We start from the raw sequence: 114813 nt of genomic DNA, 5'->3' as shown, positions 1-114813 counted from the left end.
TGTGGTTGTGGTAGGCCTCCAGCTCAACAGCCCTGGCCTCTAGCTTCGCCAGGTCCCGCACCTTCTTCGGGTACCGCACCTCCGCGACATCCGGCTTCATCGCCGCGAGCTTGCCGCCCGCCCCCAGCACCGCGTCCGCACGGTCCAGGAACTCCGGGCGGGGGATGCGCCGGCCGCCCTCCACCTTGTAGACGAGGTCCTCCCCGTACCCCATCTGCGCCCCGAGCTCGCACGCCCGCATCCCCGCCGCCTCGCGCCACGCCTTGATCTGGCGGCCCACGGCGGCGACCACCGCCACCCCGGACTCGTCGTCGGGATCGACGTCCCAGCCGGGCTCGTCCGCGCTGCCGCCCCCGTGCTCCGTACCGTCCCCGTACCCCGCGCCGTCCCCGCGCTCCGTGCCGTCCCCGTGTCCCGAACCGTCGCCAATCACGCTCATGCGAGCCCCACTTCCGACGTGCGTGCCGTTCTTCTCTCAACCGCGTCCGTTCCCGGTGCGTCACGCCGGACAGTCAGGACAGCGCCGGACAAGCCCTGGACAATCACCGTACGCAAGGGCTCAGTCACTGGGCACGGTACGCAGAGGCGGCCACGCTGAGTGACATGAACCAAGAAATGGTCCGCGTCCAACGCCCCGCCGCGAGCCGGACGTTCACCGTGCTGCTCTCGCCCACCCGGCGGGCGGCCAGGCTCGCCCGGCTGCTCACCGTGGCCCGTCTCGGCGCCTGGGGGCTCCCTTCGGAGTCGGCGGCGCACATCGTCGCCGAGCTGGCGGCGAACGCCTCGGTGCACGGCCGGGTACGGGGCCGGGACTTCCGGCTGCACCTCGCTGTCCGTGGCGAGGCCCTGTTGCGGATCGAGGTGGCCGACACCCGGGGCGACAGCGTTCCGCCCGGTCCGGGGGCCGTCAAGGCGCCCGAGGACGACGCGGAGAGCGGACGGGGCCTGCTCATCGTCGAGGCCCTGGCCGACCACTGGGGCGTCGCCCCCGGACCCGTACCGCTCAAGACGGTGTGGGCCGAACTCGACCTCGCGCGCTGACCGCCTCCACCGGGTCGTGGGATGTCACGACCCGGTATTCCCGACCGGATCGTGGGCGGCCACGACGCGGTGGCCCTCGACGTCAACTACGTAAAGAACTCGGAGAAAAAACCCCACCCGACCCCACCCCGTCCCCTACCTGAAGCACCCCGGGAGCTCGTCACTCACACGGGTGAGGTTTGCCAACTCAGCTGGCTTTCGCGCTGGTTGGGAGGCATATGCTCACGCCACCACACCAGCACATACGTCGGCCCCCGGCCGGGACAGCAATCCCGATCGAGGGCCTGACCAACGAGGAAGAGAACAGCTTCCCGATGGATGTTCAGCAGAGTACTGCCCTCACCCGCGCCCTGGCGGAGGTTCCCGGACCTCTCCCGGCCTCCGGCGTGATCCACATCGTGATCCCGCACACCAGCCGCTTCACGGTCGTCGGCAACCACCTCGCTCAGCACCCCGGCCTCAGCTCCACCGCCGTGGGTATCGCCGTGCGCATCCAGTCGCTGCCCCCGGGGGCCGACGTGGGGATCAAGGCGCTTGCCGCCCGCTTCCCCGAAGGTGAGAGCCGCATCGCCGCCGCCCTGCGCGAGCTGGAGGCCCACGGCTACCTGCAACGGACACGTATCCGCCTGCCGGGGGGCAGGATCGTCACCCGCACCGTGTTCTGCAACCAGCCCGCAGAACTCTTACGGACACGCACGGACCGGCAGCCGACGCCGCAACCGCCCCCGCCCGCGCAAGGACGGGTCCCGGCACGGGCACCGACGCCCGAGCCGCCCGTGCCCCAGGCAGCAGCCGCTCCCGCCGTACCGGAGGCACCCGGCCCCTCCGCCGCACCGGAGCACCAACCGCCGGTCCCGGACGAGACACCGGCCGAGGCACCGGCCGAGACCTCAGCCCCGGCACCCGCCCCGTCGTCACCGCCCTGCGCTCCCCCACGCAGCTCGCGCTTCGTACCGCCGCCGACCGCGCCCAAGCCGCCGCCCCCGCCACTCCCCCAGCCCCGCGAACTCACCCCGGAACTGCACCGCACCGCCACCGCGCTCGTCACCGATCTGCGCCGCCATGCGCCCCAACTCGCGCTGTCCGAGAACGACGTCCGCCATCTGGCACCTGGCGTCGCGGCCTGGCTCGAACGCGAGGCTCACCCCGACACCATCCGCCACACGCTCACCAGCGACCTCCCCCATCCCCTCAGGCACCCGGCGAAACTCCTCAGGCACCGGCTGACCTCCCTGCTGCCCCCACCGCTCCCCGGCGCCGACGACCTCGCGCTCCCCCGCCGCCGTGTCACGGTCACCCCGTTCCAGACGTGCGACGGCTGCGACCGCGCGTTCCGCTCCCACGCCCCCGGCCACTGCGGCGACTGCCGGACCGAACCGGCGCGGACCGCCGCCTGAGGGCTGTCCGCCGGGCGCTCGCAGCTGAGCGCCCCGTCCTATCCGTACGAGATCGCGGTCCCGTATGCCACCACGTACCAGGAACCGGCATCCACCCCCTTCTGGATGCTCGTCAGGCGTGCGCCGATGACCTCGCTGGCCCCGACGTTGGCCGCGTTCACGCTCAGGGACGAGAACGCTTCGCCGGGGAAGACCTGTTGGTCGCCCCAGACGACCCAGCTGTTGGTAACGGGGCGGTTCATCTGCTGGGGGGTGTCGACCGTGAGTACCGGGACCGGAAAAGAGAGTCTTCTCGCCATAACCACGGCATGGTGCCAGGGTCCGGCCCGTTCGACAACGGACGGTGCACATGCGTGACCGGGCAGTAGGGCCGGGCTGCCGGGCGACAACTGGAGCCATCAGCTCGCCTGAAAGAATCCGGCCATGTCTACACGCACGAAGCCCGGCTGGGCCTTCCGCACCGCCACCCCCGAGGACATCGAGCCCCTGGCCGAGCTGCGGGCCCTGGTGATGCGCCCCGACCTGGAGCGTCTGGGGCGGTACGACGAGCACCGCGTTCGGCAGCGGCTGCGCGACGCGTACGCCCCGGAGCACACCTCGGTGATCCTCGTGGACGGAGCGCTCGCGGGCTGTGTGTCCCTGCGCCCCGGTACGGACAGCGCGACGGACGGCACCGCGGACCACGCGCCGGACGGATGGTGGCTGGAGAACTTCTACCTCTCCCCCGCGCTCCAGGGCCGCGGCATCGGCACCGGCGTACTGCGCTCCCTGTTGGAGCGCGCCGACCGGGAGGGCGCACGCGTGCGGCTGGCCGTGCTCCGGGGCAGCGCGGCACGGGCCCTGTACGAGCGGCACGGCTTCGTCGAGGAGCGCCGGGACCCGGTCGATGCGTTCATGGTCCGCGAGCCGGCGGCCTGACACCACTTTCCCCGTTCGCCCGGACCTGTCCGGCCCGGCGGCCTAACCTGGTCCCCCACAGCTCTCGGGGGAGGCTCGGTGCGTCTGCTGATCGATGTCGTGGAAGGTGACTGGGCCGACTTCTACGGCCGCTACGGGAACCGGACCGCATGGCGGCTCGAACGCCTGGAATCCTTCCGCCCGGATACGGGCACCGCCTCGTCCGGTGGCGCCTCGTCCGGCAGCGTGGAAGACGCCTCGGCCCGCTGGCAGGCGCTGTACGACGACACGCTCGGCCGGGCCTTCGAGATCTCCGTACCGCCGTCCATGACCGTGGCCGACTGCCTGGCACACGCGCTGGGCGAAGCCCGCCGACGCGGTGTCGCCCGGCGGGATGCGGGGCCTCCGCCGGACGGGAGGGACCCGTTCGCGGACCGGGTCCTGCGGACCTGGCTGGCCGATCCCGTCACCGACGAACGGTTCGACGACGGGCTGACACTGGAGCGGGCCGGTCTCGGCGAGGACGACCTCGTCGTCCTGTGCGTCGAGCGCACCGCCGAGGGCTGCTACGCCATGGGCCCGGCCATGAACCCGGCCGTCCTGCTGGAGCGGCTGCAACTCGCCATGAACGGGACCGCCCCCGACGACGGGCCGAGGCTGTGGGGCGTACTCCTCTACACCACGGCCGACGTGGAGCTGGCGACGTACGTCCGGACGCACTTCGAGGACCTCAACGCCCTGTCCGGGCCGAACACCCGGGTCTTCGTCGTCGAGCGGCAGGCGAGATGGGCCGAGGCACGGAAGTACTGGCGCGCGCACCTGGAGCCGGAGCTGTACCGGGTGCTCTCGTCGATGCGGTGGCTCCACTGGCAGCCGTACGACCCCCAGGGCGCCTACAAGATCGCCGCCCGTCTGAAGGTGGACCCGGAACTCCTGCCCTGCCTCGTCTTCTTCGACAGCCGGCCGGGGCTGCCCTGGGGCGAGCGGAAGATCGTCTTTCCGGTGGAGGACGTCACCCCGAGGTACTTCCGTACCCTCTTCGGCCGTATCGCCAGGGCGCTCGAAACCGCCTCTCCGGCAGGGGAGGCGCCACCGGGCGGCAGCTACTACGGGCCGCTGTCGTTCGAGAGGCAGCGGGACGGCGCGACGAGCGACAGCCGGACCGTACTGCGCGCACTGCTGCGCAGCGGCCGGGACGGCGACGCCGCGGCATTCGCCGCGGTCGAAGCGGCCCAGCGGGCGATCAGGGCGGCGCTGCGGCCGGCCCCCGCGCCCAGCACCGACTACCACCTCGACAACTGCCGGGTCATTCTCACGCCAGGAGCATCCGTGACCGAGAATTTCCACTTCCACGGGCAGAACACCACCTTCATCAACCGTCCCGTGGACACCGTCGTCCAGGACTTCCAGAACCAGCACGGAACGGCCCTGTGCCACGAGGAGCTGCGCAGTCTGCTCCGGCTGACCCTCTCCAGTACGGACCTCGCCGACGCCGACCGCGACGAGGCCGCGGCCGCCGTGCACGACCTGGCCCGGCTCTCCGCGGAACCCGAGCCGGACGGGCCCGCGGTCCGGCTGCGGGCGGAGCGGCTGCGGGAGATGCTCGCGGGGGCCGCCGACATCGCGCAGCCCGCCCTGGCGATCATCGCCTCCGTCGTCGCGGCCGTGGCCGGGTAGCGGGGCCCGTACCGCCGCAGCCGCCACGCGGCACGGGCTGCTGGTGACCGCCCGCACGCGAGGCATAACGCCGCGTTGTATCCAAGCGTTAGTACCCGGTTCACTCCGTCTTCGGGACCCTGGGGCCGACCGACCCCCACAGACACGCCCACGGGCGTGCCTCCCCGAAACGAGGAACCATGCGAATAGCCAGGCTCGTGCCCGCCGTCGCCGCCGCGGCGGTCTCCGTCCTCGCCCTTCTCGCACCCACCGCCTCGGCCTCCCCGGCCACCCCTCCCCCCACGGCCCAGGCCGTCCAGCCGATCATCGGCGGCGGCTACGCGCAGAACGCCCCGTGGGCCGCGCGTCTCTTCTCCAACGGCAGGGAGACCTGTTCGTCGACGATCATCGCGCCGACCTGGATCCTCACGGCGAAGCACTGCGTCACCGGCGGCGGGCTGTCGTTCCGGATCGGCAGTATCGACCAGCACAGCGGCGGCACGGTGGCGAACGGTGTGCAGACCTACACCCACAGCGCGGACCTGGCGCTGGTGCGGCTGGACCGGTCCGTTCAGGGGACCTACTCCCCGCTCGGACAGCCCGGCTCGGTGAGCGTCGGGCAGAGCGTCCAGGTGTTCGGCTGGGGCGCCACCTCGCAGTGCGGCTCCGAGGCCAACTGTCAGTCGCGCTATCTGAAGGTGGCCAGTGTGACCGTCAGCGGCGGCTGCACCGACGCGTACGGCGGCTCGGCGATCTGTGCGCGCCGCGGCAACGGCATCACCGCCGGCGGGGACTCGGGCGGCCCGATGACGGCGGGCGGTGTCCAGGTGGGCGTCGCCTCGACCAGTGACCGGCAGACCACGACCGCGTACACGAACGTCACCGCGTACCGCTCCTGGATCCAGTCCATCGCGGGCGTCTGACCCCGGGGGCCCGCTCCACGGATCACGTGCCGGAACGCTCAGCACAAAGCGAAGGGCCCTGTACCTCTCTCACGAGAGGTACAGGGCCCTTCTTGCAGCTCAGCGAGCTACCAGGTCAGACGATCAAGCAGAAACTACTTGATGATCTTGGTGACCTGGCCGGCGCCCACGGTCCGGCCACCCTCACGGATGGCGAACTTCAGGCCCTCTTCCATGGCGACCGGCTGGATCAGCGCGACGTCCATGAGGGTGTTGTCACCCGGCATGACCATCTCGGTGCCCTCGGGGAGGGTCACAACGCCCGTTACGTCCGTGGTACGGAAGTAGAACTGCGGGCGGTAGTTGTTGAAGAACGGGGTGTGACGGCCACCCTCGTCCTTCGACAGGATGTAGGACTGCGCCTGGAACTCGGTGTGCGGCGTGACCGAACCCGGCTTGATGATGACCTGGCCGCGCTCGACGTCCTCGCGCTTGATGCCACGGAGGAGCAGACCGACGTTCTCACCGGCCTGGCCCTCGTCGAGCAGCTTGCGGAACATCTCGATGCCGGTGACCGTGGTGGTGGTCTTCTCGGTCTTGATACCGACGATGTCGACGGTCTCGTTGACCTTCAGGACACCACGCTCGATACGGCCGGTGACGACCGTACCGCGACCGGTGATCGTGAAGACGTCCTCGATGGGCATGAGGAACGGCTTCTCGACGTCACGCTCGGGCTGCGGGATGGACTCGTCGACGGCGGCCATCAGGTTCAGGACCGACTGGCCCCACTCCTTGTCGCCCTCAAGAGCCTTGAGCGCCGAGACACGCACGACCGGAAGGTCGTCGCCCGGGAACTCGTACTCGGAGAGGAGCTCACGGACCTCGAGCTCGACGAGCTCCATGATCTCCTCGTCGTCCACCATGTCGGCCTTGTTCAGGGCGACGACGATGTACGGGACACCGACCTGGCGGGCCAGGAGCACGTGCTCCTTGGTCTGCGGCATCGGGCCGTCGGTGGCCGCGACCACGAGGATGGCGCCGTCCATCTGCGCCGCACCCGTGATCATGTTCTTGATGTAGTCCGCGTGACCCGGGCAGTCGACGTGCGCGTAGTGACGCGACTCCGTCTGGTACTCGACGTGCGCGATCGAGATCGTGATACCGCGCTGGCGCTCCTCGGGAGCCTTGTCGATCTGGTCGAAGGCCGAGGCCTCGTTCAGGTCCGGGTACGCGTCGTGCAGCACCTTGGTAATGGCGGCCGTGAGGGTCGTCTTACCGTGGTCAATGTGACCGATGGTGCCGATGTTGACGTGCGGCTTAGTCCGCTCGAACTTTGCCTTCGCCACTGGGTCCTCCTGCGGAGTGGTTCTGTACGCCTTGCTTCATCGGCGCCAGGTGATCTTTGCTGGGATGCCGGGGCCGGGGGCATTCGGCACATTGCTTGCGCTATGTACCGAATGCCGCACCGGGCTCCGGTGACAAGCCTAAAGCGTGAACTCGGAAGAGTTACTCGCCCTTGGCCTTCGCGATGATCTCCTCGGCGACGTTCCGCGGAACCTCGGCGTAGGAGTCGAACTGCATCGAGTAGCTTGCGCGACCCGAGGTCTTGCTGCGGAGGTCTCCGACGTAGCCGAACATCTCCGAGAGGGGCACGAGGCCCTTCACGACGCGAGCACCGCTGCGCTCCTCCATGGCCTGGATCTGGCCACGGCGGGAGTTCAGGTCGCCGATGACATCGCCCATGTAGTCCTCGGGCGTGGTGACCTCGACGGCCATCATCGGCTCAAGGAGCACGGGAGAGGCCTTGCGGGCACCCTCCTTGAACGCCTGCGAACCGGCGATCTTGAAGGCGAGCTCCGAGGAGTCGACCTCGTGGTAACCACCGTCGAGAAGGGTGACGCGGACGCCGACCATCTCGTAACCGGCCAGGATGCCGAACTGCATGGCTTCCTGAGCACCCGCGTCCACCGAGGGGATGTACTCACGGGGGATGCGGCCACCGGTGACCTTGTTGACGAACTCGTAGGAGGCGTCGCCACCCTCGATGGGCTCAAGGGCGATCTGCACCTTCGCGAACTGGCCGGTACCACCAGTCTGCTTCTTGTGCGTGTAGTCGATGCGCTCGACGGCCTTGCGGATCGTCTCGCGGTACGCGACCTGGGGCTTGCCGACGTTCGCCTCGACGCGGAACTCGCGCTTCATGCGGTCGACGAGCACCTCGAGGTGAAGCTCGCCCATACCACCGATGATGGTCTGGCCGGTCTCCTCGTCGGAGTGCACCTGGAAGGAGGGGTCCTCCTCCGAGAGGCGCTGGATGGCGACACCCAGCTTCTCCTGGTCACCCTTGGACTTGGGCTCGATGGCGACCTGAATGACCGGCGCCGGGAAGTCCATGGACTCCAGGATGACCGGGTTCTTGTCGTCACACAGCGTCTCACCGGTGGTGGTCTGCTTCAGGCCCATGACGGCGATGATGTCACCGGCGCCCACCGACGCGATCTCCTCACGCTTGTTCGCGTGCATGCGGTAGATCTTGCCGATGCGCTCCTTCTTGCCCTTGACCGAGTTCAGCACCGCGGTGCCGGCCTCAAGGCGACCGGAGTAGATCCGGACGAAGGTGAGCTTGCCGAGGTGCGGGTCGCTCGCGATCTTGAACGCCAGGCCGGAGAACGGCTCGTCGTCCGAGGGCTTGCGCGAGACGACCTTCTCCGGGTCCTTCACGTCGTGGCCCTCGATGGCCTCGACGTCCAGGGGGGAAGGCAGGTAGCGCACAACGGCGTCGAGCAGGGGCTGAACGCCCTTGTTCTTGAACGCCGTGCCACAGAACACCGGGGTGATGGTGACCGAGTCGGCACTGCCCTTGGACGCCAGCGTGATCCGACGGATCGCCGCGTGCAGCTGCTCCTGGGTGGGCTCGTTGCCCTCCAGGTACAGCTCCATCATGGCGTCGTCGTTCTCGGCCACGGCCTCAAGGAGCTTGGCGCGCCATTCGTCGGCGCTCTCCTTGAGGTTGTCCGGGACCTCGGTGACGTTGTACATCTCGCCCTTGGCGGCCTCTTCGGGGTACACGAAGGCCTTCATCGACACGAGGTCGACGACGCCCGTGAAGCCGGCCTCCGCGCCAATGGGGAGCTGCATGACGATCGGGGTCGCGCCGAGGCGGTCCACGATCATGTTGACGCAACGGAAGAAGTCCGCACCGGTGCGGTCGAGCTTGTTGACGAAGCAGATACGCGGCACGCCGTAGCGGTCCGCCTGACGCCACACGGTCTCGGACTGCGGCTCGACGCCGGCCACACCGTCGAACACGGTGACAGCGCCGTCGAGGACGCGGAGCGAACGCTCCACCTCGACGGTGAAGTCGACGTGACCCGGGGTGTCGATGATGTTGATGGTGTGGTCAACATCATTGAGCGGCCAGTGGCAGGTCGTCGCGGCGGACGTGATCGTGATGCCGCGCTCCTGCTCCTGCTCCATCCAGTCCATCGTGGCAGCGCCGTCGTGGACTTCACCGATCTTGTACGAGACGCCGGTGTAGAACAGGATCCGCTCAGTGGTGGTCGTCTTGCCCGCGTCGATGTGGGCCATGATCCCGATGTTGCGGACCTTGGCCAGGTCAAGCGAAGTGGTGGCCATAAGGCTCAATCTTCTCTCGGTCTCGATGTGGGTAGCGACTACCAGCGGTAGTGCGCGAAGGCCTTGTTCGACTCGGCCATCTTGTGGGTGTCCTCACGCTTCTTGACCGAAGCGCCGAGGCCGTTGGAGGCGTCGAGCAGTTCGTTCATGAGGCGCTCGGTCATGGTCTTCTCGCGGCGGGCGCGGGAGTAACCGACGAGCCAGCGCAGAGCGAGGGTGGACGCGCGACCGGGCTTGACCTCGATCGGCACCTGGTAGGTGGCGCCACCGACACGGCGGGACTTGACCTCGAGCGAGGGCTTGACGTTCTCAAGCGCGCGCTTCAGCGTGATGACCGGGTCGTTGCCGGTCTTCTCGCGGAGGCCTTCCATGGCGCCGTACACGATCCGCTCGGCGGTGGAACGCTTGCCGTCGAGGAGGATCTTGTTGATCAGCGAGGTGACAAGAGGAGAGCTGTAGACCGGGTCAATGATGACCGGGCGCTTCGGGGCGGGGCCCTTACGAGGCATTCTTACTTCTCCTTCTTGGCGCCGTAGCGGCTGCGGGCCTGCTTGCGGTTCTTGACACCCTGGGTGTCGAGCGAGCCGCGGATGATCTTGTAACGAACACCCGGCAGGTCCTTCACACGGCCACCACGCACGAGCACGATGGAGTGCTCCTGCAGGTTGTGTCCCTCACCCGGGATGTAGGCCGTGACCTCGATACCGGAGGTCAGACGCACACGCGCGACCTTACGGAGTGCCGAGTTCGGCTTCTTCGGGGTGGTCGTGAACACACGCGTGCAGACGCCGCGGCGCTGGGGCGAACCCTCGAGCGCGGGCGTCTTGTTCTTCTCGACCTTGTCCTGCCGGCCCTTCCGGACCAGCTGCTGGATCGTAGGCACTACTTCTCCGGTTTCTGTGTGCCGTTCGTGAAACTAACCTGGAACATCGCCGACCCACGCGGTCGGGTGTGTCGAATACTGCAGGCTCCCGCCCAGAGGCAGAAGGGGCGCAGATTGCGGTGGCCACTTACGGACTCGCCATGCGGTTGAGGACACGCAGCCGAGCCCAGGCACACCCCAGGCACAAGGCTTGAGCGTACCTACCTCACGGACTCCGGTCAAAACAAATGCCGTCCATCACGACACGCCGGGGCTCATTTGTGATCGAATACTTCGCCGTCCAGGTGCTTCTCGATCAACAGAATGTCCTTCCGGTCCTTCTGTCGCAGCGTGGTCCTCTTCCATTCCAGCACCTCCCGCAGCGGGCAGAAGGGGAGGCCGTGTATCCATTCGGCACCCTCGATGAGCTCGTCGGGTCCCGGCGTTCCCGGAAGCCATCGGTCGAAGACCTCCAGGCCACCGTCGAACAGCAGCACCATCAGCCCGTACCCGGAAGGGGCCGCCACCGGATCGGCCAGTGCGGTGGCCCGCTCCCAGGCGGCGCCTCTGGCGACGACGTCCAGATCGCCCACCGCGCTCCTGAGCCCGTGTGCCAGCAGCGGACCGCTGCCCGCCACCACGAAGTCCCCCCGTTCCAGCCCGAGCGACAGGAGCTTTCCGACCAGCGGGTGATCGTGGAGATTCCGTGCTTCCCCTTCCGGAGGGCCGGCGGATGCCGCCGTCCCGGAAGAGACCCGTGCCGTGTCCATAGCGCTCCCCCACCGTCCCCGAGCCCGACTCCGCCCTCCCCGTCCGTCCCGAGGCGCTGAGCGGCTCCTGGCGGCGCGGAGAGGTGTACCGGAGGCCCTACCCACGCCACAGGGCGGTCACCCCGTGTCCGGGGTGACCGCCCTGTGGTCAGTCGCAAACGACTCGCTTACTGGTTGTACGGACCGTAGTCGTAGTCCTCCAGCGGAACGGCCTGGCCGGAGCCCGTACCGAAGGGCGAGTAGTCGATGTCGTCGTAGCCGACGGCCGAGTACATCGCGGCCTTGGCTTCCTCGGTCGGCTCGACCCGGATGTTGCGGTAGCGGGACAGACCCGTACCGGCCGGGATGAGCTTACCGATGATGACGTTCTCCTTGAGGCCGATCAGGGAGTCCGACTTGGCGTTGATCGCCGCGTCGGTCAGAACCCTGGTCGTCTCCTGGAAGGACGCCGCCGACAGCCACGACTCGGTGGCGAGCGAGGCCTTGGTGATACCCATCAGCTGCGGACGGCCGGAGGCGGGGTGACCGCCCTCGGTGACCACACGACGGTTCTCGGTCTCGAACTTCGACCGCTCGACCAGCTCGCCCGGCAGGAGCTCCGCGTCGCCGGACTCGATGATCGTTACCCGGCGCAGCATCTGCCGGATGATGATCTCGATGTGCTTGTCGTGGATCGACACGCCCTGCGAGTTGTAGACCTTCTGGACTTCGCCGACCAGGTGGACCTGGACCGCACGCTGGCCGAGGATGCGCAGCACGTCGTGCGGGTTGGTGGCACCGACAGTGAGCTTCTGGCCCACCTCGACCGGGTCGCCCTCGCCCACGAGCAGACGGGCACGCTTGGAGATCGGGAACGCCGTCTCCTCGCTGCCGTCGTCCGGGGTGACGACGAGCTTCTTGGTCTTCTCGGTCTCCTCGATCCGGACGCGGCCTGCCGCCTCCGAGATCGGGGCGACACCCTTGGGCGTACGGGCCTCGAAGAGCTCGACGACACGGGGCAGACCCTGGGTGATGTCGTCACCGGCCACACCACCGGTGTGGAAGGTACGCATCGTCAGCTGGGTACCGGGCTCACCGATGGACTGGGCGGCGATGATGCCGACCGCCTCACCGATGTCGACCAGCTTGCCGGTGGCGAGCGAGCGTCCGTAGCAGAAGGCACAGGTGCCGACCGCGGACTCACAGGTCAGGACCGAGCGGGTCTTGACCTCCTTGACGCCGGCGCCCACCAGGGCGTCGATCAGGACGTCACCGAGGTCGACGTTGGCAGGCGCGATGACCTTGCCGTCGACGACGACGTCCTCGGCGAGCATGCGGGCGTACACCGAGGTCTCGACGTCGTCCGTCTTGCGGAGCACGCCGTCGGCACCCTTGACCGCGATCTTCAGCTTGAGGCCGCGGTCGGTGCCGCAGTCCTCCTCGCGAATGATCACGTCCTGCGAGACGTCCACCAGACGACGGGTCAGGTAACCCGAGTCGGCGGTACGCAGGGCGGTGTCCGCCAGACCCTTACGGGCACCGTGCGTGGAGATGAAGTACTCCAGAACGGTGAGGCCCTCACGGAACGACGCCTTGATGGGACGCGGGATCGTCTCGTTCTTCGCGTTCGACACCAGACCACGCATACCGGCGATCTGACGCATCTGCATCATGTTTCCTCGGGCACCCGAGTCAACCATCATGAAGATGGGGTTCGTCTTCGGGAAGTTCGCGTTCATCGCCTCGGCAACCTCGTTGGTCGCCTTGGTCCAGATCGCGATGAGCTCCTGCGTGCGCTCGTCCTTGGTGATCAGACCGCGCTCGTACTGCTTCTGGACCTTCTCGTCCTGCTCCTCGTAGCCCTTGACGATGGCCTTCTTGGCCTCGGGCACGACGACGTCGGAGATGGCCACGGTGACGCCGGAACGCGTCGCCCAGTGGAAGCCCGCCGCCTTCAGGTTGTCGAGCGTCGCCGCCACGATGACCTTGGGGTAGCGCTCGGCCAGGTCGTTGACGATCTCGGAGAGCTGCTTCTTGCCCACCGAGTAGTCGACGAACGGGTAGTCCTCGGGCAGCAGCTCGTTGAAGAGCGCGCGGCCCAGGCTCGTACGCAGCCGGAAGGTGTCACCCGGCTGGTACTCGGGCTCGCCCTCCTCGGCGACCGGCGGCACCCAGCCGCGCGGCGGCATGGTGCCCACCGGGAAGCGGATGTCGACGGTCGACTGGAGCGCCAGCTCACCGGCGTCGAACGCCATGATCGCCTCGGCCGTGGAGCCGAACGCGCGGCCCTCGCCCTTGGTGTCACGGAGCACACCGTCGGTGGTGAGGAAGAACAGGCCCAGCACCATGTCCTGGGTCGGCATGGTGACGGGACGGCCGTCGGCCGGCTTCAGGATGTTGTTCGAGGACAGCATCAGGATGCGGGCCTCGGCCTGCGCCTCCGCGGAGAGCGGCAGGTGCACGGCCATCTGGTCACCGTCGAAGTCCGCGTTGAACGCGGTGCAGACGAGCGGGTGGATCTGGATGGCCTTGCCCTCGACCAGCTGCGGCTCGAAGGCCTGGATGCCGAGGCGGTGCAGCGTGGGCGCACGGTTCAGCAGCACCGGGTGCTCGGCGATGACCTCTTCGAGGACGTCGTACACGACGGTGCGGCCGCGCTCGACCATGCGCTTGGCCGACTTGATGTTCTGCGCGTGGTTCAGGTCCACCAGGCGCTTCATCACGAACGGCTTGAAGAGCTCCAGCGCCATGGCCTTCGGCAGACCGCACTGGTGCAGCTTGAGCTGCGGGCCGACGACGATGACGGAACGCGCGGAGTAGTCCACACGCTTGCCGAGGAGGTTCTGACGGAAACGGCCCTGCTTGCCCTTGAGCATGTCGCTCAGGGACTTCAGCGGGCGGTTGCCGGGACCGGTGACCGGACGGCCGCGGCGGCCGTTGTCGAACAGCGCGTCGACGGCCTCCTGCAGCATCCGCTTCTCGTTGTTCACGATGATCTCGGGGGCACCGAGGTCAAGGAGACGCTTGAGGCGGTTGTTGCGGTTGATCACACGGCGGTACAGGTCGTTCAGGTCGGAGGTCGCGAAGCGGCCACCGTCCAGCTGCACCATCGGACGCAGGTCCGGCGGGATGACCGGCACGCAGTCGAGCACCATGCCCTTGGGCTTGTTGCTGGTCTGCAGGAACGCGGAGACGACCTTGAGGCGCTTGAGCGCACGGGTCTTCTTCTGGCCCTTGCCGGTGCGGATGATCTCGCGAAGCCGCTCGGCCTCTTCATCCAGGTCGAAGGACTCCAGGCGCTTCTGGAGCGCCGCGGCGCCCATGCAGCCGTCGAAGTACGTGCCGAAGCGGTCACGCAGCTCGCGGTAGAGCAGCTCGTCGCCCTCCAGGTCCTGGACCTTGAGGTTCTTGAAGCGGTTCCACACCTCGTCGAGGCGGTCGATCTCGCGCTGCGCACGGTCGCGCAGCTGCTTCATCTCACGCTCGGCACCTTCGCGCACCTTGCGGCGCACGTCGGCCTTGGCGCCCTCGGCCTCCAGCTCGGCCAGGTCGGTCTCGAGCTTCTTGGCGCGGGCCTCCAGGTCGGAGTCGCGGCGGTTCTCGGTCTGCTGACGCTCGACGGAGACGTGGGCCTCCAGCGAGGGAAGGTCGCGGGTACGACGCTCCTCGTCGACGAACGTGATCATGTACGCGGCGAAGTAGATGACCTTTTCCAGGTCCTTCGGCGCGAGGTCCAGCAGGTATCCGAGGCGCGACGGGACGCCCTTGAAGTACCAGATGTGGGTGACGGGAGCGGCAAGCTCGATGTGGCCCATCCGCTCACGACGCACCTTGGCGCGAGTGACCTCGACGCCGCAGCGCTCACAGATGATGCCCTTGAAGCGGACACGCTTGTACTTGCCGCAGTAGCACTCCCAGTCCCGGGTCGGACCGAAGATCTTCTCGCAGAAGAGTCCGTCCTTTTCGGGCTTGAGCGTGCGGTAGTTGATGGTCTCCGGCTTCTTCACTTCGCCGTGCGACCAGGTCCGGATGTCGTCCGCGGTGGCAAGGCCGATCCGCAGCTCGTCGAAGAAGTTGACGTCGAGCACTTGTCGTCAATCCCTCTTTCGGGGGTTCGAGCCCCTCGCGTCAAAGCGAGAAATGGGGCACTTCAGCAATGGTCTGAACGGGTCCGGGGAGAGCCGGCCGGATCACAGGGATCCGGCCGGCCAACCCGTCAGACCTCTTCGACGCTGCTCGGCTCGCGCCGGGACAGGTCGATACCGAGTTCCTCCGCCGCGCGGAAGACGTCCTCGTCCGTGTCACGCATCTCGATGGACATACCGTCCGAGGACAGCACCTCCACGTTGAGGCAGAGCGACTGCATTTCCTTGATGAGCACCTTGAAGGACTCAGGGATGCCCGGCTCGGGGATGTTCTCGCCCTTGACGATCGCCTCGTAGACCTTCACGCGGCCGGTCACGTCGTCGGACTTGATCGTCAGCAGCTCCTGGAGGGCGTAAGCGGCGCCATAAGCCTCCAGCGCCCACACCTCCATCTCACCGAAGCGCTGTCCACCGAACTGAGCCTTACCACCCAGCGGCTGCTGGGTGATCATGGAGTACGGACCGGTCGAACGAGCGTGCAGCTTGTCGTCGACCAGGTGGTGGAGCTTGAGGATGTACATGTAGCCGACCGAGACCGGCTCCGGGAACGGCTCGCCGGAGCGGCCGTCGAACAGGTTGGCCTTGCCGGAGGGCTGGACCATCCGGTTGCCGTCGCGGTTCGGGATCGTGGACTCGAAGAGACCGGAGATCTCGTCCTCGCGGGCACCGTCGAAGACCGGGGTCGCGACGTTGGTGCCGGCGGCGACGTCGTCGGCGCCGATCGACTTCAGCCGCTCCATCCACTCCTCGCTGCCCTCGACCTTCCAGCCCTGGCTGGCGAGCCAGCCGAGGTGGATCTCGAGGACCTGTCCCGGGTTCATTCGGGACGGGACACCCAGCGGGTTGAGGATGATGTCGACCGGGGTGCCGTCCTCCAGGAACGGCATGTCCTCGATCGGCAGGATCTTCGAGATGACGCCCTTGTTGCCGTGACGGCCGGCGAGCTTGTCACCATCGGTGATCTTGCGCTTCTGCGCGACGTAGACGCGGACCAGCTGGTTCACGCCCGGCGGCAGCTCGTCGCCCTCTTCGCGGTCGAAGACGCGGACGCCGATGACCTTGCCGATCTCGCCGTGCGGGACCTTCAGCGAGGTGTCGCGCACCTCGCGCGCCTTCTCACCGAAGATCGCGCGGAGCAGGCGCTCCTCGGGGGTCAGCTCGGTCTCACCCTTGGGCGTGACCTTGCCGACGAGGATGTCACCGGCGACGACCTCGGCACCGATACGGATGATGCCGCGCTCGTCGAGGTCCGCGAGGACCTCCTCGGAGACGTTCGGGATGTCCCGGGTGATCTCCTCCGGGCCGAGCTTGGTGTCACGGGCGTCGACCTCGTGCTCCTCGATGTGGATCGAGGAGAGGACGTCGTCCTGTACGAGGCGCTGCGACAGGATGATCGCGTCCTCGTAGTTGTGACCCTCCCACGGCATGAACGCCACGAGCAGGTTCTTGCCGAGGGCCATCTCACCGTTCTCGGTGGCCGGACCGTCGGCGAGGACCTGGTCCGCGATGACCCGGTCGCCCTCGGAGACGACAACCTTCTGGTTGACCGAGGTGCCCTGGTTGGAGCGCATGAACTTGGCGATGCGGTACGTGGTGTACGTGCCGTCGTCGTTCGTGACGGTGATGTAGTCCGCGGAGACCTCCTGGACCACACCGTCCTTCTCGGCCTTGAGCACGTCACCGGCGTCGGTGGCGCAGCGGTACTCCATGCCGGTGCCGACGAGCGGGGCCTCGGACTTGATGAGCGGCACCGCCTGCCTCATCATGTTCGCGCCCATGAGGGCACGGTTGGCGTCGTCGTGCTCCAGGAAGGGGATCATCGCGGTGGCGACGGACACCATCTGGCGCGGCGAGACGTCCATGTAGTCGACGTCCGTGCCGGGCACGTAGTCGACCTCTCCGCCGCGGCGGCGGACCAGGACGCGGGGCTCGGTGAAGCGCAGCTCGTCGGAGAGCGTCGCGTTCGCCTGGGCGATGACGTAGCGGTCTTCCTCGTCGGCCGTGATGTAGTCGACCTCGTCGGTGACCTGGCCCTCGACGACCTTGCGGTACGGCGTCTCGATGAAGCCGAACGCGTTGACGCGTCCGTACGAGGCGAGCGAACCGATCAGACCGATGTTCGGGCCTTCAGGGGTCTCGATCGGGCACATGCGTCCGTAGTGGGACGGGTGCACGTCACGGACCTCGAAGCCGGCCCGCTCACGGGAGAGACCACCCGGGCCAAGAGCCGACAGACGGCGCTTGTGGGTGAGACCCGACAGCGGGTTGTTCTGGTCCATGAACTGCGACAGCTGGCTGGTGCCGAAGAACTCCTTGATGGAGGCGACGACCGGCCGGATGTTGATCAGGGTCTGCGGCGTGATCGCCTCGACGTCCTGGGTCGTCATGCGCTCACGCACGACGCGCTCCATACGGGCCAGACCCGTGCGGACCTGGTTCTGGATGAGCTCGCCGACGTTACGCAGACGACGGTTGCCGAAGTGGTCGATGTCGTCGGTCTCGACGACGATCGAACGACCGGACTCGCCGACCGTCTCGGTCTCCCCGGCGTGCAGCTTGACCAGGTACTTGATGGTCGCGATGACGTCGTCGGTGGTGAGCACCCCGGCGTCCAGCGGCTCATCGGCGCCGAGCTTCTTGTTCACCTTGTAGCGGCCGACCTTCGCGAGGTCGTAGCGCTTCGGGTTGAAGTAGAGGTTCTCGAGCAGCGTCTGGGCGGCCTCGCGCGTGGGCGGCTCGCCCGGGCGGAGCTTGCGGTAGATGTCGAGCAGCGCGTCGTCCTGGCCCTGGGTGTGGTCCTTCTCCAGGGTGGCGCGCATGGACTCGTACTCGCCGAACTCTTCGAGGATCTGCTCGGTGGTCCAGCCGAGAGCCTTCAGGAGGACGGTCACGGACTGCTTGCGCTTGCGGTCGATGCGGACACCGACCATGTCGCGCTTGTCGATCTCCATCTCCAGCCAGGCACCCCGGGAGGGGATGATCTTGGCGGAGAAGATGTCCTTGTCGGACGTCTTGTCGATGGAGGAGTCGAAGTAGACACCCGGCGAGCGGACCAGCTGCGACACGACGACACGCTCGGTGCCGTTGATGACGAAGGTGCCCTTGTTGGTCATGAGCGGGAAGTCGCCCATGAAGACCGTCTGGGACTTGATCTCGCCGGTCTCGTTGTTGGTGAACTCGGCCGTGACGAAGAGCGGCGCGGCGAACGTGAAGTCGCGCTCCTTGCACTCGTCGATCGAGTTCTTCGGGGGCTCGAAGCGGTGGTCGCGGAACGTGAGCGACATCGACCCGGAGAAGTCCTCGATCGGTGAGATCTCCTCGAAGATCTCCTCCAGGCCGGACTTGGTGGGGACGTCCTGTCCACTGTCCAGAGCAGCCTCGACGCGAGCCTTCCAGGCGGCGTTGCCGAGGAGCCAGTCGAAGCTCTCGGTCTGCAGCGCGAGGAGGTTCGGAACCTCGAGGGGCTCCTTGATCTTTGCAAAAGAGATGCGCAGCGGGGCGGTGCTGGCACCGTTGTTCGTATTCGCGGTCGAGGCGTTGCGCGAGGCGGCCAAGAGGGGGTCCTTCCGAGGGCTCGGACTCACTACGCGCGTACCGGTCCCAAGTTGGACACAAAGACAGATATCCCAGGTCAGGGAGGATCGGTCATCGGTGCTCAAGCGTGGGCATGCCCCTGGTGACGGGCAGGAGGCAGCTAACAGGCAGCGCAAAGGGTCAGTGTAGCCAAGTGCCACACTGATGTCCAGTCGGGGTTCTCAGAGACCCACGTTGCCATCAACAGCTGTTCTCAACACCTATGCCTAGCCCTTGCGCGGGGTGCGCTCTTCTTTACTGCCCTCTTCGCACTCGATCCATGCCTCGGATTCGGATCGATGTGATGACGCGTCCTGAGAATTGCGCGCCTCGTGCGGTTCGTCAAGGCCCCCCAGCCGGGACGAACCGCCGGCGACCCTCACCAGCCGCCCCTGGAAGCCGTGGGACGCCCCTGAGAGGCGCACGGCGAAGATCACCATACTCGCCGCCGCCGGAAGAGCAAGGCACGCGCCAGGGGCACGCCAAAGGGCGACCACCCGAATGGGTGATCGCCCTTTGCGATGTGACATCCCTGCCTTGCGGCAGAGACGGTCCTGAGGAGTCAGATGACTCGCAGGGTCACTTGACCTCGACGGAAGCGCCGGCGGCCTTGAGGGACTCGGCAGCCTTCTCGGCGGCCTCCTTGGCGACCTTCTCGAGGACCGGCTTCGGGGTGCCGTCGACGAGGTCCTTGGCCTCCTTCAGACCCAGCGAGGTCAGCTCACGCACGACCTTGATGACCTGGATCTTCTTCTCGCCGGCGCCGGTGAGGATGACGTCGAACTCGTCCTGCTCCTCCGGGGCGTCCGCGGCGGCGGCAGCGCCACCGGCGGCGGCAACGGCGACCGGGGCGGCAGCCTTGACGTCGAACTTCTCCTCGAAGGCCTTGACGAAGTCAGCGAGCTCGATGAGGGTCAGGTTCTCGAACTGCGCGAGCAGGTCTTCCTGGGACAGCTTCGCCATGATGGCGTCCTTCCACTAAGTCGGCAGGTGCCGGGTGTATATGAAGGCGGGCGTACGGGCCCGCTGCGAGCCGTGGAGCGGAGGGTTACTCCGCCACCTCGGCGTCGGCGGGAGCCGGCGTACCGGCACCGCCCTGCTCGACCTTGGCGCGAAGGGCGTCCGCGGTGCGGACGAACTCCGACAGCGGGGCCTGGAACGTCGCCGCGGCCTTGGCCATCGACGCCTTGATTCCACCGGCCACCTTGGCGAGCAGAACCTCGCGGGACTCGAGGTCCGCGAGCTTCTTGAACTCATCGGCGGACAGCGCCTTACCGTCAAGGACACCGCCCTTGATGATGAGGTTGGGGTTGTCCTTGGCGAAGTCACGAAGACCCTTCGCCGACTCCACCGGGTCACCGGTGACGAAGGCAACCGCCGTCGGACCCGTGAACAGGTCGTCCAGCGTGTCGATCCCGGCCTCGTTGGCCGCAATCTTGGTCAGCGTGTTCTTCACCACGGCGTACTGGGCGTTCTCACCGAGCGAACGGCGCAGCTCCTTGAGCTGTGCCACGGTGAGACCCCGGTACTCGGTCAGCACGGCGGCGTTCGAGCTGCGGAACTGGTCCGTCAGCTCGGCTACCGCGGCAGCCTTGTCGGGCCTTGCCATGAGCGTCGGCCTCCTTCCGGGTGATGAGGACCGCTCAGAAGGGGCCGGAAAAGACGAAACGCCCCAGCACAAGTGCCAGGGCGCAGCTCGACCGGACGAAGTCCGGGAGCTTTCCACAGTCACCTGCGCAGGTCGTCCGTTCTCAGCGGATCCTTCGGTCGTTGTCCCCTCTTGCGAGAGCACAGCGACGACCAGCGGTCTTTGGCTTCTTCAGGAGAGTACGCGACCGGAGCCGCGCCGAGCAAATCCGTCCCGGTTCGGGTGGGTGGGGAAGGTTCCGCACGCCCCTCAGGACGCGTCCGCACCCGCTCCCGCGGCGGTGTCCTGCTGCTGCTTCATGATGTCCTTGAAGTCGACGGTGTCGGAGGCCGAGGGCTTCTGCACCGCGGCGTCGGTGCCGTAGTCGCTGTAGAAGACGGTGGAATTGAGCTCCCCCGTCTTCATCGTGCCGCGCTCGGTCTTCTTCACCAGCAGGTTGTTCTTGTCGACCCAGATGTCCACGGTCTCCGTGGTGATGCCGGCCTGGTCGAGCTGCTTCTTGAGCGTGGCCAGCTGTGCGGCGTCCAGGCCCGCGTTCTTGCCGGTGAGCGTGGCCACGTCGACCGTGCCGGAGTAGTGCGTCGTGGCCACCCCGCGCACCTCCTCCTGGCCGACCTTCTTCACGTCGCCGGAGGCCAGGAGCGCCTTCACACCCTGCTCGGGGGTGCTGTTCTCCACCTGGCCCTTCATCACGTCGCCGGAGGCGCCGGACACCGCGGCGAGGTCCTTGTACGCGTACCGGATCCAGTGCTTGCCCCCGATGTTGGCGGCGAAGGCGTCGCCCATGTTGGCGAAGTACTCGTCCTTGAGATAGCGGGCCTCCATCGAACCGTCGCCACCGGTCTGCTTGAGGGCATCGCCCATCGTGCCGCCGGTGTACGTGATCTTCAGGGAGCCCTTGAGACCGTCGCTCCAGTCGATGACACCGCTCTGCGTCATCGACATCTCGGTGCCGATCTTGGTGGAGCCCTCGATCCTGGCCGACTTGGCTCCGCCGGTCTTCTCCTGCACCTGGCGCAGCGCGGTGATCTGTTCGTTCTTCACCACTCCGCCCGCACGCGTGCCGTCCTTGCCGGCATCGCCGTCGTCGGAACCGCTGCAGGCCGCCACCGACGTCAGTGCCGCCACCGAAGCGAACGTCACGCACACCCGCCGTACAGTCCTGGTCGTCATCTGCCGCTCCACCCTCGTCTCGTCCTGTCGCCCCACACTGGCACAGGGCACCGACAGTTACTCGTACTATCGCCCGCATCCTTCGGATACGAGGACGGGCCCCGCACCTCGAAAGGTTGCGGGGCCCGTCACAAAGCACGCGTGCGACGCGACTACCGGGTGAGCGCGGTGGCTCAGACGGCGGCCGGGTCCTCCTCGACGAGGAGGTTGCGGGTGCGGTTGGCGTCCAGCGGGATGCCGGGGCCCATCGTGGTGGCCAGCGTGGCCTTCTTGATGTAGCGGCCCTTGGCGGCGGACGGCTTCAGACGGAGGATCTCCTCCAGCGCCGCTGCGTAGTTCTCCACCAGCTTGGTCTCGTCGAAGGAGACCTTGCCGATGATGAAGTGCAGGTTCGAGTGCTTGTCGACGCGGAACTCGATCTTGCCGCCCTTGATGTCGTTGACAGCCTTGACGACATCGGGGGTGACGGTGCCGGTCTTCGGGTTCGGCATCAGACCACGCGGACCGAGCACGCGGCCGAGGCGGCCGACCTTGCCCATGAGGTCCGGAGTGGCGACGACGGCGTCGAAGTCCAGACGGCCCTTCGCCACCTCGTCGATGAGCTCGTCGGCGCCGACGATGTCGGCGCCCGCGGCTTCCGCGGCCGCAGCACGGTCACCGGTCGCGAAGACCAGGACCCGGGCGGTCTTGCCGGTGCCGTGCGGGAGGTTCACGGTGCCACGGACCATCTGGTCGGCCTTGCGAGGGTCAACACCCAGGCTGAACGCGACCTCGACGGTGCCGTCGAACTTCGTGGCGGAGGTCTCCTTGGCGAGCCGGACGGCCTCGAGCGGGGCGTAGTTGCGCTCCCGGTCGATCTTGGCGTCCGCAGCGCGGAGGGTCTTGCTGCGCTTCACTTCTACTCCTGTGGTTTCAGAGTGTGGAGTCGTGGTGCGGACCAGCGCTTGGTCCTACCACTGAGGGCTACGGGGCTGAATCAGCCTTCGACCGTGATGCCCATGGAACGGGCGGTGCCAGCGATGATCTTCGACGCGGCGTCGAGGTCGTTGGCGTTCAGGTCGGGGAGCTTCGTCGTGGCGATCTCGCGGACCTGGGCAGCCGTGAGCTTGGCAACCTTGGTCTTGTGCGGCTCGCCGGAGCCCTTGTCCACACCTGCGGCCTTGAGGATCAGCTTGGCGGCCGGCGGAGTCTTGGTGACGAAGGTGAACGAACGGTCGTCGTAGACCGTGATCTCCACCGGCACGACCATGCCACGCTGCGACTCGGTCGCGGCGTTGTAGGCCTTGCAGAACTCCATGATGTTGACGCCGTGCTGACCGAGCGCGGGGCCGACCGGCGGGGCCGGGTTCGCCGCACCGGCGTTGATCTGGAGCTTGATAAGCCCCGTGACCTTCTTCTTCTTGGGAGGCATTGCTCTCTCCGGGTCCTAGTGAGAGTGTTTCGCCGCCATTCCGGTCATCCGGATGGAGGCATACCGCACAACGATAACGGGTATAGCTGCGCGACCAAAAACCAAGCAGGTCAGACGGGCTGCGAAGCCCCTCTGACCTGCTGGGTAGGCATGTGTCCAGAAACCGGCGGGAAGCGCTAGTTCTTCTGGATCTGGTCGAAGCTGAGCTCGACCGGGGTCTCGCGACCGAAGATCTCGACCAGGCCCTTGACCTTCTTCGAGTCGGCGTTGATCTCGTTGATCGTCGCCTGCAGCGTCGCGAACGGGCCGTCGGTGACGGTGACCGAGTCGCCCACCTCGAAGTCCAGCACCTGGACCTCGACCTTGCGGGACGGAGCCGGCTTGCCCTCGGCCTCGGCCGCCTCGCGGGCCGCCTTCTCCTCGGCCTCGGGGGCGAGCATCTTGACGATCTCGTCCAGGGTCAGCGGGTACGGGTCGTAGGCGTTGCCCACGAAGCCGGTGACGCCGGGCGTGTTGCGGACAACGCCCCAGGACTCGTTCGTCAGGTCCATGCGCACCAGGACGTAACCCGGGAGCTTGTTCTGGCGGACGTTCTTGCGCTCGCCGTTCTTGATCTGGACGATCTCTTCCTCGGGCACTTCGGCCTGGTAGATGAAGTCCTCGACGTTGAGCGAGACGGCGCGCTGCTCCAGGTTGGCCTTCACGCGCTTCTCGTACCCGGCGTACGTGTGGATGACGTACCACTCGCCGGGGAGACCGCGGAGCTCGTCGCGCAGGGCGGTGACGGGGTCGACGGAGACGGCCGGCTCGGCCTCTTCCTCGTCGGCGCTCTCGTCGTCGGAGGCCTCGGCCTCGTCGCCGTCCTCGTCCGCCTCGGCGTCGTCCTCGTCGGACTCCTCCGACTCGACGTTCACGGCGGCCTGCTCGGCGGACTCGCCAGCGGCCTCGTCGGCCGCTTCGGCCTGGTCCGGCTCCACGGAATCAGCAGCCTCAACGATGTCGAGCTCGTCCTTGGCGGACTCGAAGGCGCCAGCCTCGGGCTCGACGGCGTCGTTCAGGTTCGGGTCAGACACGATGGCTGCTTCTTCCTGGATACAAAGGGGTGGAACATGCGAAAGGGGCGTCGGGTCGGACGCCTTCCGCGGATCAGCCGAAGACGTACTTGATGACCCGCGCGAATCCCATGTCAATGACGGTAACAAGACCAATCATGACAACGACGAACACGATCACCACGGTGGTGTAGGTCGTCAGCTGGTTGCGAGTCGGCCAGACAACCTTGCGGAGCTCGGCGACGATCTGGCGGTAGAACAGCGCGAGGCGACCCAGAGGGCCCTTCTTGCCGCGCTTTCCGCCCTTCCGGGTCTTCTTCTTCGACTCGGGGACTTCATCCTCGGCATCAGGCATGTCGATGGAGCCCACGGCGTCCGTCACGCTACTCACCTGATTCCGGGTCGTGGCCGTGCCGCGCCCGGTGGAGCCGCACGGCTGTGCAATGAAGTACGTACATGCGCACACATCCTGGCGAAGGAGTGTGTAGCAGGGCCGGAGGGACTTGAACCCCCAACCGCTGGTTTTGGAGACCAGTGCTCTACCAATTGAGCTACGACCCTTTGTGGTTTCCACCAACCTACCCCATGCTCCCGGGTGACCGGATGCGTGAACGGTGCGGCTGGTGAAGGCCAACGACAGGTGAGTGTACGTGCTCGGGGCCGTCGCGTCGAACAGACAGGAACCGACCGGTCCCGTCCGCATGCTGTCCACGTCCTGTCCGGTCCCTGAAACCCCTGTGCCGACGGCGTTTCCTGTCTGGGACCATGGGGGGCATGAGCGCTGCAACTTCTCCCTCCGCGCGCCGGGTCTCCGCCCGCGTCGGTGCGATTTCCGAGTCCGCGACCCTCGCCGTCGACGCCAAGGCCAAGGCCCTCAAGGCCGCCGGGCGCCCGGTGATCGGCTTCGGCGCCGGTGAACCGGACTTCCCCACCCCCGGCTACATCGTCGACGCCGCGGTCGAGGCCTGCCGCAACCCGAAGTACCACCGCTACACCCCGGCGGGCGGGCTCCCCGAGCTCAAGGCCGCCATCGCGGAGAAGACGCTGCGCGACTCCGGCTACGAGGTCGACGCCTCCCAGGTCCTGGTGACCAACGGCGGCAAGCAGGCCATCTACGAGGCGTTCGCCGCGATCCTCGACCCGGGCGACGAGGTCATCGTCCCCGCCCCGTACTGGACCACCTACCCCGAGTCGATCCGTCTCGCGGGCGGTGTCCCGGTCGAGGTCGTCGCCGACGAGACCACCGGCTACCGGGTCTCCGTCGAGCAGCTCGAAGCCGCGCGCACCGAGCGCACGAAGGTCGTCCTGTTCGTCTCGCCGTCCAACCCCACCGGCGCCGTCTACAGCGAGGCCGACGCCGAGGCGATCGGCCGCTGGGCCGTCGAGCACGGCCTGTGGGTGCTGACCGACGAGATCTACGAGCACCTCGTCTACGGCGACGCGACGTTCACCTCGCTCCCGGCGATCGTGCCCGAGCTGCGCGACAAGTGCATCGTGGTCAACGGTGTCGCCAAGACGTACGCGATGACCGGCTGGCGCGTGGGCTGGATCATCGGCCCGAAGGACGTCGTGAAGGCCGCGACCAACCTCCAGTCGCACGCCACCTCCAACGTCTCCAACGTGGCCCAGGTCGCCGCACTGGCCGCCGTCTCCGGCCCGCTGGACGCGGTCGACGAGATGCGCACCGCCTTCGACCGCCGGCGCAACCTCATCGTGCGGATGCTCAACGAGATCGACGGCGTGCTCTGCCCGGAGCCCGAGGGCGCGTTCTACGCCTACCCGTCGGTCAAGGAACTGCTCGGCAAGGAGATCCGCGGCAAGCGCCCCGCCACCTCGGTGGAGCTCGCGGCGCTCATCCTGGACGAGGCCGAGGTGGCCGTCGTACCGGGCGAGGCCTTCGGTACGCCGGGTTACCTGCGGCTTTCGTACGCCCTGGGCGACGACGACCTCGTCGAGGGCGTCTCGCGGCTCCAGAAGCTGCTGGGCGAGGCCAAGGCCTGACCGGCACGCCCACCCCATGAGAAGTGCCTCCCGGCCTGGCCGGGGGGCACTTTTTGTTCGATCGGTGCCCCAGGAGGGAAAGCGGCTTCCGCTCCGGGCCGCCCGTGCGGCAGGATCTTCCAATGGAGCGTGATGTACGTCTGTTGCCCAAGGCCCACCTGCACCTGCACTTCACCGGGTCGATGCGGCCCACCACCCTGCTCGAACTAGCCGACAAGTACGGCGTGCACCTGCCCGAGGCGCTGACCGGTGGCGAGCCGCCCAAGCTGCGGGCGACCGATGAGCGGGGCTGGTTCCGCTTCCAGCGGCTCTACGACATCGCCCGGTCCTGTCTGAGGTCCCCGGAGGACATCCAGCGGCTTGTGCGCGAGAGCGCCCAGGAGGACGTCGTGGACGGCTCCGGGTGGATGGAGATCCAGGTCGACCCCACCTCGTACGCCCCGCTGCTCGGCGGACTGATCCCGGCCATCGAGATCATCCTGGACGCCGTGGACAGCGCCTCCAGGGACACCGGGCTCGGGATGCGGGTGGTGATCGCCGCGAACCGGATGAAGCACCCGCTGGACGCCCGGACCCTGGCGCGGCTCGCCGTGCGGTACGCGGACCGGGGCGTCGTCGGCTTCGGGCTCTCCAACGACGAGCGCCGGGGCATGGCCCGCGACTTCGACCGCGCCTTCGCCATCGCCCGTGAGGGTGGACTTCTCGCGGCCCCGCACGGCGGTGAGCTGTCGGGTCCGGCGAGTGTGCGCGACTGCCTCGACGACCTCGGCGCGGCCCGGATCGGGCACGGCGTACGGGCCGCGGAGGACCCCCGGCTGCTGCGCAAATTGGCGGAGCGCGGGGTGACCTGCGAGGTCTGCCCGTCCTCCAATGTGGCGCTCGGGGTCTACGAGAAGCCCGCGGACGTTCCGCTGCGCACCCTGTTCGACGCGGGGGTCCCGTTGGCCCTCGGGGCGGACGACCCGCTGCTGTTCGGTTCCCGGCTGGCCGCGCAGTACGACCTCGTACGCCGCCACCACGGCTTCACCGACGAGGAGCTGGCGGAGCTGGCGCGGCAGTCCGTACGGGGGTCGGCGGCGCCGGCGGACGTGGCGCAGAAGATGCTGACCGGGATCGACGAATGGCTGACGGCCGTCCCGTAGCTAACCGATTCCGCCCAGCAGGGTGCGCGCGATCGAGGCGGCGAACTCGTCGAGCGGCTGCGGCGGTGTGCGGCCGGGAGCCATCTCGTAGGCGAAGGCGCGCTGGGCGCAGGCGCCCAGCAGCAGTGAGGCCGCGGCACAGGTGTCGGCGTCGCCGCGGACACGGCCCACCCGCTGTTCGGCCCGGAGATAGGCGTCGAGGCCCTGGATCGGCTTGTGCGGCCCGGTGTCCAGCTCCCGCATGGCCTCCTCGTGGCGGCGCTTGAGCTGGGGCTCGGCGTACAGCGACGCGGCCATCGGGAAGCTCTGCTGGTAGAACAGCGCCGCCTGGCGGGCGATCTCGGTGAGGTTGTGCTCGATGTCCCCCTCCCCCGGTTCGGCCGCCAGGGCGCTCAGGAGGCTGCCGAGCTTGGGCAGCCGCTCGCTGAGCACCGTCACGAACAGCTCCTCCTTGCCGGAGAAGTACTTGTAGAGCGCCGCTTCCGAACAGCCCGCGGCCCTGGCGATCTCCTTGGTGGTGGTCCGGGCGAGGCCTATGCCGAGCATCAGCTCATGGGCGGCGTCGACGATGCGGACACGGGTCGGCCTCTGTTCCATGGGTGCTCCAACCAATCTTGACGAGAGGGTGAGTATCCGCTCACCCTATGGGTGAGTGAGTACTTACCCACCCGAGGAGTGCACCATGAGGATCACCGTGTTCGGTTCGACGGGCGGCGTCGGCCAGGAGCTCGTGCGTCAGGGCACCGAGGCCGGTCACGAGGTGACGATCGTGGTCCGTGACCCGGAAAGGCTCCCGGAGGGGCTGGCCGGGGCGGCGTTCCACGACGTCGTGCGGCTCGACGACCCGGCCGCGGTGCGCGCGGCGGTGGCGGGCCGGGACGCGGTGCTCTCCGGGCTGGGGTCGCGCGGCCGGAAGGCGAACGGGGTCGCGGAGCGGCTGACCGGGCTGGTGCTGGCGGCGATGGAGGCCGAGGGGGTGCGGCGGCTGCTGGTGGTGAGCGCGACGCCGGTCGGGCCCGAGGCCGCCGGTGACCCGCTGGTGGACCGGCTGGCCCGCAGGGCGGTCGGAGCGGTCCTCAAGGAGCTCTACGCCGATCTGGCGCGGATGGAGGAGGCCCTCGCCCGTTCCGCGACGGACTGGACGTCCGTACGGCCGCCGAAACTGACGGACGGGCCGCGCACGGGGGCCTACCGGACGGTCATCAGCGGCACCCCGCGCAGCGCCCGGTCCATCTCACGGGCCGATGTGGCGCACGCGATGCTGGCGCTGATCGACGATCCGGCGGCCGTGAAGCAGGGCGTGGGCGTCGCCTACTGAGCGCCGGCCCGCTCCCCGGGCCGCCCTGCCCCGCTCCTACAGGCTCACGCCTACGGTCACCGGTTCGTTGACGAGGGTGACGCCGAAGGCCTCGTGGACCCCGGCGACGACCTCGCGGGCCAGGGCCAGCAGGTCCTCGGTGGTCGCCCCGCCCCGGTTGGTGAGGGCGAGGGTGTGCTTGGTGGAGATACGGGCCGGGCCGGTGCCGTAGCCCTTGGTGAAGCCCGCCCGGTCGATCAGCCAGGCCGCCGACGTCTTCGTACGGCCGTCCCCGGCGGGGAACGCCGGGGGCACCGTGCCGTCGCCGAGCCGTTCCCGTACGCGGTCCAGGAATGCCTCGTACTGGGCCGGTCCCAGGATGGGGTTGGTGAAGAAGGAGCCGGCCGACCAGGTGTCGTGGTCCTCGGGGTCCAGCACCATGCCCTTGCCCGCGCGGAGCCGGAGCACCATTTCGCGGGCGGCCGAGGCGGGAACGCGCTCGCCCTGCTCCACGCCCATGGCACGGGCCGTTTCGGGGTACTTGAGGGGCGCGGACTGGCCTGCCGCCTCTTCCAGCTCGAATCGGACACGGAGCACCACGAAGCGATCGGGTTCCGCCTTGAACCGGCTGTGCCGGTACGCGAACGCGCACTCGGCGTTCGGGATCGTGACCGTTTCCCGCGTGTGCCGGTCGTAGGCGACGACCTCCGTGATCGTGGAGGACACCTCCTGGCCGTACGCACCGACGTTCTGGATCGGCGTCGCACCCGCGGAGCCCGGGATGCCGGCCAGGCACTCGATTCCCGCGAGACCGGCCTCGACCGTGCGGGCGACGGCGTCGGTCCACACCTCACCGGCCGCCAGCTCCAGCGTCGTACCGGAGAGGGCGAAGCCCTCGGTCGCGATGCGCAGGGCGGTGCCGTCGAAGCCCTTGTCGCCGATGACCAGATTGGATCCGCCGCCGATGACCAGAAGCGGGGTGCCGCTCTCGTCGGCCTCGCGCACGGCGGCGATCACCTCGGCGTCGGTGGTGGCCGTGAGAAGGCGGGCCGCGGGGCCGCCGAGCCGGAAGGTGGTCAGGGGGGCGAGGGGGGCGTCGTGGAGTTCCTGCACGGGGACAAGGGTACGGTCCGCGCCCCCGCCTCCTCGGGCGGGCCACGGACCGTACGTGCGCGACAGGATCTCAGGCGAGCCGGACGACCGCCCGGGACATGCCGAGCACCTTCTTGCCGTCACACACGGCGACCAGATCGACCCGCACCTGACGGTCGTCCAGCTTCGCGGCGACCTTGCCGCTGACCTCGATCAGCGCGCCCTTGTCATCGTTCGGCACGACGACCGGCTTGGTGAACCGCACCCCGTAGTCGACGACCGCGCCCGGATCCCCGGCCCAGTCCGTGACCACGCGGATCGCCTCGGCCATCGTGAACATGCCGTGCGCGATCACGTCCGGCAGCCCGACCTCGCGCGCGAACCGCTCGTTCCAGTGGATCGGGTTGAAGTCGCCCGAGGCGCCCGCGTACTGCACCAGCGTCGCCCGCGTCACCGGGAACGACCGCGCCGGCAGCTCCGTACCCACCTCGACCGACTCGTAACTGATCTTCGCCGTCATCACGCCTCCTCGGCGGCGCGCGCCACCAGCTTCGTCAGCGCCGTCACCACGAGCGCACCGGACTCGTCGTGCACATCGCCCCGGATGTCCAGGATGTCGTTGCCCGCCAGCGACTTGATGCCCTCGATCGTCGAGGTGACCGTGAGCCGGTCCCCCGCCCGCACCGGGCGCACATAGGTGAACTTCTGGTCGCCGTGCACCACGCGGCTGTAGTCCAGTCCCAGCTGCGGGTCCTGCACGACCACTCCGGCGGCCTTGAACGTGATCGAGAAGACGAAGGTGGGCGGCGCGATCACATCGGAATGCCCGAGCGCCCGTGCGGCCGCCGGATCGACGTACGCCGCGTTGGTGTCGCCCACCGCCTCGGCGAACTCGCGGATCTTCTCCCGGCCGACCTCGTACGCCGGAGTGGGCGGATAGGTCCGCCCCACGAAGGACTGGTCGAGCGCCATGAGCTCGCTACCTCCTGATGAAAGACGAATAACAGCGGGGAACAGCCCCATACAACGACACGAGGCCGCCCCCAGAGGGGACGGCCTCGTGTACGAGCCTGATTCAGCGCGTTTCGCGGTGCGCGGTGTGCGAGTTGCAGCGCGGGCAGTGCTTCTTCATCTCAAGACGGTCCGGGTTGTTACGCCGGTTCTTCTTGGTGATGTAGTTCCGCTCCTTGCACTCCACGCAGGCCAGCGTGATCTTCGGGCGGACGTCGGTGGCAGCCACGTGAGTGCTCCTTGGACGGACGGTGGACGGATGAACGCATAAAAGAGTAGCCGATCGAAGGACCGACCCCACAATCGGCTACCGTTAGTAGCGGTGACCGGACTTGAACCGGTGACACAGCGATTATGAGCCGCTTGCTCTACCGACTGAGCTACACCGCTTTGATGACGAGTCCCCCCGCCGAAGCGGGGTTTCCCGATCACCAGAGCCCCAATGCGGAATCGAACCGCAGACCTTCTCCTTACCATGGAGACGCTCTACCGACTGAGCTATTGGGGCGAGCGATGAAGACATTACACGGTCCTCCGCCGATCGCCCAAATCCGTTTCGGCGACCCGTGCCAGGCCCCGGAATCACGCCCCGCCGGACCCCCCGGGCGGGTGGTGAACAGTGCCTTGATCAGGGCCTTGATCGAGTTCCCGGCGCAGCCCCGCCGCGGCCGCGAAGCGGCACTCGGCACGCCCCCCGAACACACCGGTACGACTATTCCGCTCCTCCTCGAAGCGGGCCCGGAGCCCCCCTAGGCTCGACCCACTCCAAGTGATCTTGCCCCCTTCCCAGGAGCGCGATGCCCGACAGCCAGCCGCGGCGGCCCGACGACAGCGTGCCCGGCGGCGCCGACGCGGCCACCCACGACGCCACCACCGGCGACACCCCCGCGCTCGTCCTCTCCGGCGCCCGGCTCACCGACGGCCGCACCGTGGACGTACGGCTCGGCGGCAGCCGTATCGAAGCCGTCGGCACCACGGGCAGCCTCGGCGCCCGTGGGCCCCGTGTGGACCTGCGGGGGTACCTCCTGCTCCCGGCCCCCGCCGAGCCCCACGCCCACAGCGACACCGCCCTCACGGCCGACAGCTCGGGCCCCGGCAGCCCAGGCCCCGCCTCCCACCGCGCCGAGGACATCCAGCGCCGCGCCACCGAGGCCGCCCTGCTCCAGCTCGGCCACGGCGCCACCGCCCTGCGCTCCCACGTGCGCATCGGGGACGTCCAGGGCCTGGCCCGCCTCGAAGCCGTCCTCCAGGCCCGGCGGGCGCTGCGTGGCCTCGCCGGTCTCACCGCCGTCGCCGTCCCCCGCCTGCTCACCGGCATCGCGGGCGCCGACGGCCTCGCCGTGCTCCGCGACGCCGTGAAGATGGGCGCCGGGGTCGTCGGCGGCTGCCCCGACCTCGACCCCGACCCCACCGGCTACACCGAAGCCGTCCTGGAGATCGCCGCCGAGCACGGCTGCCCGGTCGACCTGCACACGGACAGTGACGATCCTGCGCGGCTCGCCCGCCTCGCCGCCATGGCCGGCGGGCTGCGCCCCGGCGTCGCCATCGGGCCGTGCGCCGGCCTCGCCCGGCTCCCCCACGACGTCGCCACGCGCGCCGCCGACCAGCTGGCCGCCGCCGGAGTCACCGTCATCTGCCTGCCCCAGGGCGGCTGCTGCGGCGCGGAACAGCGCGGTACCGCCCCCGTACGCCTCCTGCGCGCCGCCGGCGTACGCGTCGCGGCAGGCAGCGGTGCGCTGCGCGATGCTTCCAACCCCGTCGGCCGGGGCGACCCCCTCGAAGCCGCCTACCTCCTGGCCTCGCAGTACGGCCTGCGCGCCGAACACGCCTACGACGCCGTCTCCGTCACCGCCCGGGAGGCCATGGGACTGCCCGAGGTGCGGGTGGAGGCCGGCTTCCCCGCCGAGCTCCTCGCCGTCCGGGGGGACACCGTCGCCGGGGTGCTCTCGCTCGCCTACAGCCGGATCGTCGTGCACCGGGGCCGGGTGGTCGCCCGTACCAGCGCCGTACGCGAGTACGGCGACTCCGAGACCACGGTCGCCCTCGGCCTTCCCCGCCAGGGCCGTCCCGACTCGCAGCCCGGCGGCAGGCCTTGAGCGCGCCGCCGCACTCCGGCGTACGGTCGTGAGTATGCGCATTGTCATCGCAGGTGGACATGGTCAGATCGCGCTGCGGCTGGAGCGTCTGCTCGCCGCACGCGGTGATGAGGCCGCGGGCGTGATCCGTGACCCGCGGCAGAGCGAGGACCTCCGGGCGGCGGGCGCCGAACCGGTCGTGCTGGACCTCGAATCGGCGTCCGTGGAGCAAGTCGCGGAAGCCCTGCGGGGCGCCGACGCGGCGGTCTTCGCGGCCGGAGCGGGCCCGAACAGCGGCTCCGAACGCAAGGACACCGTGGACCGGGGCGCGGCGGTGCTGTTCGCGGACGCGGCCGAACGGGCCGGGGTGCGGCGCTACATCGTCGTCTCCTCCATGGGCGCCGACCCCGAACACCCGGGCGACGAGGTCTTCGACGTCTACCTGAGGGCGAAGGGGGCCGCCGACGCGGACGTGCGTTCCCGGGACGCACTCGACTGGACGATCCTGCGCCCGGGAATGCTGACGAACGACGCGGGCACCGGACAGGTGCTGCTGGCCGCCTCGACCGGGCGCGGGCCGGTGCCCCGCGACGATGTGGCGGCGACGCTGCTGGAGCTTCTGGACACCCCGGCGACGGCGGGCCTGACGCTGGAACTGATCGCGGGAAGCGTGCCGGTGACGGTCGCGGTGAAGGACATCGCGGGCAACTGACCGGGCCGCCGGGCGCGGCCGCGAAAGGTGCGGCGCACAGGAGCGGAAACGAAAGAGTCCCCGACCAGACGTGCTGGTCGGGGACTCCGTTCGCGTGGCGGCGCCAGGGTTCGAACCTGGGTAGGCTGAGCCGGCAGATTTACAGTCTGCTCCCTTTGGCCACTCGGGCACACCGCCTCGAACGACGCGTCGGAACTCCACTGGGGTGCTCCTTGGCGACGACGTAAACGATACCCGATGCGTAGGGGTGCTCCGCCACCTGATTGATCAGCACCCGGGAGTGGGTGGTGGTGGCCGAGGACCGCCCCCCGCACCCGGCGGATCGGCGCACGGTGCCGGATGCGGTGCACCGCAAGGCTCAGGGCGCCCGCGCACGGGACGTACGCGGGCGTTCCGGCAGCGTCTCGGGGTGCCGCGGCCGCCGTCGCGCACCCGCCGGGGGCGGTGGGACAGCCCTTAGGCTTTGGGCTGTATCCCCACGCATTCGACACAAGGAGCCACACGTCATGGCCGACTCCAGTTTCGACATCGTCTCGAAGGTCGAGCGGCAGGAGGTCGACAACGCCCTCAACCAGGCCGCCAAGGAGATCTCCCAGCGTTACGACTTCAAGGGCACGGGCGCTTCGATCTCCTGGTCCGGCGAGAAGATCCTGATGGAGGCGAACGGCGAGGAGCGGGTCAAGGCCATCCTCGACATCTTCCAGTCCAAGCTGATCAAGCGCGGCATCTCGCTGAAGTCGCTGGACGCCGGAGAGCCGCAGCTGTCCGGCAAGGAGTACAAGATCTTCGCCACGATCGAGGAAGGCATCTCCCAGGAGAACGCCAAGAAGGTGGCGAAGATCATTCGCGATGAGGGTCCCAAGGGCGTCAAGGCGCAGGTCCAGGGCGACGAGCTGCGGGTCAGCTCGAAGAGCCGGGACGACCTTCAGGCGGTCCAGGCGCTGCTCAAGGGCCAGGACTTCGACTTCGCGGTGCAGTTCGCCAACTACCGGTAGAGGGTTCACGAGGTTGTCCGGTCCGCCGCGGTTCGCGGCGGACCGAGGGCGGGGCGGACGTGCCGGCCGGCGCGGACCGCCCCGCGGGCGTTCCGGAGGCGTTCCGGGTGCGGTGCGGGTGGCGGGGCCCGGTGGGGGCCCTGGACGCGATGTCCGAATGCCGCCGGTCGGGGTGCGGCGCACGGCGCAGACTGGTCGGTGCGGGCTTCGTGGCACAGGCTTCGGCTCGCCGGGCAAGGAGGACGACACATCATGACGACCGTGTACGCGAGGATCGACAGCCCGCTGGGCGAGCTGCTTCTCGTCGGCGAGGTGCCGGCGGGTGCGGAGAGCGCCCCGGCGGCGGATGCGGCGGCGGACGGTGTCGGGCTGGTCTCGCTGTCCCTCCCCGGCCAGAAGGGCGGCACGGTCGTCCAGGACGGCTGGCGGGAGGCCCCCGAGCTGTTCGCCGGGATCGCGGCGCAGCTGCGGGCGTATTTCGCGGGCCGGCTGACACGCTTCGACATCCCGTACGCGGAGGGGGCGGGCACGGCCTTCCAGCGGCGGGTCTGGCGGGCGCTGGACACGATTCCGTACGGCGAGACGGTGTCGTACGGGCAGATCGCCGAGCGGGTGGGCTCCTCCGGCGCTGGGGTACGCGCGGTGGGGACGGCGATCGGGCGCAATCCCCTGCTGGTCGTGCGGCCGTGCCACCGGGTCATCGGGGCGGACGGGGCGCTGCGCGGGTACGCGGGCGGGCTGGAGCGCAAGGAACGGCTGCTGGGGCTCGAAGGCGCCCTGGCCCCGGGGTACCGCGCCGTGAACCGCTGAACCGGCCGCGCTCGCCGGGTTCCGGACTGTGGCTCTGCCAGGGGTGGGTGCGAACGGTGAGGATGGTGGGGTGAGTGGTGTCGCGTGTGGATCCGCCGCCGTCCGGCGGTCTCTTCCCCCGGCCCCGGAGGGTCGTCGCACCGGGCGCCGTTCACGTACCGGAGTGGCTGTCGCCCGGCCTGCGGCGGGAGTTGGTGGCGGCGTGCCGGGAGTGGGCGCGGGGGCCTGTTCCGCTGCGGCGCACGGTGCTGCCCGGCGGTGGGGTGATGTCGGTGCGGACGGTGTGCCTGGGGTGGCACTGGCAGCCGTACCGGTACGGGCGTACCGCCGATGATGTGAACGGCGCGCGGGTCGCCGCGTTCCCGGAGTGGCTGGCGGATCTGGGGCGTGCGGCGGTGGCCGAGGCGTACGGGGACGCGGACGCCGCCGCCTCGTACGCACCCGACACCGCGCTGATCAACTTCTATGACGGCGCGGCGAGGATGGGCATGCATCAGGACCGGGAGGAGCGCTCCGGTGCTCCGGTGGTGTCGCTGAGCATCGGGGACACCTGTGTGTTCCGGTTCGGGAACACCGAGGACCGGGGGCGGCCGTACACCGATGTGGAGTTGGCGTCCGGGGACCTGTTCGTGTTCGGCGGACCGTCGCGGTTCGCCTTCCACGGCGTGCCGAAGGTGTACGCGGGAACGGCCGGCCCGGAGACGGGGCTGCGGGCCGGCCGGCTCAATCTGACGTTGCGCGAGACGGGGCTGGGCGATCGGTGAAGCACCGTGCGCCGGGCGTCGTGCGCGGGACGGCCGTGGGCCGTGCGGCGCACGGCTGTGGGTCAGCGGCGTTCGCGTGAGTTGCCGAAGAGCAGCCGGTAGGCGATGAGCAGCACGAGGGAGCCTGCGACGGCGGCCACCCAGGTCGCGGTGTCGTAGAAGTCGTTGCTGATGGGGCGGTCGAGGAACCGGCTGGACAGCCAGCCTCCGACGAAGGCACCCACGATGCCGATGAGGGTCGTGCCCACGATGCCGCCCGGGTCCCGGCCCGGAAGCAGGATTTTGGCTATGGCGCCCGCGAGCAGCCCCAGAATGATCCAACCGACAATGCTCATACTGCCGCACCTACCCCTTGCCTCGTCCTGGAATCCAAGACGCGGCCGAGGGGGTGCGGGTTGCCTGGCGCGGCGCGCGGTCTACCGGCCGGCGAAGGGCCGGTCGGTGCGGACGATCTCCTTGCCGAAGGGCATGAGGGAGACCGGGATCAGCTTGAAGTTCGCGATGCCCAGCGGGATGCCGATGATCGTGACGCACAGGGCGATGCCGGTGAAGATATGGCCGAGTGCGAGCCACCAGCCGGCCAGGACCAGCCAGAGGACGTTGCCGACGCAGGAGGGCGCACCGGCGTCGCGGCGGTCCACGACCATGTAGCCGAAGGGCCACAGGGCGTAGACGCCGATCCGGAAGGCGGCCAGGCCGAAGGGGATGCCGATGATCGTGATGCACAGCAGGAGGCCTGCGGCGAGGTAGCCGAGGAACATCCAGAAGCCGCACAGGACGAGCCATATGACGTTCAGGATTGTCTTCACGGGCGATGACCTGCCATCTGCTCGAGTCGGGCGATTCGCTCCGCCATGGGTGGATGCGTCGAGAACATCCTGGCCATGCCCCGGCCGGGACGGAACGGGTTCGCGATCATCATGTGGCTCGCCGTCTCGATCCTCGGTTCGGCGGGCAGCGGAAGCTGCTTCGTACCGGCGTCCAGCTTGCGCAGGGCGCCGGCGAGCGCGAGGGGGTCGCCGGTGAGCTGGGCTCCGGAGGCATCGGCCTCGTATTCGCGCGAGCGGCTTACGGCCAGTTGGATGACGGAGGCGGCGAGCGGGCCGAGAATCATGATCAGGAGCATGCCGAGGATGCCGGGGCCCTCGTCGTCGTTGGACCGGCCGACAGGGATCAGCCAGGCGAAATTGACGAGGAACATGATGACGGAGGCCAGGGCTCCGGCGACGGAAGAGATCAGGATGTCGCGGTTGTAGACATGGCTGAGCTCGTGTCCCAGGACGCCTCGCAGCTCTCGTTCGTCCAGGACCTGGAGGATGCCGTCGGTGCAGCAGACCGCGGCGTTGCGCGGATTGCGGCCGGTGGCGAAGGCGTTGGGTGCCTGGGTCGGCGAGATGTAGAGCCGGGGCATGGGCTGGCGTGCCTCGGTGGAGAGCTCCCGCACGATGCGGTAGAGCTGTGGCGCCTCGAATTCGCTGACGGGGCGGGCCCGCATGGCCCTGAGTGCCAGCTTGTCGCTGTTCCAGTACGCGTAGGCGTTGGTGCCGACGGCTACCAGGAGCGCGACGATCAGGCCCGTACGTCCGAAGAAGCTGCCGATGACGATGATGAGTGCGGACAGTCCCCCGAGGAGTACGGCGGTCTTCAGCCCGTTGTGCCGGCGGTGCACGGTACGCCCTCCAAGTGGTGCAGCAGGGGAACCCTTTGCTTGGTGGTGCTCCACTCTCCAGTGGAGCCTCCCGTACTGGTCAACGCCAGGCGAGGGGAGCTAGTTCCCTTGTGCGCACGGCCGGAGGGCGGGGTGTTCCCGGCCGCTCCGGCCGCTCCGGCCACTTCTTCGGGCACCGTCACCCGTACAGGCCCGCTCTAGGCCGTACGGGTGTCTCGGTGGGGCCTGCGGGTACTGCGGGGGCCGCGGGGGTCAGCGCTGCGCGGGCAGCCCGGCGAGGGCGAGTGCCTCGGGGTCGGGCTGGACGTCGCTGGTGCAGTGCCCGCAGCGGGAGGCGATGGCGGGGATCTCCGTGTAGCAGCGGGGGCAGTCGCGTACGGCGGCCTTGATGTCGGCCTTCTCGTCGTGCTTGGCCGTGAAGCGGTTCTGGACCTTGGCCATGGGGACGACGACGCAGAAGTAGAGGACCGCGGCGGTGATGAGGAAGGCGATGGCGGCGGCGAGGAACTTGCCGTACGGGAAGATGGCGCCCTGGACGGCGAACTCCGCCGCGCTGAAGTCACCGACCGAACCGGTGGCGAGGCCGATCAGCGGGGTGATGAACGCGGTGCTGAAGCCGGTGACGACGGCGGTGAAGGCGGCTCCCACGGCGAGTCCGATCGCCATGGAGATGACGTTTCCGCGCAGGATGAAGTCCTTGAACCCGTTCAGCACTGCTCTTCGCTCCTCTGTACCCGCTACGTGACGTCCTTTACGTGACGTATGCAGGCATGAACCCTGCCCTGTGGGGGCCGCCGCGGGCAAACCGATCTTGGGGCTTCCGGGCGGCTCCCCGGGGGCGTCAGAAGAGACCGACCGCGGCGAACCTGAGGACGACCTGCGGGGCACCCGAGAGGACGACGCCCGCGAGCGTGGTGAGAGCGATCGCGGTGACGAGGGGCGCGGGGGCGCGCAGCCGGTGCGGGGCGGGCCCCGGGGCGCCCTCGTCCGCCGTTTCACCGGTCCCTGCCGGGGCACCCGCCCCGGCGGGGGCGGCGGTGCCGGCCGACTCGGTCGTGGCGGCGGCCTCCGGGCCCCGGAAGAGGACGGCGGTCCACTGAAGGTAGTAGTAGAGGGCGATCACGACGTTGACGGCCATGACCACGGCGAGCCAGCCGAGACCCGCGTCGACGGCCGCCGAGAAGACGGTGACCTTGGCGAAGAGGCCGATGATGCCCGGCGGCAGCCCGGCCAGACAGAGCAGGAAGAAGCCCATCGCCAGGGCGGCGAGGGGGCGGGTGGCGTACAGGCCGCGGTAGTCGGTGATCCGGTTGCCGGGGCTCGTACGCGCCACGAGGGCGGCGACGGCGAACGCGCCGAGGTTCACCACGGCGTACATGAGGGCGTACGCGACGGTGGAGCCGATCTGCTCGTCGCTGGAGTACGCGGCGGCGGCGATCGGGACCAGGAGGTAGCCGGCCTGCGCGACGGACGACCAGGCCAGCAGACGGACGGCACTGCGGGCGCGGGTGGCGTTCTGGCGCAGGGCGGCGACATTGCCGATCGTCATCGTGACTGCGGCGAGGACGGCGAGGGCCGGTCCCCAGACGTCGGCGTAGGCGGGGAACGCGACCACGGTGACGAGGATGAGGCCGGAGAACCCGACGGCCTTGCCGACGACGGAGAGATAGGCCGCGATCGGCAGGGGGGCGCCGACATAGGTGTCGGGGACCCAGAAGTGGAAGGGTGCCGCGGCCGTCTTGAAGGCGAAGCCGACGAGCGTGAGGGCGACGCCCGCCTGGGCGAGGGTGTCCAGCTGACCGGGTACGGCGTCGAGGCGGGTGGCCAGCTCGGTCAGGTGCATGGTGCCGGTCGCCGCGTACACGAAGCTGACGCCGAGGAGCATCACGGCGGTCGCGACGACGGAGGAGAGGAAGAACTTCAGAGCCGCTTCCGAGGAGCGCCTGTCGCCGCGCTTGATGCCGACCAGGGCGAAGGCGGGCAGCGAGGCGACTTCGAGGGCGACGACGAGCGTGGTGAGGTCGCGGGCGGCGGGCAGGAGCGCCGCGCCCGCCGCCGAGGACAGCAGCAGGAACCAGAACTCGCCCGCCGGGAGCTTGCGGGTGTCGTCCAGGGAGAGCAGCGCGGTGAGGAGGGCCCCGCCGAGTACGAGCGCCTGGATGACGAGGGCGAAGTGGTCGGCGGTGTAGCTGCAGGCCCGGATGGTCTCGGTGACGCAGAAGGTCGAGCGGTCCCCGGCGCGCAGCGGGACGAGGACGGCGAGGGCCGCGAGGAGTCCGGCAATGGTGCCGTAGCCGAGGTACTGCTTGCGGTGCTCGGGGAGGAAGAGGTCGGCGACGAGGACGATCAGGGCGCAGGCGGCCACGATGACGGGCGGTGCGATGGCGAGCCAGTCGATGGACTGGACGAGGCTGGGGGTGCTGTCGGCCGCGGTGGTGAACAGACCCGGGGCTCCCGCCCCCGCCCCTGTTCCTGCTCCTGCTCCTGCTCCTGCTCCTGCTTCGATTGCCGGCCGGGCGGCCCCGGCTGCTGTGGTCACGAGGTCCGCGGTCACGACTTGCCTCCTGCGAGGAGCTTCTGCACGGCCGGGTCGGTGAGGCCGAGGAGGACGGCGGGCCAGAGTCCGGCGAGGACGGTGAGGGCGGCGAGCGGGGTCCAGGCGGCGAATTCGTACCCCTGGATGTCGGCGAGCCGCCGGGTGCCGCCGGAGTGCTGGGCCCCGTTGGGCTCACCCATGCAGACGCGGCGTACGACGATGAGCATGTACGCGGCGGTGAGCAGGGTGCCGAACGCGCCGATGGCCATGAAGGTGCGGAACGCGGGGCGGCTGAGGCCTTCGGCGGGGTCGAACGCGCCGAACAGGGTGAGCATCTCGCCCCAGAATCCGGCGAGTCCGGGCAGCCCCAGCGAGGCGACGGCGGCGAAGGCGAGGAGGGCGCCCAGGCGGGGGGCCCGGCCGTAGAGCGCCGCTCCGGTGGCACCGGCGAGGGTGTCGAGATCGGCGGTGCCGTACCGGTCCTTCACCGCGCCGACCAGGAAGAAGAGCAGGCCGGTGATGAGGCCGTGGGCGATGTTGGCGAAGAGCGCGCCGTTGACACCGGTGGGGGTCATGGTCGCGATGCCGAGGAGTACGAAGCCCATGTGACCGACCGAGGAGTACGCGATCAGCCGCTTGAGGTCGCCCCGGGAGCCGGGGCGGGCGAGCGCGAGGCAGGCGAGGGATCCGTAGATGATCCCGGCGACCGCGAAGGCGGCGAGATAGGGCGCGAAGGTGTGCATCCCGTCGGGGGTGATGGGCAGCAGGATGCGGACGAACCCGTACGTGCCCATCTTCAGCATGACGCCCGCGAGGAGGACGGAGCCGACGGTCGGGGCGGCGGTGTGGGCGTCGGGGAGCCAGCTGTGCAGCGGCCACATCGGGGTCTTCACGGCGAGGCCGATGCCGATCGCCAGAACGGCGATGACCTGCACGGACGAGGTGAGACCGCGGCCGTTGTCAGTGGCGAGTGCCACCATGTCGAAGGTGCCGCTCTTCAGTCCGATGAGGAGCAGGCCCAGCAGCATGACGACCGAGCCGAGCAGTGTGTAGAGGATGAACTTCCAGGCGGCGGCCTGCTTCCGGTCGCCGCCCCAGCGGGCGATGAGGAAGTACATCGGGATGAGGACCATCTCGAACGCGAGGAAGAACAGCAGCAGGTCGAGGACGGCGAAGGTCGCGAGGGTGCCGGACTCCAGGACGAGGATCAGGGCGACGAAGGCCTTCGGGGAGGGGCCGGCAGGCATTTTGAAGTAGCTGTACAGCGCGCAGAGGAAGGTCAGGAGCGCGGTCAGTACGAGAAGGGGGAGCGAGATGCCGTCGATGCCGAGGTGGATCCGCACGTCCAGCGCCGGGATCCAGCTGATGTCGGTGGTGGCCTGCATCTTCGACGGGTGGTCGTGGTCGAAGCCGGCGGCCAGGACGATCGCGGCGATGAGGACGGCGCCGGTGACGGTCACTCCGTGGCGGAGCACCGCCTGGTCGGGGTTCCTGCCCCGCAGTCCGGGCGGTGCCGGGAGAAGGGCCGCGACGGCGCCGAGGAGCGGGGCTACGACGATGAACGCGAGAAGGAACTGCATCACGGATTCGCTGATATCGATCACGGCTCACGACCCGGCGTTGACGGTGGCAAAGACGACGGCGGCGATCGCCAGGACAAGGGAACCGGCGAGCAGTGCGCTGAGGTAGGTCTGCACGTTGCCGGTCTGGGCGCGGCGGACGGCGGTGCCGAGCCAGCGTGCGCCGGTGCCGGAGCCGCGTACGTAGGTGTCGACGACCTCACGGTCCAGGAAGCGCACGACGCGGGCCGCTCCCAGCACGGGGCGGACGAAGAGTGCCGCGTACAGGGCGTCCAGGTGGAAGCCGGCGGCCGCGTGGCGGTGGAGCGGGCCGAGGAGAAGACGGCCGGGGTCGGCGGGGTCGGGGGCGTCCCCGTCGTGGCCGTAGGCGGCGGTGTGCGAGGTCATCGCCTCGACCTCGACCAGGGCGGGCTCGGCGTCGGGGTGGGCGACGACCGCGCCCATCGGGGTACGGGCGGCCAGCGCCGTGCGGTGCCGCCAGGCGGCATAGGTGACCAGACCGCCGGCAAGACCGACGCCCGTGGACAGGACGGCGGTGGCGAGGGAGGGGGTGAGGCTGTGGCCGTCGAACCAGTCGGAGATCGTCCCGACGGTGAGCCCGAAGGCGATGGTGGGGACGGCCAGGAGCCACAGGACCGAGGTCATGGCGACGGGCTGCCTGCCGTGGTCGGGGGCCTCGGCGCCGCGGCCCCGGAAGGCCAGCAGCCACAGCCGGGTGGCGTACGCGGCGGTGAGGACGGCGGCGAGGAGTCCGGCGACGAGGACCGTCCAGCCGGCGGCGGCCGGGGCGATGCCGCGGTCGCCGAAGGCGGTGTGCTCGGCGGCGACGAGGACGGCTTCCTTGGAGAAGAAGCCGGCGAACGGCGGGATCGCGGCGAGGGCGAGGAGGGCGACGGTCATCGTCCAGTAGGCGTCCGGGATGCGCTTGGACAGGCCGCCCATACGGGACATGGCGGCCAGTGAGTTCGTCCCGGCGGCGTGGATGACGACCCCGGCGGCGAGGAAGAGGACGGCCTTGAACGCACCGTGCGACAGGAGGTGGAAGACGGCGGCACCGCGGTCGCCGACGGCCAGAGCACCGGACATGTAGCCGAGCTGGCCGATCGTCGAGTAGGCGAGGACCCGCTTGATGTCGTCCTGCGCCAGGGCCGCGATCCCGGAGCCGATCATCGTGACGGCGGCCATCACCGCGAGCACGACGAGGGCCGCGCCGGAGGCGGCGAAGACGGGGAGGAGCCGGGCCACGAAGTAGATACCGGCGGCGACCATCGTCGCGGCGTGGATGAGCGCCGAGACGGGCGTGGGACCGGCCATCGCGTCGGGCAGCCAGGTGTGCAGGGGGAACTGCGCGGACTTGCCCGCGACGCCCGCGAGGAGCAGCAGGGCGATGAGGGTGGGGTGGTCGAGCCCGCCGTTCGCGACGGCTCCGAGGATGCCGGTGATGCGGAAGGTGCCGGTGTCGGTGGCGAGCGCGAACAGACCGATGAGGAAGGGGACATCGCCGAGCTTGGTGACCAGGAAGGCCTTGAGCGAGGCCGCCCGCGCTTCGGGCGTCTCCCAGTAGTGGCCGACGAGGAAGTACGAGCAGATGCCCATGATCTCCCAGCCGACCAGGAGCACCATCAGGTCGCCGGAGTAGACGACGAGGAGCATCGCGGCGGTGAAGAGGGAGACGAGGGCCGCGTACGAGGGGTAGCGGGGGTCGTCGCGCAGGTAGGCGGTCGAGTAGATCTGCACGCAGGTGGCGACGAGTCCGACCAGGACGGCGACGAGGACGGCGAAGCCGTCGAGGTGCAGGGCGAGGTCGATGGGGACCGAGCCGGTGGGGGTCAGCTGGGTCGCGGCGTCGATGGCCCGGCCGCCGCCCTGGCGTGCGGCGACGATCACGGCGATGACGGCCGCGCCGAGGGTGGGGAGGATCGCGAGGGGGCGTACGTAACCGGGGGCGGTGCGGCCGAGGAGCAGACCGGCCGCCGCGCCCAGGAAGGGGAGAAGGGGAACGAGGGCGGCGAGGGTCGTGGTGGTCACGCGGTGGCCTCTGCCTTCTGTGCCTTCCCTGCCGGAGCAGTGGCCTGGTCTGCGTCTTCGGCGGCGTCCGTCTCGGCGGTGTCGCGGAGGCGGTCGATGTCGGAGGTGCCCCGGTTGCGGTGGACCGCGAGGACGATCGCCAGGCCGATGCCGATCTCGGCCGCGGCGATGGCGATGGTGAAGAGGGTGAGGGCCTGGCCGGAGTGGAGGGCGTCGCGGAGCCAGACGTCGAAGGCGACCAGGTTGAGGTTGACGGCGTTGAGCATCAGCTCGACGGACATCAGGACGAGGATCGCGTTGCGCCGGGCGAGCACGCCGTACAGCCCGGTGCAGAAGAGGAGGACCGCGAGCACGGCGGGATAGGCGAGGTGCATCAGCTCTTGTCCTCTCGGCTCTTGTTGTCCTTGCGGGACAGGACGATCGCGCCGACGAGGGCCGCGAGCAGCAGGACGGAGAGTGCTTCGAAGGGCAGCACCCAGTGCCTGAAGAGGAATTCACCCGTTGCCCGGGTGGAGCCCTGGGCCGGTCCGTCCAGGTCGATCCAGGTGGTCCGGAAGGCATCCACGACCACCCAGACGAGGGCGGCAGCGGCGGCAGCGGCCACGCCGAGGGCGACCCACCGGTTGCCCGAGTCGGCGTCCGGGGAGCGGCCGATGGGCGCTCTGGTCAGCATCAGTCCGAAGAGGAGGAGGACGACGACGGAACCCACGTAGATCAGGACCTGGACCCAGGCGATGAACTCCGCGGTGAGCAGCAGGTACTCGACCGCCAGCCCGCCGAGCGTCACGACCAGCCAGAGCGCGGCGTGGACGAGCTGCTTGGTCGTGACGGTGATGAGTGCCGCGCCGAAGGTGGCGAGGCCGACCAGGAGAAAGGCGATCTCGACACCGGTCGGGGAGAGGAAACCGGGGTGATCCGCGGCGGTGGTGACGGTGGCAGCCGTCGTGAGGGCAGCGGTGGCGGCGAGGGTCACTGGTCTCCCTCCTGCGTCGGCGTCTGCTGTGCGTCCTGCGCCGCCTGGGCCTGCTGGGCTTCCTGGGCCGCCTGGGCGCGCTGGGCTTCCAGCTTCTCCGCGGTCTTGCGGGCCGCGGCGATCTCCTTCGGCTCCTCGGCCCCCGGATCGAGCGCGGGCGGCTCCGGCACGGTCCACATCCACTCGCGGAGCTTGTCCCGCTCGTGGGTGAGTTCGTGGATGTCCGTCTCCGCGTACTCGAACTCCGGCGACCAGAACAGCGCGTCGAAGGGACAGACCTCGATGCAGATCCCGCAGTACATGCAGAGCGAGAAGTCGATCGCGAAGCGGTCGAGGACATTGCGGCTGCGTTCACGGCCGCCCGGGGCCGTCGCGGGCACCGTCTCCTTGTGGGAGTCGATGTAGATGCACCAGTCGGGGCACTCACGGGCACAGAGCATGCAGACCGTGCAGTTCTCCTCGAACAGGCCGATGACACCGCGGCTGCGGGGCGGGAGTTCGGGCTGGACATCCGGGTACTGCGCGGTGACGGTCTTCCTCGTCATCGTGCGCAGAGTGACGGCGAGGCCCTTGGCCAGGCCGGAGCCAGGGATCGGAGGCACTAGTTGATCGCCACCTTCACGATGCCGGTGAGCGCGATCTGCGCGAGAGCGAGCGGGATGAGCGTGGTCCAGGCGAGCTTCTGCAACTGGTCCTCGCGCAGGCGGGGGTAGCTGACGCGCAGCCAGATGACGACGAAGGCGAGGATGCCGGTCTTGAGGAGGGTCCAGACCCAGCCGAGCCCGTCGGCCCCGAGCGGACCGTGCCAGCCGCCGAGGAACAGCACGGTGGTCAGGCCGCACAGGACGACGATGCCCGCGTACTCGGCCAGGAGGAACAGGGCGAAGCGGAGCCCGGTGTACTCGGTGTACGCGCCGAAGATGATCTCGGAGTCGGCGACGGGCATGTCGAACGGGGGGCGCTGGAGTTCGGCGAGCCCGGCCACGAAGAAGACCAGGGCTCCGACGATCTGCCAGGGCAGCCACCACCACTCGAAGGCGTTGAGGATGCCGGGGAGCGAGACGGTGCCCGCCGCCATGGCCACGGAGGCGGCGGCGAGCAGCATCGGCAGTTCGTAGGCGAGCAGCTGGGCGGCGGTCCGCAGTCCGCCGAGGAGCGAGTACTTGTTGGCCGAGGCCCAGCCTGCCATCAGCGAGCCGAGTACCCCGATACCCATGACCGCGAGCACGAAGAAGATGCCCGCGTCGACGACCTGGCCGACCGCACCCTCGCTGGGGCCGATGGGGATGGCGACGAGTACGAGGAGGTACGGCAGGAGCGCGACGGCGGGCGCGAGCTGGAACACCCGGCGGTCGGCCTCGGCCGGGACCACGTCCTCCTTCTGCGCGAACTTCACGCCGTCCGCGACGAGCTGGGCCCAGCCGTGGAAGCCACCGGCGTACATGGGGCCGAGGCGGCCCTGCATATGGGCCATCACCTTGTGCTCGGTCTGGCCCACGACGAGCGGGACGACCATGAACACGGCGAAGACGATGACGAGCCGGAGGGCGACGTCGAGTACGTCGTTCACGCGGTATCCCCTCCGGCGGGACGGTCGGGGTGATCGGGGCGGTCGGAGTGATCGGGGCGGTCGGCCTGATCCGGGCGGTCGGAGTGATCCGGACGGTCCAGGCGGGTTTCGGTGTCGGGGGCGGGCTCGGGTGCCGACTCCGTCTCGGCGGCGGGCTCGGCGTCCGGCTCGGGGGCGGAGGGCTCGGCGTCCGGCTCGGAGGGCTCGGCTGCCGCCTCGGCGTCCGGCTCGGGGGCGGAAGCGGGTGTTCCGCCCGTCGGCCCGGACGTACCGGCCCCGCCGCCGTCCGTGTCATCGAACGCGGGGCGCGCGTCGTGCCAGGGGGCATCCGTGCTGCGCGGCGGTCGCGGGGTGCGCGCGGGCGTGGCCCCAGGAGCGCTCGCCGTGTCGTCCTGCGCCGGGGCGGTGTCCGACGTCGGCGCGGGGGCGGTGTCCGGGGCCGGGGGTGTCGCCGCGCGCTGCTGGCTCGCCGAGCCCTCGGACACGCTGCGCGAACGCCGGGGCCGGGCTGCGGGAGCCGCAGGTGCCGCGGGCTCGGCGGCCGTACCCGCCGTACCCGCCGTACCCGCCGGCTTGTCCGCCGTACCCGCCGTGCCTGCCGTACCCGCCGCCGCTTCCGCCGTGCCCGTTGCCGCGCGCTGGGCGGCCGAGCCCTCGCTCGCGCTGCGGGCGCGGCGTACGGGGCGGTCACCCGCCGCGGCGCGGGCGCCGCGGGCCGGGCGGGAGGGGGCGGGCGGGAGCTGGCCCTTGAGCGGGCCCCATTCGTTCGGGTCGGGTACGCCGGGCGGCAGCATCGTGCGGCGCTTGGGACCGCCGTGCTCGGACTCGCCCGGCTCCTTGGCCCCGGGCCATGCCTTGGCGACGCGGGCGGCCAGGACGAAGTCCTTGCGCAGCGGGTGTCCCTCGAAGCCCTCGGGCAGCAGCAGCGGGACGAGGTGCGGGTGGCCCTCGAAGCCGATGCCGAACATCTCGTGGGTCTCGCGCTCGTGCCACTCCGCGCCCGCGTAGACGCCGATGGCACTGGGCAGGACCGGGGCCTCGTGCGGAACGGTCGTACGGACCAGGAGGCGGCGGACCGTACCGGTCCGCAGGCCGGCGACATGGGCGCAGACGCGGAATCCGGTACCGGGTTCGTCAACGGCGCTGAGCCAGTCGAAGTAGCCGCAGCCCAGCCGGTCGCGGGCCGTTTCGAGGGCGTCGATCCACGAGGCGGCGGGAACGTCGACGGTCAGCAGGTCGTAGGCACGTTCGGCCGTGGCGTCCGCGCCGAAGATCTCGGTGACGGCGTCGGGCAGCCGGTCGTACGCCTCCGGACCGGACGCGGCGGCCGACGTCGCGTCGGGCGTGGTGCCGGAGGTGGCATCGGGCTCGGTCACTTCGCCTCCTCCCCCGGTGCGGCGGGGGCGGCGACCGGTGCGCTGCGCAGCGCGGCGGTGGACGCACGGCCCGCACCGGCGTCCCCGGGGGCGTACGGCTCGGTGGCGTACCGCTCGGCGAGCGACTCGCGGGCGATCTTCTCCTGGAGCTTGAGGATGCCCTGGAGCAGCGCCTCGGGCCGGGGCGGGCAGCCGGGTACGTACACATCGACCGGGATGATCTGGTCGACGCCCTTCGTGACGGAGTACGAGTCCCAGTAGGGGCCGCCGCAGTTGGAGCAGGCGCCGAAGGAGATGACGTACTTCGGCTCGGGCATCTGCTCGTAGAGGCGCTTGACGGCCGGGGCCATCTTGTCCGTCACGGTGCCGGACACGATCATGAGGTCGGCCTGGCGGGGGCCGGGCGCGAACGGGATCACCCCGAGCCGGATGAAGTCGTGACGGGCCATCGAGGCGGCGATGAACTCGATGGCGCAGCAGGCGAGTCCGAAGTTGAAGACCCAGAGGCTGTAGCGGCGGCCCCAGTTGAGGACCACCTTCATCGGCTCGGGGGCGAGCCGGGAGAGCACGCCGAGCCTCTTCGGCTCCGGCAGCGAAACCGGCTGCGCGGCAGGCGCCGGGGCCGGTGGCACTGCCGGGGCGGATGCCGCTCGCGGCGTCGGACCGGGCTGCGGTTCCGGGGTCGTCCGGCTCGTCACGCCCATTCGAGGACGCCCTTCTTCCATGCGTAGAGCAGTCCCACGGCCAGGAAGCCGAGGAAAATGAACATTTCCACCAGCGTCGTCGCACCGTATCCGGGGGCCGCGAATACGGTCGCCCACGGAAAGAGGAAGATCGAATCGACGGCGAAGATCACGTACAGGAAGGCGTAGACGTAATAGCGCACCTGTGTGTGCGCCCATCCCTCCCCGACGGGGTCCACGCCGCACTCGTAGGTAAGGAGTTTCTCCGGCGTCGGAACCACGGGCCTGAGCAGTCGGCCGGCCCCGAAGGCGACGGCGACGAACAGCACGCCGATCAGGGCGAGCAGTCCGACCACTGAATAGCTCTGGAAGTACTCCGACGCGAGAACGGTCGATTCGGTCCTCACGTCCGCCCCTCGCTCCCTCGAACACACCGGTCCGGCCATCTGTACGCACGGGAGTCTAGGCCCTGTTAAAGAACTGGTAAGCAGCCGCGTCGGGCAACGGGGTGGGGTTATCCCTACTTCACGTCGCCAACGAGCCCCATGGCGTGCGCGGGCGCGGCCCGGCAGGCTGGTCGTATGACCATGAGCCCCTCTGCGCCCGACAACGACCGGCCGCCGCCCGCGCGCTTCGCCTTCGACCGGTGGACCTGGAAGGAGATCGCGTACCTCCTGGCCAACCTGCCCATGACGATTGCCGGTTTTGTTTATGCGGTGTTCATGCTCGGCGTCGGTGTGGGGTTCTCCGTCACGGTGATCGGTCTGCCCCTGCTCACCCTGGGGCTCCAGGGCGCCCGGCTGCTCGGCCGGGCGGAACGGGGCCGGGCGCGGGCCATGCTCGGTCTGCACGTCGAGGAGCCGAGCTCGATGGCGCGCAGCCGCCGGGAGGCCGGGTTCTTCCCCTGGCTGTGGTCGGGGCTGAAGGATCCGGTGGGCTGGCGGGCTCTGCTGTTCGCGTTCATCCGGCTGCCGTGGGGCATCGTGACGTTCGTGGTGACCCTGGTGAGTCTGTTCGTCCTGTGGCCGGTTCTCCCGTTCATCGCGCGGGCGCTGGCCAACGCGGACCGGGCGATGGTGCGGGGCCTGCTCTCGCCCTCCGACGAACTGGAACGCAGGATCGCGGAGCTGGAGTCGGACCGGGGGGTCGTCGTGGACACCGCCGCCGCCGACCTGCGCCGCATCGAACGCGACCTCCACGACGGCGCACAGGCCCGCCTCGTCGCCCTCGCCATGGACCTCGGCCTCGCCAAGGAAAAACTCACCGCCGACCCCGAAACCGCCGCCCGCATGGTCGACGAAGCCCACGGCGAGGTCAAAGTCGCCCTCCAGGAACTCCGCGACCTCGCACGCGGCATCCACCCCGCCGTCCTCACCGACCGCGGACTCGACGCCGCACTCTCCGCCATCGCCTCCCGCTGCACCGTCCCCGTGAAAGTGACGGTCGAGCTGCCGGGGCGGCCCGCCGAGGCCATCGAGGGCAGCGCCTACTTCACGGTGTCGGAACTCCTCCAGAACGTCAGCAAGCACAGCGGCGCCCGGTCGGCGTCCGTCGACGTATGGCGCGCGGCCGACCGCCTGCTGATCCAGGTGCGGGACGACGGGTCGGGCGGGGCGCGGATGGACGGCGGTACGGGGATGGCGGGGCTCGCGGAACGCCTGGGGGCGGTGGACGGGCTGTTCGTCCTGGACTCCCCGGCCGGCGGCCCGACGACCGTCACCGCGGAGCTGCCCTGGCGCGACCGTACAGGGCCGGCGAAGGCGGTATGAAGGCGGCTGCGGGGCGGCGGGGCGTCTCGCCATCCGCCCGGGGGTAGGTCTCACCGTCCACCCGGCGGCGGGTCTCGCCATCCACTCCCGGGGGGGGCGTCTCGTCATCCGCCCGGGGGTGGGTCTCACCGTCCACCCGGGGGTGGGGAAAACCCCCGGGCGGATACGGAGACCCCCCTCATGGTGCGGGGCCCCGGCGGCCCCGCACCCTGGTACCAGTCGAGAACGCACATTCCGCGGAGAACGAGCCGCTGTGACAGAGACGGAACGGACGGACCTCATGGCCACGGCATACGGACCGGACACACGGGACCCCCAGAGGTCCGGTTCCGCCGGAGGGGACCACCCCCCGGCCAAGCACTTCCTCCCGGCCGCGCTGCGTGCGCCGCTGGAGGCACGGACGTGGCGCGAGCTCCTGTACCTGGTGCTGAGCCTCCCGATCAGCGTCGTGCTGTTCGCCTTCTCGATCACCATGACCACGATGGGCTTCGGCCTGCTGATCACGTTCCTCGGCATTCCGGTGCTCGCGGTGGGGCTGGCGATGTGCCGGGGCTTCGGCGCGATGGAACGGGCGCGGGCGCGCGGGCTGCTGGAGCTGGACGTGCCGTCCCCCGCGCCGGCGCGGGGGAAGACCGGCGGCTTGATGTCGTGGGTCGGCGCGGTGCTGAAGAGCGGGGCGTCCTGGCGGCACCTGCTCTACTCGCTCCTGCACTTTCCGTGGGCGATCTTCGCCTTCGTCGTGGCCGTCACGTTCTGGTCGGTCGGGTGGACGGTGTTCACCTATCCGCTGTGGCAGTGGGTCTTCCCGGCGTACACGGGTGTCGGCGGGATCCAGCTGTACGGCGACGACCACCACCAGATCTACCTCGACTCGCCCTTCGAGCTGGCCGTGACCAGCGCGATCGGCCTCGTCGTGGTGCTGATCACGCCGTGGATCATCCGGGGCCTGGCGTCCGTGGACCGGCTGCTGGTCTCCGGTCTGCTCGGCCCGTCCCGGCTGGCCACCCGTGTCACCGAGCTGGAGTCGGACCGGGGGGTCGTCGTGGACACCGCCGCGGCCGACCTGCGCCGCATCGAACGCGACCTCCACGACGGCGCACAGGCCCGCCTCGTCGCCCTCGCCATGGACCTCGGCCTCGCCAAGGAAAAACTCACCGCCGACCCCGAAGCCGCCGCCCGCATGGTCGACGAAGCCCACGGCGAGGTCAAAGTCGCCCTCCAGGAACTCCGCGACCTCGCACGCGGCATCCACCCCGCCGTCCTCACCGACCGCGGACTCGACGCCGCACTCTCCGCCATCGCCTCCCGCTGCACCGTCCCCGTGAAGGTCGAGGTGGACCTGAGCACGAGGCCCGCCCAGGCCATCGAGGGGATCGCCTACTTCACGGTGTCGGAACTCCTCCAGAACGTCAGCAAGCACAGCGGCGCCCGGTCGGCGTCCGTCGACGTATGGCGCGCGGCCGACCGCCTGCTGATCCAGGTCACGGACAACGGGCGGGGCGGCGCCGATGTGACGTCGGGCAGCGGTCTGGCCGGTCTGACGGAGCGGCTGGACGCGGTGGACGGCATCCTCGTGATCGATTCCCCGGTGGGCGGCCCGACCACGATCACGGCCGAGCTGCCCTGGCGCGGCTGAGCCCGCACCGCACAGCGCCCCCGCACAGCGCCCCCACCGCCCCGCCCCGGACGCCCGGTCCGCGCCGGGGCGGTGGGCTGCCCCACCCCGCCCGCCGGCGCTCGGCCGGGCCACAGTCGGCCCCGCCCGCAGGCCTCCCCCGTGATGGCCTCCTACGGGGCGCCCGCAGGCCTTCCCGTGATCGCCCGGCGGGCCACCTGTACCACCACCTGGTGAAACTCCCGACACGCTGCGTGTCCGCCCCCGAATCGGGGAAACCTCACCAAGTCGCACCCCCTGTCCAGGTGCCGCCCCATCCGCCCGCCGGTCCTGGGATGCTGGGGGCGGAAGAAGCCGGACACACATCAACAACAGTGGGGGGACACAGCGTCGTGGAGGACAGGGTGCGGGTGGTCATCGCCGAGGATTCGGTACTGCTTCGGGAAGGACTCACCCGGCTGCTCACCGATCTCGGGCACGATGTCGTCGCGGGGGTGGGGGACGCCGAGGCGCTGCTCAAGACCGTGGCGGACCTCGACGCGCAGCAGGCGCTGCCCGATGTGGTGGTGGCCGATGTGCGGATGCCGCCCACCCACACCGACGAAGGGGTGCGGGCCGCGGTGCAGCTGCGCAAGGACTACCCCGGGATCGGGGTGCTGGTGCTGTCGCAGTACGTCGAGGAGCAGTACGCGACCGAGCTGCTGGCCGGCAGCAGCCGCGGAGTGGGCTATCTGCTGAAGGACCGGGTGGCGGAGGTCCGGGAGTTCGTGGACGCCGTCGTGCGGGTGGCGCAGGGCGGGACGGCGCTGGACCCGGAAGTGGTCGCGCAGCTGCTGGGCCGGAGCCGTAAGCAGGACGTCCTGGCCGGGCTCACGCCGCGCGAGCGGGAGGTCCTCGGTCTGATGGCCGAGGGCAGGACGAATTCCGCGGTGGCCAGACAGCTGGTGGTCAGCGACGGCGCGGTGGAGAAGCACGTCAGCAATATCTTCCTGAAACTGGGCCTCTCCCCCAGTGACGGAGATCACCGACGTGTTCTGGCCGTCCTCACCTACATCAGATCCTAGCGAGCTGACACCCTGTCAGATCGATCGCGGAAGTCGAGGACCTAGCACCAAAGAATGAGCACGCAGCGTTTCGGGTGAACGACTGGGGGGCTTGGAAATAATGTCAAATCAGGTCAAATGGGTGTCTCAAAAGGGCGTCCACCATATGATCGGTCCCTGGAAGGCGACCTCTGCGGAAGTAGGGTGGGCCGAGGGACCACCGGCGGGCCGGACGGTCCCGAACCGCCGCCCCGAGGGAGGTCCAGTTCAGTGACCAGCCAGGTCAGTAGCCCGGCCGAGAGGGCCGATGAGGCCGGCGAGGCCGTCGTCGGGGAGCAGCGGGCTCCCCGGTCAGGAACCACAGGCGCCGACGGAAAAGAAGTCCGCCGCCTGGACCGGGTGATCATCCGTTTCGCGGGTGACTCCGGCGACGGAATGCAGCTCACGGGTGACCGGTTCACCTCCGAGACGGCCTCCTTCGGGAACGACCTCTCGACGCTGCCGAACTTCCCCGCCGAGATCCGGGCCCCCGCCGGCACCCTGCCGGGCGTCTCCTCCTTCCAGCTGCACTTCGCCGACCACGACATCCTCACGCCGGGCGACGCTCCCAACGTGCTGGTGGCGATGAACCCCGCCGCGCTGCGGGCGAACATCGCCGATGTGCCGCGCGGCGCCGAAATCATCATCAACACCGACGAGTTCACGAAGCGGCCGATGGCGAAGGTGGGGTACGCGACCAGCCCGCTGGAGGACGGCTCGCTGGAGGCGTACAACGTCCATCCGGTGCCGCTGACCACGCTGACGCTGGAGGCGCTGAAGGAGTTCGGGCTCCCCCGCAAGGAGGCCGAACGCTCGAAGAACATGTTCGCGCTGGGCCTGCTGTCGTGGATGTACCACCGGCCGACCGAGGGCACCGAGAAGTTCCTCCGGCAGAAGTTCGCGAAGAAGCCGGAGATCGCCGAGGCGAACGTGACCGCGTTCCGGGCCGGCTGGAATTTCGGTGAGACCACCGAGGACTTCGCGGTGAGCTACGAGGTGGCGCCCGCCACCCAGGCGTTCCCCACCGGGACGTACCGCAACATCTCCGGGAACCTCGCCCTGTCGTACGGGCTGATCGCCGCGAGCCGGCAGGCGGATCTGCCGCTCTATCTCGGCTCGTACCCCATCACCCCGGCCTCGGACATCCTGCACGAGCTCAGCCGCCACAAGAACTTCGGCGTGCGGACCTTCCAGGCCGAGGACGAGATCGCGGGCATCGGCGCCGCGCTGGGTGCCGCCTTCGGCGGTTCGCTGGCGGTCACGACCACATCCGGTCCGGGCGTGGCGCTGAAGTCGGAGACCATCGGGCTCGCCGTCTCCCTCGAACTGCCGCTGCTGATCGTCGACATCCAGCGCGGCGGCCCGTCGACCGGACTGCCCACCAAGACCGAGCAGGCCGACCTGCTCCAGGCGATGTACGGGCGCAACGGCGAGGCCCCGGTGCCGATCGTGGCCCCGCGGACCCCGGCCGACTGCTTCGACGCCGCGATCGACGCCGCCCGGATCGCGCTGACGTACCGGACTCCGGTGTTCCTGCTCTCCGACGGCTATCTGGCCAACGGTTCCGAGCCGTGGCGGATCCCCGAGGTCGACCTGCTCCCCGACCTGCGGGTGCGGTTCGCCACCGGCCCCAACCACGAACTGGCCGACGGCACCGAGGTGTTCTGGCCCTACAAGCGCGACCCGCAGACCCTGGCCCGCCCCTGGGCGGTGCCCGGCACCCCGGGCCTCGAACACCGTATCGGCGGCATCGAGAAGCAGGACGGCACGGGCAACATCTCGTACGACCCCGCCAACCACGACTTCATGGTCCGCACCCGGCAGGCCAAGATCGACGGCATCGAGGTCCCGGACCTGGAGGTCGACGACCCCTCGGGAGCGCGGACGCTGGTGATCGGCTGGGGCTCGACCTACGGGCCGATCACCGCCGCCGTACGCAGGCTGCGCGGCGATGGACAGTCCATCGCCCAGGCGCACCTGAGACACCTCAACCCCTTCCCGAAGAACCTCGGCGAGGTGCTGGGGCGCTACGACAAGGTGGTCGTCCCGGAGATGAACCTCGGGCAGCTCGCCATGCTGCTCCGGGCGAAGTATCTGGTCGACGCCCGCAGCTACAACCAGGTCAACGGAATGCCGTTCAAGGCCGAGCAGCTCGCGACAGCTCTCAAGGAGGCCATCGATGCCTGACACCAACGAGCTGTTGCAGCTGGTGCCGAAGGCCGAGGCGAAGCAGTCCATGAAGGACTTCAAGTCCGACCAGGAAGTGCGCTGGTGCCCCGGCTGCGGCGACTACGCGGTCCTCGCCGCCGTACAGGGGTTCATGCCCGAGCTGGGCCTGGCGAAGGAGAACATCACCTTCGTCTCCGGCATCGGCTGCTCCTCCCGGTTCCCGTACTACATGAACACCTACGGGATGCACTCCATCCACGGCCGTGCCCCGTCCATCGCCACCGGGCTCGCCACCTCGCGCCGCGATCTGTCGGTGTGGGTCGTCACCGGTGACGGCGACGCGCTGTCCATCGGCGGCAACCACCTGATCCACGCGCTGCGGCGCAATGTGAACCTGAAGATCCTGCTGTTCAACAACCGGATCTACGGGCTGACGAAGGGCCAGTACAGCCCGACCTCCGAGGTCGGAAAGATCACCAAGTCGACGCCGATGGGTTCGCTCGACGCACCCTTCAACCCGGTGTCGCTGGCGATCGGCGCGGAGGCGTCCTTCGTGGCGCGCACGGTCGACTCCGACCGCAAGCACCTGACCGGCGTGCTGCGCGCGGCGGCCGACCACCCGGGCACGGCGCTGGTGGAGATCTACCAGAACTGCAACATCTTCAACGACGGCGCGTTCGAGGTCCTCAAGGACAAGGAGAAGGCGCAGGAGGCGGTGATCCGGCTGGAGCACGGTCAGCCGATCCTCTTCGGCGCCGAGGACGCGAAGGGTGTCGTACGGGATCCGGCGACCGGAGATCTGCGGGTGGTCGCGGTCACCGAGGAGAACCGTTCGCAGATCCTGGTCCACGACGCGCACGCCGCCTCGCCGACCACGGCCTTCGCCCTCTCCCGGCTCGCCGACCCGGACACCCTGCACCACACCCCCATCGGGGTGCTGCGCAGTGTCGAACGGCCGGTCTACGACAGCCAGATGTCCGACCAACTGGACTCCGCGGTCGAGCGCAACGGCAAGGGTGACCTGGCCGCGCTGCTCGCGGGCAACGACACCTGGACGGTCGTCGGCTGACGACGGCCGGCCGGCAGGCCGGCCCCTTCACCGCGGACAGCGGCACCCGACGGGGCCCGGACCGGAACCTTCAGGTCCGGGCCTCGTCGTACGCCTCGCGCGCCGCGCGCACCGCGTCCACCCGGTGCTCGGTCCAGCGCGCCAGCTCCCACACCTGCTGGGCGGCCTCCCTGCCCAGCTCGGTGAGCGAGTAGTCCACCCGCGGCGGGATCACCGGTTTGGCGTCCCGGTGGACGAAGCCGTCGCGCTCCAGCGTCTGGAGAGTCTGGGCCAGCATCTTCTCGCTGACGCCGCCGACCGTGCGGCGCAGCTCGCTGAAGCGGTACGAGCGCTCCAGCAAGGCGGCCAGCACGAGGACGCCCCAGCGGCTGGTGACGTGTTCCAGCACCAGGCGCGAGGGGCACATCGCCCGGTTGACGTCCGGGTCCCGCTTCATCTCACTTACTCCCATGCCAGTACCTTACTTCAAAGTGGGTACTTTCTCCTGGTTAGTGCACGCCGTAGGGTGAGTTCCAGACGGCCCGGAAGCGGACCGAACCCCCCGAACAGGAGAAATCCCCCATGAGCATCGTCGTCACCGGAGCCACCGGAGAGCTCGGCCGCCTCGTCGTCGAGCAGCTGCTGACCTCGGTCCCCGCGGACCGGATCGCGGCGGTCGTCCGCGACAAGGAGAAGGCCACCTCCCTCGCCGCCCGCGGCGTCGAGCTGCGCATCGCCGACTACGACCGCCCCGAGACCCTCGCCGGGGCCTTCCACGCGGGCGACCGGGTGCTGCTGATCTCCGGCAGCGAGGTGGGCAGGCGGGTGCCGCAGCACACCGCCGTCATCGACGCGGCCCGGGAGGCGGGCGTCGCCCAGCTCGCGTACACCGGAGTCCTGGGCGGCCCCGACGCCGACTTCGACCTCGCCGCCGAGCACAAGGTCACCGAGCGGCTGATCCTCGATTCGGGACTGCCGTACACCTTCCTGCGCAACGGCTGGTACACCGAGAACTACACGGCCAACCTCGCCCCGGTCCTGGAGCACGGCGCGGTCGTCTCCAACGCGGGCGACGGGCGCGTCGCCTCCGCCACCCGGGCCGACTACGCCGCCGCGGCGGCGGCCGTGCTCACCGGCGAGGGCCACCTGAACACCGCGTACGAGCTGAGCGGCGACACCGCGTGGTCGTTCGCCGAGTACGCCGCGCTGCTGTCCGGGGCGACCGGCAGGGAGATCGCGTACAACAACGTCCCCGCCGCCGTCCACCAGGAGATCCTGGTCGGCGCGGGACTGCCCGAGGCCTTCGCCGCGATCCTCGTCGACGTCGACGAGGCGATCGGGCGCGGCCGGCTCGCCCCGGCCGGCGGCGACCTGGCCCGGCTGATCGGCCGCCCGACGACACCGCTCGCCGAGACGGTGACCGCGGCCCTCGCCGCGGCCTGATCCGGGCACTTCCACGGACGGCGGCCCGGGACGAGCACTCCCCCGGGCCGCAGCCGTGAGCCGAACACCCACCTGTCATGAGTGTTTCCCTGAGACGGCTATGACACCGGGCCCTTCCGGCGCTACCTTCGTGCAGTCGGCCGATCCGTCGACACACGTACGCCGGGAGGGCCCGTGCAGGGGAAGAACGAACAGCGGGCAGGTCTGCTGTACGGAATCGGCGCATACGGGATGTGGGGCGTGGTCCCCCTGTTCTGGCCGCTTCTGAAGCCGTCCGGGGCGATCGAGATCCTCGCCCACCGGATGGTGTGGTCACTGGGCGCCGTCGGCGTGGCCCTGCTCGTCGTGGGCCGCTGGGCCTGGCTGGGCGAACTGGTCCGCGCCCCCCGCAAGCTCGGCCTGATCGCCCTGGCGGCGGGGGTCATCACGGTCAACTGGGGCCTGTACATCTGGGCCGTCAACAACGGCCAGGTGGTCGAGGCCTCGCTCGGCTACTTCATCAACCCGCTGGTCACCATAGCCATGGGCGTCCTGCTGCTCGGCGAGCGGCTGCGCCCCGTCCAGTGGGTCGCGGTCGCGACCGGTTTCCTCGCCGTGCTGGTGCTGGCCATCGGGTACGGACGCCCGCCCTGGATCTCGCTGACGCTGGCCTTCTCCTTCGCGGCGTACGGCCTGGTGAAGAAGAAGGTCAACATGGGCGGGCTGGAGTCACTGGCCGCCGAGACGGCGGTGCTGTTCCTGCCCGCGCTCGGGTTCCTGCTCTGGCTCGGGGCGCGCGGCGGGGCGACGTTCACGTCCGGGGGCGCGGGCCACGGGGTGCTGCTCGCCGCGACGGGCGTCATCACGGCGGTGCCGCTGGTCTGCTTCGGCGCGGCGGCGATCCGGGTGCCGCTGTCCACGCTGGGGCTGTTGCAGTATCTGGCCCCGGTCTTCCAGTTCGCGCTCGGCATCGTGTACTTCCACGAGGAGATGCCGCCCGAGCGGTGGGCCGGGTTCGCGCTGGTCTGGCTGGCGCTGTCGCTGCTGACCTGGGACGCGCTGCGCACGGCGCGGCGGAACCGGGCGAAGGCGGTGCGCCTGGCACACGCGGCCTCCGCCTCCGGTACCGCCGCGGGTTCCGTTTCCGCCGCAGGTTCCGGTTCCGGTTCCCGTTCCGTTTCCGGTTCCGGTTCCGCTCACGGTACGGGCACGGGCCCCGGCGCCTCGGTCCCGGAGCGGGCACCCACCTCCTGAGCCGGCCGGACCGGCCCGGCGGAGGGCGGCGTCGTCCCCTTCCGCCGGCGCAGGCCGAGGGCGGTGATCAGGGCGCCCAGCACCACCATCACCACCGGCACCACCAGGGCCGTACGGAAGGCGGACAGGGCCGCCCCGGCGGAGCCGTCGTTCCCCGCGGAGGCGATTCCGTACACCGCCGTCACCGCCGAGATCCCGACCGCCGAGCCGAACTGGGTCGAGGTGTGCAGCAGACCCCCCGCCAGCCCCTGTTCGCTGTCCGGCACCCCGTCCGTCGCGGCGATCGACAGGGGGCCGTACGCCAGGGCGAAGGCCATGCCGGTGAGGAAGAAGGTCGGCAGCATCGCCGCGTACGACCAGTCGAGCCCGACCGGCAGGAACAGCGCGTACGAGGCGATGGCGAGGAGGAAGCCGCCGAGGATGACCTTGGCGTTGCCGTAGCGGGCGACCAGACGCGGGGTGAGCGTCGGGGCGAGGACCGCGTCGGAACCCATCGCCACCAGGGCCAGCGCGGTCTGGAGCGAGGACCAGCCGCGCAGTTCCTGGAGGTACAGGGTCATCACGAACTGGAACCCGAAGAAGGAGCCCACGAAGAGCAGCGCCCCGAGGTCGGCCCGGATCATCGGGGCCCGGCGCAGCATCGACAGCCGGACCAGCGGGGCGGCCGCACGGCGTTCGACCGCGACGAAGAGCGGGATGAGGACCAGCCCGGCGGCGAACGCCCCGGCCGTCCACGGCCAGCCGTCGAACCCGTGCTCCAGCCGCACGATTCCGTAGGCGAGCAGCAGCATCGCCCCGGCCGCCGCGGCGGCGCCCGGCAGGTCGAAGCCGCCGGTGCGGACGGGGCGCGGTTCGACGGGGACGGTCCGCAGCGCCGCGACCAGCAGCAGCGCGGCCAGGATCACCGGCGCGAAGAACACCCAGCGCCAGCCGAGCTGGGTGAGCAGCCCGCCGATGACGAGCCCCAGCGAGAAACCACCCGCCGCGGTGCCCGCGAAGACGAGCAGGGCCTTGTTGCGCTGCGGCCCCTCCGCGTACGAGGTGGTGATCAGCGACATCGCCGCAGGGGTCATGAAGGCGGAGGCCACCCCGGTGACGAAGCGGGCGACGACCAGCATCCAGCCCTCGGTGGCCAAGCCGCCCAGCCCGGAGAAGAGCAGGAAGACGGTGAGCCAGACGAGGAACATCCGGCGCCTGCCGAGCAGGTCGGCCGCCCGCCCGCCGAGCAGGGTGAAGCCCGCGTAACCGAGGACGTAGGCACTCATCACCCAGGCCGCGGTGCCGGTGGACAGATCGAGGTCGGACCTGATGGAGGGGACCGCCACCGCGAGCATGGCGACATCGATGCCCTCCAGGAAGATCGTGCCGCACAGTACGAGCAGCAGGGCCCAGGCCCGGGGGGAGAGCGACGTGGCCCCGGGCGGGGCCGGCAGTGGCGCGGAGGCGGATGACGTGGGTACGTCGGCAGACACAGGTGTCCCCTTCCGGAACCGGCCGACGGACGGCCAGGTCGGTTACGCACAAGAGGGTCGGTTCCCTCTTGTAACCATGGGAATCCTGCGCCACCCTGGGGTGCCATGGAAGTAGGCACTTTGAAGTCACCGAGTCACCCCGAAGGCACCATGACCTCGCCCGATACCGGCGCCGCACTCGAAGCCGGAGCCGGAACCGGAGCCGGAGCCGCAGCCGAAGCCAGCACCGGAGCCGGCACCGAGGCCGGGGCCGCGGCCCGGTCCGGGGACGAGGCCACCAACCCCCTGACCGGCGACCCCGACCCCTTCCAGTGGGACACCCGCGAGGGCTGCGAGGTGCGGCAGATCCTGGACCGGGTCGCCGACAAGTGGTCCCTGCTGGTGATCGCCCTGCTCGACCGCCGCAAGCTCCGCTTCACCCAGCTGCGCCGCGAGATCGACGGCATCAGCCAGCGGATGCTGACCGTGACCCTGCGTCAGCTGGAGCGCGACGGACTGGTCGAACGGACGGTCCACGCCGTCGTACCGCCGCGGGTCGAGTACGAGCTCACCCCGCTCGGCGGCACGCTGCACACCACCATCCGCTCCCTGGTGACCTGGACCGAGGAGCACCAGAACGAGATCGCGGAGGCCCGCGCCGCGTACGACACGCGTGCGGCCGGGGTGGAGGACTGACCTCCCGCCTCCGCCGGCTCAAGGCCCGCCCAAAATTATTACTCAGTTGCTTTTTTAACTCGGTTACGTTTTCCTGGGTCTCCGGAAACACGGACCGAGGAGCAGTCATGACCGACGTACTGATCGTGGGCGCGGGCCCGACCGGACTGACCCTGGCGTGCGATCTCGCCCGGCGCGGCATCGCCGTACGGATCGTCGACAAGTCCCCCGCGTACCCGCGCAGTTCGCGGGCCAAGGGCCCCAACCCCCGTTCCCTCGAAGTCCTGGCGGATCTGGGCGTCGCCGACGAGGTGCTGGCCGCCGGTTCGGCGCCCCTGCCGATGCGCAAGTACCGGGACGGCCTGCCGGTCGCGGACACCGATCCGTACGCGGGCCTCGCCCCGACGCCCGACGCGCCTTACGACCGGGGACGGCTGATCCCCCAGTGGCGGCTGGAGGAGATCCTGCGCGACCGCCTGGCCGCGTCCGGCGTCCGTGTCGAACTGGACGCCGAGGCCGTGGCGATCACCGACACGGACGGCGGCGGCGACGGGTGCGTCGGTGTGGGGTTCGCCGCCGGGCCGCCCGTCCGGGCGCGGTACGTGGTCGGGTGCGACGGCGCCCACAGCTCCGTGCGCAAGCTGCTCGGCATCGCCTTCGAGGGGGAGAGCGACGCCGCACTGGCGATGGTCTGCGGCGATGTCGCCCTCACGGACGGCGTCCTGGCCCGCGACCGCTGGCACCAGTGGTTCGACGAGGACGGCGCCGTCATGCTCTGCCCCATCCCCGGTACGCCCTCGGGCTGGTGGTTCCAGGCCGGGCCCGAACGAGACCGCGAGGGCCGGCCGCTGGCCCCCTCCCAGGAAGGGTTCAGGCGGCTGCTCACCCGGCACACCGGCATCCCGGGCGGCCACCTCACCGACGCCACCCTCCTGTCGACCTACCGCGTCAACGTCCGCATGGCCGACCGCTACCGGGCGGGCCGGGTCCTCCTCGCCGGGGACGCGGCCCATGTGCACCCGATCGCGGGCGGGCTCGGGATGAACACCGGTATCCAGGACGCGTTCAACCTGGGCTGGAAGCTCGCGCAGGTGCTGTCCGGCCGGGCGGCACCGGAGCTGCTGGACACCTACGAGGAGGAGCGGCTGCCGGTCGCCGCATGGACCCTGGACATCACGTCGGAGAGCCTGCGGACCACCCTGGCGGCGATCAGGGAGCCCGGCGGCGGCCTGGACTCCGCGATCACCCCGGAGACGGCCGGACTCGGCGTGGGCTACCGGTGGAGCTCACTGGCCGCCGCCCCGGACCCCGGCCCCGGCGCCGTCCCCGGCGGCCCGTGCTCCGGGGACCGGGCGCCCGACGCCCCCTGCCTCGACGCCGCGACCGGCGCGCCGACCAGCCTGTTCCGCACCTTCGCCGGACCGCGTTTCACGGTGCTCGGCTTCGGCCCCGGGAGCGCGCGGGCCCTGCGGGAGACGGCCGCCGCGTACGGGGGCGGCGACACGGTGCGGACCTGCCGGGTGTACGGGGCGGACGAGGCGCCGGGGGACGGCGCCGCCGGGGTGATCGACGACCGCGGGCACGCGCGGGCCGCGTACGGTACGGGCGGCGCGGACACGGTCGTGGTGATCCGGCCCGACAACCACGTGGGGATCGTCGCCCCGGCCGATGCCGTCCGCCCGGTAAGGGAGTATCTGGGCCGGCTGCACCGGGCCGACGGTGCCGTCGGCATGGTGGACGCGGTGGGGCAAGGCTGATTGAGTGCCCGGATGGGGACAGTACTCAAGGGCATGGGCGATGTTCGCTGGCACGATCTCCGGCATGCGTACGGTTCCGCCTCCCAGGTCCCCGGCACACTGTCGCGGATCGCCTGGGGGGACGCCCCGAGCGCCGAGGACGCCCTGAACGACCTCGGGCACTGGATCGGTTCGATGGCGGTCTTCGACTCGACCGTCGCCGCGGTGCCGTTCCTGTGGGAGCTGGCCGGGACCGAGACGGTCAAGGACCGGGCCGGAGTGCTGGAACTGCTCGGGTCGATCCTCGCCGCCGGGCACGCGCACCACCCGGAGTGGGCGCGCGGTGCGCACGACGCGGTCGTGGCGGGCCGCGCGACGGCCGAGCGGCTGGCCGCCGGTGCACCGGCCGCCCCTCGTGGACGCGCGCCTCATCAGCGCTCGCCCCATGGGTACCCGCCCCAGGCGGTGCCCGGGGCTGCGCCCGAGGCGAGTGCCGCGTCGGAACTGCTGGCGGCGATCGACGGGCATACCTGCGCCGCCTGTCCCCCGCGGGGCGCCTGAGAGGCAGCCGGGGCCAGGGCGAGCGGGGCGGGGGCAGGACCGGGTGCGGGGGTCCGGGGCATGGCGGCACCCCGTCGGGGGAGCGTTCCCGTGCCGAACGGGTGGTTGCTGAAGCCGGCGCGAGAGGTCTGGGAACACTGATGACGTACCGGCGCAGAAGCCTCCTGACCCCAGCCCGGAAGGATCTTTCGCATGAACGGCGAGAGCGGCACACCCGACGACGTGGTTCGGCCGGACACGCGTGAGAACGCTGTCGCGGCACTTCCCAGAACGGGAGCCGGTAATTACACGCTCCGCAAGCGTGGAGTGTTCGACCAAGCACTGGGCCTGGACGGAGTGGACGCGTACTCCAAGGTGGTCGCTTGTATGACCGAAGTCGAACCCATCGCCAGCAAGCCCTTCTTGGGGGGCGCGACCATGACCGTCCACAACGTGGTGGCTCAGGACGGCGGCACGGTGAGGATCCGTGGCGAGGTGGCATCACAGGAGTAGCTGAACATCAGGGTCTCGCTCATCTTCTACAACGGCATCTGAGCCCCGGCGGACCGCACCACCACGGGGCGGCCCGGAGCACGGCCCGGCCGGAGCCTCGAACAGTTACGCCTTTCGAGTGAGGACGAATCGTTCCTCCGGCCTCACGGGGCCGACCCAAGATCATCGCGGGGAAAACTGGGGCCCGCCCGACCGACCCCCGCTACGAATGGGACGACCTCCACGCGCCTGCGCGCCCTCGCCACCGCCGCCGCCTGCGGCTTCGCCGTACTCCTCGCCGCCCCCGGCGCAGCCTCCGCGGCGGACGGCGACTTCATCTACACCTACAACGACCCGGCCGGCACCCCGCACATCGGCGGCCTGATCGACCCGCCGAGCGGGGTCTGCATCACCCTGCCCGAGGTCGCCCCCGAGTGGACCACGCCCGCGCACTCCCCGCGCAATTACACCGGCTCGACGGCCACGGTCTTCGCCGGTGCCGACTGCGAGGGCCCCTACTTCAGCCTCCGCCCGAACGGCGGCCACGCCTCCGAGCGCCTCAAGGTCCGCTCCGTGGTGTTCAGCTGACGTCGGCCGCGCGTCGACGAAGGATCCGGTACGCACGCCCCCCGGCGGCCTACCGGATCGTTTCGGTTCGCACAAGGGGCCATCCGTGTCCCTTCTAGGCTGGGCTCATGCCCATGCCACCCGCGTATGCCCTCGTCGCCACGGACCTGGACGGCACACTGCTGCGTCCGGACGACACCGTGAGCCCGCGCACCCGGGCCGCCCTGGCCCTGGCCGCCTCGGCCGGAGCCCGGCACATGATCGTGACCGGGCGGTCGGTGCCCGGCATACGGGAGCTGCTCGCGGACCTGGACTACCGCGGCCCCGCCGTCTGCGGGCAGGGGACCCAGGTGTACGACGCCGGATCGCGGCGCATGCTGTGTTCGGTGCCCCTCGACCGGGAGCTGGCCGACGCCGCGCTCGGCAAGATCGAGGCGGAGGTCGGAGCGGTGTCCGCCGCCGTGGACCAGGACGGCGAGGACGGCCTGACCCTGATCGAACCGGGCTACCGGATGCCGCACACCGGCCTCCCCGCCGTCCGGGTCGACCACCGCGCCGCCCTGTGGGCCGCGCCCGTCGTCAAGGTGCTGGTACGCCACCCGGAACTGGGCGACGACGCCCTGGCCGCCGCCGCCCGCGCGGCCGTGGGCGACCTCGCGACGGTCACGGTGGCGGGCCCCGGCACAGTCGAACTCGCCCCGTACGGCGTGGACAAGGGCACCGGGTTCGCGCTGGCCGCCGAGGCGCTGGGGATCGATCCGGCGCACGCGGTCGCGTTCGGCGACATGCCCAACGACCTGCCGATGTTCCGCCGTTCCGGCCACCGGGTCGCGATGGCCGACGCCCACCCGGAACTGCGCGCGGCGGCCGACGAGGTGACGCTGTCGAACGAGGACGACGGCGTCGCGGTGGTACTGGAGCGGCTGTTCGGCTGAGCGCCGGAACGTTCTCCCGGCCCACCGGGGCGGGTCCGGCCGGGCGAGCGGGGCGGGTTCTCCCGGTCCGCCGGAGCGGGTCCGGCCCGGCAAGAGGGGCGGGGCGGGGCTCTCTCAGTCCGCCGCGGCGGGGGCGCCGATGTCCTGCTCGGTCCACAGCGTCTTGCCCCGCGGGCCGTGCCGGGTCCCCCAGTGCGAGGCGAGCTGGGAGACGATGAACAGTCCCCGGCCGCCCTCGTCGGCCGACCGGGCGTGGCGCAGATGCGGGGACACCGCGCTGCTGTCATGGACCTCGCAGGTCAGCGTGGGGCCCAGCAGCAGGCGCAGCCGCAGCGGCGGGGTGCCGTAGCGGACGGCGTTGGTGACCAGTTCGCTGACGATCAGTTCGGTCGCGTCGATCGTCGCCCCGTCGAGGTTCCAGCCCTGGAGCCGGCCGCGTACGAGCACCCGCGCGGTGGAGGGCGTCCTGCGGTCGTGCGGCAGGTCCCAGGTCGCGACACGGTGCGCCGGGACGGTGCCGGTACGGACGAGGAGCAGGGCGGCACCGTCGGAGTGGGCGTCGGCCGGAAGTCCGTAGACGAGGGCGTCGCTCAGGTCGTGCAGGCCGCGCTCCGGGGCGGCGAGTGTGCGCCGGATGCGCGCGGCGGCCTGTGCGTCGGGGAGCAGGGCCTCGGTGCAGAAGGCGAGGAGGCTGCCCTCCTCCAGGGTGAGGACGGCCGTCGCGAACGGCGCACTGTCGGCGGAGAAGAGCGCGGGCCCCTCTGGCACGTCGACGGGCGGCGCGCTCCCGTCCGGTGCGATGACCACCGGCGCCGGGTTTCCGGCCCTCGCGAGGGTGCAGGTGCGGGTGAAGGGGTCGTAGATCGCGTACACGCACGCCGCCGACAGCGGTTCGCCCTGCAGGGCGTCGGCGCGGGGCAGGTCCGCGCGTTCGGCGGCGAGGCGTTCGGCGGTGTCGTTCAGCCGGGCCAGCATCTCGTCCGGTTCCAGGTCGAGACCGGCCAGCGCCTGGATGACCATACGCAGCTGCCCCATGGCGATGGCCGCCTCCAGGCCCTGCCCCGCCACGCTGCCGACGACGAGGCCCGTCCGGGCTCCGGACAGCGCGATGGTGTCGAACCAGCAGCCGCTGTTGCGTCCGGGCAGCAGGACATGGGCCGTCTCCACGGCGGCCTGGTCGCCCTCCTGCTGCGGGAGGAGCCGGCGCTGGACGGTCGAGGCGATCACATGGCTGCGTTCGTAGCGGCGGGCGTTGTCGACGCTCAGCGCGGTACGGGCGGCCGCCGTCCGCGCGACGAGCAGGTCGTCCTCGTCGTACGGCTCGCTGTCCCCGCACCGGTAGAGGCTCACCAGCCCGAGGACGGCGCCGCGCAGCGTCAGGGGAACCACGATCAGCGAGTGGGCGCCGGCCGACTCGATCAGGCGGGCGCTGTCGGGGTCCGCGTCCAGCCACACGGTGTCCGGGCCGAGCTGGACGAGCCGGGGCCGGAGGTCCGACACCGCCAGCGCGTACGGCGTGCGGTAGGGCAGCCGACGGGTCCCGCCCTCCGGGTCGGCCCGGCGCAGCGGCACATCGGGCCCGAGCGGGCCCACCGGCGGGTCCGCGCCGCGCAGGACGTCGTCGACCACCTCGACCACGGCCAGATCGGCGAACCCCGGCACCACGGCGTCCACGAGCGAACGGCAGGTCTCCGCGACGTCCAGCGCCCCGCCCACCCGCTCGCGTACGGCGGCCAGACAGCTCTCCCGCGCTCGCGCACGTTCCCGTTCGGTGACGTCGACGACCGCTGCCAGGACGCCCCGGGGCGCTTCGTCGGGGCCGTCGAGCCGGTACACGGAGACACTGAAGCTGCGCTCCGGTCCGGGCAGCCGGCGGAGCCTGCCGCGGATCAGCCGGTCGCGTACGGGCCCCTCGCCCACGAGCACGCTCCGCAGCACCTCGGCCGCCAGGTGCGGTTTGTTGAGGCGGTACACATCGGTGAAGTGATCGCCGATCATCTCCTGGACGTGGGCGGCATCGACGAGGGAGTTGGCCCGGACGACCCGCAGTTCGGGATCGAGCACGATCAGGCCGACCGAGGACTGGGCGAACAGCGTGTCCAGGAGGGCCTCGTCCAGACCGGCCGGGCCGCCGCCCGCGGCGCCTCCGCCGCCCCTTTCGGCCGCGCCGTCCCTGGTGCCCCTTTCGGCCGTGCCGCCCCCGGCACCTCCGCCGTCACCGCCGCCCCCGGCACCTCCGCCGCCACCGCCGCCCCTGACGCCTCCGCCGTCCCGGTCGTCCGGCTCCGTACCGGCAGCGACCGTTCCCTCGGTGTCCGACACGGCTTCACCCCGCCCTCAGGCTCTCCGGCACGCCGGGGAACCGCCGCGCGCCAGACCAGCATCACCCGGCGCACGCGCCCCGGCGACCGGATGGCGGCAGCCGGGTGGCGCCGGCCGGTGCCTCCTGCCCCGTCACGAGCGCCCCTCAGGCGGGCGGCAGCATGGCCCGCCGGCCCGGGACGGCGGGCGACTGGACGGTCATGCCGCCGTCGACCACCAGGAGTTGGCCGGTGAGATAGCGGGACTCGTCGGAGGCGAGGAAGACCATCGTGTGGCCGATGTCCTCGGGGGTGCCGAGGTAGGGCAGCGCGTTGTAGCCCTTGAGCGCCTCGATGACACCGGCGGGGAGGTTGTCCCGCAGCGCGGGGGTCATGACCGCCCCGGGGGCCACGGCGTTGCAGCGCACACCGTGCGGGCCGTACTGGACGGCGATCGACTTGGTGAGGTTGACGACGGCGGCCTTCACCGCGCCGTACGAGATCTGGAGGACGTCGCCGACCAGCCCGGCCACCGAGGCGGTGTTGATGATGGAGCCTCCCCCGGCCTCGATCATGTGCGGGACCGCGTGCCGGGAGCCGAGCAGGGTGCTGCGTACGTTGAGGGCGACGGCCCGCTCGAACTCGTCCATGTCCAGCCGCAGCAGGTCCAGGTCCTTCCGGGGATCGCTGCCGCCCACGTGGTTGCAGAGCACGTCCAGGCCGCCGAACTCCGCGACCGTCGCCGCCACCGTGTCGGCCATCGAGGCGTCGTCGGTGACATAGACGGTCACCGGGAGGGCCCGGCCGCCGGCGGCCTCGATCAGCCGGGCGGTCTCCTCCGCCGCGGCCGTGTCGTGGTCGGCGGCCACGACCCGGGCGCCCTCCCGGCTCATCAGCTCGGCGGCGGCCCGGCCGATGCCGCTGCCGGCCCCGGTGATGAGTGCGGTCCTGTCCTTGAGACGGTCCATCGTCCTGTTCCTCGCTCGCTCGCTCGAAGTTGTCACCATTGATGACAACCGTAAGTCATCTATGATGACTTTCCCAACGAGCAACGGAGATCCCAGCCGTGACCGAGCCGCAGCGGGCCCCCAGGCCGCGCCGATCCGCCGCCGTGACCAGGCAGGAGATCCACGACGCCGCCCGGGAACTGTTCACACGCGAGGGCTTCGGCGCGGTCGGCATCCGGGCGGTCGCCGCGCGGGCCGGCGTCGACGCGGCTCTGGTGATCCGCCACTTCGGCTCCAAGGAGCAGCTCTTCGTCGAGGCGATGGCCGTCGACCTGCCCGCAACCCGGATCATGGAGGGTCCGCTGGAGGGGATGGGCCGGGCGCTGGTGGAGCATGTGGTGGGCCTCTCGTCGTCCACCGCGGGCGCGCTGGCCGTGGCCTCGCTCGCCGCGCTCTTCCGGGCCTCCGACCGGACCGAGGTCCAGCGGACCCTGCGGGCGACGATCGAGCGCTCCTTCGCCGCCCCGCTCGTGCCCCGGCTCGACGGGGCGGACGCCGAACTCCGCGCCCACCTGGTGGCGGCCCAGATCGGCGGCCTGCTCACCTCACTGCACGTGGTGGAGGACTCCGTACTGACGGGAGCCGACCGTACGGCCCTGGCCGCGCACTACGGCGACGCGGTCCAGCGGCTGATCGACGGCTGACCGGCCCGGCGGCCGGCCGGACACCGGGCGGTGCGCGGCCGGCCGCGCACCGGCCCGCGGCCGGATCCCGCGAACCGCGGACCGCGGACCGCTCACCCGGCGGGCTCTCAGTAGCCCTCCGCGCCCAGCGCGCGCAGCACATGTGCCACCAGCGCGGCGACCGTCGCCTCGTCGTGGACCGGCCTGCGCAGCACATGGCGGTAGTAGACGGGGCCGTAGAGCATCTCCACCGCCAGCGGAAGGTCCGCGCCCGCCGGGATCTGCCCCTGCTCCTGAGCGGCGCGCAGCCGCGCCACCGCCGCCTCGAACCGGGGGTCGACCAGCTGCTCCCTGACCGCCTGCGCGAGCACGTCGTCGTGGTGGACCTCGGAGAGGATGCCCGCGTACGCGGGGCCGAACGGCGGCGTCGAGAGCAGCTTCACCGCGGCCGCCACATGGCCCCGCAGGTCGGCGCCGATGTCACCGGTGTCGACGAACGGGGTGGCATCGACCAGCGCCTCGGTGAACGCCTCCAGCAGCACCGCGCCCTTCGACGGCCACCAGCGGTAGATGGTCTTCTTGCTCACACCGGCGCGGGCCGCGATGGCCTCGACCGTGACCCGGCCGTACCCCTTCTCCGTACACAGGTCGAGCGCTGCCCGAAGGGTCGCGCGTCGTGATCTCTCGCTGCGGCGCTGGGAACTCGGCGATGTGATCATTCGGTGAGCATAGGGCTCTTCAAGCCATTTCTTGTTGACAGGTCGTCGCCAGAAGTCGAACAATACCGAGGCGGAAACGGAACGTACCGTGTCGTGTCGTTCCCGTTGTCCGCACCGTTCGTGCCGTTCGCGCCGCGACGAGCCGATCGGGGGACGGCTCGCCCGGCCGACGGTGCGGGCGAGCCCCTACCGTCCGGATCAAGCCAGGACCGCGCCCGGACCGCCGCGTCACCCCGCCCCTCCCCGCCCGGCCGCCCGGCGCTTCCCGGGCCGTTCAGGCAGTGATGTCCTTGGCGGTGAAGCGGGCCCAGGCCGCCGAGCCGAACACCGCCGCGTACATCCCCTGAAGGCCGAGGTTCCTGACGATCCCGTCCCAGTGGACGGGGTCGCGCAGCAGGTCCGCGAAGGACAGCCAGTGGTGCGGGAAGAGATAGGGGTGGACTGCGCTCAGCTGGGGGATCGAACCCAGGATCTGCACCGTGATCAGCAGGCCGACCGTGGCCGCCATCGCCGCGATCCCGCTGCCGGTCAGCGTCGAGACGAACAGGCCCAGTGCCGCAAAGCCGGTCAGCGACGCGGCGACCACCAGCGCGATCAGTCCGGCCCGCAACAGCCCCTCGCCGAAGCCGATCCGGGTCCCGGAGATCGTGGTGACCTCGCCGAGGGGGAAGAGCAGCGCGCCCACGGCCAGCGCCGACGCCGCCACGACCAGCGTCGCGACCAGGCAGAAGACGAGCACACTGGCGTACTTGGCGAGCAGCAGCCGGGTGCGGCCCGCCGGGGCGACGAGCAGATAGCGCAGGGTGCCGCCGTTCGCCTCGCCCGCGATCGAGTCGCCCGCGACGACGCCGACGGCCATCGGCAGGAAGACCGGGAGCGTCGCGGCGAGGGCGGCGAAGACCAGGAAGAGGCCGTTGTTGGTGACCTGGGTGAGGAAGGCCGGGCCCGCCGGCCCCCCGGCCCCGCCCCGGGCGCCGTCGCCGCCGCCGCCCGTCTCGATCCTGACCGCGATCCCGATCAGTACGGGTACGGCGGCGAGCACGCCGAGCAGGGCGAGGGTCCGCCAGCGGCGCAGCGTGGTGGTGACTTCGGAGCGCAGGATTCCGAACGTCCACAGAGGGTTGCGGGCGGCCCGTGCGCCGGTGGCACCGGCCCCCGCGCCGGTGACTTCGTCACGTACACCCGTCGGTTCAGCCCGCGACATCGAATCCCTCTCCGGTCAGTGCGACGAAGGCGTCCTCCAGCGAGGCCCGTTCGACGCCGAAGGCCCGCACCCGCACCCCGGCGCCCACCAGTGCCGCGTTGAGGTCGGCGAGTTCCGTGCCGCCGGGCGGGGCGTCACCGGTCAGCCGGTCGCCGTCCGTCCGCAGGCCGGTGATCCCGTGCTTCTCAAGGACCCGGGCGGCGTCGCCCGGGTCGGGGGTGGTGACGGTGAGCCGGCCCCGGGCGCCCGCGGCCAGTTCGGCGACGGGTCCCTGGACGATCAGCCGGCCGCGGGCCATCACCGCGGCGTGCGTACAGACCTGTTCGATCTCGTCCAGGAGGTGGGAGGAGAGGAAGACCGTGGTGCCTTCCGCCGCCAGTTCCCGGACGAGGGAGCGGATCTCCCGCATGCCCTGCGGGTCCAGGCCGTTGGTGGGTTCGTCGAGGACGAGCAGGCGGCGCGGCCGGAGCAGGGCGGCGGCGAGCCCGAGGCGCTGTTTCATGCCGAGGGAGTACGCCTTGGCCTTCTTGCCCGAGGCGGCCGCGAGCCCGACCCGGTCCAGGGCGTGCGAGACGCGGGCGCGCCGGGTGCGGGGGTCGGCGGTCGGGTCGGCGGAGTCGTAGCGCAGCAGATTGTCCCGGCCGGTCAGGAAGCCGTACAGCGCCGGGCCCTCGATCAGCGCACCGACCTGCGGGAGCACACTGCGGGCGCCGCCCGGCATGGGGCTGCCGAGCACCCGGGCGGTGCCGGACGTCGGGTCGATGAGGCCCATGAGCATCCGGATCGTGGTGGTCTTCCCGGAGCCGTTGGGGCCGAGGAAGCCGAAGACGCTGCCGCCGGGGACGGTGAGATCGAGGCCGTCGACGGCGAGCTGGCCGCCTCGGTAGCGCTTGGTGAGGCCGCGGGTCTCGATCACGGCCTCCGCCGCCCCGCCGCCTGCCGTGCCCGCCGCCCCGCCCTCGGCCGCAGGGGCCGTCCCGCCACCTGCCGCGCCCGCGCCCCCGCCACGGGTCGCCGCCGCGCTCATCGTCGTACCGCCGTACCGCCGTCGGCCGTATGCGCCGTCCCGGTCATGCACACCCCTCGCACCTCGGCCGAGCCCGGCCGGCCCGGCTCAGCGGGCCGCCCCGCCGCGCGGTGCGCGCGGCGGGGCGGCTTCGTTCACCGTGGGTACTGAATCACCCGGGCGCCTACTTGGCGCCGTTGGCCGCCTGCACCAGCGCGTCCTTCGTGACCGCTCCGACGTAGACGGTGCCGTCGTCCGTCAGCAGGGCGTTCACCAGGCGGGTCTTGAAGACCGTGCCCGAGCCGAACTTCCCGGTGACCTTGTCACCCAGGGCGTCCAGGAACCCCTGGGCCTCGGCGGGCATGCCCTTCGAGTCCGCCAGACCGCCGGTGGGCAGGCCCGAACCGCCGGGCGTCTTGATCCGGGCGACCGAGGTCCAGCCCTCGCCGATCACGTTCACCCCTTCGACGTCCTCCAGGGCCTTCATGCCTTCCGGCCCGGCGAACTGCTCCGGCAGCTTCCCGGCCCCGCCCCGCTTCTCCGCCCCGGCATCGAGGTCGTCCGCCTCGGTCACCTTCGCGCCCTTGGGCGGGGTGAAGGAGAACGAGGAGGCATCGGGCCTGCCGAAGTCGACCTTGGTGAAGCCCGCGTCGACCACGGCCTTGCCGCCGCCGCTCGCGGACAGGGTGAACTTCAGCGGCACACCGTTGGCCGCGTCGACCGCGACCCGGATCGAACCGACCGTCGAGCCGGACTGCTTCGGCTTGATCAGCAGCTGGTACGCGTCACGCCCCGCCACCCGCGAGGTGCCGTCCACGGTGACCGAGGTGGTGTCCCCGGCCGCCGCGAGAGCCTGCTCGGCGAGCGCCTTCGGCGTGGCCGGGAGACCCTCGGGTGCCTGGTGCCGCTGCTCCCGCTGCTTCTGCTGCCCGGCGTCCGCCGCGGCGTGGTAGACCTCGCCGGACTTGCTGTCGTACGCCCAGACCTCGCCCTTGTTGTGGATGAGGTTGTACTCGGCGGCGTCCCCGAGGATCGAGAGCCGCTGCTTGTCGGGGCCGTCCACCGCCACCCGCAGCGTGTGCGTACCGGAGGTCAGCTCCATGAGCTTGTCCTCCGGGGCCGCGCCGGAGCCGCCGTCCGAACCGCCGGCGCCCGGGGCGAAGGAGCCGGCGAGACCGCCGAGGGACGGGATGCCGAGGTCGGTGCTGATCTTCAGCGTGCCGGAGAGCCGCTGCTCGTCCGAGGACGCGATCTTCTCGATGAGTTCCTGGGCGCTGATCTTCGGCAGCTCGGGGTCACCGGAGTCCGCGAGGGCCGGGACGAGTCCGATCGTCGCGGCCGCCACCCCCGCCACCGCGACGGGGACGATGTATCGCGCCGCCTTCCGGCGGCCCACGACAGTGCCCGTGGCCTTGCCGGTGGTCTCTGCGCTGTCGTTCGGTGCCATGTGTGCCCTACCTCCGTGGTCGGCGGCGTCCGTCCGTTGGTCACGTCCACTCCCTGCCGCCATTCTCACCCGATGTGGTCAGGAGTGGTTGTTCTCCATCTGACCAAACCGGGCCTCCCGAAGCGTCAGCCCCCGGGATCAACTCCGCCTACTGCTGCGGTATGACAACCGAGGGGCCGGGACCGGCCGTCCACTAGGGGTACGCCGGGCGCACAGGGCCGAAAGAGGGAGGGCGAAGGAGGCAGGACGAGAGAAGCAGGGCAGAAAGGGGCAGCGCGAAAGAGGCAGCGCCGCCGGCGGCACTGCCCTCGCGAACGGTGTGTCAGCCGGCGCGGTGCACCACGGCGTCGCACAGCTCCGCCAGCGCGGACTTGGCGTAGCCCTCGGGCAGCGGCGCCAGCGTGGCCCGCGCCTCCTTGGCGTAGCGGACGGTGTCCTGACGGGCCTGCTCCAGCGCCGGGTGGGCGCGCAGCCTGCGCAGTGCCTCGGCCAGCCGGGCGTCGTCGCTCAGATCGCCGTCCAGCAGCTCCACGAGCTCCAGGTCGTCGGGCTTTCCGTCGGCCGCCGCCTGCGCCCGCAGCCGCAGGACCGGGAGCGTGGGAATGCCCTCACGCAGATCGGTGCCGGGGGTCTTGCCGGACTCGTGGGAGTCGGACGCGATGTCGAGGACGTCGTCGGCGAGCTGGAAGGCGATACCCAGGCGCTCCCCGTACTGGGTGAGGATGTCGACGACCCGCTCGTCGGCACCGGACATCAGGGCACCGAACCGCCCGGACACGGCGACCAGCGAGCCGGTCTTGCCGCTCAGGACGTCCAGGTAGTGGCCGACCGGGTCGCGGCCGTCGCCCGGTCCCGCCGTCTCCAGGATCTGGCCGGTGACCAGGCGCTCGAAGGCCTCCGCCTGGATGCGTACGGCCTCCGGGCCGAGGTCGGCCAGGATGTGCGAGGCGCGGGCGAAGAGGAAGTCGCCGGTCAGGACGGCGACGGAGTTGCCCCAGCGGACATTGGCGCTGTCGACCCCGCGGCGCACGTCCGCCTCGTCCATCACATCGTCGTGGTAGAGCGTGGCCAGATGGGTCAGCTCCACGACGACGGCCGAGGGAACGATCCCGGGCGCGTCCGGGTCGCCGAACTGGGACGCCAGCATGACCAGCAGTGGCCGAAAACGTTTGCCGCCCGCACGGAGGAGGTGCTGCGCGGCTTCCGTGATGAAGGGGACGTCACTCTTGGTCGCTTCGAGCAGCCCCGCCTCGACAGCGGCCATACCCGTCTGGACATCGGCCTCAAGAGCCTGGTCCCGCACGCGCAGTCCGAACGGCCCGACGACGGTCACGAAGGGGTCTCCTGTCTACTGACGATCACACGGATTGTCGATGTGTCGCTGTCTTCACTCAACTCAGCGTATCCGGTCCTCTTTGGATCACCGTGGGCGCCTTCCCGCCACCGCCGGTATGTTCGGGATCAGCTCATACGATCAGGAGTTGCCGTTTTGTCGCACACCACCAACGACACCGAGTCGACACAGCCCCCGCCCGGGGACGACCACGCCTTCTTCGGCCAGCCACGGGGGCTGATGACCCTGTCCGGCCTGGAGGTCTGGGAGCGTTTCTCGTTCCTGGGCATGCAGGCGATCCTGGTCCTCTTCTTCGCCGACACGGTGTCGAACGGCGGCATGGGGATGGACGCTGGCACCGCCGCCTCCGTCTCCGCCGCCTACGGCACCCTGGTCTATCTGGTCTCCGTGGCCGGTGGCTGGCTCGCCGACCGCATTCTGGGCTCGTACCGCGCCGTCCTGTACGGCGGCATCCTCATCGCCTGCGGCCATTATTCGATGGCCGTGCCCACCGACACCATGACCTGGGTCGGTCTGGGCCTGATCAGCGCCGGTACGGGTCTGCTCAAGCCCAATGTCGCCTCCATGGTCGGCAAGCTCTACCGCACCGACGACGAGCGGCGCGACGCCGGCTTCGCCCTCTATTACATGGCCATCAACATCGGCGCCTTCGCCGGTCCGCTGATCACCGGCTGGCTCGGTGACCACGCGAGCTGGCACTGGGGCTTCTCGGCCGCCGCCGTCGGTATGACGCTCGGCCTCATCCAGTACGTGGCGGGCCGGCGTCACCTGGCCGGGCGTAAGCACGGCGCGGAGTTCCCGCTCGCCTCCGCGCCGATGCGCCGCGCCGTGCGGCTGATCATCGTCGGGGCCGTCGTGGTCGCCGCCCTCGCCACCGCGCTGGTGCTGGCCGGCTGGCTCACGATGGACCGGTTCGTCGACGTGCTCACCGTGATCTCGGTGATCGCCCCGGTCGTCTACTTCGTGGTCATGTTCAGGAGCCCCCGGGTGACCGCGGAGGAGCGCGGCAGGCTGCGCCCGTACGTGGTGCTGTTCCTGGGGTCCGTCGTCTTCAACTTCATCCTCTTCCAGGCGTACTCGACGATGATGCTGCTCGCGTCGACCAACGCCCGTACCGAGATCTTCGGCTTCCACTTCCCGGCCAGCTGGTACGCCTCCGCGCTCGGCGCCTTCGAGGTCGCGCTGGCGCCCGTCGTCGCCGCCGTCTGGGCCCGGATGGGCACCCGCCAGCCGCACGCCTCCAACAAGATCGCGTTCGGTGTGATCCTCGGCGGGCTCTCGTTCCTGCTGATGGTCCTGCCCACGTCCGGGCACGCCGACGACACGTACAAGATGGCCGCCTGGTGGATCGTCGGCTCGTACCTGCTGCTGGGGCTCGGCGACATCCTGCTGGAGACCTCCGGCATGTCCGCCACGACGAAGCTCGCCCCCAAGGCCTTCGCCAGCCAGACGATGGCGCTGTGGTTCCTGTCGCTGGCCCTCGCCAACGGCATCCAGGCGCAGATCGTGAAGCTGTACGGCGAGGTCTCCAACCCCGCCTACTTCGGTGTCAACGGTGCGATCGCGGTGGTGGCCGGTGTGGCGATGATCGCCGCCGCCCCCTGGCTCAAGCGCACCATGCACCCCGTCCACTGAGGTACCGCCATGCACATCAGCACCGAGTTCCCGTACGAGACCACCCGCGAGGACGTCTCCATCCCGCTGCCGGACGGAACGCGGCTGTACGCCCGGATCTGGCGGCCGCTCACCGACGAGCCCGTCCCCGCCCTCCTGGAGTACCTGCCCTACCGGCTGAGCGACTGGACGGCGCCCCGCGACTGGCAGCGCCACCCCTGGTACGCGGGCCACGGCTACGCCTCCGTGCGGGTCGACGTCCGGGGCCACGGCAACAGCGAGGGCATGCCGGGCGACGAGTACGACGCGACCGAGCTGGAGGACGGGGTCGCCGTCATCCACTGGCTGGCCCAGCAGGAGTGGTGCTCCGGCCGGGTCGGCATGTTCGGCATCTCCTGGGGCGGCTTCAACTCGCTCCAGATCGCCGCGCTCGCCCCCGAGCCGCTGAAGGCGGTCGTCACCGTCTGCTCGACCGACGACCGCTACGACAACGACGTCCACTACATGGGCGGCTCCGTCCTCGCCGTCGACATGCACGCCTGGGCGGCCACCATGCTCGCCTTCGTCTCCCGCCCGCCGGACCCGGCCCAGGTCGGCGACGGCTGGAAGGACATGTGGCTCAAGCGGCTGGAGGCGGTCGACCCCTTCATCCACACCTGGCTGGCCCACCAGACCCGCGACGACTACTGGAAGCACGGCAGCGTCTGCGAGGACTACGGCGCCATCAAGGCGAACGTCCTCGCGGTGGGCGGCTGGCACGACCCGTACCGCGACACCGTCCTCCGGCTCGTCGAACACCTCGACCCCGGGCAGGTCCGCGGGCTGATCGGGCCGTGGTCGCACCAGTACCCGGACCGGGGGCTGCCGCCGGGACCGGCGATCGGCTTCCTCCAGGAGACGCTGCGCTGGTGGGACCAGCACCTCAAGGGCAAGGACACCGGGGTGATGGCGGAGCCGCTGCTGCGGTCCTGGATCAGCGGCTCGCACCCGCCCGCGACGGTGTACGAGACGCTGCCCGGCCGCTGGGTCGGCGACGCGAGCTGGCCCTCGGAGAACGTGGCGCCGGTCGCGTACGCCCTCCAGGGCGGCGCCCGGATCGTGCGCTCGCCGCAGCAGACCGGGGTGGACGCGGGCCGCTTCTTCCCGTTCGGCAATGACGCCGACCTGCCGCCCGACCAGCGCGACGAGGACGCCAAGTCGGTGTCGTTCGAATTCCCCGTCGAGAGCGCCCCCATCGAGATCCTGGGCCGCCCCCGCGTGAAGCTCCGGATCCGGATGGACGTACCGCGCGGCCAGGCCATCGCCCGGCTGTGCGACGTGGCCCCGGACGGCTCCTCCACGCTGGTCACCCGCGGTGTCCTCAACCTCTCGGCCCGCCACGGGCGCGACCGCTGCGAGGACTGGCCCGTCGGCGCGACCGAGGACGTGACGTTCGAGCTGAACGGCATCGGGCACACCTTCCCGCCCGGACACCGGATCAGGCTCGCGGTCTCCTCCTCGTACTGGCCCTGGATCTGGCCGCAGGCCGGCTCGGCGGGCTTCACCCTCGACGCGGAGGGGAGCTTCGTGGAACTCCCGGTGCGCCGCCGCACTGAGGACCCCGCGATCGTCTTCGGCGCGCCGGAACAGTCCGAACCGCTGGGCGTCGTCTACCCGGTGACCCTCGACGAGCAGCGCCCCGAGCGGCTGGTGGTCCGCGATGTCGCCAAGGGCGAATGGCGGATGGAGGTCGACCCGCGGTACGGCGGGACACGGGTCTACCCCGACGGGCTCGAATTCACCGAGGACGCGGTCGAGACATACACGGTCCAGGAGGACGACCCGCTCTCCGCCCGGACCCGTTCCGACTGGACGATCCGGCTCCACCGGCCCGAGATGGGCTGGGACGTGCGGATCGAGACCCGCTCCGAGATCAGCGCGGACACGGACGACTTCATCACCTCCAACGAGGTGGTCTGCAAGGACGGCGACGAGGTCGTCTTCCACCGCACCTGGGAGAAGCGCATTCCGCGCACGGCGGGGTAAGCCGCCCGGAGGTACGCGTGGGGCATCCGGATTTCCGGGTGCCCCACAGAACTTTCCGGGCATTGCGCATAGTTGGGGCACTGACGCGGGGCGGGTGCGGCGACGTAACGTGTCCCCCAAGCGACCTGGAAAGCGAGGCAGCAACACATGTCCGAGCAGAGCAGCCCGCTCGATCTGGCCGAGGGCGATCCCTTCGGCCCGCACAACCTTCCGTACGGAGTGTTCTCCACCCCCGACCACCCCGACGACCGCCGGGTCGGCGTCCGCATCGGCAACCATGTGCTGGACGCCGGAGCGGCCGCGCACGCGCTCGGCTCGCCCTACGCCCAGCTGCTGGCCCAGCCCAGCCTGACCCCGCTGCTCGCGGCCGGGCGCACGGCCTGGCGCGACGTACGGCGGGCGCTCACCGCCTGGGTGAGCGTCCCGGCCCACCGCACGGACATCGAGCCGCTGCTGCACCCCGTCGACTCGGTGACGCTGCACCTCCCCTACGAGGTCGCGGACTACGTCGACTTCTACGCGAGCGAGCACCACGCCACCAACGTCGGCCGGATCTTCCGCCCGGACGGCGACGCGCTGACGCCCAACTGGAAGCACCTGCCGATCGGTTACCACGGCCGGGCGGGCACGGTCGTCGTCTCCGGTACGGATGTGGTGCGGCCCGCCGGCCAGCGCAAGGCCCCTTCCGACCCGGCGCCGGTCTTCGGCCCCTCGGTGAAGCTGGACATCGAGGCCGAGGTCGGATTCGTCGTGGGCGTCCCCTCGGAGCAGGGCACCCCGGTCCCGCTCGGCGACTTCCGCGAGCACGTCTTCGGACTCTCGCTGCTCAACGACTGGTCGGCGCGCGACATCCAGGCCTGGGAGTACGTGCCGCTGGGCCCGTTCCTCGGCAAGTCCTTCGCCACCTCCGTATCGGCGTGGGTGACCCCGCTGGAGGCCCTGGAAGCGGCCCGTACCGCGCCGCCCGCCCGTGACTTCCCGCTCCTGCCCTACCTCGACGACGCGCGGGAGGAGGAGCCGGGCGGCATCGACCTGCGGATCTCCGTCGCGATCAACGGACAGGTGGTCGCGGAGCCGCCGTTCTCCTCCATGTACTGGACGGCGGCCCAGCAGCTGGCGCAGATGACGGTGAACGGCGCCTCGCTGCGCACCGGCGATCTGTACGGCTCCGGCACGGTCAGCGGCGCCGAACCGGGCCAGCGCGGCTCCCTCCTCGAACTCACCTGGAACGGCCGCGACCCGCTGGACCTGCCCGAGGGCAAGCGGACCTTCCTGGAGGACGGCGACACGGTGACCCTGACCGCGTGGGCCCCGGGCCCGGACGGGACGCGCGTCGGCCTCGGCGAGGTGACCGGCCGGATCGTGCCCGCGCCATGACCCCGGACACACCCGGACCGAAGCTCCCCGGGGCGCTGCCGCCGGCCGGCGCGGTCCGGGTGTGACGGTGCCCGCCCGACCGGCACGGGCGGGTGCGGGGGGCTGGTGCGGGGCGAGCGGGACCGGTGGTCAGCGGCGCGCGCGATGCGTTCACACGTTCGGGGGAGCCGCGTCCGGTTCCCGGCGGATACGCTGGCCGGACCCGCGAGACTCCGTCGCATGGGAGCACTGATGAGCGTCGAACCCGAGGCCCCCGAGCCGCGGTGGGCGGTTCCGCCCGAGGGCGGCTGGACCGCCGATGACCTGGACACACTCCCGAATCTGCCTCCGCACACGGAGCTGATCGACGGGAGCCTCGTTTTCGTGAGTCCGCAGACCTTGTTCCATTCACGGGCGGTCGACTTCTTCAACTGGCAGTTGCAGTCGCTTGCCCCGCCCGAGCTGGAGGTGGTGCGCGAGTTCACCATCGACATCGACCGCTACAACCGGCCCGAGCCCGATGTGATCGTCATCGACGGTGAGATCATCGGTGATCCGGACCAGACCCGGTTCCCCGCCGGTTCCGTGCGTCTGGCCATCGAGGTCGTCTCCCCCGAGTCCCGGTCGCGCGACCGGGAGACCAAGCCCGTGAAGTACGCCCGTGCGACCATCCCCCACTACTGGCGGGTCGAGAACCACGACGGGCGGGCCGTGGTCTACGTCTTCGAGCGGGAACCGGCCACCGGCGCCTACACCTCGACCGGGATCTTCCACGACCGGATGAAGGTGTCCGTGCCCTTCCCGATCGATCTGGACCTCACCGCGATCACCCCTCGCCGACGGGCGGCGGACCTGGGTTAGGTCCACCGCCCCGCCCCGGAGCGCCCGGCACTCACTCGTACTCGGGCGGTTCCTCGTCCCAGCCGAACTCCGGATCGCTGTCCGGAACAGCCGGACGGTCAGCGGCCGGACGGGCGGCGGGAGCCGCGGCCCGGGTCCGTGCGGGTGCGGGGGCCGGCGCGGGGGCCGGGGACGCGGGCTCCGGCTCGGCCGGTGCCGGGCCCAGCTCCGCAAGTACGGCCAGCACCCCTTCCCCGTACGTCGCCAGCTTCTTCTCGCCGAGGCCGCTGATGCCGCCGAGCTCGGCCAGTGAGCCGGGGCGCAGTGCGGCGATCTCCCGCAGGGTCGCGTCGTGGAAGATGACGTACGCCGGGACGCCCTGCTCCTTCGCCGTCGCGCCGCGCCAGGCGCGCAGCGCCTCGAAGACCGGGACGGCCGACTCGGGCAGCTCGGCGACGGCCGCCGCCGCCTTCGAGGAGCGCTCGCTCTTCGTGGACCGGGAGGTGGGCTTCTTGGGCTCCTTGCGCAGCAGCACCTCGCGCTCCCGGCCGAGCACGGTGGCGCTGTCCTCGGTGAGCACCAGCGTGCCGTACTCCCCCTCGACCGCGAGCAGCCCCTGGGCGAGCAGCTGGCGCACGACGCCCCGCCACTCCGCCTCGGCCAGTTCCTCGCCGATGCCGAAGACGGAGAGCTGGTCGTGGTCGAACTGGATGATCTTCGCGGTCTTGCGGCCCAGCAGGATGTCGATGATCTGACCGGCACCGAATTTCTGCCCGCGCTCGCGCTTCAGCCGCACCACGGTGGACAGCAGCTTCTGCGAGACGACCGTGCCGTCCCAGGTCTCGGGCGGGGTGAGGCAGGTGTCGCAGTTTCCGCAGGACTCCGCCGAAGGCTCCTGGCCGAAATACGTCAGCAGCTGGGCCCGGCGGCACTGCACGGTCTCGCACAGAGCCAGCATCGAGTCCAGGTGGGACGCCGCCCGGCGGCGGAACGCCTCGTCGCCCTCCCCGCCCTGGATCAGCTTGCGCTGCTGGACGACGTCCTGGAGTCCGTAGGCCATCCATGCCGTGGACGGCGCCCCGTCGCGGCCCGCGCGGCCGGTCTCCTGGTAGTAGCCCTCGACGGACTTCGGCAGGTCGAGGTGGGCGACGAAGCGGACGTCCGGCTTGTCGATGCCCATGCCGAAGGCGATGGTCGCGACGACGACCAGGCCCTCCTCGCGCAGGAAGCGCGCCTGGTGGACGGCGCGCGTCCCGGCGTCCAGTCCCGCGTGGTACGGCACGGCCTCGATGCCGTTGCGGCAGAGATACTCGGCGGTCTTCTCGGTGGAGTTGCGCGACAGGCAGTAGACGATGCCCGCGTCCCCGTCGTGCTCCTCCTTCAGGAAGCTCAGCAGCTGCTTCTTCGGGTCGGACTTCGGTACGACGCGGTACTGGATGTTGGGCCGGTCGAAGCTGGCGACGAAGTGCTTGGCGTCGGGCATCCCCAGGCGCTGGGTGATCTCCCGGTGCGTGGCGTCGGTCGCGGTCGCCGTCAGCGCGATCCGCGGGACGTCCGGCCAGCGCTCGCCCAGCACGGACAGGGTCAGGTAGTCGGGGCGGAAGTCGTGGCCCCACTGGGCCACACAGTGCGCCTCGTCGATCGCGAAGACGGAGATCTCGCCGCGGGCGAGCAGGGAGAGCGTGGAGTCCAGGCGCAGCCGCTCCGGTGCCAGGTACAGCAGGTCGAGCTCGCCCGCGAGGAACTGGGCCTCCATCGAGCGGCGCTCGTCGAGGTCCTGGGTGGAGTTGACGAAGCCGGCCCGCACCCCGAGTGCCCGCAGGGCGTCCACCTGGTCCTGCATGAGGGCGATCAGCGGTGATACGACGATGCCGGTGCCGGGCCTGACCAGCGCCGGGATCTGGTAGCAGAGGGACTTGCCGCCGCCGGTCGGCATGAGCACGACCGCGTCGCCGCCCGCCACCACATGCTCGATGACCGCGCCCTGCTCGCCGCGGAACGATTCGTACCCGAATACGCGATGCAGTGTGCGTTGCGCATCGCTCTCGGTCACATCCATGGTCATGCCCGTTCCGCTCATCGCTCTGTCCCTGGGTTCCGTCGCGCTACGCCCGCACCGTCCCCTGCCACGATAGGCGCCATCAGTGACAACGCCGGACGGGCCCGGAGATCGGGCCCGCCCGGCGGGTGGGTCGGTGACGGCCTGCCGCTCGCCGCTTACCGCGCGAACACTCCCGCCTGACCCGCCAGGTCCAGGAAGTACTGCGGGGCCAGGCCCAGCACCAGCGTGACCGCGACACCGACACCGATCGTCGTCATCGTCAGCGGGGACGGGACGGCAACCGTCGGGCCGTCCGCCTTCGGCTCGCTGAAGAACATCAGGACGATGACCCGGATGTAGAAGAACGCGGCGATGGCCGAGGAGATCACACCGACCACGACCAGAGTGCCCGCGCCGCTCTCCGCCGCCGCCTTGAAGACCGCGAACTTCCCGGAGAAGCCCGAGGTCAGCGGGATACCGGCGAAGGCCAGCAGGAACACCGCGAAGACCGCGGCGACCAGCGGCGAGCGCCGTCCGAGGCCGGCCCACTTGGACAGGTGCGTGGCCTCGCCGCCCGCGTCGCGGACCAGGGTGACGACGGCGAAGGCGCCGACCGTCACGAAGGAGTACGCGGCGAGGTAGAAGAGGACCGAGGAGATGCCGTTCGGGTTGGTCGCGATGACACCCGAGAGGATGAAGCCCGCGTGCGCGACGGAGGAGTAGGCCAGCATCCGCTTGATGTCGGTCTGGGTGATCGCGACGATCGCCCCGCCCAGCATCGTGAGGATGGCCACGCCCCACATGACCGGGCGCCAGTCCCAGGTGAGCCCCGGCAGCACCACGTAGATCAGGCGCAGCAGCGCACCGAACGCGGCGACCTTCGTGGCCGCGGCCATGAAGCCGGTGACCGGGGTCGGGGCGCCCTGGTAGACGTCCGGGGTCCACATGTGGAACGGGACCGCGCCGACCTTGAAGAGCAGTCCGGTCAGGACCATCGCGCCGCCGATGAGCAGCAGCACGTCGTTGCCCATGGTGTCGGCGAGGGCCGGGTCGATCTCCAGGACGGAGCCGTCGACCACTTCGGCGATCCGGGCGTACGAGAGGGAGCCCGCGTACCCGTAGAGCAGGGCGATCCCGAACAGGAAGAACGCCGAGGAGAACGCGCCGAGCAGGAAGTACTTCACCGCGGACTCCTGCGACATCAGCCGCTTGCGGCGGGCGAGGGCGCACAGGAGGTAGAGCGGGAGCGAGAAGACTTCGAGGGCGATGAAGAGGGTCAGCAGATCGTTGGCGGCCGGGAAGACCAGCATGCCCGCGATGCAGAAGAGGACCAGAGGGAAGACCTCGGTCGTGGTGAAACCGGCCCTGACCGCGGCCTTCTCGCCGTCGCTGCCCGGTACGGCGCCGGCCTGCGCGACGAAGGAGTCGACCCGGTTGCCGTGCGACTCGGGGTCCAGCCGCCGCTCGGCGAAGGTGAAGACCGCCACCACCGAGACCAGCAGGATGGTGCCCTGGAGGAACAGCGTGGGGCCGTCGATCGCGATGGCCTTCATCGCCGCGAGGTGCGGCTCGGAGGCGTACCCGTCGGCCGCGAGGGCCACGACCGCGGCGAACGAGGCGGCGAGGGCCACGACGGTCAGGAAGACCTGCGTGTGGTAACGGGCCCGGCGCGGCACGAAGGCCTCCACCAGGATGCCGAGGACGGCGGCGCCGATCACGATCAGCACCGGCGCCAGTTGGCCGTACTCGATGGCCGGCGCCTTGAACGTCTGGTCCGGGGCGGCCGTCGTCCACCCGCCCGCCGTCGTCCACAGGCTGTGGACAGCTGTTGCGCTCACTTGGCGGCCTCCACCTCGGGCTGGGGGTCCTTCTTCTGTACGTCATGCAGGGTGTGCTGCACCGCAGGGTTGACGACCTCGGTGAGCGGCTTCGGGAAGACCCCCAGGAGGACCAGCAGCGCGATCAGCGGGAGAGCCACCACGAGCTCCCGCGCCCTGAGGTCCGGCATCCCCTGGACCGAGGCCTTGACCGGGCCGGTCATCGTGCGCTGGTAGAGGACGAGGACGTAGAGCGCGGCGAGCACGATGCCGGAGGTGGCGATGATGCCCGCCACCGGATACGCGCTGAACGTGCCGACCAGCACCAGGAACTCGCTGACGAACGGGGCGAGGCCGGGCAGCGAGAGCGTGGCCAGACCGCCGATCAGGAAGGTCCCGGCCAGCACGGGTGCCACCTTCTGCACCCCGCCGTAGTCCGCGATGAGCCGCGAGCCGCGCCGGGTGATCAGGAACCCGGCGACCAGCAGCAGCGCGGCCGTCGAGATGCCGTGGTTGACCATGTAGAGCGTGGCGCCCGACTGGCCCTGACTGGTCATCGCGAAGATGCCCAGGATGATGAAGCCGAAGTGCGAGATCGAGGCGTAGGCGATCAGCCGCTTGATGTCGCGCTGGCCGACCGCGAGCAGCGCCCCGTACACGATGGAGATCAGCGCCAGGACGAGGACGACGGGCGTCGCCCACTTGCTGGCCTCCGGGAAGAGCTGGAGGCAGAAGCGGAGCATCGCGAACGTGCCGACCTTGTCGACGATCGCGGTGATCAGCACGGCGACCGGCGCGGTCGCCTCGCCCATCGCGTTGGGCAGCCAGGTGTGCAGTGGCCACAGCGGGGCCTTCACCGCGAAGGCGAAGAAGAACCCGAGGAACAGCCACCGCTCGGTGCTGGTCGCCATCTCCAGCGATCCGTCGGCCCGCGCCTGGGCGATCTCGGAGAGCGAGAAGCTCCCCGCGACGACGTACAGGCCGATGACCGCGGCCAGCATGATCAGGCCGCCGGCCAGGTTGTAGAGGAGGAACTTCACCGCGGCGTACGAGCGTTGCGTCGCCGCGTTCTCGTCGCTGCCGGCGTGGGCCCGGTCCCCGAAGCCGCCGATGAGGAAGTACATCGGGATGAGCATGGCTTCGAACAGGATGTAGAAGAGGAAGACGTCGGTGGCCTCGAAGGAGAGGATCACCATCGCTTCGACCATCAGGATCAGGGCGAAGAAGCCCTGGGTGGGCCGCCAGCGCGAGGAGCGCGTCTCCAGGGGGTCGGCGTCGTTCCAGCCGGCCACGATGACGAACGGGATCAGCAGGGCGGTGAGCGCGAGGAGCGCCACCCCGATGCCGTCCACACCCAGTTCGTACCGCACCCCGAAGTCGGCGATCCAGGCGTGCGATTCGGTGAGCTGGTAGCGGTCGCCGCCGGGTTCGAAGCGGAGGAAGACGATGGCCGCCAGGACGAACGTGCCCAGCGAGAAGAGCAGCGCGAGCCATTTGGCGGCGGTGCGCCGGGCGGCCGGGACGGCGGCGGTGACGATCGCGCCGATCGCCGGGAGCGCGGCCGTCGCTGTCAGGAGAGGAAAGGACATGGTGATCAGACCGCCCTCATCAGCAGGGTTGCGGCGATGAGCACGGCCGTACCGCCGAACATCGAGACCGCGTAGGAGCGGGCGTAGCCGTTCTGCAGCTTGCGCAGCCGGCCGGAGAGCCCGCCGACCGAGGCGGCTGTGCCGTTGACGACACCGTCGACCAGGGTGTGGTCGACATAGACCAGGGAGCGGGTGAGGTGCTCGCCTCCGCGGACCAGGACCACATGGTTGAAGTCGTCCTGGAGCAGGTCGCGGCGGGCGGCCCGGGTGAGCAGCGAGCCGCGCGGGGCGACGACGGGGACGGGCTTGCGTCCGTACATCAGCCAGGCGATGGCGACGCCGATGACCAGGACCACCATGGTGGCGCCGGTGACGGTGGCCGCGCTGACCGGGGCATCGCCGTGGTCGTGGCCCGTGACGGGCTCCAGCCAGTGCATGAACCGGTCGCCGATGGAGAAGAAGCCACCGGCGAAGACCGAACCGAAGGCCAGCACGATCATGGGGATCGTCATCGACTTCGGGGACTCGTGCGGGTGCGGCTCGTGCCCTTCGGCGTCCGGCTGCCAGCGCTTCTCGCCGAAGAACGTCAGCAGCATCACGCGGGTCATGTAGAACGCGGTGATCGCGGCGCCCAGCAGGGCGACCGAGCCGAGGATCCAGCCCTCGGTGCCGCCCTTGGCGAAGGCCGCCTCGATGATCTTGTCCTTGGAGAAGAAGCCGGACAGACCGGGGAAGCCGATGATCGCGAGATAGCCGAGTCCGAAGGTGATGAAGGTGACCGGCATGTACTTCCGCAGACCGCCGTACTTGCGCATGTCGACCTCGTCGTTCATGCCGTGCATGACCGAACCGGCACCGAGGAAGAGCCCGGCCTTGAAGAAGCCGTGCGTCACCAGGTGCATGATCGCGAAGACGTAGCCGATGGGGCCGAGGCCCGCGGCCAGGATCATGTAGCCGATCTGCGACATCGTCGAACCGGCGAGCGCCTTCTTGATGTCGTCCTTCGCGCAACCGACGATCGCACCGAACAGGAGCGTGACGGCGCCGACGATGACGACGACCAGCTGCGCGTCCGGGGCTTCGTTGAAGATCGCGCCGGACCTGACGATGAGATAGACACCGGCGGTCACCATGGTGGCGGCGTGGATGAGGGCGGAGACCGGGGTCGGGCCCTCCATCGCGTCACCGAGCCACGACTGGAGCGGCACCTGGGCCGACTTGCCGCAGGCGGCGAGCAGCAGCATCAGGCCGATGGCCGTCAGCTTGCCCTGGCCCGTCCCACCGGCCGCCTCCAGCACCGGGCCGAAGGTGAAGGTGCCGAAGGTGGTGAACATCAGCATGATGGCGATCGACAGGCCCATGTCGCCGACCCGGTTGACCAGGAAGGCCTTCTTTGCGGCGGTGGCCGCGCTGGGCTTGTGCTGCCAGAAACCGATCAGCAGGTACGACGCCAGGCCGACGCCCTCCCACCCGACGTACAGCAGCAGGTAGTTGTCGGCGATGACGAGCACGAGCATCGCCGCGAGGAACAGGTTCAGATAGCCGAAGAAGCGGCGCCTGCGCTCGTCGTGCTCCATGTAGCCGATGGAATAGATGTGGATCAGCGTGCCCACACCCGTGATCAGCAGCACGAACGTCATCGACAGCTGGTCGAGCTGGAAGGCGATGTCGGCCTGGAAGCCCTCGACCGGAATCCAGCTGAACAGCTTCTGGTGCAGGGCCCGGTCATCGGCCGTCCTGCCCAGCATGTCGAGGAAGAGGACGACTCCGACGACGAACGAGGCGGCGGCGAGCAGTGTGCCGATCCAGTGTCCGGCGCGGTCCAGCCGACGGCCGCCGCACAGCAGGACCGCCGCTCCGAGCAGGGGCGCCGCGACGAGCAGCGCAATCAGGTTCTCCACGATTTCCGACCCCTTACAGCTTCATCAGGCTGGCGTCGTCGACCGAGGCCGAGTGGCGGGAGCGGAACAACGACACGATGATCGCGAGCCCGACGACGACTTCCGCGGCGGCGACGACCATCGTGAAGAACGCGACGATCTGCCCGTCGAGATTGCCGTGCATCCGGGAGAACGTGACGAACGCGAGGTTGCACGCGTTGAGCATCAGCTCCACACACATGAACACCACGATCGCGTTCCGCCTGATCAGCACCCCGGACGCGCCGATGGTGAACAACAGGGCCGCGAGGTAGAGGTAGTTGACCGGATTCACTTGGCGACCTCCTCTTCTTCGTTGTCACGGCCGAGCCGTTCCCCGGAGCGCTGCTCCAGCGCCTTGAGGTCGGCGAGCGCCTGGCGCGACACATCGCGGACCTGGCCGCGCTCGCGCAGCGTCCGCATGACGGTGAGCTCGGACGGGGTGCCGTCCGGGAGCAGGCCGGCGATGTCCACCGCGTTGTGCCGGGCATAGACGCCGGGGGCGGGCAGCGGCGGGAGCTGGCTGCTGCGCACGCGCTCCTCGGACATCTCCCGCTGGCTCTTGGCCCGTTCGGTGCGCTCGCGGTGGGTGAGCACCATCGCGCCGACGGTCGCGGTGATCAGCAGGGCGCCGGTGATCTCGAACGCGAAGACGTACTTGGTGAAGATCAGGTTGGCGAGCCCCTCGACATTCCCGCCGTGCTTGGCGTTGGCGGCGCCGAGCCCGTTGAAACTGTTCAGGGAGGCATTGCCGATGCCCGCGACGAGCAGGACACCGAAGCCGAGTCCGCAGCCCGCGGCCAGCCAGCGCTGCCCCTTGAGGGTTTCCTTGAGCGAGTCCGCCGCGGTGACACCGACGAGCATGACCACGAAGAGGAACAGCATCATGATCGCGCCGGTGTAGACGACGACCTGGACGATGCCCAGGAAGTACGCGCCGTTGGCGAGGTAGAAGACGGCCAGGACGATCATGGTCCCGGCGAGCGAGAGTGCGCTGTGCACGGCCTTCTTCATCAGGACGGTGGACAGCGCGCCGATCACGGCGACGGTGCCCAGCACCCAGAACTGGACGGCCTCGCCGGTCGAGGTGGTGGAGGCCACTGCGGCCAGGCCGGTCATGCGTCCACCGCCTTGTCCTGCCGGTCGGCTCCGCCGTCGGCGGAGCCGGCGGATTCCGAGGACTTCCCGTCCTCGCCCTTGGACACGGCGCGCTGGCGCTCCGTACCGGGCGCGGCCTCGGTCACCAGGCCGCGGTAGTAGTCCTGTTCGTCCATGCCCGGGAAGATCGCGTGCGGACTGTCGACCATGCCCTCCTCCAGCCCCGCGAGGAGCTCGTCCTTGGTGTAGATGAGGCTCTCGCGGGTGGTGTTGGCGAGCTCGAACTCGTTCGTCATCGTCAGCGCCCTGGTCGGGCAGGCCTCGATGCACAGTCCGCAGAGGATGCAGCGCGCGTAGTTGATCTGGTAGACGCGGCCGTAGCGCTCCCCCGGGGAGTAGCGCTCCTCCTCGGTGTTGTCCGCGCCCTCCACGTAGATGGCGTCCGCCGGACACGCCCAGGCGCACAGCTCGCAGCCGATGCACTTCTCCAGGCCGTCCGGATGACGGTTGAGCTGGTGGCGGCCGTGGAAGCGGGGCGCGGTCACCTTCTGCGTTTCCGGGTACTGCTCGGTCAGCCGCTTCTTGAACATGGCCTTGAAGGTCACACCGAAGCCGGCCACGGGGTTCTGGAACTTGTCCCCCGAGGACCCCGTGGACCCCGAGGACCCCGAGTCCCCCGTGGATCCGCCCGATCCCCTGGGCTCTGATGACTCAGACACCGTCAGCCTCCTTTCCGTCACTCGCATTTCCGTCACTCTGAGTATCCGACCCGCCACTGACAACGAGCTCCCGCTCGCGTCGTGGACTGCGGCGCGGCACGGTCGGCAGGGTCTGTCCGGGCAGCGGAGGCACCGGGAATCCGCCCGCCATCGGGTCGAACGCGGGCTCCGGCCCGGCCGCCGCCTCCTCGGCCTTCACCTTGCGGTCGCGGAAGATGTCGACGACGAAGGAGATCAGCAGGACCGCGATCACGGCCCCGGCGACGTACAGCACGATCCGGGAGAAGTCGTAGCCCTCGTTGCGCAGCGCGCGGACCGTGGCGACGAGCATCAGCCAGACCACGGAGACCGGGATCAGGACCTTCCAGCCGAGCTTCATCAGCTGGTCGTAGCGGACACGGGGCAGCGTGCCGCGCAGCCAGATGAAGAAGAACAGCAGCAGCTGGACCTTGATGACGAACCAGAGCATCGGCCACCAGCCGTGGTTCGCGCCCTCCCAGAACGCGCTGATCGGATACGGAGCCCGCCAGCCGCCGAGGAAGAGGGTCACGGAGACCGCGGAGACGGTGACCATGTTGACGTACTCGGCGAGCATGAACATCGCAAACTTGATGGACGAGTACTCGGTGTTGAAGCCGCCGACGAGGTCGCCCTCGGACTCCGGCATGTCGAACGGGGCGCGGTTCGTCTCGCCGACCATCGTGACGATGTAGATGATGAAGGAGACCGGCAGCAGGATGATGAACCAGCGGTCCTCCTGCGCCTCCACGATCTTCGAGGTCGACATCGACCCGGAGTAGAGGAAGACCGAGGCGAACGCGGCACCCATCGCGATCTCGTAGCTGATCATCTGGGCGCAGGACCGCAGCCCGCCGAGCAGCGGGTACGTCGATCCGGAGGACCAGCCCGCCAGCACGATGCCGTAGATGCCGACCGAGGCGACCGCGAGGATGTACAGCATCGCGATCGGCAGGTCGGTCAGCTGCATCGTCGTACGGTGTCCGAAGATCGAGACCTCGTTGCCGGACGGGCCGAACGGGATCACGGCGATCGCCATGAACGCCGGGATGGCCGCGACGATCGGCGCGAGGACATAGACGACCTTGTCCGCCCGCTTGACGATGACGTCTTCCTTCAGCATCAGTTTGACGCCGTCGGCGAGCGACTGGAGCATGCCCCAGGGTCCGTGCCGGTTGGGCCCGATGCGCAGCTGCATCCAGGCGACGACCTTGCGCTCCCACACGATGGAGAACAGCACGGTCACCATCAGGAACGCGAAGCAGAAGACCGCCTTGATGACGACGAGCCACCAGGGGTCGGTGCCGAACATCGAGAGATCCTCGGCGGCGAGAGGGGCACCGTGCGGTGCCGTCGCGAGTGCGGCGAGGCCAGTCACGCTCGTACCTCCGATGGTTCGACGGGAGCACCGGGTGCGGCGGCGGGGCCGATCCGCACCAGGCCGCCGGGGCGTGCGCCGGTGTCACCGGGGATGCCCCGCCCGACGGAGTTCAGCGGCACCCAGACCACCCGGTCCGGCATGTCGGTGACCTTCAGCGGGAGTTCGACGCTGCCGGAGGGTCCGGTGACGGCCAGCAGGTCGCCGTCCTTCACCCCGGACTCGGCCGCGGTGGTGGCCGAGAGCCGGGCGACGGCCGCGTGCCGGGTCCCGGCCAGCGCCGTGTCACCCTCCTGGAGACTGCCCAGGTCCAGCAGCATCCGGTGGCCCGCCAGGACCGCCTCGCCGTCGCCGGGCCGGGGCAGCGGCCGCGCCGGCTCCCTCGGGTCCTGGGCGTGGGCGCCCTGCCCTCCGCCGAGCCGGTCCAGCTCGCGCCGGGCCGACTTCAGGTCGGGCAGCGCGAGAGGGACGTCCATGGCGTCGGCCAGCATGTGCAGCACCCGGGCATCGCTCGGGCAGAGCGTCCGGGGCATCTGCTCGGGCTTCAGCGCCGCCTCGAACAGCCGGGCCCTGCCCTCCCAGTTGAGGAAGGTGCCGGGCTTCTCGGCCACCGCGGCGATGGGGAATACCACGTCCGCCCGCTCCGTGACCTCGCTGGGCCGCAGCTCCAGCGAGACCAGGAAGCCGACCTGGTCCAGGGCCTGAAGGGCGCGTTCCGGGTCGGGCAGGTCGGTGACCCCGACGCCGGCGACGAGCAGTGCGCCCAGTTCGCCGGTGGCCGCCGCCTCCACGATCTGGCCGGTGTCGCGGCCGTAGCGGGCGGGGAGTTCGGCGACGCCCCAGGCGGCCGCCACCTCGCCCCTGCCCCGCGGGTCGGTGGCCGGGCGACCGCCGGGCAGCAGCGACGGGATCGCGCCCGCCTCCAGCGCGCCGCGCTCGCCGGCCCGGCGCGGGATCCACACGAGCGCGGCGCCGGTCGCGGCCGCGGTCCGCACGGCGGCGCTCAGCGCACCGGGTACCCCCGCCAGCCGCTCGCCCACCACGATCACGGAGCCCTCGGCGCGCAGCGCCTCGGCCGCCGCGGACCCGTCGCCCTCCAGCCCGACACCGCCCGCGAGCGCGTCCAGCCATTCGGTTTCGGTACCGGGGGCGGCGGGAAGCAGTGTGCCGCCCGTCTTCTCCAGACCGCGTGAGGCGTGCGAGGCGAGGGCGAAGGTGCGCTGGCCGTGCTTGCGGTGTGCCTTGCGCAGCCGCAGGAAGACGCCGGGGGCCTCCTCCTCGGACTCGAACCCGGCCAGCAGAACGGCCGGGGCCTTCTCCAGCGAGGTGTACGTGACTCCCTCACCGTCCAGGTCGCGTCCGCGTCCGGCGACGCGGGCGGCCAGGAAGTCGGCCTCCTCGCTGCTGTGGACACGGGCCCGGAAGTCGATGTCGTTGGTGTCGAGGGCGACCCGGGCGAACTTGCTGTAGGCGTAGGCGTCCTCGACGGTCAGCCGGCCGCCCGTCAGGACCCCGGTCCTGCCGCGCGCCGCGCCGAGACCGGCGGCCGCGGCGGCCAGTGCCTCGGGCCAGCCCGCCGGTTCCAGCACTCCGTCCGCGTTGCGCACGAGCGGGTGGGTGAGCCGGTCGCGCTGCTGGGCGTAACGGAAGCCGAACCGCCCCTTGTCGCAGAGCCACTCCTCGTTGACCTCGGGCTCGTTGGCCGCGAGGCGCCGCATGACCTTGCCGCGCCGGTGGTCGGTACGCGTCGCGCAGCCGCCCGCGCAGTGCTCGCACACCGAGGGCGTCGACACCAGGTCGAAGGGGCGGGAGCGGAACCGGTACGCCGCCGAGGTCAGCGCGCCGACGGGGCAGATCTGGATGGTGTTGCCGGAGAAGTACGACTCGAACGGGTCGCCCTGCCCGGTGCCGACCTGCTGGAGCGCGCCGCGCTCGATCAGCTCGATCATCGGGTCGCCCGCCACCTGGTTGGAGAACCGGGTGCAGCGTGCGCAGAGCACGCACCGCTCACGGTCCAGCAGTACCTGGGTGGAGATCGGGACGGGCTTCTCGAAGGTGCGCTTCCTGCCGTCGAAGCGCGAGTCGCTGTCGCCGTGCGACATCGCCTGGTTCTGGAGCGGGCACTCGCCGCCCTTGTCGCAGACGGGGCAGTCCAGCGGGTGGTTGATGAGCAGGAGCTCCATCACCCCCTTCTGGGCCTTCTCCGCGACCGGCGAGGAGAGCTGCGACTTCACGACCATGCCGTCGGTGCAGGTGATGGTGCAGGACGCCATCGGCTTGCGCTGGCCCTCGACCTCGACGATGCACTGGCGGCAGGCGCCGGCCGGGTCGAGGAGCGGGTGGTCGCAGAAGCGCGGGATCTCGATGCCGAGGAGCTCGGCGGCCCGGATGACCAGGGTGCCCTTGGGGACGCTGATCTCGATGCCGTCGATGGTCAGCGTGACAAGGTCCTCGGGCGGGAGAGCCGCCTCGCCGCCCCCGGAGGGCGCACTCGTGGTGACTGTCATGCGTTCACCCCCCGGTGAGTGTTCTTGTCGTCGGCCCAGACGGTCGACTTGGCGGGATCGAAGGGGCAGCCCCTGCCCGTGATGTGCTGCTCGTACTCCTCGCGGAAGTACTTCAGCGAGGAGAAGATCGGCGAGGCGGCGCCGTCGCCGAGGGCACAGAAGGACTTGCCGTTGATGTTGTCGGCGATGTCGTTGAGCTTGTCGAGGTCGGACATCCGGCCCTTGCCGGCCTCGATGTCGCGGAGCAGCTGGACGAGCCAGTACGTGCCCTCGCGGCAGGGTGTGCACTTGCCGCAGGACTCGTGGGCGTAGAACTCGGTCCACCGGGTGACGGCCCGTACGACACAGGTCGTCTCGTCGAAGCACTGGAGCGCCTTGGTGCCGAGCATCGACCCGGCTGCGCCGACGCCCTCGTAGTCGAGGGGGACGTCGAGGTGTTCGTCGGTGAACATCGGGGTGGAGGAGCCGCCCGGGGTCCAGAACTTCAGGCGGTGACCGGCCCGGATGCCGCCGCTCATGTCGAGCAGCTGACGCAGGGTGATGCCGAGCGGGGCCTCGTACTGGCCGGGGCTGGTGACGTGCCCGCTCAGCGAGTACAGCGTGAAGCCCGGGGACTTCTCGCTGCCCATCGACTTGAACCAGTCCTTGCCCTTGTTCAGGATCGCGGGAACCGAGGCGATGGACTCGACGTTGTTCACCACAGTGGGGCAGGCGTACAGACCGGCGACCGCGGGGAAGGGGGGACGCAGCCGGGGCTGGCCGCGCCGTCCTTCGAGCGAGTCGAGCAGCGCGGTTTCCTCACCACAGATGTACGCACCGGCACCCGCGTGCACCGTGAGTTCCAGGTCGAGGCCCGAACCCAGGACGTCCTTCCCCAGATAACCCGCCGCGTAGGCCTCGCGTACGGCCTCGTGCAGGCGCCGCAGCACGGGGACCACTTCACCGCGCAGATAGATGAAGGCGTGCGAGGAGCGGATCGCGTAACAGGCGATCACCATGCCCTCGATGAGGCTGTGCGGGTTGGCGAAGAGGAGCGGGATGTCCTTGCAGGTCCCGGGCTCCGACTCGTCGGCGTTGACGACCAGGTAGTGCGGCTTGCCGTCGCCCTGCGGGATGAACTGCCACTTCATCCCGGTGGGGAAGCCCGCGCCGCCGCGTCCGCGCAGACCGGAGTCCTTGACGTACGCGATGAGGTCGTCGGGCGTCATGGCCAGCGCCTTGCGCAGTCCCTGGTACCCGTCGTGGCGCAGGTAGGTGTCCAGCGTCCAGGATTCGGGCTCGTCCCAGAAGGCGGAGAGCACGGGCGAGAGCAGCTTCTCGGGGCTGGTCCCGTTCTCGTTGATCTCGGCGGCCAAGGTCATCACTCCCCCTCCTCGGCTGCGGGCCCGGCCGGGTGCTCCGGGTCGGAGGCCGAGGTCTGCTGTGGTGCGTCGTGCGAGCCGAGGTGCTCGGACGGCGAAGGGTCGTGGGGCTGGGCGCCGCCGTGGCTCTCGCCGCGCGGCGAGACGACCCGGGCCGGCGGGGCGGCCTCGCCCCTGGCGAGCCTGAGCCCGATCAGTGAGGCGGGCCCCGCGCCGCCGCTCGCCCCGACGGCTCCGGGACGCTCGTCGGGGAAGCCGGCCAGTATGCGCGACGTCTCCTTGTACGAGCAGAGCGGGGCGCCGCGGGTCGGTTCGACGGTGCGTCCGGCGATCAGGTCGTCGACGAGCCGCGTCGCGCTCTCGGGCGTCTGGTTGTCGAAGAACTCCCAGTTGACCATCACGACGGGGGCGAAGTCGCAGGCCGCGTTGCACTCGATGTGTTCGAGCGTGACCTTGCCGTCCTCGGTGGTCTCCTCGTTGCCGACCCCGAGGTGGTCCTTCAGCCGGTCGAAGATGGCGTCGCCCCCCATGACGGCGCACAGGGTGTTGGTGCAGACACCGACCTGGTACTCACCGCTGGGCCTGCGCCGGTACATGGTGTAGAAGGTCGCGACCGCGGTGACCTCGGCGGTGGTGAGGCCGAGCAGTTCGGCGCAGAAGGCCATGCCCGTACGGGAGACGTACCCTTCCTCGGCCTGCACCAGGTGGAGGAGCGGCAGCAGCGCGGAGCGGCTGTCGGGGTAGCGGGCGATCACCTCCTTCGCGTCCCCTTCGAGCCGGGCGCGCACGTCGGCCGGGTAGGCGGGGGCGGGGAGCTGCGGCATCCCCAGACTGACCTCTTGGTTTGCGGTCACCGGTCGACGCCTCCCATCACGGGGTCGATGGACGCGACGGCGACGATGACATCGGCGACCTGGCCGCCCTCGCACATCGCCGCCATGGCTTGCAGGTTGGTGAAGGACGGGTCGCGGAAGTGGACCCGGTAGGGGCGGGTGCCGCCGTCCGAGACGACATGCACACCGAGTTCGCCCTTGGGCGACTCGACCGCGGTGTACGTCTGTCCGGCCGGGACCCGGAAGCCCTCGGTCACCAGCTTGAAGTGGTGGATCAGGGCCTCCATGGAGGTGCCCATGATCTTCTTGATGTGGTCGAGCGAGTTGCCGAGTCCGTCCGGCCCGAGCGCGAGCTGCGCGGGCCAGGCGATCTTCTTGTCGGCGACCATGACCGGGCCCGGCTCCAGCCGGTCCAGGCACTGCTCGACGATCCTGAGCGACTGCCGCATCTCCTCCAGCCGGATGAGGAAGCGGCCATAGGAGTCGCAGGTGTCCGCGGTGGGCACGTCGAACTCGTAGTTCTCGTAGCCGCAGTACGGGTCGGTCTTGCGCAGGTCGTGCGGGAGCCCGGCGGAGCGCAGCACCGGCCCGGTGGCGCCGAGCGCCATGCAGCCGGCGAGGTCGAGGTAGCCGACGTCCTGCATACGAGCCTTGAAGATGGGGTTGCCGGTGGCGAGCTTGTCGTACTCCGGCAGGTTCTTCTTCATGGTCTTGATGAAGGCGCGCAGATGGTCGACCGTGCCCGGGGGGAGGTCCTGGGCGAGTCCGCCGGGACGGACGAACGCGTGGTTCATCCGGAGGCCGGTGATCAGCTCGAAGAGATCGAGAACCAGTTCACGATCGCGGAAGCCGTAGATCATGATCGTGGTGGCGCCGAGCTCCATGCCGCCGGTCGCGATGCAGACCAGGTGCGAGGAGAGGCGGTTGAGCTCCATCAGCAGGACGCGCAGGACCGTGGCCCGGTCGGGGATCTGGTCCTCGATGCCGAGCAGTTTCTCGACGCCGAGGCAGTACGCCGTCTCGTTGAAGAACGGCGTCAGATAGTCCATGCGCGTGACGAACGTGGTGCCCTGGGTCCAGTTCCGGAATTCGAGGTTCTTCTCGATGCCGGTGTGGAGGTAGCCGATGCCGCAGCGGGCTTCGGTGACGGTCTCGCCGTCGATCTCCAGGATCAGCCGCAGCACGCCGTGCGTGGACGGGTGCTGGGGGCCCATGTTGACGATGATGCGCTCGTCGTCGGACTTGACGGCCGACTCGACGACTTCGTCCCAGTCTCCGCCGGTGACTGTATATACAGTCCCCTCGGTCGTGGCACGGGGCGTTGCGTGGGGAGTGGTCATCAGGAGTACGACCTCCGCTGGTCCGGAGCCGGGATCTGGGCGCCCTTGTACTCGACGGGGATGCCGCCGAGCGGGTAGTCCTTGCGCTGCGGGAAGCCCTGCCAGTCGTCCGGCATCATGATCCGGGTGAGGGCGGGGTGCCCGTCGAAGACGAGCCCGAAGAAGTCGTAGGTCTCGCGCTCGTGCCAGTCGTTGGTCGGGTAGACCTCGACGAGGGACGGGACGTGCGGGTCGCTGTCCGGGGCGGACACCTCCAGCCGGATGAGCCGGCCGTGGGTGAGGGACCGCAGGTGGTAGACGGCGTGCAGCTCGCGGCCCTTGTCACCGAGGAAGTGGACGCCGCTGACTCCCGTACAGAGCTCGAAGCGCAGCGCCGGGTCGTCGCGCAGGGTGCGGGCGACCTGGAGCAGATGCTCGCGGGCGATGTGGAAGGTGAGTTCCGCGCGGTCGACGACGGTCTTCTCGATGGCGTTCTCGGGAAGCAGTCCCTGTTCGTCCAGGGCGCCTTCGAGTTCGTCGGCCACCTCGTCGAACCAGCCGCCGTACGGGCGCGAGGACGCGCCGGGCAGGGCCACGGTGCGGACGAGGCCGCCGTAGCCGGAGGTGTCGCCGCCGTTCTCGGCGCCGAACATGCCCTTGCGTACGCGGATGACCTCGGCCTGCTCGCGGGGTGTGGGGACGCCGTTGCCGTTGCGCTCGGCGCCGTTCTGGTCGTCGGTCACCGCAGCAGCCCCTTCATCTCGATCAGGGGGAGCGCCTTGAGCGCCGCTTCCTCCGCCTCACGGGCGGCCTCCTCCGCGTTGACCCCGAGCTTGGAGCCCTGGATTTTCTGGTGGAGCTTGAGAATGGCGTCGATCAGCATCTCGGGGCGCGGCGGGCACCCCGGCAAATAGATATCAACCGGAACAATGTGGTCAACACCCTGAACAATGGCGTAATTGTTGAACATCCCGCCCGATGATGCGCAAACCCCCATGGAGATCACCCACTTCGGGTTGGGCATCTGGTCGTAGACCTGCCGCAGGACGGGCGCCATCTTCTGGCTGACCCGTCCCGCGACAATCATCAGATCCGCCTGCCGCGGCGATCCGCGGAAGACCTCCATCCCGAACCGGGCCAGGTCGTAACGGCCCGCGCCGGTCGTCATCATCTCGATGGCGCAGCAGGCGAGGCCGAAGGTGGCCGGGAAGACGGAGGACTTCCGCACCCAGCCGGCGGCCTGCTCGACAGTGGTCAGCACAAAGCCGCTAGGCAGCTTCTCTTCGAGTCCCATGGTGTGCCCCTCAGCCCCTCAGTCCCATTCCAGGCCGCCGCGCCGCCACACATACGCGTAGGCGACGAAGACGGTGAGCACGAAGAGCAGCATCTCCACGAGCCCGAAGATCCCCAGGGCGTCGAAGGTGACCGCCCAGGGATAGAGGAAGACGATCTCGATGTCGAAGACGATGAAAAGCATCGCCGTCAGGTAGTACTTGATGGGGAAGCGGCCGCCTCCGGCCGGAGTCGGGGTGGGTTCGATACCGCACTCGTACGCTTCGAGCCGCGCTCGGTTGTACCGCTTGGGGCCGATAAGCGTGGCCATGACCACGGAGAAGATCGCAAACCCTGCCCCGAGGGCGCCGAGCACGAGGATGGGCGCGTAGGCATTCACGCTCCTCGCTCCTTCCAGTCGTCCTTGACCGTTGGACCGCATCGGGCGACCGGCTCGCCACCTCACCAAGATCGTGCACATGTGAGGCAGTTCACAAGCCCGACTGCCCCGCATCCTATGCCCGCCGTCCTGTGATCTGCGACACGGGGTACGACAACGCCTTTGTGATCTCCACCACCTGACGAACGATCATGAAGTCGGATGAGCGGTGATCTTCGTACGCGAAGCGGCCGAGTGATCACGAGACGTGACATTCGATGGTGTTACCCCTGGTCAAAGGAGTGCTGCGCTATCAATCGACGGCACATACAAGCAAATTGGCGATGGACAGAACCAGGTGATATAGGAATCGCGCGCCCTCGACGCTCACCCGGAAGAGAGGACGCGGGGAGCGATGTGGACATGTGCATGCATTCACGATCTTCCGGGCGGAGCCGCCGAGAGTCCGGCGCGGCGTGCGCCCGAGGGTCCGGCGCGGCGTGCGCCCGAGGGTCCGGCGCGGCGTGCGCCCGAGGGTCCGGCGCGGCGTGCGCCCGAGGGTCCGGCGCACCCCGCGAGCGAGGACCGGCACCCGCGCCCCCAAACGGACATGACGCCCCAATAGGTCATCTCGCCCCACAGCCCGGATCCGGCCACGCCCGCACCCGCGATACCTGCGCGCGAGTGCCCGCCGAGGCCGATTCACGCTGTGACCTGCGCCACTCCGGCCCTGCTTCGACGAAAGCGGGCTTGGCCAACGGTGTGAACGGATGGTAAGCGCCGGGCAATTCGGGCGTATTGCCGAAAGTCAATGATCACAGCCCTGACCGGCCGCGCCCGGTTTGCCCGTTACGGCGTCAATAAAGGCTCCCGGAAAGCGGATTCACAGATTCCGGACGTAACTGTGTCGCAACACACCTTTCTTGATGGGACCCCTACAGCCCTGATAGCGCTAGTACCTATGTCCCTCACCGCTCACATACCCAGCCACCGGAAGCCCCGCCAGAGTGCCTCGAAGACGGCACTGCGGGCCGGAGTTGCCGGTGGCGTCCTCAGCACCATCGCGGTCGCAGGCGCCGCCGGTCCGGCCCAGGCCGAGCCGGTGACCCAGACCATCGAGATGCCCACCATCACCTCCGGGCTCTCCACCACCGTCGCCGCTTCCGCACAGGCCACGCAGCAGGTCGCCCTCGACCTCGAAACGCAGGCCACCGAGGACGCCGCGGCCGAGAGCGCCGCGAAGAAGGCCAAGAAGGCCAAGGCCGAGGCGGTCCGCAAGGCAGAGGCCGAGAAGAAGGCCGAGGCGGCCGCCAAGGCCAAGGCGGAGGCCGCCGAGCGCGCGTCCCGCACCTCCGCGCGCACGACGCTCAGTGCCTCCCCCGGCTCCTCCGCGTCCTCCTCCCCGGCCTCGTACTCCTCCTCGAACGCCACGGGCTCCGCCGCGGCCGTCGTCGCGTTCGCCAAGGCCCAGGTCGGCGACGCGTACGTGCCCGGCGGCACCGGCCCCAACTCGTGGGACTGCTCCGGCCTCGTCCAGGCCGCGTTCCGCACGGTCGGCGTCGACCTGCCGCGCGTCTCGCAGGCCCAGTCGACCTTCGGCACCCAGGTCTCCCTGAACAACCTCCAGCCGGGCGACATCCTGTACTGGGGCAGCGCGGGCAGCGCGTACCACGTCGCGGTCTACATCGGCGGCGGCCAGTTCGTCGGCGCGCAGAACTCCAACACGGGTACCGTGCAGCGGTCCATGGACTACGACCGGCCGACCGGCGCGGTCCGCGTTCTCTGATTCACAAGCGTCCGGTCCCACCTCACCGGACGTCGGCGAACACGGCTGAGGGCCGTCACTCCCCCGCTCGGGAGGGACGGCCCTCGGCCATGCCCGGGGTCCTGCGCGCCCCCGGGCTCATTCCCCGTGCAGCGACCTGTCCGCCGGCCCCGTCGTGAAGCCCGTGAAGCGGACCTCCAGACCCTCGCGCTGCGGCGAGCAGCAGAACGGACCGGCCGGCGCGACCGCCTCCGGGTCCGGCGGGGCCGGCCCGACCATCCGCCGGGCCCCTGCCCGCGGCAGCGATTCGCACACAAAAAAAGCCCCGGCCGAATTGGCGTCCGGGGCTGGGTGCTGCGTATATTTAATTCTTCATGTCTTCGCGAGGAAAGACATGAAGAAGAAGTCTTCTTCGAGAAGCATATCGCGCCAGGAGTGGAATTGTCAACCGAGGAAATGCGGCAGGAACAGCAATTCATCACCGGCCTCTATGCCCGGCTCGATCAGCTCAGGGAACACGCCGAGGCGTCGGTGCGCGACGCGCTCGTGCAGGCCGGGACCGGTCTCCAGGCCCGGCTTGAGCGGGATGTGCTGGTGGCGGAGCAGTCCGGGCTGCTCAGTGCCATCCAGTCGGGAGAGAACGGGCTCTGTTTCGGGCGCATCGACTTCCGGGACGGCCGGACGCATCACATCGGACGTATCGGAATTCGTCAGGACGACACGGCCCGTACGCCTCTGGTGATCGACTGGCGGGCGGATGTGGCACGTCCCTTCTATCTGGCCACCGGCCATTCCCCGATGGGCCTGCGGCGAAGGCGCCACATCACCACCGAGGGGCGCACCGTCACCGCGCTCCACGACGAACTGATGGACCTCGCGGACCCGACCCGCACCGGCCACGAGGGCGCGGACGCCGACGAGGTCCTGCTCGCCGCGCTGGACGCGGCCCGCACCGGGCGGATGCACGACATCGTCCGGACCATCCAGGCGGAGCAGGACCGCATCATCCGGGCACCCCACAAGGGCGTCATGGTCGTCGAGGGCGGCCCCGGCACCGGAAAGACGGTCGTCGCGCTGCACCGGGCGGCATTCCTGCTGTACGAGTACCGGGAACTGCTGGCCCGCCGCGCCGTGCTGATCGTCGGCCCGAACCCGGCGTTCCTGAGCTACATCGGCGACGTACTGCCGTCCCTGGGCGAGACCGGCGTCCTCCTGGCCACCCTCGGCGAGCTCTTCCCCGGGGTGCGCGCCACCGGCACCGACAGCCCGGCCGCCGCCGAGGTCAAGGGAAGCGCCGCGATGGCCGGCGTGCTGGCGCAGGCCCTGCGGGACCGGCAGACCGTGCCCGAGCAGGCGACGGAGATCGTCCACGACGGCTACGGGACGCTCCAGCTGGACCGTGCCATGGCCGAGGACGCCCGGTGGCGGGCGCGCGAGAGCGGGCTGCCGCACAACCTGGCCAGGCCCGTCTTCGCGTTCCACATCATCGACGCGCTCACCGCGCAGCTGACCGAGCGGATCGGCGCCGACCCGTTCGGCGGTCCCAATCTCCTGGGCCCGGACGACATCGCCCAGATGAGCAAGGAGATCGCGATGAGCCGGGAGGTGCACGCGGCCGTCGACGAGCTGTGGCCGCAGCTCACCCCGCAGGAGTTCGTCGCGGACTTCCTCGCGGAGCCGATCCACCTCGACGACGGACCGGCCGGGCTGATCCGGCGGCGGGGCGGTGCGTGGACCGAGGCCGACGTACCGCTGCTGGACGAGGCCGCCGAGCTGCTGGGCGAGGACGACAGCGCGGCCCGTGCGGCGGCCGAGGCCGAGCGCCAGGAACGGATCGCCTACGCGCAGGGCGTCCTGGAGCTGTCCGCCGGCTCGGAGACGTACGAGTTCGAGGACGAGGAGTCCGAGGTCCTCGCCGCGCACAACATCATCGACGCCGAACGGATGGCCGAGCGGCACGAGGAGGCCGACCTCCGCAGCGCGGCCGAGCGGGCGGCGGCGGACCGGACCTGGGCGTTCGGCCACATCGTGGTCGACGAGGCGCAGGAGCTCTCGGCGATGGCGTGGCGGCTGCTGATGCGGCGCATTCCCACGCGCTCCATGACGCTCGTCGGCGACCCGGCGCAGACCGCCGAAGCGGCGGGTCTCGGCTCCTGGGAACGCATCCTGGAGCCGTACGTCGGTGACCGCTGGGAGCACGTACGGCTCGGGGTCAACTACCGTACGCCCGCCGAGATCATGGAGGTCGCGGCCGGGTTCCTGCGGGCGCACGACCCGTCGTTCGAGCCGCCCGGATCGGTGCGGTCCACCGGGGTGCGGCCCTGGTCGCTGCGGGTCTCCGCGGACGGCCTCGCCGCAGCGGTGGCGCGGGAGGCCGCGGCGGCCCGCGACGGCGGCCGGGTCGCGGTCGTCGCCCCCGCGGCACTGCACACCTCACTCCTCGCGGAGCTGCCGGACGCGGGCCACGGCCCCGCACCCGACCTCACCCGGGACGTGGTGCTGCTGAACGCGCGGCAGGCGAAGGGGCTGGAGTTCGACACGGTGCTGGTCGTGGAACCGGCCGCGTACGGAGTGAGCGACCTGTACGTCGCGCTGACCCGTGCCACCCAGCGCCTCGGGGTACTGCACACCGTCGATCTGCCCGAGGCACTCGGCGGACTGGAGGAGGCGGGGGCTGCGGGGGCTGCCGACGGTTCGGCCGGCTGACAGCCCCCGGCGGGTCTCACTCCGGCAGCCGGTCCAGCAGCCAGGTGCACAGCTCCTCGGTGATGGCGGTGTGTCCGGTGGTCTCCGAGGAGCACACGTAGTCGTCGACCTCGCTCTCGTCCGGGGACAGCTCGTCGATGTTCGCGTACAGGTCCGCCGGCTGGTCGATGTCCCGGATGGCGACCGCGCTGACGGACGGGACGAAGCAGACGTCGGGGTGGCGCAGGTCCACGGTCGCGCCGGCCTTCTCCAGCATGTCGCCGAGGATTCCCGGTGCTCGCCAGGGCAACCCGGTCACATCTCCCGTTCGACAAGGACGAACCAGACCGTCTTCGCGTGCGGTGAACTCCCGCCGTGCGTCGTGGTCCCCCACCGGCCGGCCAGGCTCTCCACGATGAGCAGCCCCCGGCCGTGCTCCGCGTGCGGATCGCCACCCGGCTTCGACAACGGTCCCGGGTCGGGCGGCGGTCCGGGCTTCAGCGGCGGTCCGGGCTCGTCGTCGGTGACGTGGACGAGAACCTGGTGCCGGTTCACCGTCACGTCCACGCGGATACGTACCGACCGCGTGTGGCAGTGCGCGTTGGACACCACCTCGCTCACGCACAACCGGCCGTCGTCCATGAGCGCGGGGTGCGCGCTGTTGCGCAGCACGGTGCCCAGGAAGTCCCGCGCGATCCGGGGTGCGGTGGGGACGTTCGGCACGACGAGCCGGTAGCGCTCGCCGCGCCGGGGGAGGCGGGGGGCGGGTGGAGGCGAAGCGGTTACGGAGGTCATGACGCGGTCTCCCTACGTGAGTGGGTCTCCGATGCGGCGACTCGGTCCGGTGATACGTGGCATTGGCCGATCCGGGGAGACGTCAACTCGCTGACGAATGGCTGCACTTCGGGTCACGGGACGAGCATGCGATCCACCGGAACGGTAGGGTCAATACATGCTCCGGTACAAGGCTGCACCTCCCGGGTTCACGCCCAGGAGTGAACGCGTCGCATCCCGGCGAGGGCCCTGCGAGACTGCACACGCGAACAGGGGAAGGTGACATGCCGCCAAGGGACAACCCAACCGCGCGCCAGGCCCGCTTGGGCAGTGAGCTGCGCAAGCTCCGCGAACGTGCGGGCAGGACCGCCCGTGAAGCCGCTGGGCTCATTTCCACCGACCAGGCCAGGATCAGCCACATCGAAGCCGGACGCAGCGGAATCAGCGAGGAACGCATCCGCCGGCTGGCGAGCTTCTACGCCTGCGACGACGAGGCGCTGATCAACGCGTTGTGCGCGATATCCCGCGAACACCGGGGCCAGTACTGGTGGGACGAGTACCGGGGCGTGCTCGCCCCCGGCTTCCTGAACATCGCGGAGCTTGAGCACCATGCGCGCTACATGCGGTGCCTGCAGTCCGTGACGCTGCCGGGGCTGCTCCAGACTCCGGAATACGCGCAGGCGCTGTTCGACGGTGTGCTTCCCAAGCTGCCCGAGGACGAGGTCTCGGCGCGGGTCGAACACCGCATGCGGAGAAAGACCGTGCTCGACCGCGACGATCCGCCCGAATTCGACGTCATCGTGCACGAGGCAAGCCTGCGCATGCGGGTCGGCGGCAGGAAGGTCGCCCGCGAACAGCTTGAGTACCTGCTTGAGGCGTCGGACCGGCCGACCATCACCGTGCGGGTGATTCCGTTCGCGAGCGAACAGTTCGTCGAGGTCACGCAGACCGTGCTGTACGCAGGCGGAGTCGTGGCGCAACTGGACAGCGTTCACATCGACGCACCCTTCGGAGGCGTCCATCTGGATGCGGCTGCCGATCTCCACCGGTACCGGATGCAACTCGACTTCGCACAGAAGGTCGGCCTCGCGCCCGAGGAGTCACGGAGCTTCATCCACCACATCGCACGGGACCTGTGATAATCCGCAGCATGAACGCAGAGATCGAGTGGCAGAAGTCGTCCTTCTCCGGCGGCGGCGGGGAGCAGTGCGTCGAGATCGCTGAGCACGCCGGCCAAATCCTGATGCGCGAGAGCGACGCACCCGGCGCGGTGACGGCCACCGGGCGGGCCCAGTTCTCCGCGTTCATCGCGGGCGTCAAGGCGGGCGAGTTCGCCCACCTCGCCCAGTAGAGGCCCCTCCAGACACACTCACGAGAGCCCTCCGCCAGCGGCGGTGGGCTCTCACGCGTATGGGCAACATATGTGCACCGGGGCATAGTTGCGCCGCCTGCCCAGTGACGCTACCGTCACTCCACGTCGCCGAAACGGCCGGATCCATCGTCCGGCCGCCCCCGAGCGACTACGTAACTCCGCCTTCCCCCAGCCCGATAGGGATCGGCCACACCAACCGCCCCCGCCCCGCTGTTCGTCACACAACCCCGGGGCGGGGGCTCTCCGGCACCGCACCGCACCACCTCCACACGCTGCGATCGGACGGTTCGTCATGCGTACCTCAGGCCACACCGCTCCCATCGATGTCCGCGTCGAGCGCGGCTTCCGGTTGGAAGTGCTCCGGTACGGGCCCACGACCGGCTTCGTCCCGGAACCGGTCGACCTCCGCATCGTGTCCGGCCCCCGCGAGGCCATCCGCGTGATCCGGGTTCAACTCCGGGCGAGCCACGCCCTGGGACTGGCTCCGCACGAGGCGACGCGAGCTCTGCACTGGGCCGACCAGGGCGGCTGGGTCCAGGCGCTCGGCGCACTCCATCGCGGCGAGCCCTGCGGGTTCGTCCTGCGGCTGAGCAAGGGGCGCCACATCGAGTGGACCGTACGCCCTCTGCGCTACCTGACCCTCGCGTCGCCTTCGGCCACGGTGGCCGGTGACAACGCAGGCCGATGCCGCCCGCAGTGACCGAGTCTGCCTGCGAGCGCGCCACACCCAGTGGAACGACACCACTGGGCACCACCTCGTTCTCCACGAGACCGGGGAGGAGCAGCCCCGGCGCCTCCACCAGCTGAGCGGCCGAAGTTCGGCGAACCGCTCGTCCACGCGCGGCCGGGCGACACGTGCGCATCTCCGGGCCGGGCCGCCTCGTACGCGGCACGGGGCACGGGGCACATCCTCGACGTACTCGACGTCCTGCACGCCGACCGCCACCGCCACCGGCGAGCTGCTGTCCACCGTGAAGTTCATGGTGCAGACCCTCGCCGCCGCCTGCGGAGTCCGGCGGGACCTCCAACTGCCCCGGGGTCCCCCGTTGGCCCGTCACGGATTACTGGGCAGCCCTTGGCGCACCGTCAGCCGGGCCCTCGCCCAGCCCCAGGGGCTCCGGTCGAGCGCGCCATGGCATGCCTGAAGTCCTGGCAGATCTTCCGCAAATCCCGCATCAGCCCCAAAACGTATGACCGTCATCACCAAAGCCGTCCTCACCCTGGAGAGGAAACGCGCTGAAATCGCTCACTCATGGTCGGGGTTCCTTTCATGACTGCCATCTGACCTGCTGTCACTCATCTGCGAATCTCGGGAAAGCTCAGTGGTGACCAACCGTCCACGCTACGCTGACGTGATGATGAAGAGGGGCAGGGCGCCTCGGAGCAGAGTGACGCGGATTTTACGCAGACTCTTCCTGACCGCCGTAGTGATCTTAAGTATCGTAATGTCCTTGATTTCGTTGCAGCATGACGGAAACTCTCCTGCGGATATCATCACCATCCTGGGCTTCCCGGTGGCGGTGATAGGTGTAACCATCGCTCTTTTCACGCTGACTGGCGACAAGGCCGACGTCAAGAAATGGGCGGAGAAATTAGCCAAGCAGGTCAAGGAAGACGAAGAGCGAACGTGGACGCAGTTGCTGGGCGGCGATCTGGCGGCGATCGACATTCCCTTTTCCATGTCGGACGCGGCAGGGCGGGCCGTCAGGGCCCCATTTCGCAGCGGCCGGCTCGACGGGGACGAGCACATCCCTGGGTTAGGGGATTTTTACGGCGGACTACATCCGCGGAGACTGGCAATAACCGGTGACGCGGGTTCGGGAAAAACAGTCGCAGCTGTCGGGCTGATACTTGAACTGATCAAGAAAAGGACCGGTGACGATCCGGTTCCGCTGCGGCTCTCGCTGGCCGAGTGGGACGGCGCGGAATCGCTGGCCGACTGGGTGCGGCGGCATCTCGTGGACGTATACGAATGGCCTGTCCACATGGCCGCACTGCTGGTCGACGAGCGGCTTGTCCTGCCCGTCCTCGACGGCCTGGACGAGATGGACCCGACGGACACCGACGGACGGCCACTGGACACTCCCGCCAGGGCCCTGGCTGCTCTGGAGGAACTCAATGCCCTGCAGGAAGGCCGTGAGTACGGTCCACTGGTCCTCACCTGCCGCACCGGGCACTACGAGGCACTGGCATCCCACGCCCGGCTGCGGAACGCGGCACGTATCCAGATCGACCCCCTCTCCCCGGCGGATGCGGTTCGCTTTCTGACCGGGCACGCGGACAGCCTGGTGGAGGTGCTGGGCCGACCGGACAGCAGCGCCCTGCAGCAGGCGCTCTCCACTCCCTGGCGCCTCTCCATTGCTGCCGCCGTCTACGCGGACGGCACGGGGCGGAATCCGGCCGAACTGCTTGAACTGCAGCATGCCGCAGGAATCCAGGATCACCTCATCAGTCACTTCATCACCGTCGCGTCACCTGCACCGCGCGGAAGCCGGCGCACACGGCAAGGCGGCGGTAGGACCTACAGCCCGCAGCACGTCCAGGCCTGGCTCGGGCAGTTGGCGTCCCACCTGGCGACAAGAAGTCAGGGCGGAGGCACCGACCTGGCGTTGCAGGACCTCTGGCACATGTCCGGCAGGCGGCGGGTGCGGGTGGTCGACGCCGCCGTCACGGCCCTCGTGGTGCTGCCCTTCTTCTTTCTTGCGGTTGACGGGGACGGCTGGTTGCCCGGCTTCGCGGTGGCCTTCGTGGCGGTGTGGGCCGTCACGAATGCTTCGGCTCCGACAGCCGGAGCGCCTGTGATCGCCAACTGGCGCAATCTCCGCACCTGGGCAGGCGTGCGAAAGTTCGGATGGGGCCTGCTTGCCGGAATCCTCCTGGGAATGACCATCAGCATGGTAGGGATGGGGGATGATATGGCGAGGTCCGGCGCTTATGTAAGGTACTTGGAAGTTCATGACAGCTGCGTAGAGAATTTCCCGAACGACGACATCGATGTCTGTGTACAAAGAGAAACTCCCCAGGGCTTCAAAGAGCTTGCCTGGGACGTGAAACACGGGTGGAAGGACGTCGACTTCGAGGAGATCTTGATGATCGGTATGGCCATCGGTCTCTTTTGCGGGATTCCGCAGGGCCTGGCCTTCGGGGCCGCCGGCCAACCGGATCTGCTCGTAAAGCCCCGACAGTTGATGCGAAAGGACATCCGTTACCGGATCATCATGTGCGTGCCACGTGCGCTCCCGGCTTTCCTGGTCGCGATGTGCATCTACGTGTTCGGAGTGGATCTGCTGCCCGTGTACCGGGGCGTGCTGTATGTCGACGACGCGAACGGGTCATCGGCCCTCCAGACGAAAGCCGTTCTCGCCATCGCTGCCGCTTCCCTGGTGTGCGGCCTGCTGGCCGCATCCCGGAGCACCGGAGCAAGCCGTCGCTATTTCGTCTTCCTTCTCTGCTCCCGGCGGAAGCTGCCCTGGCGGCTGGCTTTATTCCTCGACTGGGCGTACCGCGCTGGCTTCCTGCGCTATTCCGGCTCGCTCTATCAGTTCCGCCACCGTGAACTCCAGCAGTGGCTGCAGCGTCACCACGGCCTCAGGCCTTGAGGGATGCCGCGAGGAGAACGGTCCGGTCTGCCCTGTCGCCGTGAACGCGCGGCATGACCACCGGAATTACGGCGCCGATACGGTCGGCGACGCATGTGGGCGCCGGAACTACCGCTGCCATGTCACTCGGTGCCAAACCCGTGGCGTGCCATGGTCGTCGGGGAAGTACGGCTTGCGGCCGCGCTCAAGCCTGACGAGCTCGGCCACGGCGCGGTAGGGGCGGATACAAGGGGGCCGCGTTCGAAGTACGTCGAGTGCGCGTACTCGCCCGCGGTCTGCTCCCCGTGGAGTTCGTTGTGCTGTCCGGTCAGGTGCCGTTCGGCACAGCCGCACCAGTGGAGCGACCGGTCCACGACGAGGGTCAACCGCCCGGTATGCACATAGCCGTACGCGCTGGTCCAGAGCCCGAGGACGAAGGTGGACCGCTGCGGTGTGCGCGTCTGCGCACCGGCCAGCGCCAAGGCCTCGATCACGCGGGCCTCCGCCGACGGATCCTCGTAGCTGCTGCTCAGTTCCCAGTCCATGTCGGGCTGATCGCACGGGACGACGTCGGCCAGGCAGAGCATGGGCGGGCCTCCGCCGACGACAACGGTGGCACGGCCGTGGCCGAGCAGGTCCGCCGCGGCATGGAGCAGCCCGGAAGTCTCCGGCCTCTCCGAGAGGAGGTAGTTCCATCCGGTCTGCGACAAGGTGACGCAGCCGGTGCCTGAGCGGCCCGCAGCCGGTTTCGTCCCGCTCGGCCGGCGGCCGCCGTGGTCGAGGACGAAACGTCCGTACTTCCTCAGCACGTCCAGCTGCCACAGCCCGCCGGTACCCACCCAGCCCACCCGGGCCGCCAGCGCGCCCCGGTCACCGGAGAGAACAGCCCGGGGCGTCGGCCTGGGACCATGGCCCCACAGCGTCGAGATCGTCCAATCACCCATAGTGCGGGGCATCTTACGAACGAGGCACCGGACCTGCCACAGGGTTCTCCGGTACGGAACCGGTCCCCCGGCCGGCAGGGCGTCCGGGGGATCACGACGGCGCCGCCGGTGGCAGTGACCGGCGGCGCCGTTGACGAGATTCGTTTCGGGACAGCTCCCAGGGCTTCACCCGGTGGAAGCGAGGACCTCACCCTCGACCGGGGAGGCCTCCATGCCCGGCCGCACCGGCGACAGCTCGCTGTTGCTCCCCGCCCTTGGACCCGGCCGGCCACGACCCGGCCGGCCGGGGATGCCCGCCCTCAGGCACCCCCGGCCGGGAAGCGCTCCGTCACGCGCCCCATGACGCGGCGACCGGGTCGCCCGCCCCTACACCGCAGGCGGGCATCCCGGTGGCGGCATCAGAATCCCGGCGGACGGTGGAACCCGCCGATCACCTCCGCGAGGCGCTGCACGAACCGGACCGCGGTGCGGTCGTGCAGGTACGGCGCGATCACCTGGATGCCGACCGGCAGCCCGTCCCGGGTCGTCCCGACAGGCGCCACCGCCGCGGGCAGATGGTTGACCGACGACGGCGCCATCCACGTGAGCATGTCGCGATACGGCCGGTCGGCGCCGTCCACCTTCAGCGTTCGGACCGACCAGGTGGGGTCGGGCTGATGGTCGTGGGGGAAGGCGGCCGTAGGGCTCACCGGGCAGAGGAGCACGTCGACATCGCGGAAGAACTCGTCCCAGCGGCGGCGGGAGTGCTGCCGGCGTTCGTCGAGCGCGTGCCAGTCACGGAAGCGGAGCGTCAGGTCCGACGCGAACCCGCCCCCGGCCCCTTCCGCCGCGGCGAGTTCCACGAGCCCGGCGTACGAGTCGTCCGGCTCGACCAGCCCGCTCTGTGCCATCAGCAGCGGCTCATAGAGAGACATCGTCTCGTCGAGCCCGACCGGCCCCTTGCCCTCGACCACGGTGGCACCCTCGGCCCGCACCGCCTCCAACGCCGCCTGCATGATCTCGACCAGCTCGCTGTCGACGGGGCATGACGGGTCGTCGAGCCATGCCGTGACCCGGAACTCCCGCAGGGAGCTCGCCCTGGAGGCGGGCAGCTCCAGCCGCCATCCCGGGGCGCGGTCGTGGTCTGCTCCCGCGAGCACGTCGAGACCCACTTCGAGGTCGTCGGCGTGCCTGCCGAGCGGGCCGAGTACCGCCATGTCGAAGTCGGCCAGCGTCCCAGGGGCATGTCCGGAGACGCTCCCGTACCTCGGCACGATGCCGAACGACGGGCGCAGCCCGTAGACGCCGCAGAAGTGGGCAGGCACCCGAATCGAGCCTGCCGTGTCGCCGCCGAGCTCCAGTCCGGTCAGCCCCGCGGCGAGTGCCGCGGCGGACCCGCCGGACGAACCGCCGGGTCCGCGGGTCGTGTCCCACGGGTTGTTCGTGGTCCCGTAGACCTCGTTGTAGGTCTGCCAGTCCCGGGCGTCGGGCGGCATGTTGGACTTGCCGAACACGATCGCTCCGGCGCTCTTGAGCCGCGCGACCGACTCGGCGTCGTTCGTCGAGACGTGATGTCCCCAGCGGGTCGAACCCCCGGTGGTACGCATGCCCGCGACCTCAAGACTGTCCTTGATCGTCACGGGGACGCCGTGCAGGCGGCCGAGCCGCTCGCCGCGGGAGACCGCGCGGTCGGCCTCCAGTGCCGCGGTCCTCGCACCCTCCTCGTCCTGGGCAACGACGGCATTCACCTGCGGACCGAACTTCTCCACCCGGGCGAGGTAGTGGTCGAGCAGTTCGACGCTCGACACCTCCTTCGCCGCGACCGCGGCAGCGAGCTGACTTGCGGAGCGAAATGTTAGATCGGTCATGCAAACCTCCAGGAAGAGCTTGATCCACGGCAGTCACTCACCGTAAGAACAGTCTACTGAATCGTTTCTCCATGTCGGGCGCCAATTGTGAGCCACTTCACAGAAAATCGTGAGGGCGGCAGGGCTCCCACGCGCGGTGACCTGCACATTCATGGAGCCCGGGAGGTCTTCCGCGCCACCGGACGGGGCGATCGCTCGCCGACTGCACCCACAATGACGACGACGGGGCGGCTACGCTGAGTGATATTCGACTGCTTCTGGCCTGCGTGCGATGCTCGGCCCGGCGCCCGGACAATCGGAGGTGCTGGGCTTCTGCCGGCCCGCACCGAGGGGCAGACACGGTTCTGCATCGACCCCCGAGTGAGTGTCCGGAACAGCCCGGCGAGCGCCTCGACCTTCGCGAGCAGCTCGGCCGCCATCAGGGCGTGCGGCAGATCGAGCGCGTCGTCGGCCGTCGCGGTCTCCACATGCCGCACGGCGCATCTGCTGCGAACTCGCGGCGGTCGGCGATTCGACAGCGGTGGATGCCGGAACTCCCCAGCGTGAACGGATTGGTTGAGGGCCATCGAGCGGCACGCGAAGTCAGCGGTAGCGGGGGGGGCTGGCCCCACCTTCGATCAGCCGGACAGCCGGATGGCGGAAGAACGCCGTGTCGGCGACCGTGGGTCTGTCCCGAACAAGTCGCCTACAGAGAAGGCAGGATCGTGCGCATTGTCACGGCCACCGCCGTCGCACTGGCTCTCGCCTGCGGAGCCGCACCAGCCGCCACCGCCCACCAGCCGACCACCGACGGAATCTGGCGCATGGACGGCTACGGCACAGTGCTGTCCATCCGGAACGGAACTTTCCAGGAGTACCAGACCACCGCCGTCAGCTGTCTCAAAGGCGACTCCGCGCGGCGGACCGGCCCCGGCACCTACACCACGCCCGACGGGACTGTCCTCACCGTGCGCACCCACGGAGGCCGCGACCGGGGGTCCATGCGGGTGGACGGCTCCGTGGGCGAACGGAACCTGCGCCGGATCCCGGAGTTGCCCGACGCCTGCACGCGGCCGGCCCCCAAGGGTCCGCTCGCTGCCTTTGACGTCTTCTGGCAGTCCTTCGAGGAGAACTACCCCTTCTTTTCCGCCAAGGGCATCGACTGGCACGCCGTACGCGACCAATACCGGCCCCAGGTGCACGCGAAGACGACCAAGGATGAGCTCTACGCCGTCTTCAGCGAGATGGTCAAGCCGCTCCACGACTCCCACGTTGCCGTTCAGGACGGCGACCGCGTCTTCGCACAGGTTCGCCCCGGCACCGTCCTGCCCACCGAGGAATTGGACACCGAGGTCAAGAAGTTCATCGTGGCGCACGACCTCAAGGACGCCCGGAACCTCCAGGACTTCGCCAACGGGCGGATCACCTACGCCGACCTCCCCAGCGGGCAGGGCTATTTGCGGATCTCCGGCTTCGGCGGATACGCGGACAATGGCGCCCCCTACGCCGTCCAGCTGGCCGAACTCGACAGGGCGCTGGACACAGTCCTCAGCCAGGAGCGCACCCAGCGCCTGAAGGGCCTGATCATCGACCTGCGGATCAATGGTGGCGGCTCCGACTCCTTGGGAATCCACATCGCCGAGCGCCTCACCGACGCCCGCTACACCGCCTACTCCAAGCGGGCCCGCAACGACCCCGCCGACCCCACCCGGCATACTCGCCCCCAGCCCGCGTATGTCACGCCCGTCCAGGGCCCCCGTTACACCGGGCCGCTCGCCGTGCTGACCGGCGGCTCGACTTTCAGTGCGGGGGAGACCTTCGCCCAGGCCCTCATGGACCGGCCCGGCAGGACGGTCCGGATCGGACAGCCCACACAGGGCGTCTTCTCGGACGTCATGACGCGCAAGCTCCCCAACGGCATGTCGGCCTGGCTGCCGAACGAGGAGTTCCTGACCCGCTCGGGCGGGACCTTCGACGGCACAGGCATTCCGCCGCACCTCACTGAGCCGGTCTTCACCAAGGACGAGTTCGACAACAAGAGGGACTCGGCCTTCGACAGGGCTCTGAACATCCTGCGGGACTACGGCGGCCCCACGAACTGACTCAGGAGCAGCGGAACTGGAGGACAAGCCGGCTCTGTACGGGCTGCGGGGAGACGGCAGAACTCACGGTCCTGGAGCGGATGAACGTGCGCTCCGTACAGCCTGCGCTGCTGGACCGGCTACATGGCAACGACCCCGGCCTGGCCGGCGAACTGCTCCAGGATCCGGTCATGCGGCACCGCAATCGCATCGCCCTCGCCCGGGTCAGCCGCCCTGTCCGGCGCTGCCCATGGGGCCGACGGTGACGGGGGAGCCGGTGCCGTCGGTGACGGGGAGGGTGGCGGCGCCGGGCCAGTCGAGGGTGACGGACTTGGTCTCTCCGGGCGGGGTCACGACGAGGCCGGTGACGCGGACGCCGGAGCCGCCGGAGTCGTTGAGGGGGTAGGTGATGCCGAAGAAGGTGGACTCGCCGTCCTTGAGGATGTCCGGGCCGGCCGGCCGGCCGCCGCGCTCGGCCGAGAGCGGTCCCTCGCTCGTCTTCAGGTCGACGCCCGCGTATCCGGAGAGCGAGCAGTCCCCGCCGCCGCTGTTCTTGAACTCGACCACGACGGTGCCCTCGGGGTCGTCGCTGATGCTGTTGTCCGCCGCCGTGATCTCCAGCTCGTCGGTACGGCACTTCCCGCTCCCGCCGCCCGCACCCGCCACGGCCGCGCCCTTCCCCGCGGAACTCTTCCCGGCGGAGTCCGCCGCCCCGTCCTTGTCGGCACTGTCCTTACCGGTGCCTTCCGAGCCCGAACCGCCGCCCGCCGACGCCGCGTTGGACGCGGAGGACGGGGCGCTCCGTCCCGTGCCGTCCTCGTCGCCCTGG

100 protein-coding genes, 4 tRNA genes and 3 pseudogenes (1 of these 107 only partly in view) are annotated in these 114813 nt (G+C 70.0%); 39 read left to right on the top strand and 68 right to left on the bottom strand.

Going from position 1 to position 114813, the window contains the following annotated elements; genetic code table 11:
- Positions 1-439, bottom strand: the 5' end (the start) of a protein-coding gene (locus ACIGJO_RS23385) for a helix-turn-helix domain-containing protein (RefSeq protein WP_399960999.1). It extends 494 nt beyond the left edge of the window; 439 of the gene's 933 nt are visible here — the first part of the coding sequence; the start codon lies at positions 437-439; the stop codon falls past the left edge of the window.
- A gap of 164 nt (positions 440-603) precedes the next feature.
- On the opposite strand from ACIGJO_RS23385, the gene ACIGJO_RS23380 reads away from it, so the two are divergent.
- Both ACIGJO_RS23380 and ACIGJO_RS23375 read left to right on the top strand, forming a co-directional pair.
- Positions 604-1041 (top strand): ATP-binding protein, encoded by a 438-nt coding sequence (locus ACIGJO_RS23380; protein ID WP_399960997.1) that lies wholly within the window; start codon positions 604-606, stop codon positions 1039-1041.
- Between the two features lie 314 nt (positions 1042-1355).
- Positions 1356-2438, top strand: coding sequence for a hypothetical protein (locus tag ACIGJO_RS23375; RefSeq protein WP_399960995.1), 1083 nt, complete (start codon positions 1356-1358; stop codon positions 2436-2438).
- A 38-nt stretch (positions 2439-2476) separates the two neighbouring features.
- On the opposite strand, the gene ACIGJO_RS23370 is transcribed toward ACIGJO_RS23375, so the two are convergent.
- A complete protein-coding gene (locus ACIGJO_RS23370) occupies positions 2477-2680 on the bottom strand; it encodes a heavy metal-binding domain-containing protein (RefSeq protein WP_399960993.1) in 204 nt (67 codons plus the stop codon).
- A 181-nt stretch (positions 2681-2861) separates the two neighbouring features.
- Here ACIGJO_RS23370 and ACIGJO_RS23365 point away from each other — a divergent pair, with 181 nt between their 5' ends.
- From ACIGJO_RS23365 to ACIGJO_RS23355, 3 genes are all read left to right on the top strand, one after another.
- Complete coding sequence (locus ACIGJO_RS23365; RefSeq protein WP_399960991.1) at positions 2862-3356, top strand: GNAT family N-acetyltransferase; 495 nt, start codon at positions 2862-2864, stop codon at positions 3354-3356.
- Between the two features lie 78 nt (positions 3357-3434).
- The gene (locus ACIGJO_RS23360) at positions 3435-5012 is read left to right on the top strand and encodes a hypothetical protein (protein WP_399960989.1); all 1578 of its coding nucleotides are present in this window, start codon (positions 3435-3437) and stop codon (positions 5010-5012) included.
- A gap of 179 nt (positions 5013-5191) precedes the next feature.
- On the top strand, positions 5192-5914 hold the full coding sequence (locus ACIGJO_RS23355; RefSeq protein WP_399960987.1) for a S1 family peptidase: 723 nt from the start codon (positions 5192-5194) through the stop codon (positions 5912-5914).
- Positions 5915-6048: 134 nt separating this feature from the next.
- Here the strand turns inward: ACIGJO_RS23355 and tuf are convergent, their stop codons facing one another.
- The 15 genes from tuf to ACIGJO_RS23280 form a co-directional block, all read right to left on the bottom strand.
- A complete protein-coding gene (gene tuf, locus ACIGJO_RS23350; protein ID WP_015610719.1) occupies positions 6049-7242 on the bottom strand; it encodes an elongation factor Tu in 1194 nt (397 codons plus the stop codon).
- A 160-nt stretch (positions 7243-7402) separates the two neighbouring features.
- A complete protein-coding gene (gene fusA, locus ACIGJO_RS23345; RefSeq protein ID WP_399960984.1) occupies positions 7403-9532 on the bottom strand; it encodes an elongation factor G in 2130 nt (709 codons plus the stop codon).
- A 38-nt stretch (positions 9533-9570) separates the two neighbouring features.
- The gene (gene rpsG, locus ACIGJO_RS23340; RefSeq protein WP_003966970.1) at positions 9571-10041 is read right to left on the bottom strand and encodes a 30S ribosomal protein S7; all 471 of its coding nucleotides are present in this window, start codon (positions 10039-10041) and stop codon (positions 9571-9573) included.
- Between the two features lie 2 nt (positions 10042-10043).
- The gene (rpsL, locus tag ACIGJO_RS23335; protein WP_003948652.1) at positions 10044-10415 is read right to left on the bottom strand and encodes a 30S ribosomal protein S12; all 372 of its coding nucleotides are present in this window, start codon (positions 10413-10415) and stop codon (positions 10044-10046) included.
- Positions 10416-10669: 254 nt separating this feature from the next.
- Positions 10670-11164, bottom strand: a complete 495-nt coding sequence (locus tag ACIGJO_RS23330; protein ID WP_399960982.1) for a hypothetical protein — start codon at positions 11162-11164, stop codon at positions 10670-10672.
- A 167-nt stretch (positions 11165-11331) separates the two neighbouring features.
- Positions 11332-15231, bottom strand: a complete 3900-nt coding sequence (locus ACIGJO_RS23325) for a DNA-directed RNA polymerase subunit beta' (protein ID WP_399960980.1) — start codon at positions 15229-15231, stop codon at positions 11332-11334.
- 128 nt (positions 15232-15359) lie between these two features.
- Positions 15360-18842, bottom strand: a complete 3483-nt coding sequence (gene rpoB / locus ACIGJO_RS23320) for a DNA-directed RNA polymerase subunit beta (RefSeq protein WP_329940684.1) — start codon at positions 18840-18842, stop codon at positions 15360-15362.
- A gap of 598 nt (positions 18843-19440) precedes the next feature.
- On the bottom strand, positions 19441-19824 hold the full coding sequence (rplL, locus tag ACIGJO_RS23315; protein ID WP_399960978.1) for a 50S ribosomal protein L7/L12: 384 nt from the start codon (positions 19822-19824) through the stop codon (positions 19441-19443).
- 85 nt (positions 19825-19909) lie between these two features.
- Positions 19910-20470 (bottom strand): 50S ribosomal protein L10, encoded by a 561-nt coding sequence (rplJ, locus tag ACIGJO_RS23310; RefSeq protein WP_329940686.1) that lies wholly within the window; start codon positions 20468-20470, stop codon positions 19910-19912.
- Between the two features lie 288 nt (positions 20471-20758).
- Entirely contained in the window at positions 20759-21682 is a 924-nt protein-coding gene (locus tag ACIGJO_RS23305) for a hypothetical protein (protein ID WP_399960975.1), read from the bottom strand.
- Between the two features lie 173 nt (positions 21683-21855).
- On the bottom strand, positions 21856-22578 hold the full coding sequence (rplA, locus tag ACIGJO_RS23300; protein ID WP_266931768.1) for a 50S ribosomal protein L1: 723 nt from the start codon (positions 22576-22578) through the stop codon (positions 21856-21858).
- An 80-nt stretch (positions 22579-22658) separates the two neighbouring features.
- Positions 22659-23093, bottom strand: a complete 435-nt coding sequence (gene rplK, locus ACIGJO_RS23295) for a 50S ribosomal protein L11 (protein WP_015610692.1) — start codon at positions 23091-23093, stop codon at positions 22659-22661.
- Between the two features lie 176 nt (positions 23094-23269).
- Complete coding sequence (nusG, locus tag ACIGJO_RS23290) at positions 23270-24166, bottom strand: transcription termination/antitermination protein NusG (protein WP_399960972.1); 897 nt, start codon at positions 24164-24166, stop codon at positions 23270-23272.
- A gap of 73 nt (positions 24167-24239) precedes the next feature.
- Entirely contained in the window at positions 24240-24527 is a 288-nt protein-coding gene (gene secE / locus ACIGJO_RS23285; protein WP_266931770.1) for a preprotein translocase subunit SecE, read from the bottom strand.
- Positions 24528-24633: 106 nt separating this feature from the next.
- Positions 24634-24706 (bottom strand) — tRNA-Trp (locus ACIGJO_RS23280).
- A gap of 213 nt (positions 24707-24919) precedes the next feature.
- Here ACIGJO_RS23280 and ACIGJO_RS23275 point away from each other — a divergent pair.
- Positions 24920-26146, top strand: coding sequence for a pyridoxal phosphate-dependent aminotransferase (locus ACIGJO_RS23275; protein WP_399960970.1), 1227 nt, complete (start codon positions 24920-24922; stop codon positions 26144-26146).
- Positions 26147-26268: 122 nt separating this feature from the next.
- Positions 26269-27288, top strand: a complete 1020-nt coding sequence (locus ACIGJO_RS23270) for an adenosine deaminase (protein WP_399960968.1) — start codon at positions 26269-26271, stop codon at positions 27286-27288.
- On the opposite strand, the gene ACIGJO_RS23265 is transcribed toward ACIGJO_RS23270, so the two are convergent.
- Entirely contained in the window at positions 27289-27885 is a 597-nt protein-coding gene (locus tag ACIGJO_RS23265; protein ID WP_399960966.1) for a TetR/AcrR family transcriptional regulator, read from the bottom strand.
- An 85-nt stretch (positions 27886-27970) separates the two neighbouring features.
- On the opposite strand from ACIGJO_RS23265, the gene ACIGJO_RS23260 reads away from it, so the two are divergent.
- The gene (locus tag ACIGJO_RS23260; protein ID WP_399960964.1) at positions 27971-28606 is read left to right on the top strand and encodes an NAD(P)-dependent oxidoreductase; all 636 of its coding nucleotides are present in this window, start codon (positions 27971-27973) and stop codon (positions 28604-28606) included.
- 36 nt (positions 28607-28642) lie between these two features.
- On the opposite strand, the gene ACIGJO_RS23255 is transcribed toward ACIGJO_RS23260, so the two are convergent.
- The 6 genes from ACIGJO_RS23255 to ACIGJO_RS23230 all read right to left on the bottom strand — a co-directional run bounded on the left by ACIGJO_RS23255 (position 28643) and on the right by ACIGJO_RS23230 (position 31196).
- Positions 28643-29698 carry a UDP-N-acetylmuramate dehydrogenase gene (locus ACIGJO_RS23255; RefSeq protein WP_399960962.1) on the bottom strand — a complete coding sequence of 352 codons (1056 nt, stop codon included), beginning with the start codon at positions 29696-29698 and terminating at the stop codon, positions 28643-28645.
- A gap of 70 nt (positions 29699-29768) precedes the next feature.
- Positions 29769-30197, bottom strand: a complete 429-nt coding sequence (locus tag ACIGJO_RS23250; RefSeq protein ID WP_329940693.1) for a MaoC family dehydratase — start codon at positions 30195-30197, stop codon at positions 29769-29771.
- A complete protein-coding gene (locus tag ACIGJO_RS23245; RefSeq protein ID WP_399960960.1) occupies positions 30197-30649 on the bottom strand; it encodes a MaoC family dehydratase N-terminal domain-containing protein in 453 nt (150 codons plus the stop codon). Before ACIGJO_RS23245 ends, ACIGJO_RS23250 begins: the two co-directional genes overlap by 1 nt.
- A gap of 103 nt (positions 30650-30752) precedes the next feature.
- Positions 30753-30917, bottom strand: a complete 165-nt coding sequence (gene rpmG, locus ACIGJO_RS23240; protein ID WP_003956487.1) for a 50S ribosomal protein L33 — start codon at positions 30915-30917, stop codon at positions 30753-30755.
- An 88-nt stretch (positions 30918-31005) separates the two neighbouring features.
- A tRNA-Met gene (locus ACIGJO_RS23235) sits at positions 31006-31078 on the bottom strand.
- 45 nt (positions 31079-31123) lie between these two features.
- A tRNA-Thr gene (locus ACIGJO_RS23230) sits at positions 31124-31196 on the bottom strand.
- Between the two features lie 289 nt (positions 31197-31485).
- Here ACIGJO_RS23230 and ACIGJO_RS23225 point away from each other — a divergent pair.
- Complete coding sequence (locus ACIGJO_RS23225) at positions 31486-32784, top strand: amidohydrolase family protein (RefSeq protein ID WP_399960958.1); 1299 nt, start codon at positions 31486-31488, stop codon at positions 32782-32784.
- A gap of 34 nt (positions 32785-32818) precedes the next feature.
- Positions 32819-33475 (top strand): SDR family oxidoreductase, encoded by a 657-nt coding sequence (locus ACIGJO_RS23220; protein ID WP_399960956.1) that lies wholly within the window; start codon positions 32819-32821, stop codon positions 33473-33475.
- Positions 33476-33570: 95 nt separating this feature from the next.
- Here ACIGJO_RS23220 and ACIGJO_RS23215 read toward each other — a convergent pair.
- Positions 33571-33652 (bottom strand) — tRNA-Tyr (locus tag ACIGJO_RS23215).
- Between the two features lie 329 nt (positions 33653-33981).
- Between ACIGJO_RS23215 and ACIGJO_RS23210 the strand changes: the two genes are divergently transcribed.
- From ACIGJO_RS23210 to ACIGJO_RS23200, 3 genes are all read left to right on the top strand, one after another.
- Positions 33982-34470 (top strand): YajQ family cyclic di-GMP-binding protein, encoded by a 489-nt coding sequence (locus tag ACIGJO_RS23210; RefSeq protein ID WP_266931780.1) that lies wholly within the window; start codon positions 33982-33984, stop codon positions 34468-34470.
- A 252-nt stretch (positions 34471-34722) separates the two neighbouring features.
- Positions 34723-35280: a methylated-DNA--[protein]-cysteine S-methyltransferase gene (locus ACIGJO_RS23205; protein ID WP_399960954.1), complete on the top strand. Its 558-nt coding sequence runs from the start codon at positions 34723-34725 to the stop codon at positions 35278-35280.
- A gap of 86 nt (positions 35281-35366) precedes the next feature.
- Positions 35367-36044, top strand: coding sequence for an alpha-ketoglutarate-dependent dioxygenase AlkB family protein (locus ACIGJO_RS23200; protein ID WP_399960952.1), 678 nt, complete (start codon positions 35367-35369; stop codon positions 36042-36044).
- Positions 36045-36106: 62 nt separating this feature from the next.
- On the opposite strand, the gene ACIGJO_RS23195 is transcribed toward ACIGJO_RS23200, so the two are convergent.
- The 14 genes from ACIGJO_RS23195 to ACIGJO_RS23130 all read right to left on the bottom strand — a co-directional run bounded on the left by ACIGJO_RS23195 (position 36107) and on the right by ACIGJO_RS23130 (position 48905).
- Complete coding sequence (locus ACIGJO_RS23195) at positions 36107-36379, bottom strand: GlsB/YeaQ/YmgE family stress response membrane protein (RefSeq protein WP_266931783.1); 273 nt, start codon at positions 36377-36379, stop codon at positions 36107-36109.
- Positions 36380-36460: 81 nt separating this feature from the next.
- Entirely contained in the window at positions 36461-36853 is a 393-nt protein-coding gene (locus ACIGJO_RS23190; protein WP_399960949.1) for a YccF domain-containing protein, read from the bottom strand.
- A complete protein-coding gene (htpX, locus tag ACIGJO_RS23185) occupies positions 36850-37713 on the bottom strand; it encodes a zinc metalloprotease HtpX (RefSeq protein ID WP_399960947.1) in 864 nt (287 codons plus the stop codon). Before htpX ends, ACIGJO_RS23190 begins: the two co-directional genes overlap by 4 nt.
- Before the next feature lie 252 nt (positions 37714-37965).
- Positions 37966-38427 carry a large conductance mechanosensitive channel protein MscL gene (gene mscL / locus ACIGJO_RS23180; RefSeq protein ID WP_399960945.1) on the bottom strand — a complete coding sequence of 154 codons (462 nt, stop codon included), beginning with the start codon at positions 38425-38427 and terminating at the stop codon, positions 37966-37968.
- A 127-nt stretch (positions 38428-38554) separates the two neighbouring features.
- Positions 38555-40267, bottom strand: coding sequence for an NADH-quinone oxidoreductase subunit N (locus ACIGJO_RS23175; RefSeq protein WP_399960943.1), 1713 nt, complete (start codon positions 40265-40267; stop codon positions 38555-38557).
- Entirely contained in the window at positions 40264-41829 is a 1566-nt protein-coding gene (locus ACIGJO_RS23170) for a NuoM family protein (protein WP_399961263.1), read from the bottom strand. Before ACIGJO_RS23170 ends, ACIGJO_RS23175 begins: the two co-directional genes overlap by 4 nt.
- Before the next feature lie 27 nt (positions 41830-41856).
- Entirely contained in the window at positions 41857-43857 is a 2001-nt protein-coding gene (locus ACIGJO_RS23165; protein ID WP_399960941.1) for an NADH-quinone oxidoreductase subunit L, read from the bottom strand.
- Positions 43854-44231 carry an NADH-quinone oxidoreductase subunit NuoK gene (gene nuoK / locus ACIGJO_RS23160; RefSeq protein ID WP_399960939.1) on the bottom strand — a complete coding sequence of 126 codons (378 nt, stop codon included), beginning with the start codon at positions 44229-44231 and terminating at the stop codon, positions 43854-43856. Before nuoK (ACIGJO_RS23160) ends, ACIGJO_RS23165 begins: the two co-directional genes overlap by 4 nt.
- Positions 44231-44830, bottom strand: coding sequence for an NADH-quinone oxidoreductase subunit J (locus ACIGJO_RS23155; RefSeq protein WP_399960937.1), 600 nt, complete (start codon positions 44828-44830; stop codon positions 44231-44233). Before ACIGJO_RS23155 ends, nuoK (ACIGJO_RS23160) begins: the two co-directional genes overlap by 1 nt.
- Positions 44827-45432: a NuoI/complex I 23 kDa subunit family protein gene (locus ACIGJO_RS23150; protein ID WP_399960935.1), complete on the bottom strand. Its 606-nt coding sequence runs from the start codon at positions 45430-45432 to the stop codon at positions 44827-44829. Before ACIGJO_RS23150 ends, ACIGJO_RS23155 begins: the two co-directional genes overlap by 4 nt.
- Positions 45432-46400 carry an NADH-quinone oxidoreductase subunit H gene (locus tag ACIGJO_RS23145; RefSeq protein ID WP_399960933.1) on the bottom strand — a complete coding sequence of 323 codons (969 nt, stop codon included), beginning with the start codon at positions 46398-46400 and terminating at the stop codon, positions 45432-45434. Before ACIGJO_RS23145 ends, ACIGJO_RS23150 begins: the two co-directional genes overlap by 1 nt.
- Entirely contained in the window at positions 46397-47776 is a 1380-nt protein-coding gene (locus ACIGJO_RS23140) for an NADH-quinone oxidoreductase subunit C (protein ID WP_399960931.1), read from the bottom strand. The genes ACIGJO_RS23145 and ACIGJO_RS23140 overlap by 4 nt, the downstream gene beginning before the upstream one ends.
- Complete coding sequence (locus ACIGJO_RS23135) at positions 47773-48480, bottom strand: NADH-quinone oxidoreductase subunit B (protein ID WP_399960929.1); 708 nt, start codon at positions 48478-48480, stop codon at positions 47773-47775. The genes ACIGJO_RS23140 and ACIGJO_RS23135 overlap by 4 nt, the downstream gene beginning before the upstream one ends.
- The gene (locus ACIGJO_RS23130; RefSeq protein ID WP_399960927.1) at positions 48471-48905 is read right to left on the bottom strand and encodes an NADH-quinone oxidoreductase subunit A; all 435 of its coding nucleotides are present in this window, start codon (positions 48903-48905) and stop codon (positions 48471-48473) included. The genes ACIGJO_RS23135 and ACIGJO_RS23130 overlap by 10 nt, the downstream gene beginning before the upstream one ends.
- A 135-nt stretch (positions 48906-49040) precedes the next feature.
- Between ACIGJO_RS23130 and ACIGJO_RS23125 the strand changes: the two genes are divergently transcribed.
- From ACIGJO_RS23125 to ACIGJO_RS23105, 5 genes are all read left to right on the top strand, one after another.
- Entirely contained in the window at positions 49041-50228 is a 1188-nt protein-coding gene (locus ACIGJO_RS23125; protein ID WP_399960925.1) for a sensor histidine kinase, read from the top strand.
- A gap of 280 nt (positions 50229-50508) precedes the next feature.
- Entirely contained in the window at positions 50509-51864 is a 1356-nt protein-coding gene (locus tag ACIGJO_RS23120; RefSeq protein ID WP_399961261.1) for a sensor histidine kinase, read from the top strand.
- Positions 51865-52247: 383 nt separating this feature from the next.
- Positions 52248-52907 carry a response regulator gene (locus tag ACIGJO_RS23115; protein ID WP_399961259.1) on the top strand — a complete coding sequence of 220 codons (660 nt, stop codon included), beginning with the start codon at positions 52248-52250 and terminating at the stop codon, positions 52905-52907.
- A 249-nt stretch (positions 52908-53156) separates the two neighbouring features.
- Positions 53157-55112 carry a 2-oxoacid:acceptor oxidoreductase subunit alpha gene (locus ACIGJO_RS23110; protein WP_399960923.1) on the top strand — a complete coding sequence of 652 codons (1956 nt, stop codon included), beginning with the start codon at positions 53157-53159 and terminating at the stop codon, positions 55110-55112.
- Positions 55105-56163 carry a 2-oxoacid:ferredoxin oxidoreductase subunit beta gene (locus ACIGJO_RS23105; RefSeq protein ID WP_399960921.1) on the top strand — a complete coding sequence of 353 codons (1059 nt, stop codon included), beginning with the start codon at positions 55105-55107 and terminating at the stop codon, positions 56161-56163. The genes ACIGJO_RS23110 and ACIGJO_RS23105 overlap by 8 nt, the downstream gene beginning before the upstream one ends.
- A 70-nt stretch (positions 56164-56233) precedes the next feature.
- On the opposite strand, the gene ACIGJO_RS23100 is transcribed toward ACIGJO_RS23105, so the two are convergent.
- Positions 56234-56614 carry a winged helix-turn-helix transcriptional regulator gene (locus ACIGJO_RS23100; RefSeq protein ID WP_399960919.1) on the bottom strand — a complete coding sequence of 127 codons (381 nt, stop codon included), beginning with the start codon at positions 56612-56614 and terminating at the stop codon, positions 56234-56236.
- A 110-nt stretch (positions 56615-56724) separates the two neighbouring features.
- Between ACIGJO_RS23100 and ACIGJO_RS23095 the strand changes: the two genes are divergently transcribed.
- Positions 56725-57585 carry an SDR family oxidoreductase gene (locus tag ACIGJO_RS23095; RefSeq protein ID WP_399960916.1) on the top strand — a complete coding sequence of 287 codons (861 nt, stop codon included), beginning with the start codon at positions 56725-56727 and terminating at the stop codon, positions 57583-57585.
- A 174-nt stretch (positions 57586-57759) separates the two neighbouring features.
- Positions 57760-58818: an EamA family transporter RarD gene (gene rarD / locus ACIGJO_RS23090; protein ID WP_399960914.1), complete on the top strand. Its 1059-nt coding sequence runs from the start codon at positions 57760-57762 to the stop codon at positions 58816-58818.
- On the opposite strand, the gene ACIGJO_RS23085 is transcribed toward rarD, so the two are convergent.
- The gene (locus ACIGJO_RS23085) at positions 58761-60290 is read right to left on the bottom strand and encodes an MFS transporter (protein WP_399960912.1); all 1530 of its coding nucleotides are present in this window, start codon (positions 60288-60290) and stop codon (positions 58761-58763) included. The two genes, rarD and ACIGJO_RS23085, sit on opposite strands and share 58 nt — an antisense overlap.
- Positions 60291-60440: 150 nt before the next feature.
- Between ACIGJO_RS23085 and ACIGJO_RS23080 the strand changes: the two genes are divergently transcribed.
- The 5 genes from ACIGJO_RS23080 (at position 60441) to ACIGJO_RS23060 (ending at position 65214) form a co-directional block, all read left to right on the top strand.
- Entirely contained in the window at positions 60441-60965 is a 525-nt protein-coding gene (locus tag ACIGJO_RS23080) for a winged helix-turn-helix transcriptional regulator (RefSeq protein WP_399960910.1), read from the top strand.
- Between the two features lie 107 nt (positions 60966-61072).
- On the top strand, positions 61073-62701 hold the full coding sequence (locus ACIGJO_RS23075; RefSeq protein WP_399960908.1) for an FAD-dependent monooxygenase: 1629 nt from the start codon (positions 61073-61075) through the stop codon (positions 62699-62701).
- 12 nt (positions 62702-62713) lie between these two features.
- On the top strand, positions 62714-63241 hold the full coding sequence (locus tag ACIGJO_RS23070; protein ID WP_399960906.1) for a hypothetical protein: 528 nt from the start codon (positions 62714-62716) through the stop codon (positions 63239-63241).
- Between the two features lie 192 nt (positions 63242-63433).
- Complete coding sequence (locus tag ACIGJO_RS23065; RefSeq protein WP_399960904.1) at positions 63434-63733, top strand: hypothetical protein; 300 nt, start codon at positions 63434-63436, stop codon at positions 63731-63733.
- Positions 63734-64407: 674 nt separating this feature from the next.
- Positions 64408-65214: an HAD family hydrolase gene (locus ACIGJO_RS23060; RefSeq protein WP_399960902.1), complete on the top strand. Its 807-nt coding sequence runs from the start codon at positions 64408-64410 to the stop codon at positions 65212-65214.
- Positions 65215-65328: 114 nt separating this feature from the next.
- Here the strand turns inward: ACIGJO_RS23060 and ACIGJO_RS23055 are convergent, their stop codons facing one another.
- Together ACIGJO_RS23055 and ACIGJO_RS23050 are read right to left on the bottom strand one after the other, a co-directional pair.
- Positions 65329-67332 (bottom strand): SpoIIE family protein phosphatase, encoded by a 2004-nt coding sequence (locus ACIGJO_RS23055; protein ID WP_399961257.1) that lies wholly within the window; start codon positions 67330-67332, stop codon positions 65329-65331.
- Positions 67333-67681: 349 nt separating this feature from the next.
- Positions 67682-68482 carry an SDR family NAD(P)-dependent oxidoreductase gene (locus ACIGJO_RS23050; protein WP_399960900.1) on the bottom strand — a complete coding sequence of 267 codons (801 nt, stop codon included), beginning with the start codon at positions 68480-68482 and terminating at the stop codon, positions 67682-67684.
- Positions 68483-68580: 98 nt separating this feature from the next.
- On the opposite strand from ACIGJO_RS23050, the gene ACIGJO_RS23045 reads away from it, so the two are divergent.
- Positions 68581-69165, top strand: a complete 585-nt coding sequence (locus ACIGJO_RS23045; protein WP_399960898.1) for a TetR family transcriptional regulator — start codon at positions 68581-68583, stop codon at positions 69163-69165.
- 107 nt (positions 69166-69272) lie between these two features.
- Here the strand turns inward: ACIGJO_RS23045 and ACIGJO_RS23040 are convergent, their stop codons facing one another.
- The 5 genes from ACIGJO_RS23040 to ACIGJO_RS23020 form a co-directional block, all read right to left on the bottom strand.
- Positions 69273-69863, bottom strand: coding sequence for a TetR/AcrR family transcriptional regulator (locus ACIGJO_RS23040; RefSeq protein ID WP_399960896.1), 591 nt, complete (start codon positions 69861-69863; stop codon positions 69273-69275).
- 274 nt (positions 69864-70137) lie between these two features.
- Entirely contained in the window at positions 70138-71067 is a 930-nt protein-coding gene (locus ACIGJO_RS23035; protein ID WP_399960894.1) for an ABC transporter permease, read from the bottom strand.
- On the bottom strand, positions 71054-72094 hold the full coding sequence (locus ACIGJO_RS23030; RefSeq protein ID WP_399961255.1) for an ABC transporter ATP-binding protein: 1041 nt from the start codon (positions 72092-72094) through the stop codon (positions 71054-71056). The genes ACIGJO_RS23035 and ACIGJO_RS23030 overlap by 14 nt, the downstream gene beginning before the upstream one ends.
- A gap of 163 nt (positions 72095-72257) precedes the next feature.
- On the bottom strand, positions 72258-73520 hold the full coding sequence (locus ACIGJO_RS23025) for an outer membrane lipoprotein carrier protein LolA (protein WP_399960892.1): 1263 nt from the start codon (positions 73518-73520) through the stop codon (positions 72258-72260).
- Positions 73521-73842: 322 nt separating this feature from the next.
- On the bottom strand, positions 73843-74853 hold the full coding sequence (locus tag ACIGJO_RS23020; RefSeq protein ID WP_399960890.1) for a polyprenyl synthetase family protein: 1011 nt from the start codon (positions 74851-74853) through the stop codon (positions 73843-73845).
- A 156-nt stretch (positions 74854-75009) separates the two neighbouring features.
- On the opposite strand from ACIGJO_RS23020, the gene ACIGJO_RS23015 reads away from it, so the two are divergent.
- The 4 genes from ACIGJO_RS23015 (at position 75010) to ACIGJO_RS23000 (ending at position 80730) form a co-directional block, all read left to right on the top strand.
- A complete protein-coding gene (locus ACIGJO_RS23015) occupies positions 75010-76509 on the top strand; it encodes a peptide MFS transporter (RefSeq protein ID WP_399960888.1) in 1500 nt (499 codons plus the stop codon).
- A gap of 9 nt (positions 76510-76518) precedes the next feature.
- Entirely contained in the window at positions 76519-78513 is a 1995-nt protein-coding gene (locus tag ACIGJO_RS23010) for a CocE/NonD family hydrolase (protein ID WP_399960886.1), read from the top strand.
- A 147-nt stretch (positions 78514-78660) separates the two neighbouring features.
- Positions 78661-79890 carry a fumarylacetoacetase gene (gene fahA, locus ACIGJO_RS23005; protein WP_399960884.1) on the top strand — a complete coding sequence of 410 codons (1230 nt, stop codon included), beginning with the start codon at positions 78661-78663 and terminating at the stop codon, positions 79888-79890.
- A 231-nt stretch (positions 79891-80121) separates the two neighbouring features.
- Positions 80122-80730 (top strand): Uma2 family endonuclease, encoded by a 609-nt coding sequence (locus ACIGJO_RS23000; RefSeq protein ID WP_399961252.1) that lies wholly within the window; start codon positions 80122-80124, stop codon positions 80728-80730.
- A 31-nt stretch (positions 80731-80761) separates the two neighbouring features.
- On the opposite strand, the gene recQ is transcribed toward ACIGJO_RS23000, so the two are convergent.
- The 15 genes from recQ to ACIGJO_RS22925 all read right to left on the bottom strand — a co-directional run bounded on the left by recQ (position 80762) and on the right by ACIGJO_RS22925 (position 98980).
- Complete coding sequence (gene recQ, locus ACIGJO_RS22995; protein ID WP_399960882.1) at positions 80762-82789, bottom strand: DNA helicase RecQ; 2028 nt, start codon at positions 82787-82789, stop codon at positions 80762-80764.
- Positions 82790-82926: 137 nt separating this feature from the next.
- Positions 82927-84588, bottom strand: coding sequence for an NADH-quinone oxidoreductase subunit NuoN (gene nuoN, locus ACIGJO_RS22990; protein ID WP_399960880.1), 1662 nt, complete (start codon positions 84586-84588; stop codon positions 82927-82929).
- On the bottom strand, positions 84585-86156 hold the full coding sequence (locus ACIGJO_RS22985) for an NADH-quinone oxidoreductase subunit M (RefSeq protein ID WP_399960878.1): 1572 nt from the start codon (positions 86154-86156) through the stop codon (positions 84585-84587). Before ACIGJO_RS22985 ends, nuoN begins: the two co-directional genes overlap by 4 nt.
- 5 nt (positions 86157-86161) lie before the next feature.
- Positions 86162-88057, bottom strand: a complete 1896-nt coding sequence (gene nuoL, locus ACIGJO_RS22980) for an NADH-quinone oxidoreductase subunit L (RefSeq protein WP_399960876.1) — start codon at positions 88055-88057, stop codon at positions 86162-86164.
- 13 nt (positions 88058-88070) lie between these two features.
- Positions 88071-88370, bottom strand: coding sequence for an NADH-quinone oxidoreductase subunit NuoK (gene nuoK / locus ACIGJO_RS22975; protein WP_073718458.1), 300 nt, complete (start codon positions 88368-88370; stop codon positions 88071-88073).
- The gene (locus ACIGJO_RS22970; RefSeq protein WP_399960874.1) at positions 88367-89194 is read right to left on the bottom strand and encodes an NADH-quinone oxidoreductase subunit J; all 828 of its coding nucleotides are present in this window, start codon (positions 89192-89194) and stop codon (positions 88367-88369) included. The genes nuoK (ACIGJO_RS22975) and ACIGJO_RS22970 overlap by 4 nt, the downstream gene beginning before the upstream one ends.
- On the bottom strand, positions 89191-89919 hold the full coding sequence (nuoI, locus tag ACIGJO_RS22965; protein WP_399960872.1) for an NADH-quinone oxidoreductase subunit NuoI: 729 nt from the start codon (positions 89917-89919) through the stop codon (positions 89191-89193). Before nuoI ends, ACIGJO_RS22970 begins: the two co-directional genes overlap by 4 nt.
- The gene (nuoH, locus tag ACIGJO_RS22960; RefSeq protein WP_399960870.1) at positions 89885-91288 is read right to left on the bottom strand and encodes an NADH-quinone oxidoreductase subunit NuoH; all 1404 of its coding nucleotides are present in this window, start codon (positions 91286-91288) and stop codon (positions 89885-89887) included. The genes nuoI and nuoH overlap by 35 nt, the downstream gene beginning before the upstream one ends.
- Positions 91285-93795: an NADH-quinone oxidoreductase subunit G gene (locus ACIGJO_RS22955; protein WP_399960868.1), complete on the bottom strand. Its 2511-nt coding sequence runs from the start codon at positions 93793-93795 to the stop codon at positions 91285-91287. The genes nuoH and ACIGJO_RS22955 overlap by 4 nt, the downstream gene beginning before the upstream one ends.
- Positions 93792-95159, bottom strand: coding sequence for an NADH-quinone oxidoreductase subunit NuoF (gene nuoF / locus ACIGJO_RS22950; protein ID WP_399960866.1), 1368 nt, complete (start codon positions 95157-95159; stop codon positions 93792-93794). The genes ACIGJO_RS22955 and nuoF overlap by 4 nt, the downstream gene beginning before the upstream one ends.
- The gene (nuoE, locus tag ACIGJO_RS22945) at positions 95156-95980 is read right to left on the bottom strand and encodes an NADH-quinone oxidoreductase subunit NuoE (protein ID WP_399961250.1); all 825 of its coding nucleotides are present in this window, start codon (positions 95978-95980) and stop codon (positions 95156-95158) included. The genes nuoF and nuoE overlap by 4 nt, the downstream gene beginning before the upstream one ends.
- Positions 95981-96006: 26 nt before the next feature.
- Complete coding sequence (locus tag ACIGJO_RS22940) at positions 96007-97329, bottom strand: NADH-quinone oxidoreductase subunit D (RefSeq protein WP_399960864.1); 1323 nt, start codon at positions 97327-97329, stop codon at positions 96007-96009.
- Positions 97329-98051: an NADH-quinone oxidoreductase subunit C gene (locus ACIGJO_RS22935; RefSeq protein WP_399960862.1), complete on the bottom strand. Its 723-nt coding sequence runs from the start codon at positions 98049-98051 to the stop codon at positions 97329-97331. Before ACIGJO_RS22935 ends, ACIGJO_RS22940 begins: the two co-directional genes overlap by 1 nt.
- A complete protein-coding gene (locus ACIGJO_RS22930; RefSeq protein ID WP_073718467.1) occupies positions 98048-98602 on the bottom strand; it encodes an NADH-quinone oxidoreductase subunit B family protein in 555 nt (184 codons plus the stop codon). Before ACIGJO_RS22930 ends, ACIGJO_RS22935 begins: the two co-directional genes overlap by 4 nt.
- An 18-nt stretch (positions 98603-98620) precedes the next feature.
- Positions 98621-98980, bottom strand: a complete 360-nt coding sequence (locus tag ACIGJO_RS22925; RefSeq protein ID WP_030420561.1) for an NADH-quinone oxidoreductase subunit A — start codon at positions 98978-98980, stop codon at positions 98621-98623.
- Between the two features lie 940 nt (positions 98981-99920).
- On the opposite strand from ACIGJO_RS22925, the gene ACIGJO_RS22920 reads away from it, so the two are divergent.
- Together ACIGJO_RS22920 and ACIGJO_RS22915 are read left to right on the top strand one after the other, a co-directional pair.
- A complete protein-coding gene (locus ACIGJO_RS22920) occupies positions 99921-100745 on the top strand; it encodes a C40 family peptidase (protein ID WP_399960860.1) in 825 nt (274 codons plus the stop codon).
- A gap of 435 nt (positions 100746-101180) precedes the next feature.
- Complete coding sequence (locus ACIGJO_RS22915) at positions 101181-103430, top strand: HelD family protein (RefSeq protein WP_399961247.1); 2250 nt, start codon at positions 101181-101183, stop codon at positions 103428-103430.
- Between the two features lie 16 nt (positions 103431-103446).
- Here the strand turns inward: ACIGJO_RS22915 and ACIGJO_RS22910 are convergent.
- Positions 103447-103698 (bottom strand): annotated as a pseudogene (locus ACIGJO_RS22910) (hypothetical protein); the annotation flags it as partial.
- Positions 103699-103724: 26 nt separating this feature from the next.
- A complete protein-coding gene (locus ACIGJO_RS22905) occupies positions 103725-104204 on the bottom strand; it encodes an ATP-binding protein (RefSeq protein ID WP_399960858.1) in 480 nt (159 codons plus the stop codon).
- A gap of 263 nt (positions 104205-104467) precedes the next feature.
- Here ACIGJO_RS22905 and ACIGJO_RS22900 point away from each other — a divergent pair, with 263 nt between their 5' ends.
- The 5 genes and pseudogenes from ACIGJO_RS22900 (at position 104468) to ACIGJO_RS22880 (ending at position 109154) form a co-directional block, all read left to right on the top strand.
- Positions 104468-105322, top strand: a complete 855-nt coding sequence (locus tag ACIGJO_RS22900) for a helix-turn-helix domain-containing protein (protein WP_399960856.1) — start codon at positions 104468-104470, stop codon at positions 105320-105322.
- Between the two features lie 11 nt (positions 105323-105333).
- Positions 105334-105534: a DUF397 domain-containing protein gene (locus ACIGJO_RS22895; protein ID WP_399960854.1), complete on the top strand. Its 201-nt coding sequence runs from the start codon at positions 105334-105336 to the stop codon at positions 105532-105534.
- 313 nt (positions 105535-105847) lie between these two features.
- Complete coding sequence (locus ACIGJO_RS22890) at positions 105848-106255, top strand: hypothetical protein (protein WP_399960852.1); 408 nt, start codon at positions 105848-105850, stop codon at positions 106253-106255.
- A 379-nt stretch (positions 106256-106634) separates the two neighbouring features.
- Positions 106635-106829 (top strand): annotated as a pseudogene (locus tag ACIGJO_RS22885) (hypothetical protein); the annotation flags it as partial.
- A gap of 177 nt (positions 106830-107006) precedes the next feature.
- Positions 107007-109154, top strand: a complete 2148-nt coding sequence (locus tag ACIGJO_RS22880) for an NACHT domain-containing protein (protein WP_399960850.1) — start codon at positions 107007-107009, stop codon at positions 109152-109154.
- A 122-nt stretch (positions 109155-109276) separates the two neighbouring features.
- On the opposite strand, the gene ACIGJO_RS22875 is transcribed toward ACIGJO_RS22880, so the two are convergent.
- Entirely contained in the window at positions 109277-110077 is an 801-nt protein-coding gene (locus ACIGJO_RS22875; RefSeq protein ID WP_399960848.1) for a hypothetical protein, read from the bottom strand.
- Positions 110078-110475: 398 nt separating this feature from the next.
- Entirely contained in the window at positions 110476-111924 is a 1449-nt protein-coding gene (locus tag ACIGJO_RS22870; protein ID WP_399960846.1) for an amidase, read from the bottom strand.
- A gap of 704 nt (positions 111925-112628) precedes the next feature.
- Here ACIGJO_RS22870 and ACIGJO_RS22865 point away from each other — a divergent pair.
- Positions 112629-114005 carry a S41 family peptidase gene (locus ACIGJO_RS22865; protein ID WP_399960843.1) on the top strand — a complete coding sequence of 459 codons (1377 nt, stop codon included), beginning with the start codon at positions 112629-112631 and terminating at the stop codon, positions 114003-114005.
- Between the two features lie 32 nt (positions 114006-114037).
- Positions 114038-114202 (top strand): annotated as a pseudogene (locus ACIGJO_RS22860) (DUF1062 domain-containing protein); the annotation flags it as partial.
- Between the two features lie 7 nt (positions 114203-114209).
- Here ACIGJO_RS22860 and ACIGJO_RS22855 read toward each other — a convergent pair.
- A partial coding sequence (locus tag ACIGJO_RS22855; RefSeq protein WP_399960841.1) for a DUF4232 domain-containing protein occupies positions 114210-114813 on the bottom strand: 604 nt, incomplete at its 5' end.

Source organism: Streptomyces sp. NPDC079020 (assembly GCF_044542225.1).
Lineage (GTDB): Bacteria > Actinomycetota > Actinomycetes > Streptomycetales > Streptomycetaceae > Streptomyces.
Note: the sequence above shows the minus strand (reverse complement) of the source record. Positions and strands in the feature narration are given on the sequence as shown.

Excerpts from the sequence above, each read along its gene's own strand:
- nuoE (WP_399961250.1), bottom strand. The coding sequence starts at position 95,980 with ATGCCGCAGCTCCCCGCCCCCGCCTACCCGGCCGACGTGCGCGCCCGG.
- ACIGJO_RS22905 (WP_399960858.1), bottom strand. The coding sequence starts at position 104,204 with ATGACCTCCGTAACCGCTTCGCCTCCACCCGCCCCCCGCCTCCCCCGG.
- ACIGJO_RS23010 (WP_399960886.1), top strand. The coding sequence starts at position 76,519 with ATGCACATCAGCACCGAGTTCCCGTACGAGACCACCCGCGAGGACGTC.
- ACIGJO_RS23225 (WP_399960958.1), top strand. The coding sequence starts at position 31,486 with ATGCCCGACAGCCAGCCGCGGCGGCCCGACGACAGCGTGCCCGGCGGC.
- recQ (WP_399960882.1), bottom strand. The coding sequence starts at position 82,789 with ATGAGCGGAACGGGCATGACCATGGATGTGACCGAGAGCGATGCGCAA.
- ACIGJO_RS22920 (WP_399960860.1), top strand. The coding sequence starts at position 99,921 with ATGTCCCTCACCGCTCACATACCCAGCCACCGGAAGCCCCGCCAGAGT.
- fusA (WP_399960984.1), bottom strand. The coding sequence starts at position 9,532 with ATGGCCACCACTTCGCTTGACCTGGCCAAGGTCCGCAACATCGGGATC.
- ACIGJO_RS23080 (WP_399960910.1), top strand. The coding sequence starts at position 60,441 with ATGACCTCGCCCGATACCGGCGCCGCACTCGAAGCCGGAGCCGGAACC.
- ACIGJO_RS23120 (WP_399961261.1), top strand. The coding sequence starts at position 50,509 with ATGGCCACGGCATACGGACCGGACACACGGGACCCCCAGAGGTCCGGT.
- ACIGJO_RS23355 (WP_399960987.1), top strand. The coding sequence starts at position 5,192 with ATGCGAATAGCCAGGCTCGTGCCCGCCGTCGCCGCCGCGGCGGTCTCC.
- ACIGJO_RS23265 (WP_399960966.1), bottom strand. The coding sequence starts at position 27,885 with ATGGAACAGAGGCCGACCCGTGTCCGCATCGTCGACGCCGCCCATGAG.
- ACIGJO_RS23070 (WP_399960906.1), top strand. The coding sequence starts at position 62,714 with ATGGGGACAGTACTCAAGGGCATGGGCGATGTTCGCTGGCACGATCTC.
- ACIGJO_RS23365 (WP_399960991.1), top strand. The coding sequence starts at position 2,862 with ATGTCTACACGCACGAAGCCCGGCTGGGCCTTCCGCACCGCCACCCCC.
- ACIGJO_RS23330 (WP_399960982.1), bottom strand. The coding sequence starts at position 11,164 with ATGGACACGGCACGGGTCTCTTCCGGGACGGCGGCATCCGCCGGCCCT.
- ACIGJO_RS22955 (WP_399960868.1), bottom strand. The coding sequence starts at position 93,795 with ATGACAGTCACCACGAGTGCGCCCTCCGGGGGCGGCGAGGCGGCTCTC.
- ACIGJO_RS23095 (WP_399960916.1), top strand. The coding sequence starts at position 56,725 with ATGAGCATCGTCGTCACCGGAGCCACCGGAGAGCTCGGCCGCCTCGTC.
- ACIGJO_RS22940 (WP_399960864.1), bottom strand. The coding sequence starts at position 97,329 with ATGACCACTCCCCACGCAACGCCCCGTGCCACGACCGAGGGGACTGTA.
- fahA (WP_399960884.1), top strand. The coding sequence starts at position 78,661 with ATGTCCGAGCAGAGCAGCCCGCTCGATCTGGCCGAGGGCGATCCCTTC.
- ACIGJO_RS23125 (WP_399960925.1), top strand. The coding sequence starts at position 49,041 with ATGACCATGAGCCCCTCTGCGCCCGACAACGACCGGCCGCCGCCCGCG.
- ACIGJO_RS23130 (WP_399960927.1), bottom strand. The coding sequence starts at position 48,905 with ATGGCCGGACCGGTGTGTTCGAGGGAGCGAGGGGCGGACGTGAGGACC.
- ACIGJO_RS23370 (WP_399960993.1), bottom strand. The coding sequence starts at position 2,680 with ATGAACCGCCCCGTTACCAACAGCTGGGTCGTCTGGGGCGACCAACAG.
- ACIGJO_RS23305 (WP_399960975.1), bottom strand. The coding sequence starts at position 21,682 with ATGACGACCAGGACTGTACGGCGGGTGTGCGTGACGTTCGCTTCGGTG.
- ACIGJO_RS23000 (WP_399961252.1), top strand. The coding sequence starts at position 80,122 with ATGAGCGTCGAACCCGAGGCCCCCGAGCCGCGGTGGGCGGTTCCGCCC.
- rplL (WP_399960978.1), bottom strand. The coding sequence starts at position 19,824 with ATGGCGAAGCTGTCCCAGGAAGACCTGCTCGCGCAGTTCGAGAACCTG.
- ACIGJO_RS22870 (WP_399960846.1), bottom strand. The coding sequence starts at position 111,924 with ATGACCGATCTAACATTTCGCTCCGCAAGTCAGCTCGCTGCCGCGGTC.
- rplK (WP_015610692.1), bottom strand. The coding sequence starts at position 23,093 with ATGCCTCCCAAGAAGAAGAAGGTCACGGGGCTTATCAAGCTCCAGATC.
- ACIGJO_RS22985 (WP_399960878.1), bottom strand. The coding sequence starts at position 86,156 with ATGTCCTTTCCTCTCCTGACAGCGACGGCCGCGCTCCCGGCGATCGGC.
- ACIGJO_RS23250 (WP_329940693.1), bottom strand. The coding sequence starts at position 30,197 with ATGACGGCGAAGATCAGTTACGAGTCGGTCGAGGTGGGTACGGAGCTG.
- ACIGJO_RS22875 (WP_399960848.1), bottom strand. The coding sequence starts at position 110,077 with ATGGGTGATTGGACGATCTCGACGCTGTGGGGCCATGGTCCCAGGCCG.
- ACIGJO_RS23100 (WP_399960919.1), bottom strand. The coding sequence starts at position 56,614 with ATGGGAGTAAGTGAGATGAAGCGGGACCCGGACGTCAACCGGGCGATG.
- ACIGJO_RS22890 (WP_399960852.1), top strand. The coding sequence starts at position 105,848 with ATGCGTACCTCAGGCCACACCGCTCCCATCGATGTCCGCGTCGAGCGC.
- ACIGJO_RS23195 (WP_266931783.1), bottom strand. The coding sequence starts at position 36,379 with ATGAGCATTGTCGGTTGGATCATTCTGGGGCTGCTCGCGGGCGCCATA.
- nuoK (WP_399960939.1), bottom strand. The coding sequence starts at position 44,231 with ATGCACCTCGCCTATCCCGCCGTGCTCGCGGTCCTCCTCTTCTGCACC.
- ACIGJO_RS22915 (WP_399961247.1), top strand. The coding sequence starts at position 101,181 with ATGCGGCAGGAACAGCAATTCATCACCGGCCTCTATGCCCGGCTCGAT.
- ACIGJO_RS23375 (WP_399960995.1), top strand. The coding sequence starts at position 1,356 with ATGGATGTTCAGCAGAGTACTGCCCTCACCCGCGCCCTGGCGGAGGTT.
- ACIGJO_RS23035 (WP_399960894.1), bottom strand. The coding sequence starts at position 71,067 with ATGTCGCGGGCTGAACCGACGGGTGTACGTGACGAAGTCACCGGCGCG.
- ACIGJO_RS23275 (WP_399960970.1), top strand. The coding sequence starts at position 24,920 with ATGAGCGCTGCAACTTCTCCCTCCGCGCGCCGGGTCTCCGCCCGCGTC.
- ACIGJO_RS23260 (WP_399960964.1), top strand. The coding sequence starts at position 27,971 with ATGAGGATCACCGTGTTCGGTTCGACGGGCGGCGTCGGCCAGGAGCTC.
- ACIGJO_RS22970 (WP_399960874.1), bottom strand. The coding sequence starts at position 89,194 with ATGACCGGCCTGGCCGCAGTGGCCTCCACCACCTCGACCGGCGAGGCC.
- ACIGJO_RS22900 (WP_399960856.1), top strand. The coding sequence starts at position 104,468 with ATGCCGCCAAGGGACAACCCAACCGCGCGCCAGGCCCGCTTGGGCAGT.
- ACIGJO_RS23380 (WP_399960997.1), top strand. The coding sequence starts at position 604 with ATGAACCAAGAAATGGTCCGCGTCCAACGCCCCGCCGCGAGCCGGACG.
- ACIGJO_RS22895 (WP_399960854.1), top strand. The coding sequence starts at position 105,334 with ATGAACGCAGAGATCGAGTGGCAGAAGTCGTCCTTCTCCGGCGGCGGC.
- ACIGJO_RS23050 (WP_399960900.1), bottom strand. The coding sequence starts at position 68,482 with ATGGACCGTCTCAAGGACAGGACCGCACTCATCACCGGGGCCGGCAGC.
- ACIGJO_RS23060 (WP_399960902.1), top strand. The coding sequence starts at position 64,408 with ATGCCCATGCCACCCGCGTATGCCCTCGTCGCCACGGACCTGGACGGC.
- ACIGJO_RS23075 (WP_399960908.1), top strand. The coding sequence starts at position 61,073 with ATGACCGACGTACTGATCGTGGGCGCGGGCCCGACCGGACTGACCCTG.
- ACIGJO_RS23030 (WP_399961255.1), bottom strand. The coding sequence starts at position 72,094 with ATGAGCGCGGCGGCGACCCGTGGCGGGGGCGCGGGCGCGGCAGGTGGC.
- ACIGJO_RS23170 (WP_399961263.1), bottom strand. The coding sequence starts at position 41,829 with ATGCAGTTCCTTCTCGCGTTCATCGTCGTAGCCCCGCTCCTCGGCGCC.
- ACIGJO_RS23220 (WP_399960956.1), top strand. The coding sequence starts at position 32,819 with ATGCGCATTGTCATCGCAGGTGGACATGGTCAGATCGCGCTGCGGCTG.
- ACIGJO_RS23040 (WP_399960896.1), bottom strand. The coding sequence starts at position 69,863 with ATGATCACATCGCCGAGTTCCCAGCGCCGCAGCGAGAGATCACGACGC.
- ACIGJO_RS23205 (WP_399960954.1), top strand. The coding sequence starts at position 34,723 with ATGACGACCGTGTACGCGAGGATCGACAGCCCGCTGGGCGAGCTGCTT.
- ACIGJO_RS23245 (WP_399960960.1), bottom strand. The coding sequence starts at position 30,649 with ATGGCGCTCGACCAGTCCTTCGTGGGGCGGACCTATCCGCCCACTCCG.
- ACIGJO_RS23025 (WP_399960892.1), bottom strand. The coding sequence starts at position 73,520 with ATGGCACCGAACGACAGCGCAGAGACCACCGGCAAGGCCACGGGCACT.
- nuoI (WP_399960872.1), bottom strand. The coding sequence starts at position 89,919 with ATGCGAGTGACGGAAAGGAGGCTGACGGTGTCTGAGTCATCAGAGCCC.
- rplJ (WP_329940686.1), bottom strand. The coding sequence starts at position 20,470 with ATGGCAAGGCCCGACAAGGCTGCCGCGGTAGCCGAGCTGACGGACCAG.
- ACIGJO_RS23065 (WP_399960904.1), top strand. The coding sequence starts at position 63,434 with ATGAACGGCGAGAGCGGCACACCCGACGACGTGGTTCGGCCGGACACG.
- ACIGJO_RS22930 (WP_073718467.1), bottom strand. The coding sequence starts at position 98,602 with ATGGGACTCGAAGAGAAGCTGCCTAGCGGCTTTGTGCTGACCACTGTC.
- rpsG (WP_003966970.1), bottom strand. The coding sequence starts at position 10,041 with ATGCCTCGTAAGGGCCCCGCCCCGAAGCGCCCGGTCATCATTGACCCG.
- ACIGJO_RS23105 (WP_399960921.1), top strand. The coding sequence starts at position 55,105 with ATGCCTGACACCAACGAGCTGTTGCAGCTGGTGCCGAAGGCCGAGGCG.
- ACIGJO_RS23270 (WP_399960968.1), top strand. The coding sequence starts at position 26,269 with ATGGAGCGTGATGTACGTCTGTTGCCCAAGGCCCACCTGCACCTGCAC.
- ACIGJO_RS23210 (WP_266931780.1), top strand. The coding sequence starts at position 33,982 with ATGGCCGACTCCAGTTTCGACATCGTCTCGAAGGTCGAGCGGCAGGAG.
- ACIGJO_RS23135 (WP_399960929.1), bottom strand. The coding sequence starts at position 48,480 with ATGGGCGTGACGAGCCGGACGACCCCGGAACCGCAGCCCGGTCCGACG.